This window comes from Streptomyces sp. NPDC037203 (assembly GCF_055605065.1).
In genome coordinates this window covers 1-114,073 of the sequence record NZ_JBVJUC010000001.1, presented here as the reverse complement: position 1 = coordinate 114,073, position 114,073 = coordinate 1, and the positions used below count along the sequence as shown (strand labels likewise).

At 70.4% G+C, this 114,073-nt stretch carries 93 protein-coding genes and 11 pseudogenes (1 of these 104 cut by a window edge); 58 read left to right on the top strand and 46 right to left on the bottom strand.

Annotated elements, in window-relative coordinates; all coding sequences use genetic code 11:
• From ACZ7EC_RS00520 to ACZ7EC_RS00510, 3 genes are all read right to left on the bottom strand, one after another.
• Positions 1–1,886 carry the 5' portion of a bifunctional serine/threonine-protein kinase/ABC transporter substrate-binding protein gene (locus tag ACZ7EC_RS00520; RefSeq protein ID WP_471055702.1) on the bottom strand. Its footprint begins 241 nt before the window's first position, so 1,886 of the gene's 2,127 nt are visible here — the first part of the coding sequence; the start codon lies at positions 1,884–1,886; its stop codon lies off the left edge, out of view.
• Entirely contained in the window at positions 1,883–2,524 is a 642-nt protein-coding gene (locus ACZ7EC_RS00515; protein ID WP_471055699.1) for a hypothetical protein, read from the bottom strand. The genes ACZ7EC_RS00520 and ACZ7EC_RS00515 overlap by 4 nt, the downstream gene beginning before the upstream one ends.
• Positions 2,525–3,164: 640 nt before the next feature.
• Positions 3,165–3,656 (bottom strand): SRPBCC family protein, encoded by a 492-nt coding sequence (locus tag ACZ7EC_RS00510; RefSeq protein WP_471055696.1) that lies wholly within the window; start codon positions 3,654–3,656, stop codon positions 3,165–3,167.
• A 104-nt stretch (positions 3,657–3,760) separates the two neighbouring features.
• On the opposite strand from ACZ7EC_RS00510, the gene ACZ7EC_RS00505 reads away from it, so the two are divergent.
• The gene (locus tag ACZ7EC_RS00505) at positions 3,761–4,519 is read left to right on the top strand and encodes a TetR/AcrR family transcriptional regulator (protein ID WP_471055693.1); all 759 of its coding nucleotides are present in this window, start codon (positions 3,761–3,763) and stop codon (positions 4,517–4,519) included.
• 417 nt (positions 4,520–4,936) lie between these two features.
• On the opposite strand, the gene ACZ7EC_RS00500 is transcribed toward ACZ7EC_RS00505, so the two are convergent.
• Entirely contained in the window at positions 4,937–6,058 is a 1,122-nt protein-coding gene (locus tag ACZ7EC_RS00500) for an epoxide hydrolase family protein (protein WP_471055690.1), read from the bottom strand.
• Positions 6,059–6,110: 52 nt separating this feature from the next.
• Positions 6,111–7,559 carry an MFS transporter gene (locus ACZ7EC_RS00495; RefSeq protein WP_471055687.1) on the bottom strand — a complete coding sequence of 483 codons (1,449 nt, stop codon included), beginning with the start codon at positions 7,557–7,559 and terminating at the stop codon, positions 6,111–6,113.
• Positions 7,560–7,610: 51 nt separating this feature from the next.
• Here ACZ7EC_RS00495 and ACZ7EC_RS00490 point away from each other — a divergent pair, with 51 nt between their 5' ends.
• Together ACZ7EC_RS00490 and ACZ7EC_RS00485 are read left to right on the top strand one after the other, a co-directional pair.
• Complete coding sequence (locus ACZ7EC_RS00490; protein ID WP_471055685.1) at positions 7,611–8,195, top strand: CGNR zinc finger domain-containing protein; 585 nt, start codon at positions 7,611–7,613, stop codon at positions 8,193–8,195.
• A 361-nt stretch (positions 8,196–8,556) separates the two neighbouring features.
• Positions 8,557–10,020: an amidase gene (locus ACZ7EC_RS00485; protein ID WP_471055683.1), complete on the top strand. Its 1,464-nt coding sequence runs from the start codon at positions 8,557–8,559 to the stop codon at positions 10,018–10,020.
• Positions 10,021–10,573: 553 nt separating this feature from the next.
• Here ACZ7EC_RS00485 and ACZ7EC_RS00480 read toward each other — a convergent pair.
• Entirely contained in the window at positions 10,574–11,344 is a 771-nt protein-coding gene (locus ACZ7EC_RS00480; RefSeq protein ID WP_471055680.1) for an MBL fold metallo-hydrolase, read from the bottom strand.
• 647 nt (positions 11,345–11,991) lie between these two features.
• A complete protein-coding gene (locus ACZ7EC_RS00475; RefSeq protein ID WP_471055677.1) occupies positions 11,992–12,573 on the bottom strand; it encodes a fasciclin domain-containing protein in 582 nt (193 codons plus the stop codon).
• Positions 12,574–12,902: 329 nt separating this feature from the next.
• Here ACZ7EC_RS00475 and ACZ7EC_RS00470 point away from each other — a divergent pair, with 329 nt between their 5' ends.
• The gene (locus tag ACZ7EC_RS00470) at positions 12,903–14,420 is read left to right on the top strand and encodes a DUF1254 domain-containing protein (RefSeq protein ID WP_471055675.1); all 1,518 of its coding nucleotides are present in this window, start codon (positions 12,903–12,905) and stop codon (positions 14,418–14,420) included.
• A gap of 874 nt (positions 14,421–15,294) precedes the next feature.
• Positions 15,295–16,509, top strand: coding sequence for an MFS transporter (locus ACZ7EC_RS00465; protein ID WP_471055672.1), 1,215 nt, complete (start codon positions 15,295–15,297; stop codon positions 16,507–16,509).
• 339 nt (positions 16,510–16,848) lie between these two features.
• Here the strand turns inward: ACZ7EC_RS00465 and ACZ7EC_RS00460 are convergent, their stop codons facing one another.
• On the bottom strand, positions 16,849–18,516 hold the full coding sequence (locus tag ACZ7EC_RS00460; RefSeq protein WP_471055670.1) for a glycoside hydrolase family 27 protein: 1,668 nt from the start codon (positions 18,514–18,516) through the stop codon (positions 16,849–16,851).
• A 485-nt stretch (positions 18,517–19,001) separates the two neighbouring features.
• Positions 19,002–19,139, bottom strand: coding sequence for a hypothetical protein (locus ACZ7EC_RS00455; RefSeq protein WP_471055667.1), 138 nt, complete (start codon positions 19,137–19,139; stop codon positions 19,002–19,004).
• 124 nt (positions 19,140–19,263) lie between these two features.
• Between ACZ7EC_RS00455 and ACZ7EC_RS00450 the strand changes: the two genes are divergently transcribed.
• Both ACZ7EC_RS00450 and ACZ7EC_RS00445 read left to right on the top strand, forming a co-directional pair.
• Positions 19,264–20,397 carry a DUF5937 family protein gene (locus tag ACZ7EC_RS00450; RefSeq protein WP_471055665.1) on the top strand — a complete coding sequence of 378 codons (1,134 nt, stop codon included), beginning with the start codon at positions 19,264–19,266 and terminating at the stop codon, positions 20,395–20,397.
• A gap of 523 nt (positions 20,398–20,920) precedes the next feature.
• Positions 20,921–21,097 carry a hypothetical protein gene (locus ACZ7EC_RS00445; RefSeq protein WP_471055662.1) on the top strand — a complete coding sequence of 59 codons (177 nt, stop codon included), beginning with the start codon at positions 20,921–20,923 and terminating at the stop codon, positions 21,095–21,097.
• Between the two features lie 30 nt (positions 21,098–21,127).
• On the opposite strand, the gene ACZ7EC_RS00440 is transcribed toward ACZ7EC_RS00445, so the two are convergent.
• Positions 21,128–21,487 (bottom strand): DoxX family protein, encoded by a 360-nt coding sequence (locus tag ACZ7EC_RS00440; RefSeq protein WP_471055659.1) that lies wholly within the window; start codon positions 21,485–21,487, stop codon positions 21,128–21,130.
• 129 nt (positions 21,488–21,616) lie between these two features.
• The gene (locus ACZ7EC_RS00435; RefSeq protein WP_471055656.1) at positions 21,617–22,111 is read right to left on the bottom strand and encodes a dimethylsulfonioproprionate lyase family protein; all 495 of its coding nucleotides are present in this window, start codon (positions 22,109–22,111) and stop codon (positions 21,617–21,619) included.
• Between the two features lie 1,324 nt (positions 22,112–23,435).
• Between ACZ7EC_RS00435 and ACZ7EC_RS00430 the strand changes: the two genes are divergently transcribed.
• Together ACZ7EC_RS00430 and ACZ7EC_RS00425 are read left to right on the top strand one after the other, a co-directional pair.
• Positions 23,436–23,693: a DUF5988 family protein gene (locus ACZ7EC_RS00430; protein WP_471055654.1), complete on the top strand. Its 258-nt coding sequence runs from the start codon at positions 23,436–23,438 to the stop codon at positions 23,691–23,693.
• Between the two features lie 19 nt (positions 23,694–23,712).
• Entirely contained in the window at positions 23,713–25,086 is a 1,374-nt protein-coding gene (locus tag ACZ7EC_RS00425; protein ID WP_471055651.1) for a hypothetical protein, read from the top strand.
• A gap of 396 nt (positions 25,087–25,482) precedes the next feature.
• Here ACZ7EC_RS00425 and ACZ7EC_RS00420 read toward each other — a convergent pair whose 3' ends face one another.
• From ACZ7EC_RS00420 to ACZ7EC_RS00395, 6 genes are all read right to left on the bottom strand, one after another.
• Positions 25,483–26,727 carry a cytochrome P450 gene (locus ACZ7EC_RS00420; protein WP_471055648.1) on the bottom strand — a complete coding sequence of 415 codons (1,245 nt, stop codon included), beginning with the start codon at positions 26,725–26,727 and terminating at the stop codon, positions 25,483–25,485.
• A 5-nt stretch (positions 26,728–26,732) separates the two neighbouring features.
• Complete coding sequence (locus tag ACZ7EC_RS00415; protein ID WP_471055647.1) at positions 26,733–27,704, bottom strand: spirocyclase AveC family protein; 972 nt, start codon at positions 27,702–27,704, stop codon at positions 26,733–26,735.
• Positions 27,701–28,600 (bottom strand): NAD(P)-dependent oxidoreductase, encoded by a 900-nt coding sequence (locus ACZ7EC_RS00410; protein WP_471055644.1) that lies wholly within the window; start codon positions 28,598–28,600, stop codon positions 27,701–27,703. Before ACZ7EC_RS00410 ends, ACZ7EC_RS00415 begins: the two co-directional genes overlap by 4 nt.
• Positions 28,601–28,684: 84 nt before the next feature.
• The gene (locus ACZ7EC_RS00405) at positions 28,685–29,107 is read right to left on the bottom strand and encodes a nuclear transport factor 2 family protein (RefSeq protein ID WP_471055642.1); all 423 of its coding nucleotides are present in this window, start codon (positions 29,105–29,107) and stop codon (positions 28,685–28,687) included.
• A 31-nt stretch (positions 29,108–29,138) separates the two neighbouring features.
• The gene (locus ACZ7EC_RS00400; protein WP_471055639.1) at positions 29,139–30,602 is read right to left on the bottom strand and encodes an FAD-dependent oxidoreductase; all 1,464 of its coding nucleotides are present in this window, start codon (positions 30,600–30,602) and stop codon (positions 29,139–29,141) included.
• Positions 30,603–30,616: 14 nt separating this feature from the next.
• Positions 30,617–36,934, bottom strand: a complete 6,318-nt coding sequence (locus tag ACZ7EC_RS00395; RefSeq protein ID WP_471055636.1) for a type I polyketide synthase — start codon at positions 36,932–36,934, stop codon at positions 30,617–30,619.
• 1,139 nt (positions 36,935–38,073) lie between these two features.
• Between ACZ7EC_RS00395 and ACZ7EC_RS00390 the strand changes: the two genes are divergently transcribed.
• Together ACZ7EC_RS00390 and ACZ7EC_RS00385 are read left to right on the top strand one after the other, a co-directional pair.
• A complete protein-coding gene (locus ACZ7EC_RS00390; protein WP_471057747.1) occupies positions 38,074–38,817 on the top strand; it encodes a serine hydrolase in 744 nt (247 codons plus the stop codon).
• Between the two features lie 104 nt (positions 38,818–38,921).
• Positions 38,922–39,173, top strand: a complete 252-nt coding sequence (locus ACZ7EC_RS00385; RefSeq protein ID WP_471055633.1) for an adenylyltransferase/cytidyltransferase family protein — start codon at positions 38,922–38,924, stop codon at positions 39,171–39,173.
• Between the two features lie 130 nt (positions 39,174–39,303).
• Here ACZ7EC_RS00385 and ACZ7EC_RS00380 read toward each other — a convergent pair whose 3' ends face one another.
• Positions 39,304–39,912, bottom strand: a complete 609-nt coding sequence (locus tag ACZ7EC_RS00380; protein WP_471055631.1) for a TetR/AcrR family transcriptional regulator — start codon at positions 39,910–39,912, stop codon at positions 39,304–39,306.
• 60 nt (positions 39,913–39,972) lie between these two features.
• Here ACZ7EC_RS00380 and ACZ7EC_RS00375 point away from each other — a divergent pair, with 60 nt between their 5' ends.
• The 6 genes from ACZ7EC_RS00375 to ACZ7EC_RS00350 all read left to right on the top strand — a co-directional run bounded on the left by ACZ7EC_RS00375 (position 39,973) and on the right by ACZ7EC_RS00350 (position 46,966).
• A complete protein-coding gene (locus ACZ7EC_RS00375; RefSeq protein WP_471055628.1) occupies positions 39,973–41,217 on the top strand; it encodes an FAD-dependent monooxygenase in 1,245 nt (414 codons plus the stop codon).
• 125 nt (positions 41,218–41,342) lie between these two features.
• Complete coding sequence (locus ACZ7EC_RS00370; protein WP_471055625.1) at positions 41,343–41,732, top strand: nuclear transport factor 2 family protein; 390 nt, start codon at positions 41,343–41,345, stop codon at positions 41,730–41,732.
• A gap of 396 nt (positions 41,733–42,128) precedes the next feature.
• Positions 42,129–42,371 carry a hypothetical protein gene (locus ACZ7EC_RS00365; protein ID WP_471055622.1) on the top strand — a complete coding sequence of 81 codons (243 nt, stop codon included), beginning with the start codon at positions 42,129–42,131 and terminating at the stop codon, positions 42,369–42,371.
• A gap of 613 nt (positions 42,372–42,984) precedes the next feature.
• Positions 42,985–43,944: a terpene synthase family protein gene (locus ACZ7EC_RS00360; RefSeq protein ID WP_471055619.1), complete on the top strand. Its 960-nt coding sequence runs from the start codon at positions 42,985–42,987 to the stop codon at positions 43,942–43,944.
• Positions 43,945–43,997: 53 nt separating this feature from the next.
• Positions 43,998–45,635: a prenyltransferase/squalene oxidase repeat-containing protein gene (locus ACZ7EC_RS00355; protein WP_471055616.1), complete on the top strand. Its 1,638-nt coding sequence runs from the start codon at positions 43,998–44,000 to the stop codon at positions 45,633–45,635.
• Between the two features lie 50 nt (positions 45,636–45,685).
• The gene (locus tag ACZ7EC_RS00350; protein ID WP_471055613.1) at positions 45,686–46,966 is read left to right on the top strand and encodes a wax ester/triacylglycerol synthase domain-containing protein; all 1,281 of its coding nucleotides are present in this window, start codon (positions 45,686–45,688) and stop codon (positions 46,964–46,966) included.
• Between the two features lie 568 nt (positions 46,967–47,534).
• On the opposite strand, the pseudogene ACZ7EC_RS00345 reads toward ACZ7EC_RS00350, so the two are convergent.
• Positions 47,535–47,642: pseudogene (locus ACZ7EC_RS00345) on the bottom strand (YibE/F family protein); the annotation flags it as partial.
• Between the two features lie 224 nt (positions 47,643–47,866).
• Positions 47,867–48,589 carry a glycoside hydrolase family 16 protein gene (locus ACZ7EC_RS00340; protein ID WP_471055610.1) on the bottom strand — a complete coding sequence of 241 codons (723 nt, stop codon included), beginning with the start codon at positions 48,587–48,589 and terminating at the stop codon, positions 47,867–47,869.
• Positions 48,590–48,686: 97 nt separating this feature from the next.
• Between ACZ7EC_RS00340 and ACZ7EC_RS00335 the strand changes: the two genes are divergently transcribed.
• Together ACZ7EC_RS00335 and ACZ7EC_RS00330 are read left to right on the top strand one after the other, a co-directional pair.
• The gene (locus ACZ7EC_RS00335) at positions 48,687–49,271 is read left to right on the top strand and encodes a DUF1304 family protein (protein ID WP_471055607.1); all 585 of its coding nucleotides are present in this window, start codon (positions 48,687–48,689) and stop codon (positions 49,269–49,271) included.
• 396 nt (positions 49,272–49,667) lie between these two features.
• Positions 49,668–50,741, top strand: coding sequence for a S1 family peptidase (locus tag ACZ7EC_RS00330; protein WP_471055604.1), 1,074 nt, complete (start codon positions 49,668–49,670; stop codon positions 50,739–50,741).
• A gap of 531 nt (positions 50,742–51,272) precedes the next feature.
• Here the strand turns inward: ACZ7EC_RS00330 and ACZ7EC_RS00325 are convergent.
• Positions 51,273–53,243 (bottom strand): acyl-CoA dehydrogenase family protein, encoded by a 1,971-nt coding sequence (locus tag ACZ7EC_RS00325; protein WP_471055602.1) that lies wholly within the window; start codon positions 53,241–53,243, stop codon positions 51,273–51,275.
• 863 nt (positions 53,244–54,106) lie between these two features.
• Positions 54,107–54,709, bottom strand: coding sequence for a TetR/AcrR family transcriptional regulator (locus tag ACZ7EC_RS00320; protein WP_471055600.1), 603 nt, complete (start codon positions 54,707–54,709; stop codon positions 54,107–54,109).
• Positions 54,710–54,814: 105 nt separating this feature from the next.
• Between ACZ7EC_RS00320 and ACZ7EC_RS00315 the strand changes: the two genes are divergently transcribed.
• The 4 genes from ACZ7EC_RS00315 (at position 54,815) to ACZ7EC_RS00300 (ending at position 58,426) form a co-directional block, all read left to right on the top strand.
• On the top strand, positions 54,815–55,183 hold the full coding sequence (locus ACZ7EC_RS00315) for a DUF1330 domain-containing protein (protein ID WP_471055598.1): 369 nt from the start codon (positions 54,815–54,817) through the stop codon (positions 55,181–55,183).
• Complete coding sequence (locus tag ACZ7EC_RS00310) at positions 55,183–55,935, top strand: alpha/beta fold hydrolase (RefSeq protein WP_471055596.1); 753 nt, start codon at positions 55,183–55,185, stop codon at positions 55,933–55,935. Before ACZ7EC_RS00315 ends, ACZ7EC_RS00310 begins: the two co-directional genes overlap by 1 nt.
• Before the next feature lie 18 nt (positions 55,936–55,953).
• Positions 55,954–56,160, top strand: a complete 207-nt coding sequence (locus ACZ7EC_RS00305) for a hypothetical protein (RefSeq protein WP_471055593.1) — start codon at positions 55,954–55,956, stop codon at positions 56,158–56,160.
• Positions 56,161–58,012: 1,852 nt separating this feature from the next.
• Positions 58,013–58,426, top strand: a complete 414-nt coding sequence (locus ACZ7EC_RS00300) for a hypothetical protein (RefSeq protein WP_471055590.1) — start codon at positions 58,013–58,015, stop codon at positions 58,424–58,426.
• A 688-nt stretch (positions 58,427–59,114) separates the two neighbouring features.
• Here the strand turns inward: ACZ7EC_RS00300 and ACZ7EC_RS00295 are convergent.
• Both ACZ7EC_RS00295 and ACZ7EC_RS00290 read right to left on the bottom strand, forming a co-directional pair.
• A complete protein-coding gene (locus tag ACZ7EC_RS00295; protein ID WP_471055587.1) occupies positions 59,115–59,582 on the bottom strand; it encodes an SRPBCC family protein in 468 nt (155 codons plus the stop codon).
• Positions 59,583–59,916: 334 nt separating this feature from the next.
• On the bottom strand, positions 59,917–60,792 hold the full coding sequence (locus ACZ7EC_RS00290) for a LysR family transcriptional regulator (RefSeq protein ID WP_471055584.1): 876 nt from the start codon (positions 60,790–60,792) through the stop codon (positions 59,917–59,919).
• 121 nt (positions 60,793–60,913) lie between these two features.
• On the opposite strand from ACZ7EC_RS00290, the gene ACZ7EC_RS00285 reads away from it, so the two are divergent.
• Complete coding sequence (locus ACZ7EC_RS00285; protein ID WP_471055581.1) at positions 60,914–61,912, top strand: NADP-dependent oxidoreductase; 999 nt, start codon at positions 60,914–60,916, stop codon at positions 61,910–61,912.
• Positions 61,913–62,551: 639 nt separating this feature from the next.
• On the opposite strand, the gene ACZ7EC_RS00280 is transcribed toward ACZ7EC_RS00285, so the two are convergent.
• Both ACZ7EC_RS00280 and ACZ7EC_RS00275 read right to left on the bottom strand, forming a co-directional pair.
• Positions 62,552–64,954, bottom strand: a complete 2,403-nt coding sequence (locus tag ACZ7EC_RS00280; protein WP_471055578.1) for a glycoside hydrolase family 65 protein — start codon at positions 64,952–64,954, stop codon at positions 62,552–62,554.
• A 78-nt stretch (positions 64,955–65,032) separates the two neighbouring features.
• Positions 65,033–65,908 (bottom strand): universal stress protein, encoded by an 876-nt coding sequence (locus ACZ7EC_RS00275; RefSeq protein ID WP_471055575.1) that lies wholly within the window; start codon positions 65,906–65,908, stop codon positions 65,033–65,035.
• 533 nt (positions 65,909–66,441) lie between these two features.
• Here ACZ7EC_RS00275 and ACZ7EC_RS00270 point away from each other — a divergent pair.
• From ACZ7EC_RS00270 to ACZ7EC_RS00240, 7 genes are all read left to right on the top strand, one after another.
• On the top strand, positions 66,442–67,119 hold the full coding sequence (locus tag ACZ7EC_RS00270) for a CBS domain-containing protein (RefSeq protein ID WP_471055572.1): 678 nt from the start codon (positions 66,442–66,444) through the stop codon (positions 67,117–67,119).
• 672 nt (positions 67,120–67,791) lie between these two features.
• Positions 67,792–68,976 carry a 4Fe-4S dicluster domain-containing protein gene (locus ACZ7EC_RS00265; protein WP_471055569.1) on the top strand — a complete coding sequence of 395 codons (1,185 nt, stop codon included), beginning with the start codon at positions 67,792–67,794 and terminating at the stop codon, positions 68,974–68,976.
• Positions 68,973–69,791: an FAD/NAD(P)-binding protein gene (locus tag ACZ7EC_RS00260; RefSeq protein ID WP_471055567.1), complete on the top strand. Its 819-nt coding sequence runs from the start codon at positions 68,973–68,975 to the stop codon at positions 69,789–69,791. Before ACZ7EC_RS00265 ends, ACZ7EC_RS00260 begins: the two co-directional genes overlap by 4 nt.
• A 1-nt stretch (position 69,792) precedes the next feature.
• Complete coding sequence (locus tag ACZ7EC_RS00255; RefSeq protein WP_471055565.1) at positions 69,793–70,644, top strand: NADH-quinone oxidoreductase subunit B family protein; 852 nt, start codon at positions 69,793–69,795, stop codon at positions 70,642–70,644.
• A gap of 24 nt (positions 70,645–70,668) precedes the next feature.
• Positions 70,669–72,015 (top strand): Ni/Fe hydrogenase subunit alpha, encoded by a 1,347-nt coding sequence (locus tag ACZ7EC_RS00250; protein ID WP_471055563.1) that lies wholly within the window; start codon positions 70,669–70,671, stop codon positions 72,013–72,015.
• The gene (locus ACZ7EC_RS00245; RefSeq protein WP_471055560.1) at positions 72,012–72,485 is read left to right on the top strand and encodes a hydrogenase maturation protease; all 474 of its coding nucleotides are present in this window, start codon (positions 72,012–72,014) and stop codon (positions 72,483–72,485) included. The genes ACZ7EC_RS00250 and ACZ7EC_RS00245 overlap by 4 nt, the downstream gene beginning before the upstream one ends.
• A 290-nt stretch (positions 72,486–72,775) precedes the next feature.
• Entirely contained in the window at positions 72,776–73,654 is an 879-nt protein-coding gene (locus ACZ7EC_RS00240; protein ID WP_471055557.1) for a universal stress protein, read from the top strand.
• 413 nt (positions 73,655–74,067) lie between these two features.
• Here the strand turns inward: ACZ7EC_RS00240 and ACZ7EC_RS00235 are convergent, their stop codons facing one another.
• The 3 genes from ACZ7EC_RS00235 to ACZ7EC_RS00225 are packed head-to-tail and all read right to left on the bottom strand — an operon-like array spanning position 74,068 to position 76,458.
• Positions 74,068–74,520, bottom strand: a complete 453-nt coding sequence (locus tag ACZ7EC_RS00235) for a CBS domain-containing protein (protein ID WP_471055554.1) — start codon at positions 74,518–74,520, stop codon at positions 74,068–74,070.
• Positions 74,521–74,559: 39 nt separating this feature from the next.
• Positions 74,560–75,549, bottom strand: a complete 990-nt coding sequence (locus ACZ7EC_RS00230; protein WP_471055551.1) for an Acg family FMN-binding oxidoreductase — start codon at positions 75,547–75,549, stop codon at positions 74,560–74,562.
• Positions 75,550–75,579: 30 nt separating this feature from the next.
• On the bottom strand, positions 75,580–76,458 hold the full coding sequence (locus tag ACZ7EC_RS00225) for a universal stress protein (protein ID WP_471055548.1): 879 nt from the start codon (positions 76,456–76,458) through the stop codon (positions 75,580–75,582).
• Positions 76,459–77,094: 636 nt separating this feature from the next.
• Between ACZ7EC_RS00225 and ACZ7EC_RS00220 the strand changes: the two genes are divergently transcribed.
• Positions 77,095–78,000, top strand: coding sequence for a universal stress protein (locus ACZ7EC_RS00220; protein WP_471055546.1), 906 nt, complete (start codon positions 77,095–77,097; stop codon positions 77,998–78,000).
• Positions 78,001–78,343: 343 nt separating this feature from the next.
• On the opposite strand, the gene ACZ7EC_RS00215 is transcribed toward ACZ7EC_RS00220, so the two are convergent.
• Positions 78,344–78,802, bottom strand: a complete 459-nt coding sequence (locus tag ACZ7EC_RS00215) for a pyridoxamine 5'-phosphate oxidase family protein (RefSeq protein ID WP_471055543.1) — start codon at positions 78,800–78,802, stop codon at positions 78,344–78,346.
• A 566-nt stretch (positions 78,803–79,368) separates the two neighbouring features.
• On the opposite strand from ACZ7EC_RS00215, the gene ACZ7EC_RS00210 reads away from it, so the two are divergent.
• From ACZ7EC_RS00210 to ACZ7EC_RS00200, 3 genes are all read left to right on the top strand, one after another.
• The gene (locus ACZ7EC_RS00210; RefSeq protein WP_471055540.1) at positions 79,369–81,087 is read left to right on the top strand and encodes a GAF domain-containing sensor histidine kinase; all 1,719 of its coding nucleotides are present in this window, start codon (positions 79,369–79,371) and stop codon (positions 81,085–81,087) included.
• A 416-nt stretch (positions 81,088–81,503) separates the two neighbouring features.
• A complete protein-coding gene (locus tag ACZ7EC_RS00205) occupies positions 81,504–81,704 on the top strand; it encodes a BON domain-containing protein (protein ID WP_471055537.1) in 201 nt (66 codons plus the stop codon).
• Positions 81,705–81,776: 72 nt separating this feature from the next.
• Positions 81,777–82,385 (top strand): Rv1733c family protein, encoded by a 609-nt coding sequence (locus ACZ7EC_RS00200; RefSeq protein WP_471055535.1) that lies wholly within the window; start codon positions 81,777–81,779, stop codon positions 82,383–82,385.
• Here ACZ7EC_RS00200 and ACZ7EC_RS00195 read toward each other — a convergent pair.
• Positions 82,313–82,894, bottom strand: a pseudogene (locus tag ACZ7EC_RS00195) (pirin family protein); the annotation flags it as partial. The gene ACZ7EC_RS00200 and the pseudogene ACZ7EC_RS00195 overlap by 73 nt on opposite strands.
• A gap of 17 nt (positions 82,895–82,911) precedes the next feature.
• The gene (locus tag ACZ7EC_RS00190; RefSeq protein WP_471055532.1) at positions 82,912–83,163 is read right to left on the bottom strand and encodes a MarR family transcriptional regulator; all 252 of its coding nucleotides are present in this window, start codon (positions 83,161–83,163) and stop codon (positions 82,912–82,914) included.
• A gap of 272 nt (positions 83,164–83,435) precedes the next feature.
• On the opposite strand from ACZ7EC_RS00190, the gene ACZ7EC_RS00185 reads away from it, so the two are divergent.
• Entirely contained in the window at positions 83,436–83,807 is a 372-nt protein-coding gene (locus ACZ7EC_RS00185) for an ATP-binding protein (RefSeq protein WP_471055529.1), read from the top strand.
• A gap of 98 nt (positions 83,808–83,905) precedes the next feature.
• Positions 83,906–84,250 (top strand): annotated as a pseudogene (locus tag ACZ7EC_RS00180) (hypothetical protein).
• Positions 84,251–84,633: 383 nt separating this feature from the next.
• Here ACZ7EC_RS00180 and ACZ7EC_RS00175 read toward each other — a convergent pair.
• Together ACZ7EC_RS00175 and ACZ7EC_RS00170 are read right to left on the bottom strand one after the other, a co-directional pair.
• Positions 84,634–85,248, bottom strand: a pseudogene (locus ACZ7EC_RS00175) (TetR/AcrR family transcriptional regulator); the annotation flags it as partial.
• Between the two features lies 1 nt (position 85,249).
• Positions 85,250–85,492, bottom strand: a pseudogene (locus ACZ7EC_RS00170) (short-chain dehydrogenase/reductase); the annotation flags it as partial.
• 99 nt (positions 85,493–85,591) lie between these two features.
• Here ACZ7EC_RS00170 and ACZ7EC_RS00165 point away from each other — a divergent pair.
• From ACZ7EC_RS00165 to ACZ7EC_RS00150, 4 genes and pseudogenes are all read left to right on the top strand, one after another.
• Positions 85,592–86,779 carry a sensor histidine kinase gene (locus ACZ7EC_RS00165; RefSeq protein ID WP_471055527.1) on the top strand — a complete coding sequence of 396 codons (1,188 nt, stop codon included), beginning with the start codon at positions 85,592–85,594 and terminating at the stop codon, positions 86,777–86,779.
• Complete coding sequence (locus ACZ7EC_RS00160) at positions 86,772–87,437, top strand: response regulator (protein ID WP_471055524.1); 666 nt, start codon at positions 86,772–86,774, stop codon at positions 87,435–87,437. The genes ACZ7EC_RS00165 and ACZ7EC_RS00160 overlap by 8 nt, the downstream gene beginning before the upstream one ends.
• Positions 87,438–87,661: 224 nt before the next feature.
• Complete coding sequence (locus tag ACZ7EC_RS00155) at positions 87,662–88,942, top strand: serine hydrolase domain-containing protein (RefSeq protein WP_471055521.1); 1,281 nt, start codon at positions 87,662–87,664, stop codon at positions 88,940–88,942.
• Between the two features lie 250 nt (positions 88,943–89,192).
• Positions 89,193–89,402, top strand: a pseudogene (locus ACZ7EC_RS00150) (IS630 family transposase); the annotation flags it as partial.
• Between the two features lie 52 nt (positions 89,403–89,454).
• On the opposite strand, the gene ACZ7EC_RS00145 reads toward ACZ7EC_RS00150, so the two are convergent.
• The gene (locus tag ACZ7EC_RS00145) at positions 89,455–90,111 is read right to left on the bottom strand and encodes a maleylpyruvate isomerase N-terminal domain-containing protein (protein WP_471055519.1); all 657 of its coding nucleotides are present in this window, start codon (positions 90,109–90,111) and stop codon (positions 89,455–89,457) included.
• Between the two features lie 99 nt (positions 90,112–90,210).
• Positions 90,211–90,624: a MarR family winged helix-turn-helix transcriptional regulator gene (locus ACZ7EC_RS00140; RefSeq protein WP_471055516.1), complete on the bottom strand. Its 414-nt coding sequence runs from the start codon at positions 90,622–90,624 to the stop codon at positions 90,211–90,213.
• Between the two features lie 107 nt (positions 90,625–90,731).
• Between ACZ7EC_RS00140 and ACZ7EC_RS00135 the strand changes: the two genes are divergently transcribed.
• From ACZ7EC_RS00135 to ACZ7EC_RS00120, 4 genes and pseudogenes are all read left to right on the top strand, one after another.
• On the top strand, positions 90,732–91,646 hold the full coding sequence (locus ACZ7EC_RS00135; RefSeq protein ID WP_471055513.1) for an alpha/beta hydrolase: 915 nt from the start codon (positions 90,732–90,734) through the stop codon (positions 91,644–91,646).
• Positions 91,647–91,699: 53 nt separating this feature from the next.
• Positions 91,700–91,948, top strand: a pseudogene (locus ACZ7EC_RS00130) (IS982 family transposase); the annotation flags it as partial.
• 276 nt (positions 91,949–92,224) lie between these two features.
• A complete protein-coding gene (locus ACZ7EC_RS00125) occupies positions 92,225–93,598 on the top strand; it encodes an amidohydrolase family protein (RefSeq protein WP_471055511.1) in 1,374 nt (457 codons plus the stop codon).
• Positions 93,599–93,635: 37 nt separating this feature from the next.
• Positions 93,636–94,265, top strand: a pseudogene (locus ACZ7EC_RS00120) (alcohol dehydrogenase catalytic domain-containing protein); the annotation flags it as partial.
• Between the two features lie 187 nt (positions 94,266–94,452).
• Here the strand turns inward: ACZ7EC_RS00120 and ACZ7EC_RS00115 are convergent.
• Positions 94,453–94,857, bottom strand: a complete 405-nt coding sequence (locus tag ACZ7EC_RS00115) for a winged helix-turn-helix transcriptional regulator (protein ID WP_471055508.1) — start codon at positions 94,855–94,857, stop codon at positions 94,453–94,455.
• A gap of 146 nt (positions 94,858–95,003) precedes the next feature.
• Between ACZ7EC_RS00115 and ACZ7EC_RS00110 the strand changes: the two genes are divergently transcribed.
• Positions 95,004–95,312 (top strand): hypothetical protein, encoded by a 309-nt coding sequence (locus tag ACZ7EC_RS00110; protein WP_471055505.1) that lies wholly within the window; start codon positions 95,004–95,006, stop codon positions 95,310–95,312.
• Between the two features lie 409 nt (positions 95,313–95,721).
• Here ACZ7EC_RS00110 and ACZ7EC_RS00105 read toward each other — a convergent pair.
• Positions 95,722–95,955: pseudogene (locus ACZ7EC_RS00105) on the bottom strand (hypothetical protein); the annotation flags it as partial.
• Positions 95,956–96,561: 606 nt separating this feature from the next.
• Between ACZ7EC_RS00105 and ACZ7EC_RS00100 the strand changes: the two are divergent.
• The gene (locus ACZ7EC_RS00100) at positions 96,562–97,245 is read left to right on the top strand and encodes a polysaccharide deacetylase family protein (RefSeq protein WP_471055503.1); all 684 of its coding nucleotides are present in this window, start codon (positions 96,562–96,564) and stop codon (positions 97,243–97,245) included.
• 572 nt (positions 97,246–97,817) lie between these two features.
• On the opposite strand, the gene ACZ7EC_RS00095 is transcribed toward ACZ7EC_RS00100, so the two are convergent.
• On the bottom strand, positions 97,818–98,336 hold the full coding sequence (locus ACZ7EC_RS00095; protein WP_471055500.1) for a winged helix-turn-helix transcriptional regulator: 519 nt from the start codon (positions 98,334–98,336) through the stop codon (positions 97,818–97,820).
• Between the two features lie 102 nt (positions 98,337–98,438).
• On the opposite strand from ACZ7EC_RS00095, the gene ACZ7EC_RS00090 reads away from it, so the two are divergent.
• The 4 genes and pseudogenes from ACZ7EC_RS00090 to ACZ7EC_RS00075 form a co-directional block, all read left to right on the top strand.
• Positions 98,439–98,795: a nuclear transport factor 2 family protein gene (locus ACZ7EC_RS00090; protein WP_471055498.1), complete on the top strand. Its 357-nt coding sequence runs from the start codon at positions 98,439–98,441 to the stop codon at positions 98,793–98,795.
• A 40-nt stretch (positions 98,796–98,835) separates the two neighbouring features.
• Positions 98,836–99,678, top strand: coding sequence for an SDR family NAD(P)-dependent oxidoreductase (locus ACZ7EC_RS00085; RefSeq protein ID WP_471055495.1), 843 nt, complete (start codon positions 98,836–98,838; stop codon positions 99,676–99,678).
• 367 nt (positions 99,679–100,045) lie between these two features.
• Complete coding sequence (locus ACZ7EC_RS00080; RefSeq protein WP_471055493.1) at positions 100,046–101,224, top strand: Cmx/CmrA family chloramphenicol efflux MFS transporter; 1,179 nt, start codon at positions 100,046–100,048, stop codon at positions 101,222–101,224.
• Positions 101,221–101,892 (top strand): annotated as a pseudogene (locus ACZ7EC_RS00075) (helix-turn-helix domain-containing protein); the annotation flags it as partial. The gene ACZ7EC_RS00080 and the pseudogene ACZ7EC_RS00075, both read left to right, overlap by 4 nt.
• A gap of 1 nt (position 101,893) precedes the next feature.
• On the opposite strand, the gene ACZ7EC_RS00070 reads toward ACZ7EC_RS00075, so the two are convergent.
• Complete coding sequence (locus tag ACZ7EC_RS00070) at positions 101,894–102,721, bottom strand: alpha/beta fold hydrolase (RefSeq protein ID WP_471055491.1); 828 nt, start codon at positions 102,719–102,721, stop codon at positions 101,894–101,896.
• Between the two features lie 373 nt (positions 102,722–103,094).
• Here ACZ7EC_RS00070 and ACZ7EC_RS00065 point away from each other — a divergent pair, with 373 nt between their 5' ends.
• From ACZ7EC_RS00065 to ACZ7EC_RS00055, 3 genes are read left to right on the top strand one after another with little or no spacing between them, the layout of a single operon-like run.
• Complete coding sequence (locus tag ACZ7EC_RS00065; RefSeq protein ID WP_471055488.1) at positions 103,095–103,310, top strand: hypothetical protein; 216 nt, start codon at positions 103,095–103,097, stop codon at positions 103,308–103,310.
• Between the two features lie 12 nt (positions 103,311–103,322).
• A complete protein-coding gene (locus ACZ7EC_RS00060) occupies positions 103,323–103,610 on the top strand; it encodes a fluoride efflux transporter FluC (protein ID WP_471055486.1) in 288 nt (95 codons plus the stop codon).
• Entirely contained in the window at positions 103,607–103,981 is a 375-nt protein-coding gene (locus ACZ7EC_RS00055; RefSeq protein WP_471055484.1) for a fluoride efflux transporter FluC, read from the top strand. Before ACZ7EC_RS00060 ends, ACZ7EC_RS00055 begins: the two co-directional genes overlap by 4 nt.
• Before the next feature lie 282 nt (positions 103,982–104,263).
• Here the strand turns inward: ACZ7EC_RS00055 and mdlC are convergent, their stop codons facing one another.
• Entirely contained in the window at positions 104,264–105,835 is a 1,572-nt protein-coding gene (mdlC, locus tag ACZ7EC_RS00050) for a benzoylformate decarboxylase (RefSeq protein ID WP_471055481.1), read from the bottom strand.
• Between the two features lie 436 nt (positions 105,836–106,271).
• Between mdlC and ACZ7EC_RS00045 the strand changes: the two genes are divergently transcribed.
• Positions 106,272–107,339 carry a pentapeptide repeat-containing protein gene (locus ACZ7EC_RS00045; RefSeq protein ID WP_471055479.1) on the top strand — a complete coding sequence of 356 codons (1,068 nt, stop codon included), beginning with the start codon at positions 106,272–106,274 and terminating at the stop codon, positions 107,337–107,339.
• Positions 107,340–107,396: 57 nt separating this feature from the next.
• Here the strand turns inward: ACZ7EC_RS00045 and ACZ7EC_RS00040 are convergent, their stop codons facing one another.
• From ACZ7EC_RS00040 to ACZ7EC_RS00030, 3 genes and pseudogenes are all read right to left on the bottom strand, one after another.
• Positions 107,397–107,639 carry a transposase family protein gene (locus ACZ7EC_RS00040; RefSeq protein ID WP_471057744.1) on the bottom strand — a complete coding sequence of 81 codons (243 nt, stop codon included), beginning with the start codon at positions 107,637–107,639 and terminating at the stop codon, positions 107,397–107,399.
• Positions 107,640–107,766: 127 nt separating this feature from the next.
• Positions 107,767–108,021, bottom strand: a pseudogene (locus ACZ7EC_RS00035) (IS5/IS1182 family transposase); the annotation flags it as partial.
• A gap of 271 nt (positions 108,022–108,292) precedes the next feature.
• Positions 108,293–108,607, bottom strand: a complete 315-nt coding sequence (locus ACZ7EC_RS00030; protein WP_471055476.1) for a hypothetical protein — start codon at positions 108,605–108,607, stop codon at positions 108,293–108,295.
• 12 nt (positions 108,608–108,619) lie between these two features.
• On the opposite strand from ACZ7EC_RS00030, the gene ACZ7EC_RS00025 reads away from it, so the two are divergent.
• A complete protein-coding gene (locus tag ACZ7EC_RS00025) occupies positions 108,620–108,760 on the top strand; it encodes a hypothetical protein (RefSeq protein WP_471055474.1) in 141 nt (46 codons plus the stop codon).
• On the opposite strand, the gene ACZ7EC_RS00020 is transcribed toward ACZ7EC_RS00025, so the two are convergent.
• A complete protein-coding gene (locus ACZ7EC_RS00020) occupies positions 108,752–109,756 on the bottom strand; it encodes an AraC family transcriptional regulator (RefSeq protein ID WP_471055471.1) in 1,005 nt (334 codons plus the stop codon). The genes ACZ7EC_RS00025 and ACZ7EC_RS00020 overlap by 9 nt on opposite strands.
• Before the next feature lie 511 nt (positions 109,757–110,267).
• On the opposite strand from ACZ7EC_RS00020, the gene ACZ7EC_RS00015 reads away from it, so the two are divergent.
• Entirely contained in the window at positions 110,268–110,867 is a 600-nt protein-coding gene (locus ACZ7EC_RS00015) for an NAD(P)H-dependent oxidoreductase (protein WP_093682069.1), read from the top strand.
• Positions 110,868–111,139: 272 nt separating this feature from the next.
• On the opposite strand, the gene ACZ7EC_RS00010 is transcribed toward ACZ7EC_RS00015, so the two are convergent.
• On the bottom strand, positions 111,140–112,903 hold the full coding sequence (locus tag ACZ7EC_RS00010) for a pentapeptide repeat-containing protein (protein ID WP_471055467.1): 1,764 nt from the start codon (positions 112,901–112,903) through the stop codon (positions 111,140–111,142).
• A gap of 517 nt (positions 112,904–113,420) precedes the next feature.
• Between ACZ7EC_RS00010 and ACZ7EC_RS00005 the strand changes: the two genes are divergently transcribed.
• On the top strand, positions 113,421–113,891 hold the full coding sequence (locus tag ACZ7EC_RS00005; RefSeq protein WP_471055465.1) for a hypothetical protein: 471 nt from the start codon (positions 113,421–113,423) through the stop codon (positions 113,889–113,891).
• Positions 113,892–114,073: the final 182 nt, after the last annotated feature.

Genomic DNA, 114,073 nt, shown 5'->3' with positions numbered 1-114,073 from the left:
TACCCCTCGGCCGCCCAGAAGGCGGGGGCGTGGCCGTACCGTCTCCGGAACGCCCGGGCGAAGGAGCGGACCCGAGCCGCGTCGGGACCGATCGCCGTGGCCACGACCGTCCAGCCCGCCGCGCTCTCCTCGGCGGCGAACCTGGGATCGAGCGCGGGTTCGGCCGCGTACTTCGGTCCCTCGAAGCCGGCCAGTCCCCTGGCCGCCCGGATCGCCCCCTCCAGCGGCCCGGCGTAGACGAACGCCTTGATGCCGGCGCCCCGCATGTCCTTCAGGACGGGCCCGAAGTCGGTCGTGCCGGCCGGGACGACGCGGGGGTGGGTGGCGTCGCCGTACTTCCGGACGATGAAGTTGACCATCTGGATGGTCTGCCAGGACACGTCGCCTGCCGTGCGGTCCAGCAGGACGCCGACGGGGGTGGCCGCGCTGGTCGCCTCCAGCTGGAAGGCCAGTTTCATGGCGACCGTGCCGTGCAGGGGGCGGCCGCGTACGAAGGAGCGGATGTTCTGGTACAGGTTCTGCCCGGCGGACATGCTGATCACGGGCAGCAGGGCCGCGTCGTAGACGGGCAGCGCGGCCTGGGTCGTCTGGTCGGTGCTCGAGCCGAGCACGGCCAGCACGTCCGGGTCGTCGGCGAGCCGCTTGGCCGCGTCGGCGGCACGCTCGGCCCGGCCCGCGTCGTCGGAGGTCTTCAGCTCCAGCGTGAACGGCTTGTCGCGGCGGGCGTTGAACTCCTCCACCGCGAGCCGTGCCCCCTGCTCCTGTGCCCGCCCGGCCCCCCGGCCGGCGCCGCTGAGATCGGCCTGCACACCGAGCGCCCAACCGGGCGCGGCCGCCTGCTTCTTGCCGCTTCCGCCGGTGTGGCGGGCTGCCCAGGCGGCCACGCCGCCGCCCGCGGCGAGCACGGCGGCACCGCCCGAGGCGACGGCGAGGAACCTGCGGCGCGACGGGGCGGGCGTGGGCGGCGCCTCGGCGAGCGTGGCCTGGATCTCGGGCAGGGCCAGCATCGCGGCCGACCGTTCGGCGACCGTGCGGACGACGTCGGCGGGCAGCCACTCGGCGGTGCTGGGGGACACGTCCTCCACCAGGGCGGCGTCCAGCTCGGCCGCGGAGGGCCGGTCGGCGGGGTCCTTGGCCAGACAGCGCAGCAGGACGGCGGCCGTCTCCTCCTCCACACCGTCGAGGTCGGGGCTGTCGTGGACGGCTCGGTAGAGCAGGGCATCGACGGCGCCGCTGCCGAAGGGCGGCCGGCCGGTCGCCGCGTAGGCCAGCACGCAGCCCAGCGAGAACACGTCGCTCGCGGGCCCGAGGCGCTCGCCGCCGGCCGTGGCCTGCTCGGGGGAGAGGAAGCCGGGGCTGCCGACGACGAGGTCCGCGGAGGTGATCGCGGTGTCGTCCACGGAGCGGGCGATCCCGAAGTCGATGAGGCGGGGGCCGTCGGCGGCGAGCAGGATGTTGCCCGGCTTGACGTCCCGGTGCACCAGACCGGCCTCGTGCACGGCGGCGAGCGCGCGGGCCAGCATCTTGCCGAGCAACCGTACCGTCCGCACGGGCAGCGGGCCGTGCCGGCCGACCGCGTCGGCGAGGGACGGACCGGGCTCGAAGGCCGTGGCCAGCCAGGGCTGTTCGGCGTCGGGGTCGGCGCCGGTGACCTTGACCACCCACGGGCTGTCCACACGTCGCGCGGCGTTCGCCTCCCGGCGGAAACGGGCTCGGAAGGCGTCGTCGTGCGCATACTCGGACTGGATCACCTTGACGGCGGCGAGCGCACCCGACTCCGTACGGCCGAGGTAGACGACGCCCATGCCGCCCTCGCCGAGCCGGGCGAGCAAGCGGTGACCGCCGATGAACGACGGGTCGGCGGGACGGAGGGAGCGGTCGGTCACTTCTGGGCCCCCAGTTCGCTGCGCACCTTGGTCTCCATCCCGGCCACCGCCCGTGCCTGGACGGTCAGCAGGTCGCTCTGGTCGAAGCCCTTGCCGCCCTCGACGGCGACGGCGATGGTCACCGGGCCGAGCCGGACCTGGTTCCAGACGTAGTACGTCGACCCCTTGCCGAGGGCCGGGTTGTCGTACGTGCCCATCTCGATGAGGTAGTCGTCGGCGGAGGTGTTGCCGTTCGTGCCGTAGCCGGCGCCCATAGAGTTCAGGCCGATGATCCGCTCGGTGGCACGCAGCTGCTGATCGGGGCAGCGCAGCGCCTCCTCCAGCGTCTCGGCCATCTCCCAGTCCGCCTGCCCGGCGGTGCGGTGCAGGGTGACGGTGGCGGCGGTGCGGACCTCGCCCTGCGCGCCGGCCGCGGGCAGCCGGCTGTAGCGGGTGAAGGTGGCGAGGACGTCGCCGGGCAGTGACTCCTGCCGCCAGACGCAATCGGCGCCCAGGACAGGCCAGTCGGCCGGGTCACTCTCGTAAGGGGGACGCTTGACGTAGCCCGGACCGTAGCTGTCCGGGCCCGCGGTGATGGCGCGGACCAGGCCCAGGGCGGCGGACGGCGTGGTGGGGACGCGCGCGGGGTCGACCGTCACGCGCTCGGTGGTGACATTCGTCCCGCGCTGTCCAGCCGGTGAAGACGCGGCGGCGGAAGCGCTCGGACCGGTCCGGTGCCCGCCGTCGCTCAAGCCGGAACAACCCGCGAGCAGTGCCCCGCACACGGCCAGCACCGTGTGTCCCCGCCTCGTACGTCGTTGCGTTGCAGCGCACGCCATGAAGCCCCCGATCACCATGCGTCTGTGCCAGTGTGCGACCGGAGCGAGTGTAGGGGACGCCGGTCAACTCCCTGTTCTGGCAATGCGGTTGGCGTGACCGCGTGCCCGGAATGCGCCGGCAGGTCACCCGCCGCGTCGTCAGGCCCGGAAGGTGGGCCACCGGGCAGCACCTGTCCCGGCCGACCGCCGAGACCGAGACCGTCGGTATCCACCTGCGGCTCCTGACGGCCGGTTCTCGTGACCGGGCACACCCCGTTCCGGGTTGCCCGCTCGCCCGCCCTCGGTGCGGTCGGGCGGGACGTGACCCGAGCCCACCGACGAGCGCTGGCAGCGGACCAGGCGCCGCCGGGAGCCGACAGCCTCGGCGGCCGACTTCTCGGGAAGCCCCGGCCCTGATCTTCGTCCCCAGTGAGCCACACGCTGAACGAAGGATTCGATTCGAGCGGCCGACGTGGGGCGGTCAGTCCTCGTACGGGAGACTGCGCTTGGGACCGCTGCCGGGGCGGAGCCTGCCCGCCTCATCGAGGTCGTCGAGGACCGCGGGCAGGCCGACGCGCAGCATCTTGCGCCGGACGCGGCCCAGGATCTGGGCCATGAAGAACCCGCCGGTTCCTGCAAAGCCCACGTGGTCGTAGGTGAAGCGCGTTCCTGTGGCCCGAGGCTCGATCCGGTAGGTGACCTCGGTGGTTTCGCCGCCGCCGTGGTCGGTCCACGAGTAGCGCAGCAGTCGCGGCTCGTCCACGTCCAGCACGACGCAGTCGACGATCCCGCTCCACCCCGGCTTCGGCTTCGCGATGAACCGGAACTCGGTGCCGACGGTGGTGGTGAATCCTTCCGGTCGTGCCCCGGCGCCCGTCGCCGTCCACAAGGGGATGAGCGCCGGATCGGTGACGGCGCGCCAGACCTTCGTGGGGGAGTGCGGGTAGTCGCAGACGATGTGGATGGCGCTCATGGGGGCTCCCAGGGCAGTGCGGACGTCTCGCCGCAGAGAAAGTTACAGCAACTAAAAAAGTACAGTAGCAGTAATAACCGGGTCGCTGGACTACGCTGTCCTGCGTGAGCACGGTGGACTGGACGGGATGGCGCAGACAGGCCGGGGAGCCCGCGCCCGAGGGGCTGCGGGAGCGGAAGAAGCGTCTGATGCGGCAACGTCTGTCGGATACCGCGACCGAGATGTTCCTGGAGCACGGCTTCGACGGCGTTCGCGTTGCGGAGATCGCCCAGGCGTGTGGAGTCTCGGAGAAGACGGTTTTCAACTACTTCCCCACCAAGGAATCGCTCATCCTGGACCTCGATGAGGCCACGATGACCGCCCTGCGCACCGGTCTGGCCATCCCTGGCCGCTGCCCGGTCGACGCGGTGCTGCGGGTCCTGTCCGACGAGTTGCACGGCCTGACGTCCTGGATCGCCGCACAGGACGACTCGGGTCAGGCTGCCGCCATGATCAGGCGCTTCCGCGAGTTGATCCGGTCCACGCCCTCACTACGGGCCTATCACCGCGACATGACCGACAAGCTCGTCGGAGTCGCAGCCGAGGCGCTGGCCCAGCGCGCCGGGATGAGCCCGGATGATCCCGAGCCGCAGATCGCGGCAACGGCTCTGATCGGGCTGTGGCCCATCCAGTTCCGGAGCCTGGGAAAGCACCTGAAGGTCGTTCGTACACCTGAGCAGGTTCATGAGGCGGTGACCGCCGACGTCCGCCGTGCAGCCAAGCTCATCGAGGCCGGCCTGGCCTCGTTCAAGGCTCTGGGGGAACCGCCGACACCCCTGCCCGCAACGCACTCCGAGCCAGAGAAAGGGCTGCCGACTCGCTGACATGGGAACCCCCGCCGAGTAGCTCTCCCGCCCGAACCGCCTGATGGACCAGCAGGTGCGGATCCCGTCCTCGTACAGCTCCTCGTCACCCTCCTCGTGGTGCTCCGCACCCGCGGCTTCGCCGGGGCCGCCGGCGGTGGGCTGCGGGACGGGCGGCTCCGGGGCGGCCTCGACGGCCGGCACCGCGCCCGTCGATTCCAGGCCCAGCGCGGCGAGGGCGGCGCGCTGCTCCACGGTGAGTTCGTCCCGCCGGCTCTTGGCGTTGGAGAGCCATACCCCGAGTTTCACCGGCACTACTTCGCCGTCGACCGTGAGCTCGGTGATCGTGGCGCAGGCCGAGACACGCTCGGTGGCCAGGTGCACGGAGACGCCGGCCTGGCAACTGGTGACCTTGTCCGCAGGGGGCGGCACGGACCGTCAGCGAATCAGGCGGAAGAATCCGCGCACCTGCTCGACCAGCGACTCCGGCTGCTCCAGCGCGGCGAAGTGGCCGCCGTGCGGCAGCTCCTCGAACCAGCGCAGGTCGGTGAACCGCAGCTCGGCCTCCCGTCTCGACGGGCGGGTTATGTCACGCGGGTAGACCGACAGCCCGGAGGGCGCGGTCACCTTGTCCCGGAAGTTGGCGAAGCTCTCCCAGTACAGGCGCGCCGACGATGTGGCCGACGCGGTGAACCAGTAGACCGAGATCTCGTCGAGGATCGTCTGCCGCGACAACGCGTCCTCGGGATGGCCGTCGTTGTCCGTCCACGCCCAGAACTTCTCGGCGATCCAGGCCGCCTGCCCGGCCGGGGAGTCGGTGAGGCCGTAGCCGAGCGTCTGCGGCCGGGTTGCCTGGATCGCCGAGTATCCCCGGCCGGTGCGCTGCATCTCCTTCTCGGCCTCGAGATTCGCCAGCTCCGCGGGCGTCGGGTCGTTGAACGTGCCCGCCGCCACGGATCCCAGGTTCAGGTGGACGCCGGCGACCCGCTCGGGCGCCACTTCGCCCAGCGCCCCGGACACCGCCGAACCCCAGTCGCCGCCTTGCGCGCCGTACCGTTCGTAACCCAGCGAGACCATCAAGGTGTCCCAGGCGCGCGCGGTGCGCGTGATGCCCCACCCGGTCGTCGACGGCTTGTCACTCCAGCCGTACCCGGGCAACGACGGTGCGACCACGTGGAACGCGTCCGCCGGGTCCCCGCCGTGCGCACGGGGGTCGGTCAGCGGGCCGAGGATCTCAAGGAATTCGAGCACCGAACCCGGCCACCCGTGCGTGAGCACGAGCGGGAACGCGTCCGGCTCCGGCGAGCGGACGTGCAGGAAGTGGATGCCCAGCCCGTCGATGGTGTCGCGGTACTGCGGGAACACGTTCAGCCGCTCGGCGAACCCGAAGTCGTAGTCCTCGGCCCAGCTGCGGCACAACTCCTGTGCGTACGCCAGCGGCAGCCCCTGCGACCAGTCGTCCACCGGCTCGCGCTCGGGCCACCGTGTCCGTCGCAGTCGTTCACGCAGGTCCGCGATCTCGGCTTCGGTGATGCTGACCTCGAATGGCTCGGCGGACATGGCAGGGCTCCTTACGGGTCGAGGCGTTGTCGGACCGGTTGCGGGTGGCCTGTCAGCGCGGGCTCCCACGCGTGGCACCGGGTTCGGGGTGGCGGTCGGCGGCAGGGCGCCGGGTCAGGCTGAGGACGAGTCCGGACAGGGGGAGTGCCGCGAGCACGGCGAGGGCCACCGGCGCCGGCACGATGCCGGACAGGCCCGCGACAGCGGCCGGACCGATCCCGCCACCCAGGGCGTTCATGAAGTTGAGCAGGCCCTGTGCGGTGTGGCGGTCGTCCGCGGCGACCAAGTCCGGCGCGAGGCTCACCAGTACGGCCTGAGCGCCGGCGAACCCGCACACGGTCAGGGCTGTGCCGAGGACGATCGGGATCGGCGCGGTGGAGACCGCGACTACGAGCACGCCGATGACGGTGAGTGCCGCAAGCCCGGCCGACACCTGCCAGCCGGTGAAGCGGTCGGTGAAGGTTTCGACCAGCCGCCCGGCCGGCACCGAGCAGGCGGCGGCCGGGACCAGGAGCACGCCGGCTGCCAGGGGGCCACCGCCCGTGGCCTGCTCGATCAGGGACGGGGCGCGGAACAGCACCCCGTAGTAGCCGGCGAAGACGGTCCCGCCGATGAGCCCGGCCGCCAGGAAGCCGGGGGATGCGATCACCCGTCGGGGCACGAACCCCTCGGGCGTACTGCGCACGCGCCACCACAGTCCCACGGCGGCGAGCGTCCCGGCTGCGGCCACGACGAGCGTGACCGGAGCGGGCAGGCCGACGGAGTGCGCCTGCAGCAACGTGATCAAGGAGCTGGCGAGTACCGACAGCACGGCCGCGCCGGCGATATCGAGTCGCTCGGTCGGGTCGTTTTGCTCGCCGCTGCCGTTCCGCGTCATCGCTCGCCGGCTCGGCAGTGCGGCCAGCAGGAGGGGTAGGGCGAGGGCCGGGATCGCGAGCACGGCACGCCACCCGAGCCATGCGGTCACCGCTCCGCCTATCAGTGTCCCGCACCCCGACGCCGTCGCGCTCGCGGCCGCGATGATCCCCAGGGCGCGGATCCGCTGCTGTCGTCCGGTAAGGGCGGTGGCCGCGGCAAAGACGGCGATCACCGTCGCGCCCGCCCCGGCGCCGCCGATCAGCCGGCCGACGATCACGACGGACAGCGTCGGGCCGGCCCCGGCGAGCCCGGAACCCGCGGCGAGCGTCACGACCCCGGCGACCAGGACCTGGAAGGGGCTCCAGCGGGCCAGCAGCCGACCCGCGAGCGGCATCGCGAGCGCGGAGGTCAGCGACCACGCGGCGAGAATCCATGCGGTGGCCCCGAACGGCACCGCGAGTGCGCGGCCGATGGCCGGCAGGGCCACCGACGGCGCTCCCAGTGCCACGTACACCGGCAGCACCAGCATCCCCAGAACCAGCCCCAGCCGACGCCCGTCCGGGGCATCCGCTCGCTCCGGTGCCGGAGCACCTCCAGACGCGATCGTCTGCGGCGCCGTCCCCTGCCGCGTATGCTGTGACATGCTAAAGCTCCTTTACGTGTAACATTACGAGGCAGTGCGGAGACACGTCAAATGCGGGATGCGTATTACAGTCCACTGGCGGTCCAGACGGCCGTCGACCTGGCCAACACCTTGAGGCCGGTCAAGGGAGAGGACGCGCTCGAGACCGTGGAGCAGCTCCGGGGCTTCCTCGACGACCATCCCGCGGCTGAGCCTTTGAGTTCGGCAGCGAATCAAGGGACCGGACCGCGGCATCTCACCCCCGCCGACCTGGCGGAAGTCCGCGCGTTGCGCGAGACGGTGCGTCAGGTGCTCGAACGGGCCAACACGGACGCGGTCGAAGCCGCGGCTCTGATCAACGAGGGTCTGCGTCGCAGCCGCGCCACCCCGGTACTGCGCCACGAGGACGACCACTGGTGGACCGAGGTGACCTCCGACACCGACCACTGCGCGGCGCACCTTGCCGCGACCACGCTCAGCGCACTGGCCTCCGTGATCGCCACGCTTGGTCCCGCTCGCCTCGGCGTATGCGCCGGGCCGGTCTGCCGGGCCACCTTCGTGGACCTCTCGCGCAACGGCTCGAAGCAGTACTGCACCCGAACCTGCGCACACCGGGCCAGCGTCGCGGCCTACCGGAGCCGCCGCAGCCCGAGTTGAGCACCGGCACCCGACCCTGCCAGGCCGGCTCCGGGGATGCTGATCCGGACACGCGCCATCCACGCCGCCTCTGGATACAAAGCGATTCGTCCGAGAGGCCGGGCAGTGACGGGACCGGCGTCCTGCGCAGGATGCCCCGTCAGGTCCGGCGAGGTCCGGTCAGGTTCCCAAGTCCACTCCGTGACGAGGCGGTAGCGGTCCAGGTTGTTGCGACCGGATCGTCCGCCGGCAGGCCGAACATGATCGGTGACAAGACGGACTGCTGCCCACCAGTTCAGGAACAATGGGCTCCGAACACGGTTGCGACAACGGTGCTTTGTGAGGTTTCGTGGCAAACGCAGAACCGAGGAAAGGTGAGCACATGACGGAGAGCCCCGTGTCGAGCGAGGAACTCGCATGGCTGGACGCGACGGCGCAGGCCGACCTGGTGCGACGCGGTCTGCTGACGCCGCGTGAACTCGTCGAGGCCGCCATCGAACGGATAGAGCGACTCAACGGCACACTCAACGCCGTCATCACACCCCTGTATGAGAAGGCCCTCGCCGAAGCGGACGCGTCCGGACTGCCCCATGGCCCGTTCCGCGGTGTGCCGATGCTGCTGAAGGACGCCCTGTGCCAGACCGCGGGTGATCCGTACCACGGGGGGATGCGCGCGCTGCGGGACCGCGACTGGCGGGCTCATGAGGACTCCACCCTGGCGACACGGTTCCGGTCGGCTGGCTTCGTCTTCTGCGGCCGGACGAACCTTCCCGAGCTGGCCACCAGTGTGACCACGGAGCCGTTGGCCCACGGGGCGACGCGCAACCCGTGGGCCCTCGATCGATCGCCTGGCGGCTCGAGCGGTGGGTCGGCGGCGGCGGTCGCCGCCGGCATGGTCCCGGTGGCGCACGGCAACGACATGGCCGGCTCGATACGGATGCCCGCCAGCGCCTGCGGCGTCGTCGGTCTGAAGCCCACTCGGGCACGGTCCTCGTTGGGGCCACAGTACGGCGAGTACTGGGGAGGGGTGACGCACGAGCACGTGCTGACCCGGTCGGTGCGTGACACCGCCGCCGTGCTCGACGTGACAGCCGGTGCGGCGGTCGGTGACCCGTACGCGGCGGCACCCCCGGCGCGGCCCTACCGCGAGGAGGTCGGAGTCGATCCGGGCGCACTGCGGATCGGGTTCCGCTCGATCCCGCCGGGTGCGACCGACCCGGCCCACAAGGAATGTGTGGCGGCGGTCGAGCACGCGGCCCGGCTGCTCGACGGCCTCGGCCACCACGTCGAGCCGACACCGGCGGCCGCGCTGGACGCACCCGAGCTGTTCCAGGCCCTGCCCACCCTCTTCTCCGCCATACTCGCCTGGGAGTTGGAGCAGTGGTCGCAGCGTCTCGGCGAACAGCTCGAACCCGCCGACCTGGAGCCGATGAACGGGGCGCTCGCGGAGGCGGGCCGCTCGGTCACGGCCGCGCAGTGGCTCTCTGGCATACAGGCGTGGCAGAAGTGGGCGCGAGGTGTGGCCGGCTTGTGGGAGACCGAGGTCGACGTCTTGCTCACGCCGACGCTGCCCATTCCCCCGCCGCGCCTCGGTGAGCTGGCTCCGGACGCGAAAGCCCCGATGGACCTGGTGGCCGATGTCGCAGGATGTATCGCCTTCACCCTGCCGTTCAACGTCACCGGCCAGCCCGCCGTCTCCCTGCCCCTGTACCGCACCTCCGACGGACTCCCCATCGGCGTGCAGCTCGTCGCCGCGCACGGCCGGGAGGATGTGCTGATCCGGTTGGCCTCCCAGCTCGAGCGAGCCGCTCCGTGGTCCGGCGCGCACCCACCGTTCTCCGCCTGAGGGCTTCCAGCTCACTAACTGTTCTTTATTTTCCGTCCGTTTCGGTTCGAGACCGTCTTCCGGATACTCGCCGCGCCATCGCTTCACGCGGTTGAAGCACCGTTCGACGCCATTGCCGTGCTCGTGGGCCGCGCGGTCGATGGCCGGCGGGCGGCCTCCGTGGCCGCCGCGCCGTGCCCGGTTGCGGACTTGGTCGGCCCGCTCGGAAATTGTGTGCGTGATGCCGTGGCGGCGGAGCCGACTGCGGATGGCTCTTGGGTTGTAACCCTTGTCGCCCAGGACGTGATTGGGCCGGACGCGGGGGCGCCCCCCCGGCCCCGCGCGGGGCACCCGGATCGCTCCGGCCGCATGCTGGTGAGCGCGGACGATCGTGGCATCGACCGACACCAGCCACTCGACGTCTCCCGCCGCGTCCGCCTTCGCCTGTGCGTCCCGCAGCATCCGGTCGAACGTCTCGTTAGCGGCCTGACGAACTCCCCATCGTCATCCGACAGTTCATGGCGACGTATCGCGACACTACGATCCACCAGCAGTGAAAATTTGAAGACGCTGCCTAGCCGATCGAGAAGGTGGCGCCGGGGGCGGCGTAGTCGACGGAACCGCCGAACCGCGCCGAGGCACGTGCCACCGCTTGCTGCGGCGTGAGGAAGCGGCCGACGTGCGTGACGATCAGTCGGCCCGCCCGGGCCGCGCCGGCTGTGTCGCCGGCGTCCTCGGGCGTGTGGTGCACCTGTTCGCCCTCGACCGGTGCCTGTGCACTCTCGGCTTCACACAACAGTACGTCGCATCCCTCGGCCAGCTCCGTGAGGCTCGGGCAGGGTGCCGTGTCCCCGGAGTACACCAGTGATCTGCCTGCCGCCTCGATGCGCACGGCGAAGGCCGGTATGCCGTGCGACACCGCCCGGCTGGTCAGCCGGAGCGAGCCAGTGGCCGTCTGGTGCCCGTCGTGCAACTCGGTGACGGCGAAGGCGGATTCGATCGGGCTGCGGGCTGGAGTGTTGGTGAGAAAGCCGGCCAGTCGGTCGGCGATTCCAGGCGGACCGTAGAGAGGGATGGGCGCTGCGAGGCGGATGTCCGCGTACAGGGCTCCGTAGTACGCGGTGAGCAGGTCCGCGCTGTGATCGGCGTGCAGATGCGAGATCCAGATCGCATCGAGCTCATTCAGCCGCACATGCCGCTGGAGTGGACCGAGCGTCCCGCTGCCCGCGTCCACCCAGATACGGGTGTCCCCGCTTGACACCAGATAGCCGGAGCAGGGATTGTCCACGCTCGGGTAGGGCGTTGCGCAGCCCAGGACCGTGAGGCGCAGAAGCTCGTCACTCATCCCAAGATCCTAGAACACACGATCCACAAGTCTCGACGATTACTCGTCCCGCGGGGGGCGTTGTCTGCGGCAGTACGCTCAGGCCGTACCTGCCGCCGCCCGTCGGCCCGGCACTGGTCGGTGGCGTGGCCCGTCCTGGTGGCCGTGCCCGCCGCGGCCGGAGGGGCGCTCGGGCGGGCGCCCCGTCGCGCGGTCGGCCAGGGCCGCGCCTGGCGGGCGCAAGAGGAGGCCTGGGCGCGGGAGCTGCCCACGGCCGGGGTCGACGCGTTGTCGTGGCAGGAGTTCGAGACGTACATCGCGGACCGGTGCCGACGGGAAGACACTCCGGCCGCTTCGAGGACTTCGGTGATCTTCCGAGTTCCGTGACCGGCAGAGGCCGGGCCCCGGTCACCGGGCGGGAGCGAGCCGTGCCGGTGAGCCCCGGCTCGCGCTGGCCGGCGGCGCCGTCAGCGCCGGTGGGCCGCTGCCGGCGCGTGGCTCGGTCGGCGTGATCTTCGACGTGGTCAGGGGCGGGCCCCCGGCCGGAGCTCGGGGGACACCGGGCTCCCAAGCCGCCCGGACCCGCCCGCCTCGTACTCGGCCAGGGGGCCGTGAAGCGGGCGTGAGAAGGCCACGTCCCCCGAGCCCGCACGGGCCGCCGCCATGAGTCAGGACGAGGGGGGCTGGAGAACCGAGTCGATGACGTAGATGGTGGCGTTCGCGGCCTTGATGTTGCCGCAGACGATGCTCGCCTTCCCGTTGACCTTGAAGTCGGTGCCCGAACCCGACGTGGTCAGTTTGCCGCCTTCCACCGTCGTGAAGGAGCCATGGGAGAGTTCGTTCGGCGTGATCTGCTTGTCCACGACGTGGTACGTCAGCACCTTCTTCAGCTGCCCCTCGTTCTTGAGCAGCGAGGCGAGCTGCGACGCGCTCACCTTCTGGAACGCCTGGTCGTTGGGGGCGAAGACGGTGATGTGGGGCTTTCCGTCGAGGGTGCCGTTCAGCCCCGCCCGGACCGCGCCCGAAACCAGCTGGCTGAGCTGCGGATAGGCGGCCGCCGCCTTCGTGACCTTGTCCTTGGCCGTGTCGGCCTTCTGGTGGAGCGCCGAACATCCGGTCCCGAACGTCCCCGACGGGCTCGGAGACGCGTTCTGTGCCTGGCTCTGCGACGCCATACCTCCGAGGGCGAGCGGTACGGCGACCAGAGCCGCCGCGGTGGCCTTCGCTGTGCGCATGCTGGTGAACCTCATGGGAACCTTCCTCCCGTGGAGGCGTGGACTCTGCCGAGGGCGGGCCGCGGAAAGACCTCGTTCCCGCGCGAATCCTCGTGTCCGCGCGCGGGGTGGGCGGCTGCCGCGCCACGGCCCTGGGCCATCCCCGGCTGTCCAGCGAGCGTATCCGGCAGGTGCTGGTCACCGCATCCGGAAGGCGGGGCGGGACGAACCCGCGCCCTGCCGAGCCACTGGTCCGCTCCCGTCCCGGCTGCGCCGATCGGCGACGCGGAGGAGGATGGTGGCGGGGGAGGAGGGAAAGGCGGCCGCGACCGAGCCTTCATACGGTTGAGCGAAGTGGTACCGACATGTCCGAGACATCACAGAACCCTGCCTGGCGGCGCATCCCGGAGGACGTCGCCGGCGTGGCCGTGACGGTGGCACGGGCCGCCGGGCGTGCGGCCCTCCACCCGAAGTCCACGATCGGCCGCGCCCGCCATCTGCCGGACATCGTGCCCGCGCTCGGTCAGGCGGTGAAACCGATCCTGACGGGCCGCACGGGCGGCGACTGGCGCGGCGAGTACGCCTACACGCTCGGCGAGCAGGCGTTCGTCTACGGTTTTCCGTACATCTACAACGCCCAGTTGAGGCACGACTGGGTGACGCAGCCACGGAACCCGGCCACGATCCCGTACGCGCCCGTCAACCATTTCTGGCATGCCGAGCGCCTGCTGGACGCGACGTACCGCGACGGCGGGTGCCCCAACAACGACACCCTGTATTCGGCCGCCTGGGTGCATCTCGGCGACGAGCCGGTCATCCTCTCCCATCCCGACATGGGCGATCGGTACTTCACGTTCGAACTGGTGGGGATCACATCCGACAACTTCGACTACGTCGGTCAGCGCACCACGGGCTCCGGCGCGGGCTGCTTCGCCCTCGTCGGTCCGGGATGGAAGGGCAAACTCCCCGCCGGGGTACGCCGTTTGAAGAAAGCCCCCAGTCCCTGGGCCCTCGTCCTCGGCCGCACTCTCGTCGACGGCCCGGACGACGTGCCCCAAGTCCGGGAACTCCAGGAGCAGTACCGGCTCACACCGCTCAGCCTGTACGGCAAGGCGGACGCGAAGGTCCCCGAGAGCCGTGACGTCCTGATGCCCGTCCCTGCGGAGGAGGATCCCCTGGGGCCGTGGAAAACCCTCAACCTGATGCTGGCCGAGAACCCTCCGCCAGCCCATCATGCCGTTCTCCTCCAGCAGTTCGCCCAGATTGGTGTCGGCCCCGGCCTCGACGTCGAGGACCAGCCCGACGCGGTCAGACAGAGTCTGATCCGGGCCGCCGGCGCCGGCGTGCCCCTGCTCAGACAGCAGCTCCTCAGCGGGGACTGGGCCGAACTCGTCCACGGCTGGCGCTACCCCCCGCCGCAGATGGGACGCTTCGGCGACGACTTCCTCAAACGTGCCGCCGATCAGTCGCTGCTCGGCGTCGCCGCCAACGACCCCGCCGAAGCGGTCTACTTGCTCAACTTCGACGACGCGGACGGCGACAAGCTGTCCTCCGCGGGCCGGTACGAACTGCGCTTCCCAGGCGACGCCCTGCCCCCGGTCGACGCCTTCTGGTCGCTGACCGCCTATGGCGAGGACATGAATCTGATCCCCAACCCGGCCGATCGCTACTCGGTGGGCGACCGCAGCGCAGGTCTGCGGTGGGACGCCGACGGCGGACTGACCATCCACCTCCAGAGCGAGCCGCCCGGCCAGGACAGGGAAGCCAACTGGCTGCCCACCGCGGCGGAGGGCACCTGGTTCGTGGCGCTTCGCATGTACCGGCCCCGTCCGGCGGTGATCGACGCGACCTGGGAATGCCCACCGCTGACCCGCGTCGCCTGACGATGCAGGCTGCGGGCACCTCGACGAGGAAATTGCCGGACGGCGGCCCGCCGGGTGCGGCGCTCACTCTGGCCGGTTGTCCAGCCCCTTTTGATGGCCCGTGAGGTGCTGGACGCGCCCGAGCGCGTTCCCGTGCCGGTAGTCCTCGCGGAAGCAACGCGCTCCCCGCGCCGCCGTGTTGCGTGAATCGGCCGTGGTCATGACCCAGTCCGGGATGTGCGACACCGGACCCGCCGACCACCTTGTGCGGAAGCGGAATCGCCGATGACTCTGACGCTGCGCCACGCATCCCGTCATCCACGGTCCGTACCGGCCGTGCCCCGAGACAGACAGGAACCGACCGTGTCCCGTGAGTCCGCAGCCGGGGCCGCCGAGCCGACCGCCTCCGTCATCCGCCCCGCGTCCTCGCTGCCCCCCGGCCGACGAACTGCGGCCCGTGCTGCGGGACTTGCGCCAGGGACGCGCCGCCCCTGGGGGGCCGGACGCTCGCCCACGTCTACGACGCCGACCTGCCCCGCCTGGATGACCTGGCGCCCAAGCATCACCCTGACCGTCGGCTGTGGTGCGTGATGGCGGCGCGGCGGTGGGGGTCGCCGTATCCGGACCGGGGCATCGGGACCGCCGACGGCCCCTGATGGTGATGGCACGTCTCCGCGTGCGTGCGAGCCGGGCGAGTGGGAGACGTATGTTCATGACCGACCCTGACCCGAGACGAAGGGAGACAGTGGTGACAAGGCTGACGGGCAGCGCCCTGCGGATGGGCGGACCGGTCCGGTGATCCCCGACGAGTGCGACGCCATCCGGTGCGTGGGCGGTGAGGAAGAGGCGTGAACTGGTTGCTTGTGGTCGTCCCCTTCGCACAGGCGCTGCGGGCATGAACCCGGCGTCCGAGGAGCCGGAGGCGGAGCATCCCGAGCGGATGGGGCCGTGGCGGTTCGTGGTCTGGTTCGGGACGGTCAGCCTGCTCGCCGATTTCGTCTACGAGGGTGCCCGGTCGATTACCGGTCCGCTGCTGGCCTCATTGGGCGCCTCCGCCCTCGTCGTCGGCATCGTCACCGGTGCCGGTGAGGCGGCGGCCTTCGGGCTTCGACTGGTGTCCGGCCCGCTTGCGGACCGGTCCAGGCGCTTCTGGGGGCTGGCGATCGCCGGGTACGCCCTGACCGTCGTCTCCGTGCCGCTGCTGGGCGTGGCCGGAGTTCTGTGGGCGGCCTGCGTGCTGGTGCTCGCCGAGCGGGTGGGCAAGGCGGTGCGCTCACCGGCCAAGGACACCCTGCTCTCGCACGCCACCGCCGCCACCGGACGTGGCCGCGGCTTCGCCGTCCATGAGGCGCTGGACCAGATCGGCGCCCTGGTCGGCCCGCTGCTGGTGGCGGGTGTGCTCGCGCTGACCGGGAACGACTACGGTCCCGCGCTCGGCGTGCTCGCCGTCCCCGGCATCGCCGTACTGCTGCTGCTGTTCTGGCTGCGCGCCCGGGTGCCGGACCCGGAGGCCTACGAACGTGAGGTGGAGGCCGCCACGCCCGCGCCGCCGGACGCGCGGGACGGGCGGCTGCCGCGGGCGTTCTGGACCTACGCCGGGTTCACCGCGGCCACCACGACCGGATTCGCGACCTTCGGTGTTCTCTCCTACCACCTGGTCGCGCGGCATCTGCTGAGTGCCGCGTGGGTGCCGGTGCTGTACGCCGCGGCGATGGCCGTGGACGCGGTCGCGGCGCTGGCCACCGGCTGGCTCTACGACCGGATCGGACCGCGCGTTCTGGTCGCGCTGCCGGCGCTGACCGCGGGTGTGGTCGTGCTGGCGTTCAGCGACACGGTCGCCGTCGCGGTGGCCGGGTCGCTGGTGTGGGGCGCGGCCATGGGCATCCAGGAGTCGACCCTGCGCGCCACGGTCGCCGATCTGGTGCCAAGCGGCCGACGGGCGACCGCGTACGGCCTCTTCGCCGGTGTGGTCGGCGCGGCGAGCCTGGCCGGCGGCGCGCTGACCGGCGGGCTGTACGGCTACTCGGTCCCCCTGCTGATCACGGTGGTCGTCGCCATCCAGGTGCTGTCTGTGGTGTTGCTGCTGGTCACCAGGACCAAGCGAGGGTGACACGGACTTCCGACGAGTGCCCGACGCTCGCTCGATCCGTGTGGCCTTCCGGGGCCCGGGCGCCAGGGTCGGGGCAGTCTTCGGGGCCGGAAGACCGGGGCGGCCCACGGACGCCATGCGGGGGGCCGCCGAGGACCCCGGTACCGCGGTGGCCGCCGCCTGTGGGGCACCAGCTGGCTATGCGACGACGGCGCGGACGTGGCGCGGTCATGTCACCCGAATCTCGGTCGGGAGTGGCGTGCCCCCTGCCTCGTATGGACGACGGCCCCCGCGGCAGGTGGCCGCCCGGTGCCGGACGGCCCCGCCCCAGGGGTGGGAGCGGGGCCGCGGGCCGCCGGATCAGCCCAGTCGCCACTGCTGGTTGGCGCCGCCGTTGCAGGTGTAGAGCTCCACCTGGGTGCCGTTGACGTTGCCAGAGGGCTGGTCGCCGCCGGTGACGTCGAGGCACAGGCCGGACTGGACGCCGGTGACGGTGCCGTCGGGGTTCAGCCGCCACTGCTGGTTGGCGCCGCCGTTGCAGGTGTACAGATCGACTTTGGTGCCGGAGGTGGTGGCGCCACCGTAGGCATCCAGGCACTGGGTGCCGCCGTACAGCCGCAGTTCGCCCGCGGCGGTGGGCGTGACCTGCTGGTTGGCGCCGCCGTTGCAGTCCCAGATGTCGATCTTGGTGCCGGGCGTGGTCTGCTTGTCGTAGGCGTCCAGGCAGCGGCCGGAGGACGCGCCGATCAGCGGGTGCGTCGTGCCGGTGGTGGTGGCGCTGCCGGTGGACACGCGGTACATGACGGTGCCGTGGCCGGGAACGGTGGCCGATATCGCGCCCGTGGTGGTGGTCTTCACGTGCGACCACAGGTTGTTCAGGGTGTAGCCGCTGCTGGAGGCGGGCATGCCGACCGCGGACGCGGTGGTCGAGATGGTGGCCGCGCCGGAGTTCTCGTTGAACAGCGCCACCGACACGTCGCCGTTCGCGAGCGGTTTGGCCAGCACGTCCAGGCCGCCGGCGGAGGCGATCTCCACGCCCTGTTTGCCGAGGGAATCCTGGTCGACGGCGATGACGTCGCGGTTGCCGAGGATGGAGGCGGTGGCGGCGGTGGAGCCCGGCAGGTCGTTGCCGGCGATCAGCGGCGCGGCCATCTCCGCCCACAGGCTGAATTCGCTGCGGTCTTCGGTGAAGGACATCCCGCCGTTGCCGACCTCCAGCATGTCCGGATCGTTCCACCCGCCGGGGCCCGCGTACTCGGCGAGCTGGACGTTGGTGTGGAAGTTCGACAGCATGGAGCTGTAGTTGTCGCTGATGTCGCCGGTGGTGCGCCACATGTTGCCGACACCCGCGCCCCACTTCCACACGCTGTCCACGCCCCACTCGCACAGGCTGAACAGGATGGACCGGCCGCTGCGGGCCAGCGCGTCGCGCATCGTGGTGTCTCGCTGCTGCGCGGGACTGCCGTCGCTGTTGCAGTTGTCGTACTTGAGCAGGTCCACGCCCCAGGAGGCGAAGCTGTTCGCGTCGGTCTGCTCGTGGCCGAGGCTGCCGGGGAAGCCCTGGCAGGTCTTGGTGCCGGCGCTCTCGTAGATGCCCAGCTTCAGGCCCTTGCCGTGTACGTAGGCGGCAGTGCCGGCGATGCCGTCGGGGAACTTGGACGGATCGGGCACCAGGTGGCCGCCGGAGTCCCGGCTGCCGGCCATCCAGCAGTCGTCGATGTCGACATACTTGTAGCCGGCCGCGGCCAGACCCGAGGACACCATGTAGTCCGCGACGGACTTCACCTTCTGCTCGGTGACGTTGCAGCCGAACTTGTTCCAGCTGTTCCAGCCCATCGGCGGGGTCAGCGCCAGCCCGTTGGGCAGCGCCGCCGCCTGCGGCGCGGTGCCGAGGGCCCAAGCGGCCGACGCGGTGAGCAGGGCCAGGACGGTGCCGGACGCGGCGAGGGCGGATCTGCGGGCGACGCCGTGCCTGCCGCCCTTCCCGGCCGGGTGCGCGCGGGATTCGCGAGCGGGACGAAAGTGCATGTGCCCTTCCTTCCAGTCGGAGTGTCCGCCTGAGGGGCATCCGGCCGCAGGCGAACCCACGTGGCGTTGCGTCACATCCACGCCGGCAGCAGCGGCAGGCCGGCCACGTATGTGTGGTGACGGTGGAAACTGTTGGTTTCTGTGCGGATGCTTGCATACCGTGGCAGGCCGCGCCTCCTCCGTCAAGAGGGGCGACGCGGCATCCGGGGACCAGCCTCTGCGAGCTCGACGAAAGAGGTGAGCGGCGTCAGTACGGAGTGCGCGTACGACCGCATCGTCTTCGCGTCCTCGCGCTCCATGGCTCGAGCAGGATGGTCAGCTCCGCCCGGCCCAGCCCAGCGACCTGACCGACTTTCCAGACCTTCCGCTGGTCTGATCTGGGCGACATTCAGGTCGCGGGGACACGGGGCACCGGGCAGAAGGTGTTCCCTGCTCAGGTCGTCGTCGCCGGTGCCCTCGAATCCCTCCCGGCGTACGCGGGCGTGCTATGCGGCCCGGTGGCGCAGCAGGCGTATGAGGGCGCGCAGCACCGCGAGGTCGTGCCGTCCGGGTGCGGGCGGGTGGGGCGTGCCGTGGGCGCGGGCGCGGTGCAGGTCGAGGAGGTACTGCTGGGTGATGCTCATGGCGGTCGCCTTCCGGGAACGTGGAATGGCCCCAGGTTGCGCGCGACCCGCGCGGATGTCCCGTGGATTGACCGCTGCCGTCAATCCGCGAGGCGTTGTCGGTGGTCCGGTGCACGATGGGGGCATGAGCGTGACCATCGACATCACCGGCCTGGCCGCCGACAGGAGTGCCCCCGAGGCCGACAGGTGGGCGAGGATCTCCGTCGTGCCCTCGCCGCTGGCCGAGCTCGGGATGGCGCTGCACGTGCTCGGCGAACCGGGCCACCACCCGGAGCTGGGGGGCTGGACCGCCGCCGTCTCCTCCCGGCTGAGCCCCCATCTTGCCGACCGGCTGTGCGAGGCGGACTTCTTGTGGCGTACGACGTTCTCGGACGTCTTCTGGGCCTTCGCCGGCATCCCCGGCGGCCGGGTGCTCCCCGGGGCCACGCTGGCCGAGGACCTGGAGCTGCTCGACAAACTGACAGACGATCAGTTCGTGCAGGCCGCCCTGGAGTTCACCTGCGGTGTGCGCGGCGACACCCCCCGGCCCGACACCCTGGACGACCCGGTGCTGCGAAGACGCGCCCTGGACATGGCCGCCGCGCGCGGCCCGATGCAGGAGCGGTTCACCCGCCGGCTGCTGGAGGATCCGCCGGCCGTCCGGGCCTGGCTGCGACAGCTGCTGCTCGACTGCGAGGAGGCCTTCTTCGCGGACACCTGGGCCCGGATGCAACCCCAGCTCGCCGCCGAGGCCCGGCACCGCACCGAACTGCTGCGCCGCAGGGGCCTGACCGAGGCCCTGTGCTCACTGTCCGGGGCGTTCTCGGTGGACGAGGAGGCCGCGCTGATCACCGTCGACAAGCTGCCGGTGGTGCGCACCGCCACCGGGAACGGCGGCCTGGTGCTGGTGCCGACCAGCCTCGGCCGCCCCCACATCCTGGTCCTGCACCGGCACGGCTGGCAGCCCGTGATCACCTACCCGCTCAGCGGCCCGCGCCCGCAGGCCCCGTCCGTCGCCGAACTCACCCGGCGCCTGGAGGCACTGGCCCACCCGGTGCGGATGCGACTGTGCCGTTACCTGGCGCGCGCCCCGCACACCACGAGCGAACTGGCCGAGGCGTACGGCATGTCGGCACCCGAGATATCCCGGCACCTGGCGGTGCTGAAGAAGGCGGGCCTGATCACCCAGTGCCGCCGCGGCCGGTACGTGCAACACCAACTGGACCTCTCGGCGGTGGCCCGGCTGGGCAGCGACTTCATCGAGGGGCTGCTGCGCTGAACCGCCCGGCCGCAGCACCGCCCGAACGAGGGTGACCGGCCGGGAGGCGGCTCAGCCGAGGCGCCCGGTCACGGTGCGCGGCTCAGCCGAGGTTCCGCCGCGTACCGGGCCGGTCTCGTACGCCAGCACCAGCCGCCCTGACCGAGCCTGGCGCGGCGGAGGCGCGTGAGCTGGACGCTGCCGACCCGGCCCGCGTCCGAGGTGCCCTGGCTTTCGGTTGCCACTCCGATTCGGTCTCCTGCACCGGTTACGCCGGGAGGCGCTTGTTCGGCTTGGTGGAGGCATCCGAGAGGTAGAGCGCTGCATCGTCTTGCGGAAGACGCCCAGCCGCTCGGCCAGGGGCCCCGGCACCTCCAGCCACCTCCACCCGCTTCAGCGCCCGAAGTTCAGCGAACGCTCACGTACGCGCGGCCGGGCGACACCGTGCACGTCTCCGCGGCACCGGGCACATCCTCGACGTGCTCGATGCCCTCCTCCGGACCGCCTCGCGCTGCGCATCCACGACGGCGCCATCGCCGACCTCATGCCCGACCACACCACCATCGAGGAGGACGCCCCCGCTCCAAAGCTGCCCAGCACCCTCGACATGCCGGGCAAGGTCGCCGACTTCCTCCGTACGGTCGACCCGGAGCCCGTCGACAACGCCTGGGCGATCCCGGCACAGCGTAAGGCCCACCGCGAGTACGCGAACCCCCTGTAGTCGCATCCACCGGTCGAGGACCGGACTCGGTCACCGCCGAGTGGCCAGCCAAATGGCCACGGCCGCGGTGACGGTGAGCCCGGCGTTGAGTGCGATCCGGCGGTCTTCGCCCGTCAGGTGGACGGCGATCGCGCCGGTCTGCAGCAGTACGAAGCCGATGGCCGCGGCCGTCGCCAGCGAGGGAGCGATACCGGTCAGCGGCGGCAGGACCAGGCCGGCCGCGCCGAGTATCTCGACCGCCCCCAGCGCCCTGAGGGCAGGCAGGGGTATGCGGTCGACCCAGGCCATCATCGGGCGGAGTTGACAGCGGCTGCGGATCACCTTCAGCGTGCCGGCGTAGACGTAGAAGACGGCGAGCAGTCCCGCGACGATCCAGTAGGCGATGTCCATGCTTCCCGTTCATGGGCCACCGGTTCACGGGGACCCGTCGATTGCGTCGATTACCAGAAGGGCCACTGGTCAGGCCCGGTTCCTCATCCTGCCGGTTGGAAGGAGGGTGGCTGTGCCGTGCCGTCGGCTTCAGGCGGGGTCGGCGGCGGGTTCGGTCGCGTAGCGGCTCATGGCGTCGATGTTGGCCTGGGGCGTCAGCGGGCGGCCGTCGGCGAGCAGGTCCTGGAGGTCACGGAAGTACTGCACGTACTGGCCGGGGGTGAACGTGCTGAGCATGACGGCGGGTTCGTCGGTCAGATTGGCGAAGGTGTGCGGCGTACCGGGCGGGACCATCACCAGCGTGCCCGCGGCGGCGTCGTAATCCTCGTCTCCTACGGTGAAGCGCAGGGTGCCGGACAGGACGTAGAAGCCCTCGTCGTGCCGGGCGTGGCGGTGCTGCGGGGGTCCCTGGGTGTGCGGGGCGAGGATGGACTCGGCGATGGCGAGGCGGTGCCCGGTGTGGCTGCCGTCCTCCAGGACGCGCATGCGCGTGGTGCCCAGCACGATCGTCTCGCCCTCGCCGGGACCCGTCACCGATACGGCGGGGTGAGTCTGCGGCTCGCTCGTCTTCACTTCTTCGGTCATGTTTATGAGTTCACCGCCGAGTCCCGAGTCCTGTCCAAGACCTGTCCCGCATCGCCGATACCTCATAGGTATCGTTGCAGCGTGGAGCGGCATACCCTGCGCTACTTCGTAGCGGTCGCCGAGGAGCTCCACTTCGGCCGGCCCCGTGGATCCGGCCAGGGACCACCGCCGACGCGGCTCCCGGCACCGGCCCCCCGCCCGGCCCCCACCTGTCCGGCCGTGGACCACCCCGGCGGCACCCGCGCGCCGGTCTGCGGGCCCACAGACACGACCTGAGTTTCCGTCAACTTCGGGCGCGGCCGGTCACGTCGTACGAACCGCGGGCGAACACGCCCCATGAGGCGAGACACATCGCGGGAAGCGGGCAAGTTTCAACCGGTTCACGGAATTACGGGCCGCCACCCGTCGACGGGTCCGCCGCCCCTGCCCCAGACTCGGCGGTATCCACTTCCTATGTCCCTCTGCACGGAACCGGTGGCTGCCGTGGATCGCTCAGTTCGCGTTGCCGTCGAAGGAGGGGGTGTTCCGGAGATCTGCGCGCCCCACTGGCGCTGCGGCCGGAAAGGCGTCTGTCCGGCCGGCTGCCGTAAGCCCGGCCCGCGTACCCGCCCCCCGGACGTGCCCCCTCTCCTTCAAACTCCCCGACAGGGCACGGCCCCTGCCGCTCCTTCGAAAACCGGTCTTCGCCCCCCCGGCAGCAGAAAACCGGGCGGAGCCCGTCGCGAAATGCCTGCGCACAACGCATCACGGGCACACCGGTGTCCTGGAACCGGCCGACACCTGCGTCCGGCGCCCCCGGCCGCCGCCGTCCCGCACCGTGCGGCCGCGCCACACCCGCACCCGCCGCCCGCCCCGGCCCCGCTTTTCGCATCTTGTGCCGGAGCGCTGAGCCACCCCTCGAACCTCACCTCTCGTCGGTACCGGTCCACCCGCCGCACGCCGGTTCCGCACAGGAGCCGCCCATGAGCCTGACAACGTGACCAGCCCCATATCCCACCGCAGTACACGGCGAGCAGCGCGCCTCGCTCGGCCCGACCGGAATCCGCGGGCAGAGCACCGGGCGGCCCCCAAGCCCGTTCGACCGGGCATCCCAAGGCGAGCCCCCCCGTACAGCCCCTGCCCGGCCCCGTCGGGCGACGGCCGCCCTGGGCGGCAACTCGGCCGATTCCCCGGCTGCCCGCGCCTGCGATCGGCAGGTATGCGACGCATGTCGCCACTCCGGCACCTGCGTCGGCCCGCACCGCTCCACCTCCCGGCCGTGGCCCGCAGGACCGCGCCGGTCTGCCGGCCCGCCGCTGCTCACGCACCGACAAGGAACACCGCCATGACCGTCTTCGCCGAACCCACCGAGGACATCCGCCTCGCCCACGCCCGGCAGCAGCTCGTCCTCCTCGAAGGCGCTTGCCAAGGCCCTGAAGGGCTCATGCGACTCACCCGGGGAACCACCACCCTGTCCGAGCGGGTGACCGTCGCCTACTACGGCCGCCACCAGCACTTCGTCCGCACGCGGGAGACCCGCACCGTGGCGGGGCTCGAGGTACCGCTGTACCGCTGGATCTACAGCACCGCCATCGCGGAATAACACTCATCGAGGGGAAGGAATGGCACACCGTCATCCCAACGGCCGGCTGGCCGCCCTCCTGCGGGAAGCCGGTTGGACCAGCGGCGAACTCGCCCACGCTGTCAACACCCTCGGGGCGGCGGAAGGTCTCTCACTGCGCTACGACCGCACATCCGTCGCCCACTGGCTCTCCGGCACCAGACCCAGACCGCCGGTGCCCGACCTGGTCGCGGCGGCCTTGACCCAACGCACCGGGCGGCTCGTCATCGTCGAGGACACCGGCTTCCTTCCCCGAGCGTACGAGCGCGATCCGCTGCCCGGCACCGATCCCCGGCACAGCCCCCTGAGCGAGCTGATCGTCCTGTGCCGCCAGGACTGCGATCCCGTCCACCGGGCGGCGCTCACCTCGGCGACGTTCCGCATCGTCCCGCCCCCCGCACCGGCCCCGTCCCCCGGCCCGGCCCCGGACACTCTCGCGGACCCGCTGCCGCCGGCCGCCGAAGCCGACGTGGCCATGCTCGAATGCGTGATCTTCGTCGCCGCGCGCAGCACGGCCCTGTTCGGGGGCCGCCACGCCCGCAGTGCCCTCGCGCAGTACCTCGCCGACGACATCAGCAGCCAGAGCCGGCACGCGCTCGGCACGCTCCTGGCGCCGGTGTGGCTCACCCGCACCGCACAGCTGACCCATCTGCTCGCCCTGAAGACCGACGACACCGGTCACAGCGGACTTGCCCAGCGGTACCTCCGCACGGCCCTGGCCCTGGCCGGAGCCGGCGGGGACCACGTCCAATACGCCGTCACCTTACGAGCCATGAGCTGCCAGGCGGCACGCCTGGGTCACGCCGTGATAGCCCACGCCTACGCCGAACACGCGCTGGCCGCCGCCCGGGACCTTGCCGACCCCAACACCCTCGCCTACCTGCTGGCCCAGCGGGCCCACACCCACGCCCTCCAGCACGACGACCGCCACGCGCTGGCCGACCTTGACACGGCTGTACAGCTCTACGAGTCGCACGGCGACGCTTCCGGCACCCGGCCCCGGCCCTTCGCCTCGTATCCGCGAGCCGGCCTCGAATACCAGCAGGCCCTGGTGCTCCTCCAACTCCGGGACTACCAGGGGGCCATCGCCCACCTCGCCCACTCGCTCGGCCACCGGGCACCCGACGAGAGACGCTCCATCGCGCTCACCCACGCGCTGATGACCGACGCCCTGCTCAGCATCGGCCGCCTCGACGAGGCCTGTGCCCACGGACACCGGTTCCTCGACGAGTCCGCCCTCCTGAACTCGGCTCGGGCTCACCAGGCACTGTCCAACCTGTGTGCCCGCCTCGCCCCGCATCGGCGCACACCCGCGGCAGCGGCACTCCTGGACAGGGCACGTGCCTACAGCGCGGGGAACCGAACCGCCCCGTGAAGATCAGCTCGGTCAACGCGCAGGGGAGTCCGCGCTCTTTGGACCGCACGGCGACGGCGACGCACAGCGGCAGCCGCCGATTCCATCCCCCCGTACAGCGACATCGGGCAGTTCCGGTTCCGCGACGTCTCCGCGAGGCGGGGGTGCGGCCAGTGCGTACATCTGAGGGTCGTCCATGGCTCCGAGATATACATGCGACCCGCCGTACCCACACGCCAGGTCGCGGGCGAATGCTGATGAGTCACCCATTGGGGCTTGTTCCGGCCGGGGTTTCCCGCCGTCGCGTGTCCGCCGAGCTGTGAAGGTTACCGAGGTTCCGCTTCCCAGTGCGGGCAGCGAGCCGACCTGGCACGGGCGGCCGATCCACCGTCACCGAACACTCCCCGCGCGGTCCCTCTAACGGGCGCAGGGCAGGCGGCTGATGCCGTGGATGAGGCCGGAGTAGGTATGGGTGGGCGTGTCGGTGGCGTGGATGTCCGGCGCCCTGGTGAGCAGTTCCCGGTAGAACAGGCTGGTTTCACGGCGGGCGAGGTGGGAGCCGAGGCAGTGGTGTGGGCTGGGGCCGCCGAAGCTGAGGTGCGGGTTGGGGGTGCGGCCGATGTCGAACGCGCCGGGGCGGTCGAAGACTTCCTCGTCCCGGTTGGCGGAGTTGTAGTACAGGATGATCCGGTCCCCGGCGTGGAAGGGGTAGCCGTCCACGGTGGTGTCGCGGGTGACATTGCGGCGCATCCACGTTCCCGGAGTGGCGTGACGCAGGGTTTCCTCGACGGCGCCGGGCATGCGGGCGGGCAGGTCGTCCAGGAGCAGTTTCTTCTGGGTGGGGTTGTCCGTCAGCAGGTGCAGCATGTGGGCCAGGGTGCTGCGGGTGGTGTCGTTGCCGCCGACCAGCAGGATGCGCAGGAACGCCCCGAGTTCGGCGTCGGTGAGAGGTCGGCCGTCCACGGTGGCCTGGACGAGGGCGGTTGTCACGTCGTCGGCGGGGTTGCCGCGGCGCAGGCGGGCGAGGTCGCCCATGAGGGTGCTGAAGTAGGTGACCGCTTCGGCCACGGCACCGAGGCCGGTGCGGTCGGACGCGTTCGCGATCTCGGTGATCGTGTCGGTCGCTTTCACCACGTCCGTGTAGGCCGAGGCGGGGACGCCGACGATCGCGCAGATGGCACGCAGCGGCAGTTGGGTGGCGGCCTCGGTGACGAAGTCACAGGGGACCTTCTCCAGCAGTTCATCGATGACCTGCGTGGCCGCCTGGCTGATCATTTCGTCGTGGTGGCGCAGGCCGCTGGGGTTGAACGCGCGCGCCACCACGCGCCGCATCGCGGTGTGGCGAGGGGCGTCCATGTTCAGCAGGGAACCTTCCGCGGTCTCGCCGAAGGCGGGCGAGCGGTCTTCGAGTGTGCTGCTCGACGGTGTCGAGCTGAACAGGTCGGGGCGACGGGAGACCTCGGTGATCTGCGTGTGCCGGGTCAGGGCGTAGAAGCCGTAGGAGTCGGATCCGGGGCGGGCCGGCCGGTAGGGGAAGAAGACGGGCTCCCTTCCGGCGCGCAATCGCGCGAAGAACGCGTCGATTTCGCTGGCCGGCTTCTTCCAGAACTCCGGGTGGAGCGGGTTGTCGGTCCTGCCGTCGACGTTCCGGTCGGTGTCCAACGGGTTCACCTCGCGTTCATGGGCCACAGGTAGGAGGGGGTGTCGGCGGGCATGGGGCCGCCGACCAGACCCCACAGGATGCACAGCACCAGGTAGACGAAGGCGGCGACGTTCCCTGCCCCGATGCCGGCGAGGATTCGGATGATGTTCTGTCCCCGTGCGGTGGAGGCGAGTTCGGCGCCCCGGTAGATCCATGGGACGGCGCCGTGGGTCTGTTCGAGATGCCGCATGACGACGAAGGGGGTGGTGAAGATCGTCGCGGTGAATGCGGCGGACAGGGGGACGTTGTACCAGTGCCCGGCGAAGAGGGTGACCGGTTTCCAGGCGTGAGCGTAGGAGTAGATGCCGGTATTGAGCCACACCGTCTCGATCAGGAGGTCGGTGACGACGCCGGCGATGAAGATGGCCGCCCAGAGCCGCGGCGGTCCCCAGTGGGGGAACCGGTCGGCTATTTTGCGGCCCGCGATCGCCTGGGCCCACACCCACAGGATGAGCAGGCCGAACCCGACACCGGTGACGGCGATGGGCGCCTCGATCTGGAGCTCCGGATGGGGTGGGTTCCAGCCAGGAATGTACGGTCCCCATGAGTTGACGTGCGCTATGTGCTGGTTCACCACGATGGTGGTGTCGCGGTAGTCGAGCAGAGGGCTCTGCCAGGAGGCGATCAGGAAGCCGAGGGTGATGCCGGCGTCGAGGGTGACGTGTCCGCGGCGCAGGCTGGTGCGGGTCAGGTGCACGGCGCAGGCGATCAGAGCGATGACGAGGAGGACCTGCACGGTGACGATGACGGTGGTGCGTGCGGGCGAGATGCTGTCGCCGCCGTAGTGGGGGGAGTGCACCCCGTGGGCCGCCCAGGTGAGGAGGATCCACGCCCCGGCCAGGGTGAACACGACGCCGGTGAGGGCCCACCAGAAGGCGGGGGTGTGGACGAGACGGCGAGTGGGAGTCTCCGTGGCCGTGCCGAGTGTGCTGCTCATGCGGGATTGTCCTGTGTGTCTGCGTGTCCGGGGCCGCGCAGGAGGCCGATGAAGCTGCCCGAAACACGTGGCCGGGTCCACTGGTTGGCGATGCGCAGGAGTTCGGCCAGGTGCGCGGTGAGGGGGAGCGGGGCGCCTGCGGTGCGGGCGGCCGTCAGCGCGGTGTCAAGGTCTTTGACCAGGTCGGTGAGGGTGCCGAGGGTCTCGTCGTGCGGGTTGAGCATGTGCGGCAGATAGTGGCGCAGAAGAGGGGTGTCGGCGAAGCCCCCGGCCAGTCCCGTGAGCAGCCGCTCGGGCGGGATGCCGGCGGCCTCGGCCAGGGTGGCCGCTTCGGCGACACCCCACACGTTCGCCGCGACGATGATCTGGTTGCACAGCTTGGTGGCCTGCCCCGCGCCCAGGGGGCCCATGAGGGTGATCTGCCGGGCGTAGGCGCGCATGAGCCCGTGGACACGGTCGAAGTCGGACCGGCTGCCGCCGGCCATGATGGTGAGGGTCCCGCCTTCGGCGGCGGGGGTACCGCCGGAGACGGGCGCGTCGAGCCAGGAGATCCCGTTGGCGGCGCGCAGCCGTCCGGCCACGGCGCGGGTGGTATCGGCGGGGATGCTGGAGTGGTCGATGACGATCTGCCCGCGGCCGGGAGCGGCGTGCAGGCCGTCCGCTCCCAGGGCGATGTCGGTGACGGCCTGCCGGTCGGTGACGCACAGGGCGATGACCTCGCATGTGCGGGCGACTTCGGCGGGGGAGGCGGCGACGACCGCGCCGGCCTCGTGCAGGGGCTTGGTCTTGTCCGCGGTGCGGTTCCACACCATGAGCGGGAATCCTGAAACGAGGATGCGGTGTGCGATGGGGGAGCCCATCACACCCAGCCCGATGAATCCGACGGTGAAGGTCACGGCTGCTCCTGCGGTCACGGAGCGGGGCGCGGCCGCCGCAAGAGGAGACAGACGGTGCGACGGCCGTTCCCGGACACGGGTGGGTCAGGTGATCTGCCGGGTGATGGTGGTGAGGTTCCAGTAGGAGACCTCCGTCCGGAAGCGTCCGTCGGGTGAGAAGGTGAAGACGCTCAGCCCGTGCTTGGTGAAGCGGCGGCCCATCACGGCGTTCTCGGTCACACGCGGGAAGTGCCCGACGACCGTGGCCGACAGCGTCCACTTGGTGCCGATCTCACCGTCCGGTCCGACGAGATAGCCGTCGAGGGTGAGCTGTTCGTCGTGGAAGGCGTCGAACCAGGTCGCCACGTCCTTGCGGAGTTTGGCCTTGTCCTCCACCACGCTGTCCAACGCGATGTCCTCCAGGCGCAGTTCGTCGGCGAAGCACGACAGGTAGGCCTCGATGTCGTTGGTGCACAGAGAATGCGCCCAGGTTTGGAATATTTTGTCTTGTTCGGATGGGATATTCACAGAACCTCCGTATTCATGTCGGTGAGAGCACTCATGCGGACACGCTGTCCAACAGGCGGCGTACGTCGTCCAGTTGCGCGGTGTCCGCCGCGCAAGCGGTGTATCCGTCGGGCCGGACGAGCAGACACTGCTCTCTTTGACCGTCGACGTGCTGGTGGGTGACGATGGGGCGGCCGTGCACGAGCTCGTCGGCCCGTGCGCGCAGTGCTGAGCGTGCCGCGCCCCGCGTGACCAGCCGGTAGGCGGTGGCGGGCTGCCCTGCCCGCGCCCAGCCGGGGCAAGGCAGCCCGACCACCGTGGCATCCGAGAGACGGCCCACCCGTCTGGGCCGGTCGGGTACGGGTGCGCCCAGCGGAGTATGGGGGTAGGAGGTCTTGAGCCCGGCGAGTCTCGCCGTGTACCAGCTCTGGACGGCGGGCACGCCGGCCGCTGCCCGCAACACGAGATCGCGGGCGCCGCTCCACGGCGGCCCCGCCAGGGCGATACGGGCCACCAGCCCGGTCATCCGCAGAACCTGCTTTGCGGCGGCACGCCGCTCGGTGCTGTAGGTGTCGAGGACGCCCCCGCACAGACGCCGGTCCAGGACGCCGGCGAGTTTCCAGGCCAGGTTCCGGGCGTCCTGCATACCGAGGTTCGCACCCTGCCCGCCGACCGGGTAGTGCGTGTGGGCGGCATCGCCCAGCAGGAACACACGGCCGGTACGCATCTCGTGGACGAGGGACTCTTCGGAGGTGAACTCGGTCAGAAGCGCCAGGTCGCTGACGTCCAGGGTGCGCCGACCGCGGCGAAGGAGGGCCCGGACCTCCTCGATACCGGGCTGGACTCCTTCGGCCACGTTGCCGGCGACCCGGTAGGAGCCGTCGGGGAGGGGAGCGATGAGGAGTGCTCCCCGCGCGGTGAGGGTGTATTCGATGTCGGTGACAGGGGGCGCCGGGCTGAGGGCGCCTTCGGCGAGCAGGAACCGGGACAGGGCCTTCGTGCGTGTGGAGGGTGCGCCCAGCGCGGTACGGATGGTGGAGTGGGCACCGTCGGCGCCGATGAGCCACGGCACGGTGAGGGTGCTGGTCCGGCCGCTGCCGTCAGTGGTCTCGACGTGCACCTCGTCGGGTGTCTGGGTGAGGCCGGTGGCACGCCGTCCGCGTTCGACGGTGACCCCCATGGCGGTGAGGGCCTTCTCCAGCAGCCGGTCGGTGTGGTGCTGGGGCAGGATCAAAGGGGCGGTGCCGGCGGTGAACCGGAAGCGGGCCAGGCGCCGGGTGCCGGTGCTGTAGGTGAAGGCTTCGGGCCGCCTGCCCAGGGAGAGCGCTTCGTCGAGGACACCGTAGTCGGCCAGGATGGCAAGCTGCGGCGGCCACAGCAGGATGGACCTGGTGCCGGTCGCGGGCTGCGGGTTTGCGTCGACGACGCGGACCGTCGCGCCGTGGCGCGTCAGTTCGCAAGCGGCGGTGAGCCCGCACGGGCCCGCGCCCACGACGAGAACGGAGGCGCCGTCCACCTGATTTCCTCCTGTCACTTCGGCAGCCGTTCGGTGAGGAGTTCGGCGAGGTCCGCCGGTGTGGGGTGCGTCCACAAGGCGGTGGTGGGCAGTTCGACGCCGGCCTCGTGGGCGATACGGTTGCGGAGCTGGATCGCGAGCAGGGAGTCCAGACCGAGTGCGACGAACGCGGTGCGGTCCTCGACGCTGTCGAGGGGGCAGCGGAGCACGGCAGCCGTATGCTGCTTGATCTTCTCGTGCAGGAACCGGGTACGCTGCCCCGGATCGGTCAGGGAGTTCCATCGGGTCAGGAACGCGCCCTTGTCGTCGGCGGGGCCGCCGGCGCGGGGGATCGCCGCGTAGTAGGCCAGGCGGGCCGCGTCGGGGTGCAGGGAGAGCCGCAGGTCGAGATCGTGCGGTGCGTAGACGGTGAGAGGCCGGCCGGAGCGGGTGACGATCTTCTCCAACGCTTCCATGCCCTCCGCCGGAGAGATCATGGCGTAGCCGAGGGATTCGATGTCGGTTCCCCTGCCGTGCCCGGACCAGGGCCCCCACACGATGCTGGCGGCGGGAAGCCGCTGGGCGAGCCGCCAGCGGGTGAATTCGTCCAGCCAGGAGTTCGCCGCCGCGTAACAGGTCTGACCGGGCTGGCCGATGACAGCGGCCACCGAGGTGAAGTTGATCCACCAGTCCAGGGAGCAGGTCTTCGTCGCCTCGTGCAGGTGCCACGCGCCGAGTGCCTTGGAGTCCCACACCCGTTGCAGCTGCGCGGCGCTGACGTTCTCCAGGACGGAGTCCTCGACCACGGCGGCGGCGTGCAGGACGCCGCGCAGGGGACGGCCGGTGGCCTCGGCCGCGGACACCAGGCGGTGGGCCGTCGCCGGGTCGGCCATGTCGCCGAGCGTGACGGTGACATCGACGCCGCGCTTGGTGAGATCTTCGATGACACGGCGGGCCCGCTTGCCCGGTTCGGACCGTGCGCCGAGGACGAGGGCGCGGGCCCCGTGACCGGCGAGCCACTGCGCCACGTCCAGACCGAGACCGCCCAGCCCCCCGGTGATGAGGTAGGACGCGTGCGGTTCGACCGGTCGTACGTCCTCAGGGGCGACCGGTAGCGTGGCCTTCCCCTCGGTCGGCCAGACAAGCGCGAGGTTGCCGGTGTGCCGGGCGCCCGCCATGGTGCGGAACACCTCGGACGCCTCGGAGACGGACGACGAGGCTATGGGCAGCGGCGGCAGACTGCCCGCCGCGTATGCCTGGCTGATCTCCCGTACGAGGGAGGCGATCAGGCCGGGCTCCTTGTGCAGGAGCAGGGCGATGTCGACGCTGCTGAGACTGATGTTGCGACGGAACGGCAGAAGTCCGAGGTGGGTGTCCTCGTAGATGTCGCGCTTGCCGATCTCGATGAACCTGCCCTTGCGGGCGAGCAGATCGAGACTGGCGGTCTGCGCCGGGCCGGTCAGTGAGTTGAGGACGACATCCACCCCCCGGCCGTGGGTGATCTCGCGTACCTTCCGGGCGAAGTCGAGGCTGCGGGAGTCCATCACGTGCCGGACGCCCAGAGAACGCAAGTAGTCCCGCTTCTCCTCCGTCCCGGCGGTGGCGAGGACTTCGGCCCCTTTCATCCGGGCTATGTTGACGGCGGCCAGCCCCACACCGCCCGAGGCGGAGTGGATGAGCACCCGTTCCCCCTCTGCCAGACGTGCGAGGTGGCACAGCCCGTACCAGGCGGTGAGGTAGGCGATGGGGAGCCCGGCCGCGTGCGTGAGATCTTCGGGGGAGGCGAGGGGGATGGCCCAGTCGGCGCGGACGGTGACGCGGGAGGCCATCAGCGTCTCGTGGTCGCCGGCCCAGCACACCGGCACCGCGACGAGGTCGCCGACGGACGCCGAGCGGACGCCCTCGCCGACAGCGGTGACGGTACCCGCTCCGTCGAACACGGCCTGCGGGGTGACGTCGGTCCCGGACAGCAACTGGTCGTAAGTGCCGACCGCCTTGAGGACGTTGATGAAGTTCAGGCTGGTGGAGTGCAGTTGGACCTGGATCTGCCCGGAAGCGGGCGGCTGGGGCTCCAACGCGCCCAGGTGGAGATCGTCGAGGGTCTTGCTCTGGCCGCGGAGCAGTTTGGCGCCTTGAGTACGCCAGTCCACGCCCGCACGGACGCGGTCGCCGGGACCCAGGGGGTGATGGGTGAGGCGGGCAAGGTAGCGGGCCCCTTCCCGGTAGGCGATGTCGTCCTCGGTATCGGGGCAGGTCAGCAGTTCGCGGGCGAGTTGCTCCGTCGTGGTGCGCTGGTCGGCGTCGAGGTGGGCGGGACGCAGAGCGGCCTGCTCCAGAGCGAGGACACGCAGGGCGCCGCGCATTCCCGATCCGGCGAGGCCGGGTACGTCCTGAGGGGTGACGTGCGCCGCGTTGCGGGTGAGCACCCACAGACGGGGCGCGCCCTGACCGTCGGGGGCCACGGACTGGGCGAGACGTATCAGGTGCTCGAGGTTGGTCCGGGCACGGGCCGCTGGACCGGATGCGCCGTCCAGGGCGGGCAGGTAGACCACGGCGCGCGTCGCGGCGCTCGGCGAGCCGCTGGTGCTGGCGACGGGGCGGAGGACGGCGGTGGCGCCGTGTTCTTCGAGGGCCGCCTTGAGGTCCCCCGCCTCGCCGGCGCGCTCCGTCTCGTAGTACAGCTCCCAGCGGCCCGCCTCGGTGATCTCGCTGGTCCGGGAGGTCTCGATCCAGGTGACGTCGAGGGTGCGCCGGTCGAAGAGATCGTCGCCGTCCTGGGAAGGAACGTTCACGCAGTCGATCGCGTCCGCTTCGGCGAGGACGGTCCCGGTGGCATCGGTCAGCAGGCAGCTGGCAGTGCAGGAGCGGTCGCCCACGTCGGTGAGCCGCACGTAGGCGTGAGCCGCCGTGGCGGTGTCGCCCAGGACCCTGACCCTGCCGAGACGGCGCGGCAGCATACCGCCGGGCGGCACGGGGTGGCAGGCCAGCCAGGTACTGCCCACCGCCTGCAGGCAGATGTCGAGCAGGACGGGGTGCAGCCGCAGGTTCCGGCTTCCCGCGCGCCCGGCCGAGGGCAGCACGATGTCGGCCAGCGCGGACGGGCCGCTCCCTCCGGGGATCAGCCGCAGGCGGGTGACGCCCATGAACGCCGGACCGTGGGTGATGCCCCGCTCCTCCCGCAACCGCCGGTACAGCTCGGCCGGTTCGACGTCGTCGGACGGGGACGACAGGAGCGATGCGATGTCCACCGGCTCGGGCGGGCGCACCCCCGGCGCGTGGTGGAGCTGGGCACCCGCGTGGGCGGCGAAGACGCCGTCGGGCCCGATCGCGTTCAGGGTCCAGGCGGCGATGGCGGGCCCGAGCGTGGTGGCCACCGCGGTGACCTCCCGGCTCTCGCCGAGGGCGAGGATGCGGTGCAGGTCGAGGTCGCGGATCTCCACATCGCACGGGTGTGCGGAGAACACGTCGGTGGCGCAGGCGATGGCCATCTCCGCCATCGCGGCACCGGGCAGGACGGGCACGTCGTTGACACGGTGCTCGTCCAGCCAGGGCAGGGTGGTGCGGGTGAGGGTCTTCTGCCACAGGTGGCGCCGGGTACTGGCCGGGTCGGCCAGATGGATGCCCGTCAGGACACCCTCGCTGCCGCGGCCGGCGATGGGCATGCCCGTGCGCAGCGGTGACGGGGCGATGCCGTGCCGGGTGCGTTCCCAGCTCATGGTGGGCACATCGGCGAGCGCGGCATTCCGGTAGGGGGCGTCAGGCCACTCGACCGGGTATCCGGTGCAGTGCAGGGCGGCCACCTGGGTGAGGAACGCGGTGCGCTCGTCGGTCTCGCGATGCAGGGAGCCCAGGACGTCGACGGGATCCTGCCCGAGGGACGCGGCCGTGGCCTGGACCGCGTGCGCGAGGACCGGGTGCGGGCTGATCTCCACGAACCGGCGGAAGCCGTCCTCGACGGCGGCCTGGACGGCGGAAGCCAGCAGGACCGGCTGCCGCTGGTTGGCGGCCCAGTAGTCCGCGTCCAGCCGTACGGCACGACGGGCGTCGTCGACGACGGTGCTGTAGAAGCGGACGTCCGGAGTGCGCGGGTCCAGGTCGGCGAGGGCGGTGCGCAGCTCGCCCAGGATGGGATCCATGTGGGCGGTGTGCGCGGCGATGTCGACGTTGACGAACGTGGCCGCGACGTCCTCCTTCTGCCAGGCACGCACCAGTTGGCCGACGGCGTCCTTGTCGCCGCCGATCACTGTCGCGTCCGGTGAGGTGACCACGGCCACGCTCACGCCGGGGACACCGGCGGCGGCGATCCTCGCTTCGACGTCGGCGCGGGGCAACGCGATCGAGGCCATACGGCCGGCACCCGCCTGACGCACGTTCAGCCGGGAGCGGCGGCAGATGACGCGGGCCCCCTCCTCCATGCTGAGGGCGCCGGACACGACAGCGGCAGCGGCCTCCCCCATCGAGTGCCCGATCACCGCGGCGGGCCGCACACCGTAGTCGGCCCACATGGCGCACAGGGCGACCTGGATGGCGAAGACGGTCGGCTGGATCCGGTCCATGCCCTCGACGAGGCGGGTGTCGGCGAGGGTCTGACGCAGGGAGAACCCGGACTCCTCGGCGACGAGCGGTTGGAGCCGGTCGATGACGCGGGTGAAACCGGGGTCACGGTCCAGCAGGCCCCGGCACATACCCGCCCACTGCGAGCCATGGCCGGAGAACAGGAACACGGTGTCGGCCCCCGGCCTGGCCGTGCCCTCTGCCACGCCGTCGGCGGCCGTCCCGTCGGCGGCCTCGGTGAGCCGGCCGACCAGCTCGGCGCGGGTGGTGGCGACGACCGTCAGCCGCTCACGCAGATGGGACCGACGCACCGCAAGGGTGTGGGCGACATCCGGTAACGCGACGCCGCTTCCTTCCCCCTCCAGCCAGTGGGCCAGACGCCTCGCCGCTGTGCCGAGTGCCGGACGGCTGGCCGCCGAGAGCGGGAACGCCAGCGGCTCGTTCGCGGCTTGCTGCTTGCCGCCCGCACCGGGAGATGCCGTAGGGCGGTGGCCGCGTCCGTTTCCGTCGGGGGACTGCTCCACGACCACGTGCACGTTGGCGCCCGTGACGCTGAGGGAGGACACGACGGCCAGCCGCCGCCCCTTTCGTTCGGGCCAGGCGACGGTCTCGGTGGGTACCAGGAATCGGGTCGCCCGCGCGTCGATCTGCGGATTCCAGCGACGGAAGTGCAGGTTCGGCGGGATCTCACCGTTCTGCACCGACAGGAGGGCCTTGAGTACTCCGGCGAGACCCGCCACCGGTTCGGTGTGTCCGATGTTCGTCTTCACCGAACCGAGCGCGCAGGTACCGGGACCGGCGCCGTAGACCTCGGCGAGAGCACGGAACTCCAGAGGATCACCGACTTCGGTCCCGGTGCCGTGGGCCTCCACCAAGCCGACATCTCCGGGATCGACACCCGCGGCGGCCAGGGCCCGACGGCAGACCTCCACCTGCGCGTCGGCGGAAGGCGCGGTCAGGCGGGTGGAACGGCGCCCGTTCTGATTCAGGGCACTGCCGCGGATCACGCCGAGGATCCGGTCGCCGTCGTGCAGGGCGTCGCCAAGGCGTTTGAGCGCGAGGACCACGCAGCCCTCTCCGCGCACATAGCCGTCGGCGGCGGCGTCGAAAGCGTGGCACCGGCCGGTGGGCGAGAAGAACGACCAGCGCGCCGGCGGCACGGACTCCTCGGGCCCGAGAATGAGGACACATGCCCCGGCGAACGCCAGATCGGTCTCCCCGTCCGCGAGCCCCTGGCACGCGGCATGCAAGGCGACAAGCCCGGAGGAACACCCCGCCTCCAAAGTCATCTGCGGGCCTTGCAGGTCCAGGAGGTAGGCGATGCGACCGGCGGCCATCGAATGGATGCTGGCGTTCATGGCATAGGCGTCGATCTCCTCCAACGGCCGCTGCGCCCGCAGGAGATACTCCTTGTTGTAGACGCCGAAATACGTACCGACCGGCTTGCCGGACAAGGACCTCGGCGGCACTCCGGCATGCTCGGCCGCCTCCCAGAACGTCTCGCACAAAAGCCGGTGATGGGGATCGACCCAGGCGGCCTCATGAGCGTTGATACCGAAGAAGGCGGGATCGTAGGCGTACACGTCTTCGTCGAGGAAGGCCCCCCATTTCAGGCGGGCGGCGACATCGGCGGGGAGACCGAAGACCTCTTCCTGGCTCCACCGTTCCTCGGGAACCTCGCGGACGACGTCCCGCCCCTCGGCCAGCAACTTCCAGAACGACGCGGGCGAGTCGACGCCTCCTGGCAGCCGGCAGCCGGCGCCGATCACCGCGACATGATGTTCACTGGGTTGTTTCACCCCGGTACTCCTTTGCATGCACGAGGCGCGTTGTTCGGCGCCAGCGTCCGGTCCGCTTCCGCCCTGGAACACGAAATAAGGGGGACTCCTCTGCAGGTACGGCAAATGGAAGAATGAAAGGCAAGGAAAAGGGGAGAGGGCTTGCCGGCAGGAGTGCGCTGCTCCGCCCGAACCGGTCACCAGGCAGTGTGGGCATCTCATGCAAGCCGGGGAGGCCTCCGGGATCTCGCCTCAGGCCCCATCAAACCGGGGGCATACCTGCCTGTGAACCCCCGGACATTGCGTAATGCCTGAACGCGATGAAAGACCGTCCTGACCAGGGCCGTCCTTTGGTCCGTACTCCCAAGTGGCGCGTCCTGCGGGGCCGGTGCCCGTGGTCACGAAGCCCCCGGCCGGGCAGCGGGGGGCAGTTGTGGCTGCATCACCTCCGTCCACTGCTCGAGCCGGGTCGTCTGGCAGCCGGGGCATCGTCGCCCGATCACGCGCTCGGCGGTGGGAGGTCGGACTGCGCGGCAGAGTGCACACACCGGCGGCTTACCGTCTCGGCCTGGCCGGGTGGCCCGCCCGGCGGGCGCTGCCGGTAAAGATCCGGTGCTGCCCTCCTGCCCGGCGGGACGTACCGGGGACGCGCTTTTTCTCGGGTCAGTGCCGGGTTTCCAGGGACCGGTGATCAGCATGTCGCCAGTTCGCCGGGGTGCGCCACCTCACCCGTGACGTGATGGTCGGCGACGGCCACCGCCTGCCGGGCACACCGCTGCGCGCCGCCCAGGACGAAGCCGGTGTTCTGCCCGTCGTGTGGAAGGGCCGGGGCCTTGCCGCGCTCGGCCTGGCGGCCGGGGACGGGGTGAACGAGCGGCAGGCCGGGCTGCTCCTGGGTTCAGCCGGACGCGCGCGACCTCCTGTCCGGCTCCGCTACACCCCCTTGCCCAGGTCTGCCACCAAGCTGTTTTCCTTGACATCGGCTGTTGCGGCCGCCGGTCCTGGTTCCCGGACGAACGCGCCCGCTACTGCGTCGCCATGCACGACCTCGTGTGTCCGTCACGCCGACAGCGGAGACGCGCACGGTGAACACCTCTGCCCGGCGCGGTCGCCGGGTACCACGCTGAGCGGATGATCGAAGAGACGATTGACGAGGCGAACTGGACCTCCCCGAGCGAGTGGTGGTCTCGCCGGCCGAGGCGACGCCGGGCGGCCAGGGGCTGTGCATCACCGAGGACCCGGTGCAGATTTCGCTGCGGGATGTCGCCCGGCTGATGCTGACCATCAGCGACAACACCGCGACCGACGTGCTGATCCGCCGGGTCGGCATCGAACGGATCAGGGCGCGCCTCACCGGGCTCGGCTTCACCGGCTTCCACCTGCCGGGCACGATCCAGGACGAGTTCGACACCGCCGCCCGCGACGCCGGGTTCGCCGACTGGCGCGCGATGGCCGGAATGATCCGGGACGCCGCGTCGCCGCAGGAGGGCGAGGTGATATGGCGGCGGGTGCTGGCGTCGCCGGGGATGCGGCCGGGGCGGATCAGCAGTGCGACCGCCGACGACCTGGCCGCCCTGCTCCGCGCGGTCTGGCGGGCCGAGGCCGGCCCCGCCGAGGCGTGCGCCGATCTCCGCCGCACGATGGGACAGCAGCGGCTCACTCGGAGGATCGCCGCCGGTTTCGGGCCGGAAGTACTGGTCACGTCCAAGTCGGGAACCGTGCCGGGTGGCGTCAGCAACGACGTCGGCGTGGTCGCCTTTCCCGATGGGCGGCGGTACGCGATCGCCGTCCTCACCCGGTCGCTGACGCCCGGGACACCCACCCGTGAAGACATCCTCGGCACGGCGGCCCGGATGGCCCTGGACCACTTGCGCGCGCACGGAGCACCCCGCACTGGGCTCTGAGCCCCGCCGGTGCCCACCTGGCCGGGGCAACTACCGTCTCCTCCCGGCGGTTTGGCCGCCCTCGTGCTTCATACCGGGGCGGCCGCTTGTTACTGTCTCCGATCATGCGAGCCCTCTTCGCAGGATCTTTCGACCCGGTCACTCAAGGGCACGAGGACATACTCCGGCGCGCCGCCCTCCTGTTCGACGAGGTCGTCGTGTGCGTGATGTCCAACCCGAACAAGACCGGCCGCCACCCCGTCCCGATGGCCCGCATGAACCACGAACTGGCCGGAGTCGAAACGTTCTTCATCGCCGCGGACCCCGCCCTGGCCCACGTCTCCTCCACCCTTGTCACCGCGATGGGACAACGGTAGAGCGGCGCACCCTGGGCTCCGTCGGGCCGTTGACGCCCGCGACGGCGCTGCGGCCGTGCCGCCGGACAACGGCGACGGGCCGACGCCACGAAACCTTCACTCCCCGGCCGGCTCGCCCTGGCCCGGCGCCTCACGCCTGAAGCGGATTCGTGAAGCCGCGCAGCACGGCGAGAAGGTGGGCGCGGAGTTCGGTGGAGGTAGGTGGGGGCGCACTCGCGCCCGCCAGCCGGTCGAAGACGAGGCCGTCCAGGAAGGCCACGAACACCGGTGCCTGGGACGGTGGGTCGGACGCGCCCGCGGCGGTGAGCAGTTCTCGGGCCACGGCCCGGTGGGCCTTGCCCGCGGTGGCGAGGACGGTGTGCAGTTCGGGACGCCGCGTGGACTCCAGGGAGAGTTCGTAGCGCGCCAGCATGCGTTCGCGGCCGGCGGTGACCAGGTGTTCGACGAGGTCGGCGACGGCCGCGGCGATGGAGGCGAGGTCCGCCGGTTCCGTGATGGCCGGGCGCTCGGCCACATCGGCGAGATCGATCTCCGCCAGCCGGTCGACCGCCGCCCGCAGCAGCGCCTGCCGGGTGGGGAAATAGTACGAACACGTCCCCGCGGGTACCCCCGCCGTCTCTTCCACGGCGCGATGGGTCAGACCGCGCATCCCCGCCCGGGCCAGCGTGCTGATCGCCGCGTCGGCCAGTCGCAGCCGTCTTGTCGTGGGCTCGGCCACCGTGTCCCTTCCTCCCTGCACGTCGACACTCTACAGATGTAGCATTCCTGGCGACTGCTACAGATGTAGAGGAGGGGTGCGGTGACTGGAGGAGCGGCGCGTCCGAGTGGGGTCCCGGGCCGCGCGATCGTGGCCGGGGCGGGGATCGGCGGGCTGGCCGCGGCCGTGGCGCTTGCCCGGCACGGATGGCAGGTCGAGGTGTTGGAACGGGCCGCCGGATTCGGTGAGGCCGGATCGGGGCTTTCGGTGTGGCCCAACGGGGTCCGTGCGCTGGAGGCCCTGGGGTTGGGCGAGCGGGTCCGCGCGCGTGCCCTCGCGGAGACCCGGGCCGGCATCCGGGACGTCTCCGGCCGCTGGCTGTCGCGCACGGACACCGAGGAACTGGGGCGCCGCCACGGCCCGCTGGTGATGATCCACCGCGCCGACCTGTTCGACATCCTGCGCGCGGCCCTGCCCGAAGCGGCCCTGCGCGCCGGCACACGCGTAGACGCCGTCACGGACCGCGGCTCACACGTGGAGGTCCGGCACACCGGGGGAGTCTCGCGCGCCGATCTGCTCGTTGGGGCCGACGGCATTCGCAGCACCGTACGGAGCGCGCTCTGGCCGCAGGCCCCTTCGCCCCGCTACGCCGGGTACACGGCGTGGCGCACGATCGTCGACCTCGGCCGGCCGTTGCACGCGGGCGGAGAGACCTGGGGGCGCGGCGAACGCATCGGTGTGTCCCCCCTCGCCGACGGCCGCGTCTACCTCTTCGGCGTCGCCAACGCCCCCGAGGGGCAACACGGCCCCGACGGCGAACTGGCCGAGATGAGACGGCGCTTCGGCCGCTGGCACGACCCGGTGCCGGAGCTTCTGGCCGCCGCCACCGAGGACGCGGTGATGCGCCACGACATCTACGAACTGCCCCCGCTGGACACCTTCGTCCGCGGCCGGTGCGTGCTGCTAGGCGACGCCGCCCACGCCATGACACCCAATCTCGGGCAGGGCGCCAACCAGGCTTTGGAGGACGCCGTCACCCTGGCCGCGCTGCTGGCCGCCCACCCTGACGCGGACTCCGCCCTGGCCCGCTACGACCGTGAGCGCCGCGCCCGTACCCGGATGATCGCCCGGCGCTCCCGCCGGATCGGGGCCGTGGCCCAGTGCGGCCGTACCCCGGCCTGTCTCGCACGCGACCGACTGCTCCGCCTGACCCCGTCGTCGGCCATGCTGGCCGCGCTCGTCCCGGTCCTCGGCTGGCGGCCGCCGTCACCGGAGTCACGTCAGCCTTGGAACTCCTCACAGAACGGCTCGGAATGGGATGAGCCGGGTGGCGGTCGCTCGACCTAGCCACGGTCGACGGCTGCCGCCCTCCGATCCGGCAAACGGAGGACCTGGCCGTCCAGACCCGGCTTGCCCACAGTCGGCTGCGGCCCTGAGCGCCTAGGCTGTCACCGCTACGGAAGGGCGGTGCCATGGATGCTGACTCCCGGACCAGGGCCGCGATCGAAGAGCATTGGCGGGCCTCCGAACGAGGGGACACCAAAGCCGAGCACGCCATCTACGCCACGGACGCGATCCTGGACTACCCGCAGTCAGGCGAGCGGTTCCGGGGCCGGGCGGCGATCTCGGCGCAACGCGGCGGGCACCCCGCCGACCGACACTTCACCGTCCAGCGGATCACCGGCCATGCGAATCTGTGGGTGAGCGAATGCCTCATCACCTACGACGGTGTGCCGTCGCACTCGGTGAGCATCATGGAATTCGCCGACCAGCACGTGGTGCACGAGACGCAGTACTTCGCCGACACCTTCGGCGCCCCGGCCTGGCGGGCCGCGCTCGCGGAGCCGATGCCGGGGCGGTGACGCACCGGAAGCCTACGGGGCCGTGATCACTCGCGCCAAAGCATCGTCATTCCGAAGCCGCTCCGCCGACCTCACGCCGTATCCGTCGGAGCGGCGCAGCCTCCTCCATGTCGCGGGTGGGGGACGGGGCGCGGCATGCCCCACGCCCTGGGCGAGCGCCCGGAGCGCGGCGGTCTGGTCGATGGCCAGTGCGACGACGCCGGCCGTCGGTGCGGCCCCAGGATGGTGCCGGAGCGGCGAGAACGCACGAAGGCGTGCGCCGAATGGGTGACATCTCGCTCTGGGGGTGCACGTTCGAGTGTCTGAGGTGACCCTCAAAGGTGCGCTTCCTGGTCCGGGCCCCCCGTCGAGGCGCCGGGGCCTGGTGGACGCGCCGGATCCGAAAGGAGTTGCTGCATGAAGATCCGAATCGCACGCAGCCTCGCCGCCGGGCTCACGGCGACGATGCTGGCCACGGGGGCAGGGGTCGTAGCGTCAGGTACCGCCTCCGCGGCGCCGTCGACCATGACGGTGAGCCACGCCGCACCGACCGTCGGGAAGAAGTGCCACAAGGTCAAGGGTCACTACCGGACGGTCACGGCTCACGGCAAGACCAAGCGGGTCTGGGTCAAGCCCCACAAGGTCTGCACCAAGAAGTAGCTGCACGAGTTACGCCAGAGGTCCGTCCGGCGGCCCGCAGGCCGCCGGGCGGACCACCGCGGCACTGCATCACCGTCCGCGACAGCTCCCCACGGCCACCCGCGATCCCGACACCGGACCCCGACGACGCGGAAGACGGCTACAGCCGCAGAGGGACAGAGGCGCGCGCGATCCGGCCGAACCCTCGTCGCACGAGGCTGAGTTGAGCTTGGACAGGGCGATGGAATTCCCCGATTTGCTGAGGCAGCGCCGCTGACCACGCTCGAGTCCGAAGGAACGGGCGGCCCCCAGCGCTCCGCCACCAGGAGGCGCTGGACATCGTCGCGAAGCTGAATGTGGCCGGCTCCTCGCTTTGCCTGCATCTGGCTGACACGAGCCGGACGCTGCCGCCCGCGCGGCCGGCCTCCGATTCTTCTGGCCCGTGCCGGCGGGAATCCGTGGTCGCCCACGCCACCGCCGGCGGGACGGTGATGGCTGAACGGGACGCGGCTCGGCCGGATTTCCCCGGAGCGCCCAATGCGGAGAGCACCCCGTGCCGCCTTGTGCACCCCCCGGGCGGGTACATTTCCGAGTTCGCCACCCATCCTTGATCGGCCTCTGACAAGGTCGAAGTGTGACTGACAACTCATCGGCATCGGCGGCTCTCGGGACGGAGTTGATGCTGTCGTGGGCCTGGGAGACGGGCTTGGTGGTAGACGCCAGCGGGGAGCGGCGTCTTGCCTCGATGCGGTTGGACGTGCTGGCCGACGGTGCACTGCCGCACGCTGACGTCGCCGATGTGGCGCTGACGATGCAGTGGGCGGCGTTCATCTGCTGGGTGGACGATCAGATCGATCGGCGGGGCCCGGGATCGGTCCCGGATGAGCTGGAACGGTTCACCACGCCCCTGCGCGGGGCGCTTGTTTCCGACGCGGGGCCGCCTGCTGCCGCTCCCGCGCACGCGGTGGTGCTGGCCGGTCTGTGGGAGCGGACGGCCGCAGGGATGTCCGCCTGCTGGCGGGCTCGTTTCACCGCTGACTACACGGACTTCCTCGATGCCTGCGAGCAGGAGGTGGCGCTGCGACGGTCCGGGATGAGGCTGCCTCTGGCGGGCTATCTCGAACTACGGCGTCGCACCATCACCCTGCTGCCCATGCTGGATGTGCTGGAACGCACCGGCCGCGCCCCGTTGGTGGAGGATCCTCGGGTGAATGCCCGGTTGCAGGATCTGCGCCGGGCGGTGGCGGATGTCGCGGGCTGGGCGAACGACCTGGCCTCGGCGGCTGACGACGAGGCCGCCGGTCAGGACAACCTGGTGGCGCTCCTCGCCCGCCGGAACGGATGTTCGTCCCGTGAGGCCCGGCTACGGGCGGCCGCGATGATCGAGGAACGCCGCGCGGGCACGAGGGCCACTGCGGCGGCGCTGCGCGCAGAGTCCTACCTGCCGCGGGACCGGAGGCGGGCGCTGCGCCGCTACGTGGACCTGGTGGAGACATTCATGGCCGCCACCTTGCACTGGCTGGCCGTCACCGGACGCTTCACCTGCGCCCCGGAGCTGCCCACACCGCACCGGTCGCACGTGCCGCGGCCCTGACGGACGCGCCCGGCGACAGGCCCGCGGTCGACGACGCCCCAGGACGGACCCTGATGAGACTTGCCCCGATCACCGCCAGCACGCCCCGCTGGCCCAGCGTGGCGTTCCCTGCCGACCTCGCACCCGCCACCGCCCGGCTGCGCGCCCACCTCCTGTCCCGGATCGGCCCGGACGGGGCAGTCCGCGACCCCTGCCACAGCCGTGTCCTGGAATCCGCGTTGCTGTTCGCCCTACTGAACCGCACACAATCGGAACCCGCGGGCCGCAACCGCCTGGCCGCCTACCTCGCCGGATACCGCGACTCCTCGAACCCGCTGGATCGGCTGCTGGCCCGAGCCGCCCTCGACGGCCGCCCGGCTGCGGCGGACTTACCGGACATCGAGCTGTTCCTGCGCCAGGCACCGGACTTCACCGGGCCACGCAAACGCGCTCTCCTGCACACGGTCCTCGTCCTGCTCGGCGCCGCCCCCGACGCGGCAATGCCCGCCGCCGAAGCGTTCGACCTGCGCGGCCTGCACACCTGGGCGCGCGTCCAAGTCACCGCGGTCAAGGCCGTCCTCGCCCACGCCCACCGAAAGCCGCACCTGATCGACGCACACGACCTGGAACTCCTGCGCTCCACCCAGCGCCCGGGGTCGGTCTGGGAGGGCAACCTCCTCATCCACCTCTCGGTCCTGCACGCCCTGGCCCCCCTGTCCGGCCACCAGCACCTGATCACCGAAGGAATCGGCACCGCGCTGCAGTACCAACGCCCGGACGGCGGGATACCGTTCATCTGCGACGAGGACACCTGGCTCACTGCCACCGCCGGCCTTGCCCTGCACGCTGCCGGTGCCCCCGCCCCGGTCATCGACGCCATCGCCGAGCGCCTGCTCCGCCTCCAACAGCCCCGCGGCGGCTGGTCCTACACCGAACACGCCCAGCTCGCCGACGTGGACTGCACCTCCGCCGCCGTCGAACTCCTCCACGTGACCGGAGCGGACATCCACCGTGCAGCGGTCAGCCGCGCGGTCGGCGCCCTGCACGCTCTGCGCGGACCTGACAACGGCTTCCCCACCTACCGCGCCGGCGCACCCTCGGAAGCCTGCGTGACCGCGGCCGCCGTCAACGCTCTCAGCACCCAAGGCCATAACCAACACGCCGCGGTGGAAGCCTCCTTGCGTCACCTCGCTTCCCAGCAGCACCCCGACGGCTCCTTCCCGCCCGACTGGAGCAGCAGCCGCCTGCACACCGTCTTCCGCGCCACCCTCGCCGCCCTGCGCCACCCAAGCCACGCCACACCCGACAGCCCCGCGCAGCACATCACCCGACGCGCGACCCGGTTGGTGCTGGACACCCAGAACCCCGACGGCGGCTGGGGACAACAGCACGGCCACGCCAGCGACGCCCTCAGCACCGCCTACGCCCTGATCACCCTCAGCTCCCACACCGCCGAGCCGGGTCCCGCCGCCCGCGGCGCCGCCCACCTCCTCACCTGCCAACGAACCGACGGATCCATCGACAGCATCCCGGACTCCATCGGACCACGCCCGTTCGTCTTCACCGTCCCCGCCCTCGCCGACACCTTCGCACTCCTCGCCCTCGGACACCTCTCCCACCGTCTGGCGCCCGCCGCCGCCCGCACACCGTTACAGCCGCACTCGAACCTGGCACCCCGTCATCGCAGCGAGGCCGTGACCAACCGGCCATAGCTCCGCAACTGCCGCCCAGCGCCCATCCTGCCGTCCCGGAGGAGACCGCCGTGCCCACGCCTCCCCGCCCCACGCCCATGGATCTGACCATGCACACCATGGCCCGGGCGCAACCCGAGCTGTCCCTGACGATCGGTGCCTTCCTCCACCTGGAAGGCTCTGTCCCGCCTCTGGCGGACCTGCGCGCCCACATCAGCGCCCACCTTGCCCGGCTGCCCCGCCTCACCCACTACCTGAAGGGCCCGGGGCTGCGAGCCCGCTGGGCCCGCGACCCGAACCCCGATCTGCAACTCCGAGTCCACGAGCGGCAGATCGAGCCCGGTGAGGCGAGCCTCGACCTCGTGCGACAGGACCTGCTGACGCACCCGCTCCCCACCGACGGGCCGCCCTGGGACCTGTGGCTGCTGCACGGCCACGCCCCAGGCCGCTTCACCCTGTGCTATCGCGCCCACCACACCGCCCAGGACGGCAGCGGCTTCCTCCACACGCTCTACGAGCTGTTCGGCGCCGCCCCGGCGGACACCCCGGCCCGCGCCACCAGTGCGGCCCCGGCGCCCAGGGCACGAATCGGCGACTACGCCCGCACCCTCAAAGGGATGGTCGCCTCCGCCGCCTCCAACAACCTCTGGAACGATCCGGCCCGGCCACTGACCGGTGCTCGCCTCAGCTCGTGGGCCCACGCGCCCTCCGATGTCCTGCGCACCGCAGCTGCGGCACGCGGCGGCAGCACCAACGACGCCGTGCTGGCCGCTCTGGCAGCCGCGCTGGGCACCTGGAGCATCGAGCACTGGCCCCGCGGCGTCGGCCGACCGATGCCGGCCGTCATGATGGTCAACCTGCGCCGGCCCGAAGAGACCTACCTCCCCGGGAACCTCTTCACCTTCGCTCCCGTCCTCCTGCCCTGCCACGAAGCGACGGCGGCCGCCCGCCTGGACTCGGTCGTCGCCGCCACCCGGGAGTCGAAGAACCCCGCCCGGCGCGCAGCCATGCGCACGATCACGGACCACACCCCGGCGTGGGCCTTCCACACACTCGCCACCCAACTCACCGCCCCCGCCAGGGCGATCATCGACACCTCCTACGTCCCCCTCGGACCCCTGCAGTACCAGGGCACCCCAGTCTCCGACGTCGACCTGTTCACCTGGCTCCCCCGCAACCACCCCATCTCGTTCCTCACCTACAGCTACAACGGCACCACCAGCGCCTACTTCGTCACCGACCAAGCTCTCCCCGGTATCGACCGGCTCCCCGAGCTGTGGGCACAAGCCGCCATGCAGCTCGCAACGCCAGAGTCACCGTGCACGTCACCGACTGATCAGCCGTCGGGGTGAGATGTCCCAGGAACAGCAGCGGCCCGGCGGCGTCGACCTCGTGCGCCAGGCCCTGATCGCGGCTCTGGGAAGTGGATGTCGAGACACCGGGACCCGTGGGGCCAGGACGTCAAGCTGTGCAAGGTGTGCCGTCCCGAAGTGCCGGCGGCCCCGTAGCCCAGGTCACCTTGGCGCCTACGGCCCGATGCGCCCCTCGGAAGTGCTGGGCGGCCTGCGCCGCCGGGAGGTCGGCCTGGACAATCTGCGGATCAGGACCCGCCTTGCCGAACCCGAGCGGATGAACGGACGACGCGTCCGGGGGGCGACATGGAGTCGGAGGCTGGGAGCCCGACTGTGATTCTTCCCGCGTTTCCTCGCCGGGAGCTGCGCTGGCACCTGGAGTCGTACGCCGAGCCGGGGCCGGACGGGCGGGTCACCGAAGCGCGCTTGTCTTGTTTGCTTTCGACGAGTGCTTCCCCGGCATCGCCTGGCAGACGGTGTCGGCGGGTCGAGACCCTTGCCGCCCGCTCAACTGCCGTGGGGTTCCGCCTGCGGGCCGGGCCGGTCTGCCGAGACGACCAGGGGGCGAGAGCGGCAGCGCGGCGCCGGCGTAGGTGAGGACGAGGGTGTGGCCCGCGGAGGCGATGTGGTCACGGCCGATGCGGATACCCGCCCGGTAAAGCGCGCGCCGGCCCATCCTGGTGCAGTTGGCGTGTCTTTGCCGGCGCCGTGACGCGGATCGTGGCCTGGGGCAGGTGCCCGCGTCTGTGCATCGACAAACCGCTCGGCAGTGAACTCACCGAAGCAAGCTCACTGCCGAGGCTTCGAGGAAGCTGCGCGAAACGTTTCCGTGGACGGCGCCCGGCCAGGCCGGCGGTACGGTCTCGGCAATCCTCCGGTTCGGGTCCTGAAGCGGAGCCCTTACGGTTGGTACGGGGTGTACGTGATCGAGGAGACCTTCAGGTACCTCGCGCCGTCTGCTGTGGCCCATGTCGAGTCGTTGGGGTTGCCCGGCCAGTCGCCGCCGACGGCGGTGTCGACGATGAAGTGCATCCCGACACCCGGGGCGGTGGTATACCACTTGGTGCCGGTGATGGTGCCGTCCACGGCGAAGTCGATGTGATCGGGCCACCAGGTGAACGAGTACGTGTGGTACGCGTTGGTCCAGCCCGCAGAATTCGTCTTCGAGAACTGGGTCTGGGCGTTGTTGGAGTCGTGGGAGGTCTGGTAGACGGTGTTCGGGTTCTGGCCGACGATTTCGGCGGCATCGAACTCGGGCAGCCACGGATTCAGGTAGGCCGCCCATACCGCAGGCAGGAGGCCCTGGCCGCTCGGCATGTTCGCGGTGAAGCTGTAAGTGCCGTAGCCGTAGAGAGCTTTGGACTCCACGCGGCCCGAGTAGTACGTGCTGCCCGACCTGTAGGTCTTGATGACGAGGGTGTTGCCCTCGTACCACACGCAGCCGGGGGTGTAGGTCTCCAGCTCGTTGTTGGCGGTCCACCGTCCGTTGATGGTGTTCCACGAGTTGATGGTCTGGGGGGCTCCCCAGGACGCCGCGTGGGCTTGCTGTCCAAGGAGAAGCAGTGACAGCGCCGCCAGGGCGGCAACTATCAGGCGTCCCGGCCTGGGAAGTGCAGATGACATCGCGGTTCCCTTGCTCGGATGACATGGGGCGGGGGAGCGGTCCCACGCTCCCTCTAGCGCCGGACTCTAGAAGTCCGTTTAATGTTTGACAAGATGCGTGACACCGATCGCTTCATGGCTTCCAGAGTTGAAGCCTCCAGGTGCCGCGCCCCCGCTTGAAAGTAACTGGATACAGGGCTTTGCCCCTCTCCAGCACGCGTCGCGACCGGGGCCCTCCGCTTATCAAGGGCTGTATAACGGCTTCCTCGCCGCCGACCTGGTGTGGGGTGCGGTGGCGTCCGATCCGGTGGGTTCCCAGGCGAAGGTGTTCCTGGTGTGCGTGGCCGTGGCAATCGTGTCCGGGCGCTCCGCGATCGACCGCTCCCACGGCGCTCCGAGCGTTGGGGAGGTTCTCAACCGGGCCGCCGGGAGTGGGCGGCCCGCCGGACGCCGGTCAGCCGCCGGCTCCGAGTTGTCCGGCGCCGATCTCGCCGACGGCACCCCGGTCCCACCCGCGATCACACCATCGCCGAGCAGGCGAACAACTCGTGGGCGGCGGCTACTGCGGCACCAGCCTGGTCATCCCACACCGCCGAAAGCTGTGACTGCCCAGGTCGGGGTGACGGTACCGGCCAGCGCCTTCTGCAGGTCGATGAGGCTCATGTCCGCCATGGCGGTGTCGGGCCGTTCAGACAAAAGCTGACTGCCACATCAGGTCTGCGTCCCGTCACCGTCCAGCCAAGAACGTCCCAAATCGACGGCTCGAGTTCCGGGTACCGGACACAAGCGGTGCTTGTCGGTCACTCGCGCGTGTGCGAAGCGTGTGCAGGGACCCTGTGGTGCCGACTGTGCGTTGCATCGCGCGGCACCTGGCTTGGCCTGACGGACGGTGACGTGAGCCGACGAACTCGGCTCGCAGTCGAAGCGCCGTACCGGGCGGGCGGCTTGAATCCTTCCTTGTTTGCGCAAGGAGCGCGTTGCCATACTCGTCGGCGCTTGGCATGGGCACGCCCCCTTCGGCTCGTGGCGTCTCCGTGCCGTGCCTCCCTCCGGCCCCGGCCCTCCGAGCGGACGGGGCAACCCCCACTGGAGGCTCCACATGAAGAAACGCCGTACAACCGTCGCCACCTGCACCCTCAGCGGAGCGAGTGCGCTGGCGCTCTCCGCAGGCGCACTCGTGCTCCCAGGCGCCGGGACGGCCGCCGCAGCCCCGGCCGACGCTCCTCCAGCCGCCCGCGCTCAGGCAACCGCCGCACTCCTGGCCCACCTCGGCGACCATGCGGCCGGCTCCTACTACGACGCCTCGGCCCACCACTTCGTCGTCAACGTCACCGACCCGTCCGCCGCGGCCCAGGTCCGCGCCGCCGGAGCGGTTGCCAGAACCGTGCGCTTCTCCACCACCCAGCTCCGTTCCGTCACCACAGCCTTGGCCCGACGGACCCGGATCGCGGGCACCGCCTGGGAGATCGACCCCCGCCGGGACAAGGTCGTGGTGACCGTCGATCCCACCGTCACGGGGGCGAAGCGCACCCGGCTCGACGCCGTGACCAGGGCGCTGGGGGACGAGGTCCTCGTACGCCGGGCGGCCTCTCCCTTCAAGCCGCTGATCGCGGGCGGCGACGCCATCTGGGGCAGTGACGTGCGCTGCTCCCTGGGGTTCAACGTCTCGGTCGACGGCTCGCCCTACTTCCTGACCGCCGGTCACTGCGGCAACGCCGCCTCCAGCTGGTCCGACTCCCAGGGCGGCGGCGAGATTGCCCAGACCGTCGACTCCCACTTCCCGGACACCGACTACGCCCTCGCCCAGTACGACGATCCGGGCAGCGACCACCCGAGCGCTGTCGACCTCTACGACGGCAGCTCTCAGCAGATCACCCACGCCGCTGACGCCTACGTGGGCGAACAGGTCCAGCGCAGCGGCAGCACCACCGGTGTGTACGGCGGTACAGTCACCGGCCTCGACGCGACCGTCAACTACCAGGAGGGATCGGTCTTCGGCCTGATCGACACCACTGTCTGCGCCGAGCCCGGCGACAGCGGCGGCGCGCTCTTCGACGGGGACGCGGCGATCGGGCTGACCTCCGGCGGCAGCGGCGACTGTTCCTCCGGCGGCGAGACCTTCTTCCAGCCGGTGCCGGCAGCGCTAAGCGCCGAGGGCGCCACCATTCCGTAACCGGTGTCCCACGGCTTTGCGACGTGACGTGGGGCCGCCACCGGTGTGACCATCCCGGTGAGTGCGCCTGCCGGGCACCGGTGCCCGGCAGGCGACGGCGAAGCGACCAGGCGCCATTCACCCGCGGTATGTCCGGAACCCTCCTGTACTCGACCGACCCGGAAACCCAGGCAGAGCACGACCCGCCTGCGCCGGTCCAGCAGCCCACCTGAGCCACAGCACCACCCGAAGTCACCACATGGGCGTGCCCGAGGGCAGAAGATCGGTCGTTGGCCCGGCCAGCGGTCGCGCAGGTCGCTACCTCCGCAGTCGGCGCTCGCATCCATGCTGGACACCTGCACCAACAGTCAGCCAATCTCTGAGGTCGGCAGAGGGTACAGCGGATGGCGAGTGGTCCGGATCATCCCGTTCACCCCGGTCCGCAACTCCCTTCTCCTCCTGCCGCGGGCGTGCCTGTGTCGAGGTTGTGCGGTGAGGTGGGGAGCGAGAGCGACATTGCCGGGTGCCTCCCACGGCCGGGTGGCGGGCACTTCAGCCGGCGGGGCCGACGAGTTCCGGTGAGCGCAGGACTGGGGCCGGGATGTTCCAGGCGTCGACGAGGTCGACGGCGAGGGGGCGCACCTTGCGGCAGAGGTCGTTCACCTCGCGGCTGATCGCCTTGGACCTCTGGACGGTCAGCCGGCCGTGTTCCATGAACCAGGCGCGGTCGGCTTCGATGGTCGAGAGCGCGAACAGGTCACACAGCAGCCCGAGGGCCACCTTCTCGTTGCCTTCGGGAAGTGCGCGCACCTTGTCGACGAAGGCTTCTGTGACCAGCCGTTCGACATGTGCCCGGGCGAGGGCGATGACGTGGTCCTGGACCTGGGAGAAGACCGAGCCGGGATCGACCTGCCGGTCTGTGCCGCGCTTGATGCGGCGGGCGAGGCCGGCGAGCATGTGCTCCTCGCGGAAGCGGACCATGGCGAGCTGGTACTCCGAGTCGAGGAGTCCGGCTTCCCGGTCCCACGCGTCACCGCCGGGCAGCAGGTCGCGGACGCGTTCGAGGAGCTTGTGCGCCGAGGTCCGCTCGATGACGGTCTCGACGGCGAGGCCGGTGACGTAGCGGACCATGCCGAGTTGGTCGAGGTCCTCGAACTCGCTGGCGTGGTCGGTGAGCAAGCCCTTGGCCACGAGCTGGAGGAGCACGTGGTTGTCGCCCTCGAAGGTGGTGAAGACATCGCTGTCGCGTTTGAGGGCGGCGAAGCGGTTCACCGCAAGGTAGCCGGCGCCGCCGCACGCCTCGCGGCACTCCTGGACGACGCGGGTGGCGTGCCAGGTGGCGAGCGCCTTGATGCCGGCGGCCCGCGATTCGAGGCGGCGCCGTGCCTGAGGGTCGTTTTCGACGCCGGAGAAGACTTCGTGCAGCTGGGCCCGTACGACGTCCTGGGCGAAGTGCAGCGCGTAGGTGCGGGCGAGGAGGGGAAGCAGCCGGCGCTGGTGGAGGCCGTAGTCGAGGAGTACCTGTTCCGCGGTGTCCGGAGACGCCTTGAACTGGCGCCGCCGGTCGGCGTACTTGGTGGCGACCGCGAGCGCGACCTTGGCGACGCTGACGCCGGCTCCGGCGACGCTGACCCGGCCCTGCACGAGGGTGCCGAGCATGGTGAAGAAGCGCCGGTCGGGGTTCTCGATGGTGCTCTCATAGGCACCTTCTGGAGTGACCTGGGCGAAGCGGTCGAGGAGTGCCTCGCGGGGGACGCGTACACCGTCGAAGCGAATGCGGCCGTTGTCGACGCCGTTGAGGCCCATCTTCCGGCCGTCGTCCTCGATGGACACGCCGGGCAGAACCCGTCCGTCTGCCCGGAGGGGGACGACGAAGGCGTGGACGCCCTGGCAGCGGCCGTCCACCTCCAGCTGGGCGAAGACGACGGCGAGTTCGGCGTGCCGGGCGGCGTTGCCTATGTAGTCCTTGCGGGCCTGCTCGTCGGGGGTGGTGAGGACGAACTCCCGGTTCTCTTGGTCGTAGCGGGCGATGGTGCCGAGCGCCTGGACGTTGGAGCCGTGACCCGTCTCGGTCATGGCGAAGCAGCCCATCAGCTCTCCGGTGACGAGGCGGGGCAGGTACGTCTTGTGGTGGTGGCCGGTGCCGAGATGCAGGATGGCTCCGCCGAAGAGCCCGAACTGGACGCCGACCTTCACGAGGACGGAGAGGTCGCCGAACGCCAGGGTCTCGAAGGCGGCGATCGACGCGCCGACGTCGTTCCCGCCGCCGTACGCGGCGGGGAAGCCCATGCCGGTCTGACCGGTCGCGGCCAGCTGCACGACGACATCGCGGACCCTCTCACGGAACGCGTCGATGCCCAGCGTGTCGGCCTCGTCGAGGACGGCGGCATGGGTGACCAGGTTCGTCCGGACCAGGTCCCGGATCTCGGCGTACTCGCCGTCGAGGACCGCGGCGAGGGACGGGACGTCGATCTCGGGCTGGAGCCGGCCGGTTGCGGGGGCGGAGGTGTTCTCGGTGGCCATGCCGCTTCGCTACCCCGAGCCGCGACGATCAACCGGCGCCCAGAGTGGTCGGCACAGGGCTCGGGACCAGCGCGCGGGTTCCGGACGGCCGGTTGGCACCGTCGTGCGAGGCCCGGGGCATGCCGTCTCGCGCGGCCAGGGCACGCCATGCCGGCGCTGCTGGGCGCGCCGGGCACACGTGGCAGCAGTCGGTGCGGCCCTGGGCAGTGACTACTTCCGCAGCGAGTCTGCGCTGACGGTCCGGGTCCTGCCGTCGACGAAGGCGAGGGTGATGGTGCCGGTCAGCAGGTCGCCCTAGTGGAACCGAGCCGAGCCGCTGCCCCCGGGGCGCCTTGCGCGTCGAGCGTGATGCCGTCAGCGGGTACCTTGACCGGCGGACCGATGGCCACCGCGATGCCGGAGCCGTCCGTACCGGCCAGGCAGTATGCCGCGTGGCTGTATCTCGTGATGATCACGGAGGCGATGGTCCCGCGGTAGTCCGCGTAGCTGAGCTCACCTCCCCCTCCTTTCTCCGGCACCCACTTCCACTTCCCGAGGCACCCCGAGGCCGGATTTGGAGCACGGTCCAGGTCGTGGGCGGTGCCAGTCCACGTGGCCACTTCCGACGCCGACAGTGCTTTAGGACATCCGCGCCGCGATCCGCGCCTGCGTCAGCTCATTGCGCGGGGCGGGCTCCTGCAGCGGGCGGCCCCGACCCGCCGACGCAGCGCAGAGGTGCGCGTCGGCGTCGTCCGCGGGAATCCGGGCGACCACGTAGCGAACCGGGCAGCTGATCGCGATGCCGCCCGACCGCGCCCGACGGCCTCTTGCGGCCGTCCCCGCCGGGACTGACGAAGTCGTTCCTGTCACGGTTGGCGGTCGGGTCACGCCGGGCTGAGGGCCTGACGCCAGTGGTCGGTGATGCTGCGGCGCAGCCGCTCGACGTCGACGCATCCAGGGGCCAGCAGCCGCTGCAGGGCGACCCCGCGGAGTTGCCCGACGATCGCGACGGCGACTTCCTCAGGCCCGGCGCCGGGGTCGACGGCACCATCCGCGATGCCGGCTTCGATGTCCTCGCGCAGGTCGGCGCGGAAGGCCTCGTCCCGCTCGCGGAAGATCCGGGCCAGTTCGGGTTGGGTGGCGGCCTCGGCCCACAGCAGCAGAAAGGCCTGGTTGAACACGCTGGTCCGGCCGAGTTCACCGAGGTAGCCGTCGATCAGCCGCAGCAGGCGGTCGAGCCCGGCCGGAAGATCGTCCAAGCCCGGCACGAACCCAGTCTGCGTGACGCGCGCAAGCCGCTCGATGAGTGCCTGCTTGCCGCCGAAGTGATGGGTGACGATGCCGCGGCTGTAACCGGCGCGCTCCCCGATACGGGCCAGGGTCAGCGCGCGCACGCCCTGCTCGACGACCAGCTCGGCCGCGGCCGTCAGCAGGGCTGCCTCCGCCTGGTCGCGGCGGTCTTGCTGGGTGCGACGGGTGGTGGTCATGCACGGAGTCTAGCAAAGTAACTTGCGTGTCAGCTAACAAGTATGTGTAGTGTGGCCGTTGTAGCCCGGCTCCGCAGCCGGCTCCGATTCCAGGAGGTTCCCCCGGTGATCGAAATCGACGAACGCGAACTCGACACACTCCTCGCCGACGACCCCGGCGGCCCGGTCGTGATGCTCAATCTGCTGCGCTTCCGCCCGGACGGAGGCCGCGAGAGCTACCAGCGCTACGCCGAGGCCCTCGGCCAGTCGATCAATGCGCGCTACGGCCTGAGCGTGGAGTATCTGGGCAACGGCGGACGGGCGTTGGTCGCCGAAGATGGGCAGGCCTGGGACATGGTCTTGCTCGTCCGCTACCCGGACCGGAAGGCGTTCGCTGGCATGATCCGCGACCCCGAGTACCAGGCGGTCGCTCACTTGCGCAGCGAGGCGCTGGTGGAATCGGTGTTGCAGCCGACTACGCCGGTCGTGCTCTGATGCCGGCGGTCTTCGTCCACGGCAACCCCGAGACCGCAGCGGTCTGGGAGCCGCTGCTGGCCGAGCTGGCAGCCGTCCGCTCCGATGTGGTCTGCCTGTCCCCGCCCGGCTTCGGGGCGCCTCTGCCTGCCGGGTTCGGCGCCACACAGGCGGACTACCGTGACTGGTTGGTCGAGGAACTGATGGCGTTCGGCGAGCCAGTGGACCTGGTCGGCCACGACTGGGGCGGTGCCCACGTCGTGAATGTGGTGCTGAGTCGGCCTGCCCTGGTGCGCAGTTGGGCCAGCGACGTGCTCGGGGTCTACGACCCCGGCTACGAGTGGCACGAGTTGGCTCGCCGCTGGCAGACGCCGGGAGCCGGCGAAAAGGACGTCGCAGCCCGATTCGGTGGAACGGTCGAGGAGCGTGCGGCGGCGCTTGCGGAGCGGGGGATGAGCGCACAGGTCGCGGCTCGCGTCGCGGCGGGCCAGGACGAGGCGATGGGCCGCGCGGTGCTCGCTCTGTACCGCTCGGCCGCCGAGCCGGGCGCTCTCGGTCTCGGTGTGGAGCTGGAGCGCGCAGCGGCGCGACCGGGCTTGGCCGTGCTGGCCACGGCTGACGGCGTCGTCGGTACCGACGAGCAGCGCCGCCGGTCGGCGGGCCGAGCGGGGGCACGGTCGGCGGTCCTGGAGGGCTTGGGCCACTGGTGGATGACCGAGGACCCGGCCACCGGCGCCGCGGCACTGACCGAGTTCTGGGAGACGATCCGCTAGCGGTAGTTCGTCAGCGCGGTGGTCGGCCGCCGCGCCGCCGACCGCGTCCGCGGCGTCGATCCCCGGCCCGTCACCCCCCGACTCCTGCCGCCCTCCACCGCCGTACACCACGCCTTCCCCCGCGAGACCCACGACGGCGCCGCCGTCCGCTCCGCCCCCTGGGCCTCGTCGTCCATCGCACTCCAGCCGCGCCGCCGCGGGCAGGCGCTCGCGCGCTCACTCTGACGCTGCGTTTCGCGGACGGTGCCGCCTGGGAGAAGACCTGACGCCTGCTCCTGACTCAGCCTGGGCCGGTATCACGGCGCTGCCCCCTCACGGGCGCAGCGCCGTTCGCGTTTGCGGTGCCGGGGCCGATCCCGAAGGACCCCGTCCAGGTGGACAAAGGTTCATCCGTGCATGGCCAGACAGTCGGCACCAGGCTCGGGCGACCGGCCAGCGACCTCTCGCGCTGTCGTAGTAGACGGCGAACCGGTCGCGCAGGGCCTGCAAGCGAGGTGCGCGAGCGCAGCCGCCGAGGCCGCCCCGGGCGCGTGCACCCGATCACCGTGAAGAGCTATACCGAGTTCTTCGAGAAGTTCCAGAACGCCAAGGGCGGGGACTGATCCGCGGGCAGCGAAACCGGCACGCCGAGCGTGCTCTCAAGGCACTGCGGAACATCGTTGCCCACGGCGAGTACCACCTGGCGACCCCGGTCGAGGCCGCCTGGGAACTGTCCGACCTGGCCGGGGGCATCAATCACCTGTGGGGGCACCCGACCCCCGGTGGCCGGCTGTACCCCGCTCCCGTCCAGCGCGAAGTCGTCGCGATCGGGTGGAGCGACGACGGCGAGTGCACCATCGCCGGCTACGCCGACCAGCTGGCCGACGCCGTCGACGACGAGACGTTCACGTACGTACTCGTCCGCGCGGTGTTCTGCCCCGGCAGCGTCACTGATCCCAACCTGCTGGATTTCGACGCCCGGCGCGCGTCCACCTCCTTCCCCGCGCAGTACCTGGGGGGCCCAGGCCGGGTGAGCAGTCGGTCGCCTGGCTGAGCGAGCATCATGCGAGCACCGGCGAATGCAGGCAGTGCCCCGTCGAGACGCTCGCCACCGGGGACCTCGTGGCGGTCCTGGAGGCAGTACGAAGCGCCGGCGCTGACACCACGCCGCAGATCGTCCCGGACGTGTGTCTGTGGACGGCGAAAGAAGCGCGGCCGCCCTTTGTTGCAAGACCTTCAGTAGCTCCCGCTCGGCCTCTTCGGTCCGGAACTCGATGTTCCACTGCCGGACGTCGTCGACTGCACGGCCGGGCCGCTGCGGCCGGGCCGCTGCGGCCGGGCACGTCGACGCGGGCGTTCCCCCGATCCGCTCCGCGCCCTCCGCCCGTTCCGCCGACCCACTGCCGTCACGCGGATGCGCCACAGCGGCTACTCGATGTCATTCTCCAGGGGGCAAGTGGCCGGTGAGCCGGGCGGTGGGGCGGGAACGCCGAGGCGCTCGGCCCAGAGCTCGCCCGGAAGGGCGGATGCCGGCCGAACCGCCCCAGGAGTTCGGACGGCGGTGCCCCGGCTCCCACTGCGTCCGCCCGGCGGTGGTTCCGAGCACGCCGCCCAGGGTGAGGACACCGAGACCCTCCACGAGGACTTCCGCGTGGGCATCGACCGTATTGCCGCCATTGCCACCATTGCCGGCACCACCCCCGGCCGAGTCACCGCGCTCCCGCCACAGCTCACCGCTTATCCTGTCCACCGGCCGGCCGCCTTCCGAACCGGATCCCGCGCAGCGCGCTGGGACGAGCTGCTTCCATGTCGCACCTGACCAAGTCCCCGCTGTCGTCCCCCCTCGCTCGGCCTGGCGCCAGGCTCCACGTGTGCAGCAGCTCGACGAGCGGTGTGACGGTTCGAGGTGTAGACGTGGGTGTATGAGCAAGAGCGCGGTTCCGCTGCCCTCGGCCGACCGGTGCGCCAGTGTATGAATCGTTGCCTCGCCCCGGACGGACGCGGACGCGTCAGCTGAGTCGCCTCAGGGGATGCCTTGGCAAGAAGACCCGGACCGCGACATGGCACGTCGGTGTGGACGGAAAGGGGACACCAGCGCATGCCGGACCACACTGTGGAAGCGGCCGGGGGCGGCTGGGCGGCCAGGTGGGCGGGAGCGCTGCTCTGCCTCGTGGTGGCCGGGGTCCATGTCGTGGACCAAGGTGGCATCACCGCCACGAGGGACCCCTACTACATCGGCATCGCCTACCACGTCCTGGAGATCGCGGCCGTGGTCGCCGCGGTGCTGCTCCTGGCCGGTCGTGTCCGGGCGGGATGGCTGCTGGCGGCAGGGGTCGCCCTCGGGCCCGTACTGGGTTACCTCCTCTCCCGAGGACCGGGCCTGCCCCACTACCGGGACGACGTCGGCAACTGGACCGAGCCGCTCGGACTGGCCAGTCTCGCCGTCGAAGGCGCTCTGTTCCTCCTGGCCGTTCCGCTTCTCGCCCACAACCCGCGCCGCAGGCCCCGGTGACATGACCAGGAAGCGACGTCCCTGGTCGTGAAGGGCCAGACGGCCAGGGAACGGCGTCAGACGGGCGACCTGGTCGTGGTGGACCGCGTCGACGAGCGACTGTCGAGTCGGAAAGCGGCCCAGCGGCCCTGCGTGTCCGCGAGGTTCCCGCGCCGCAGACCGGGTCACTGCGGCCGGCCTGAACCCGATGGGCTGCATCATGACCGCCGGTACTCACCACACGCCCGACGGCGTCGACGACCGTACCGCCGCCGCCCTCACGATCGCCGGCCGCACGGCATCCGCCGCCCTCGCTCCCAGCGGTATCACGCCGCCCTCGACCCGCACGGGACCGAGGCGGTGCACGTCGGAAGGAAGCCGGCGTCCCGGCCAGCCGTCACCTACTCCGGTCCGCCCCGACTCGGCGCGAGGCACGGCGTGACGGCGGTGAGTGCCAGGCCGCGATCTCGAGGGCGCGTTCGGCGATCAGCTCGGCTCCCCGCTCCCGCCGGCGCGCTGACCGGCCGTGAACGCACCCCACCTCGCCGCCCTCGTCCGCGCCGGGGCCCGCTTCGAACGCGGCCACCTTGTCGAACACCCGAAGCCCACGCAGCCCGTACAACCTCACCAGTTCCATGATCTTGGCAACTACTCCGCCGTCACCCTTCCCCGGCGGCGTGGTCGAACCCGGCGAAGCAGCCGAACCGAGTCAGTCGGCCACTTCGAGGTAGGACGCCAGGTTGGCCAGCGAGGAGGCGATCCCGGCCTCGTGGTCCGCTTGGTTGATGCCGGGTGGCACGCCCGTGGCGGTGACGGTCACCTCGGTCCCCTCACCGACGGCAGTGAAATGCCAAGTCATCGTCATCGTGCCCGCGTACGAGGGGTCGTCAGCCTCGAACACCGCCCGCTGCACCACGCGCTCGGGTGGCACCAGGGCGGCGAACCCGACCTCGACGACATCCGTCGCATCCGACGTCTTGCCAGGGCTGTCGGCGGGGTCGAGATAGGTGAGGACCATCCGGAACCCGCCACCAGGCCGGGGATCCCACCGCTCGACCCGACCGCGCATGCCGTCCGGCGGCAGCCAGACCTCGAGGGCCTCCCGGTCGAGGAGGGCTCCGTAGACGGTCGCCGGTGGTGCCGCGATCACCCGGCTGACGCGGTCTGTCCTATTCATGGCCGGATTCTAGGATCGAGGTCCGCCAGCCCAAGGCGTCTGCGGCACTGCCTTCTCCCCTCCGGCATTGCGTGGACCGAGTGGATCGACCGCCATGGCACTGCTGGGGCGGCGGTCGCCGGCCCGTCACGCGTCATCGTCCGGGAATGTGCCCGCTTCATCACGCGGCCGCATCGCTCCACCGGCCTGGTAGCGGGTGGCATCCCTACACGCCGCCCGCTGCCGATCGCTGCCCCAACCCGGCACCTGACGCAGCGGGCCGAGCCGCTCGACACCGCGGCGCGCGGGGACACCGCTCGGTGCGGTTACGCGCCGAGCGGGTCGACGCATTCCGTCAGGCTGCCGGGGCGGTCAGGGCGGTCTTGGCCGCAAGCAAGAGGTCGCTGATCATCGGATTCGGGTCACCCCTGCGGCTCGCCAGGACGACTTGGCTGGACGGAGCGCCCTCGATCGGGACAGTGACGAGCTCGGGACGCAGGGAGCTGCGTCGATCGCCGACCGGCAGCACGGCGATCGCCTCGCCGTTCGCGACGAGTTCGAGCTTGTCCTCGTAACTCTCGATCGGCGGTACGCCGGCCCCGAGGATTCGGTAGGAGGTCCATTCCTCGGTTCCGAACGCGCACGGCGCTGCCTCTTCGGCGGCCAGTTCCTCCGCGGTCACCGACGCGCGGCCGGCCAAGGGATGGCCGCGCGGTACCACGAGCATCCGAGGCTCCTCGTACAGCGGGGCGGTGGACACGTCGTCGCCGGCGAATGGCAGCGGGGCTCGTGCGATCAGGGCATCGACGCGCTTGTCGGGCAGCGCCCCGACATCACGGCAACTCAGGTACCTGGTGGTGATGTCGGCGTCCGGGTGGCGGCGGCGCAGTTCCCGTACGGCGGCGGTGATCACCAGGTCCTCGACGTAGCCGATCACGATCCGTTCGGTCCTGGCTAGTTCACGCACGGCCAGTTCGGCCTGGCGGGCAGCCCGGAGCAAGGCCTGGGCCCGTGGGAGGAACGCCTGGCCGGCCGCAGTGAGCCGGGTGCCCTGCGATGTGCGGTCGAGCAGCCGTGAGCCGAGATGTTTCTCGAGGCGTTGGATCTGGCGGCTCAAGGCCGGCTGCGCCACGTGCAGTTCGGCGGCGGCCCGGCCGAAGTGCTGGTGCGTCGCCACCACGGTGAAGTAGCGCACCAGCCGCAGTTCCAGGTCCTGTCCGAGATCGTTCACCGTTCGAGCCTACGTGTCATGCCGTTTCGGAATGACCAGGTTGCCGAACGGGTCTTGGACGGCCTTACCGTCCCGGAGCTTGACTGAAGGGGCAAGGTTTCCCTGAGAAAGCGGCAGCGTGATGAAGGCGATTCAGTTCCACGAAGCGGGCGGACCGGAGGTTCTGCGGTACGCCGAGGTGCCGGTTCCCGAGATCGGCTCGGGCGAGGTGCTCGTCCGGGTGCATGCGGCGGGCATCAACCCACCGGACTGGTACCTGCGTGAGGGGATGAAGGTCATGCCGGCCGGGATGAGGCCGGCGCTGGAGTTCCCCCTGACCCCTGGAACGGATATGTCGGGCGTGGTCCAGGCGGTCGCTCCGGACGTACGGGGCTTCACCGTCGGGGACGAGGTCTTCGGCATGCTGCGGTTTCCGGGGTTCGACGGCCGGACGTACGCCGAGTACGTGGCGGCACCGGCTTCGGACCTGGCTCACAAACCGGCCGGCATCGACCACGTGCAGGCGGCTGGGGCGCCGATGGCCGTGCTCACGGCGTGGCAGTACCTCATCGATCTCGGCCACGAGGTGCCGTCTCCTTTCACCGGGCAGGTGCACCAGCCGGTGCCGATCACACCGGGGATGACCGTGCTGGTCAATGGTGCCGCCGGTGGAGTCGGGCACTTCGCTGTGCAGCTGGCGAAGTGGAAGGGAGCACACGTCGTCGCGGTGGCCTCCAGCCGGCACGAGCGGTTCCTGCGCGAGCTCGGCGCCGATGAGTTCATCGACTACACCACGACGCAGGCCGCGGACGTGGTCCGCGGCGTCGATCTGGTGATCGACACCGTCGGCGGCCCGGACGGCCCGCGCTTCCTGACCGTGCTCAAGCGCGGCGGCACCATGCTTCCGGTGTTCTTCGCCCACTACGACGTGCAGGAGACGGCACGCCTGGGCATCAGGGTCTCGAACGTCCAAGTGCGCTCCAACGGCTCCCAGCTCGCCGAGATCGGGCGCTTGTTCGAGGAAGGTGTGCTGCGGGTCGGGGTGGACAGCGTCTACCCGCTGCCCGAGGCGGCCAGCGCCCACAAACGGGCCGCACAAGGACACATCCAAGGCAAGATCGTGCTGACGGTGGTTCCCTGATCGCCGAACTCCGGCAGGCGATGTGAACCGCTCCATGCGTCTGCCCCAGCCGCCCGCCGGCGCAGATGCTCGTCGCTGCGGGCGCTCGCTGCGGAGCTGCTGCGCGTCGCCGACCACGAGGGCGGGACGGGTGCGGCGGTCGAGTCCGGCGTCGATGTCCCGCTCGGCATCGCATGGTTCGGGGGATGCCGACCTGCGCGGATGGCTCCGCGGCAAGCGCATCGGCGTCCGCGTCGCCCACATTCCTCCGTCCAGCGGACGGCGGCTGCATCGCGCGTTTCGTCGATTCCGACATGGCGGCACCACGGCTGGGATCAGATGTGCCGTACGCGGCGTTGGCCGAGGACGCGGACGAGGTGGGATCGCGAGCACGCCGAGTTCATCCGGTCGCGCAGACAGCCTCGACGAAGTGTCCCACTGCGGGCGGTCGGACCGTTGTGCACTGGCACAGCCGGGCAGTCTCGGCATCGTGGAGACAAGCCTGTCCGCACTGCTTGTGCTGTACGGTCTCCGGCCGGCCCGGCGATCGCGGGGACGCTCCTGTACCGCGCCGTCAGCCAGGGGGCCCGCAACCCATCGGAGAGCGACCTGTGAGGGCAGGTCCGTAAGGTGGCCGCGCCGGATACTGCCGCCGCAGCTTCAGTCCGTAGGCACAAGGAGCGTGCACGTCTCTCCCGGAGCGATGGTCACGGCTCGGTCGGCCAGCACCACGCGGATCGCCGACTCCTCCGAGTCCGGTACCGCGATCTCCAGTTGTCCGCTTCGGCGGCGCACGCCGACGCCCCAGTGACCGCGGTAGCGGAGCGAGAATCCGTACTCGGACAGTGCTGGGAGAGGCACCGGGTCCAGCCAGAGGGTGTCCTCGCGTGTCTCCAGCCCCGTCAGGACGCGCTGGACCAGGTCCAGGGTTCCGGCCATGGCGCCGAGGTGGATGCCTTCGCCCGTGGTGCCCCCCTGGATGTCGGCGATGTCCGCCTCCAGGGCTTCATGGACGTACTGCCATGCGTCGGCCCGTCTGGCTCGGGCGAGGACCAGGCCGTGTACGAGTTCGCTGAGGGTCGAGCCGTGACTGGTGCGTTGGAGGTAGTAGTCGACGGTTCTGCGCCAGATCTCGTCGTCCAAGTGGTACCCGAGACGCCGGAACAGAGAGCGCAGGTCCGTGGGCGAGAACAGGTAGCCGAGCATGAGGACATCGGCCTGCTTGGACGCCTTGTAGCGGTTGACCGTGTCGCCTTCGGCCTCGAGAACGCGGTCGAGCCGCCGGATGGTGCCGTAGCGGGCGCGATAGGCCTCCCAGTCGAGTTCGATGAGGTCGTCGTAGCCTTCGAACTGGCTGATGACGCCCTGGTGGAAGGGAACCCGCAGGCGTCTGGAGATGTCCTCCCACTCCGGCAGTACGTCGGTGCTCAGCCGGGCCCGTTGGAAAAGTTCCTCGCGCCGCCATGCAGGAAGGCGCCGCACGAGCTCCAGGGTGCGGGCGAGGACCCAGGCGGCGGTGACGTTGGTGTAGGCGTTGTCGTCCAGACCGGGCTTCGCGGCGCCGGCGTAACTGTCGTGGTACTCGTCGGGGCCGACGACACCGCTGATCCGGTAGCGGCCCGTGTCCCGGTCGAAGACCGCCAGATCCGCCCAGAAGCGGGCGATCTGCAGCAGCATCTCCGCGCCTTTGGTGTGCAGGTACTCGATGTCACCGGTGGCCTCGCAGTACTGCCAGACGTTGTAGGCGATCGCCGAACACACGTGGTGCTGGAGGCGTGAGTGGTCCGGCAGCCAGCGACCCGAGGCGGGGTTGAGATGCCATTCCTGTGACTCCTCACGCCCATTGCTTCCGCTCTGCCACGGATACATCGCCCCGGCCCTGCCGGCCGCTCCCGCCGCCGCGCAGGCCCGCGGGAGGCGTCGGTGGCGGTAGTTCAGCAGGGCGCGGGACACTTCCGGGAAGTGCAGGTTGAGATAGGGGAGGACGAAGACCTCGTCCCAGAACACATGGCCCCGGTACGCCTCGCCGTGCAGCCCCCGGGCAGGCACGCCTACATCCAGCTCCGCGGTGTGCGGTGACAGCGTCTGCAGGATGTGGAAGAGATGGAAGCGCAGGATGCGGCCGGCCTCGCCCGGTACCTGCAGGTCCGTGCGTCGCCACAGCCGCTCCCAGGCCGCGGCATGCGAGTCGAGCAGGGTCGGGAAGTCCGCCGCCCCGGACACCCGGTCGATGGCCTCGCCGAGGGGATCGCTGATCGCTGTGTCCCGCGAGGTGTGCAGTGCGACTGTCTTGTCCACGGTGACGGGCCGACCCCGAGTGACGGGAACGACCAGACGGTGGACGGCGCGATGGCGGCCGGGCCGAAGCACGGAAGAGGCCGGAGCCTCGTCCGCGCGGATCGTCGTCCGGGCGGCCAGGGTGACGGCGATGTCCGACGTGCGGGTCCGGCAGCTCAACCAGATGGTGCAGGGCTCCTGTGCACCGGTGCGCACGTGGTTCAGATGGTGGTGGTCGAGTGCACGATAGCGGTGCACATTGCCGTTGATCACATCGCCGTCGAGAGAGCTTTCGATCTCGATCTGCCCGGACCAGTCCTCGGCCGTGAGAACCGTCCGCAGTGCGGCCAGGTGCGGGTCGTCCATGTGCACCAGGCGGGTCTGCTCGACGCCGAGCACACCGAGGTCGTCGTCGCGGTGGCGGGAAGACCGCGCGAGTGTGCCCCGGCGCAGGTCCAGGGTGTGCCGGTGGCCCAGGAGGGCGTGCGTGCCGGGGGAGAACCACGGGCTCCACGTCCCGCCGGTGCGGCGCGCCCGGTACCGGAGGAACAGCCAGTTGGGGAGGTTGACCAAGTCTTCGTTCACGACCTGCCGCCCGGCCACGGTCGACTCCAGGCGGTTGTAGCACCCCGCCGCGTAGGTGCCTGGATAGTGCACCAGGCCGGCACGGTGTTCCGGCAGCGCGCCCCGTGTTGCGAAGTAGCCGTTGCCCAGAGTGCAGAGGGATTCACGCAGGCGCTCGGCGGCGGGATCGTATCCCGTCCACTCCCAGGTCCACTCCGACATCCGCCACCTCTCCCTCTCCCTCGCGGGCTGTGTCCCGCCTCCGTGCCTGCGGTGCGCCTCAGACAGGCTCGGTGGGCTTCAGACAGGCTGGGGGACGACGGCGACCGGGCAATCCGAGTGGTGCAGCAGGGTGTGGCCGACCCTGCCGAGCTGCAGACCGAAGTGGCCGTGCCGCCGCCGAGCGCCGACGACGATCAGGTCCGCCTCGGCCGCTTCCCCGAGGAGGATCCGGTGGGTGGAGCCCTCGATCACCTTGCGGCGGACATCGACCTGAGGGTGCTCTCGTACCGCCTCACGCAGAGCATCCTCGATGCCGGTCGCAGCTTGTTCCTCCCGCAGCCGGGCGGCGTCGTCAGCGATCAGCATGTGGTCCACGGGTTCTTGCGACGGATTGCGCCAGGCTCGTACGGCCGTCAGGGTGCAGCCGCGCACCTCGGCTTCTCGGACGGCGAACCGCACTGCCCCAGCGCCACCGGCCGCGTCACCGATTCCCACCACGACGTGACCGAAGACGCCCCGACGGTTTGCCTCCGCCCCCCGGACGACGACGACCGGGCAGACGGCGCGGGCCGCGACGGAGAGGCTGACGGACCCCAACAGCATTCCGGCGATCTCGCCGCGTCCACGCGCTCCCGTGACCAGCGCGAATGCGTCCGGAGCCGTCCGTAGCAGCGCCGACACGGCGTCCTCCGGCAGTGCTTTGCCGGACACCCTGACTCGGGGATTGCGTCGCCGGGCCCGCTCCACGCAGGACGCGACGATGTGCTCGGCCACGACCTCCTGGACCGGTCGGTCGGCGCTCAAGGACGGCTTCGCTCCCTCGTATGCCTCCCAGAGGGAGGCGTGGACCAGCCGGAGGGGAAGACCGTGCCGTGCCGCCTCGTCCACGGCCCAGTCGATCGCTGTCAGGCTGGAGTCCGATCCGTCGACGCCCACGACCAAGGGGGGTTCCATAGCCGTCACCGCCTTCTCACCCGGCAGCCGAGTTCCTCCTGTGAATACCGTCGCACCGCGTGCCTGCCGCCGCGACACGCCATCGGGACAGGGGCGCGGTGGCTCTCCGACCGGTCGGAGAGCCGTGAGGTCATGGCGATGCTTGAGGCATCTGCCGGACTGGGCTCCCCGGCCACCCCGTGCGTGCGCGGTCGGTTGTCACTTCTCGGCTGAGCCCACGCCTTCGGCGTTCGACGGCTGCCCGCCGGCCGATGTCACCGGCATGGCCCGTCCCGGTCGGCCTGTACGCCGTGGACGCGGGCCGTCGCGGGGGGGGGGCGTTCCGTCGTCGTGGTGCGGTCCGCCGATCGCGCCGTCGAGCCTGGCGCCGCCGGTGGCCGGACTCTCGCTGACGCGTCGGGCGCCGAGGTGAGTTCGCATGATCGCCCCCCTCTCCTCAGAATGGTCCTGTATCCAACCTGCCACGCGGGCCACACCGCCGCACGGGGCGGCCTGGTGTCCGTGAGGTGGGTGCCCCGCACCCGGGAGGCACCATGCATCACCGAACAGTCGAGGAGCTCATGTCCCGGAACGTTGTCCGGGCACGGCCTGACACGCCGTTCAAGGAGCTCGTCAGGCTGCTGGAGGAGAACGAGGTCACCGCCGTACCCGTGGTGGACGAGCTCGGCCGTCCGATGGGAGTGGTGTCCGAGGCCGACCTGCTGCGCAAGAGTGCGGACCAGACCGACCCGTCCGGCCGAACCCCCATCCCGCATCTGGAGGCCTGGGAGCGGGCCAAGGCCGAGGGGTCCCGTGCCGAGGAACTGATGTCCGCTCCCGCGGTGTGCGCACGACCCGAGTGGACCGTGGTCGAGGCCGCCCGCCTCATGGAAATCCAGAACGTCAAACGCCTGCCCGTGGTGGACGAAACCGACCGGCTGCTGGGCATCGTCAGCCGCAGTGATCTGCTGCGGGTCTTCCTGCGCCGTGACGACGCCATCCGCGAGGAGATCACCGGAGACGTTCTGCGGCGCACCCTGGGGCTCGAACCGAGGGACGTGACCGCGGAGGTGCGCGACGGGCGGGTCGCCCTTGCGGGCGCCGTGGAGCACAGGAGTCTGATCCCCGTCATCGAGCAGCTGTGCCGGGGCGTCGACGGCGTCGTCTCGGTCACCGCGCAGATCGCGTTCCGGACGGACGACGTCCGGGGCACACCTACCGGATCCCGGTGAGGCGGCTGGGTTGCACAAGGGCGGGCTGACCGGCGGTCCGACCGCTGCCGGGCCGGGGGGCGACCATGTCCTGGCTGTCACGGGGCCGAAGGTCTCCGAAGTAACGGCGACCGGCCCTGGAAGCCGGTCCGAGTTGCAGACCCGGACGGTCAAGCCGCAGCGCACCCACGGTCAGGAGACCTGCGGTCGACGCGGCCTCCCACAGCGCCTGGCGCGCCGGTTGCTCGATCAAGCGCCGGCTCAACGGGTGCTCGCGGTACCTTTCCGCAGGCCGCGCAGAGCGTCCTCCGACACCGGCGCTCGTCCGCGGCCGGTCGGCACCGCTCCTGCCGCTGCCACGCCGCGCCGGCGAGCCCGCGCCCGCGGCCTGAGCCCGGCGATCAACGCGGCGGCCCGCGCTGATCGGCACAGCCCGTGGCCGCCGGTACCCAGGGGTGTCCGGTCGGCGTGGCCCGGCCGGAGAGCGGCGAGGCGTTCGCGGACCTCGGGGTAGGCGTCTCGTGTGTTCATGGTGAGCCCTGGCCTGCCGGCGTCACCTGCGGGCCCTTCGGCCGCGCTTCCGGGCCGCTCGGCACCTCCCCGGCGCGGCGGCGTACCCGGAATGCTGCGATCGTGGGTCTGAGGGGACGGTGGCGCTTCATGCACCGTGTGCTGCGTCGAAGGAGGTCGGTCATGAGCACCGACGCCGATGTGCGTGCCTCGCAGCCGCCCGAGCCCGATGGGCTCGTCATGGGCAAGGACGGCCTGGCCGAGCTCGTGGACGTGCTGATCCGGCGCGGGTTCGCCGTGGTCGGACCCACCGTGCGGGACGGCGCCATCGTGCTGGCGGAGCTGCGGTCGGCAGATGAGTTGCCGTACGGGTGGGGAGTGGAGCTGGAGGCCGGGCGGTACCGACTGCGGCAGCGGCAGGACGGCGCGGCCTTCGCGCATGCGGCGGGCCCTCAGTCGTGGAAGTCCTTCCTGCACCCGGCGCGGGTGCGGGAGTGGAGTGCCGACCGAGTGGAGGGCGAGCTGGTTTTCACGGCCGACCAAGCCGTGCCGCCTCGCTACGCCTTCCTGGGTGTGCGCCCTTGCGATCTGAGGGCCATCGCCGTCCAGGACAGGGTGCTGATCGGTGGGGCACACCGGGACTCGGGTTACGGGCGGAGGCGTTCCGGGGCCCTGCTGATCGTGGTCGAGTGCACGGAGCCCGGCGCCACCTGCTTCTGCGTCTCCATGGGCACCGGACCGGCTGCCGGCCCCGGCTACGACCTCGTGATGACCGAAGTCGTCGACGACGGCGGGCACCGCTTCTGGGTCCGCAGCGGCAGCCAGGAGGGCGCGGAGATCCTGGCCGAGCTGCCCACCCGTCCGGCCGATCCGGGAACCCGGCAGACGGCCCTTGCCGGCGTCACGGCCGCGGCGGAGCGCATGGGCCGGACCATGCCCGAGGCCGACCTGCGGGAGCTGATGGCCGGAACGCTCGACGCGCCCCGCTGGGACGACGTGGCCGGGCGGTGCCTGACCTGCGGCAACTGCACCATGGTGTGCCCCACCTGCTTCTGCACCACCACAGAGGACGTCACCGACCTCACCGGCGACCACGCGGAGCGGTGGCGGCTGTGGGACTCCTGCTTCGACCTGGACTTCTCCCAGCTGCACGGCGGTCCGGTCCGCGCCTCCTCCCGCAGCCGCTACCGGCAGTGGATGACCCACAAACTCGGCACCTGGTACGACCAGTTCGGTTCGTCCGGCTGTGTGGGCTGCGGACGCTGCATCGTGTGGTGTCCGGTCGGCATCGACATCACCGAGGAAGCGGCCGCCCTGCACGACTGGACACGGTCCGGGGAGCCGACGCCCGCGGCGGAGCCCTCATGACCACGGTGGCCCCTCCGCTGCCGTACCGGGTCGCCGACACCTGGGACGAGACCGGCGACACCCGGTCCATCGAGCTGGTACCGGCGGGGGAAACACTCGCGCCCTTCTCACCGGGGCAGTTCGCGATGATCTACGCCTTCGGAGTCGGTCACGTACCCATCTCCGTGAGCGCCCTGCACGGCCGGGACGGGAGGCTCGTGCACACTGTGCGCGCGGTGGGTGCTGTCTCGACCGCGCTGTACCGGCTGCGCCCCGGCGACACCGTCGGACTCAGCGGGCCCTACGGCACCGGCTGGGACCTCGAAGCGGCAGCGGGTCACGATGTGCTGGTGGTCGCCGGAGGCATCGGGCTGGCGCCCTTGCGGCCGGTCGTCCACGCCGTCCTGGACCGGCCGGCCGCGTACGGTCGCCTCGCGGTCCTCGTCGGCACCCGTACCCCTGCCGATCTGGTCTACCGGAACGAGATCGACAGCTGGCGCGGCCGGGCCCGGGTGGAGGTGGCCGTCGACCGGCCCGGCCCCGGCTGGCAGGGTGCGGTGGGCGTGGTCACCACGCTCCTGGACCGCCTCGCTCTGCGCCCGGAACGGTCCTGCGCGCTGGTGTGCGGGCCCGAGGCGATGATGCGCCACACCGCACGCGAGCTCGTGGTCCGCGGCCTGCCTCCCCACCGCGTCCAGATGTCCTTGGAACGGAACATGCACTGCGCCACCGGCCACTGCGGCCACTGCCAGCTCGGCCCGCTCCTGCTGTGCCGCGACGGGCCGGTCGTCGGCTACGACCGTGCGGCAGATCTGCTCCTCGTGAGGGAGTTGTGACATGGTCACCGAACTCGGTCCGGTCATTCGCACCCGGCCGACGCTCGCCGTGTGGAAGTTCGCCTCCTGCGACGGCTGTCAGCTGACCCTTCTGGACTGCGAGGACGAACTCCTCGGTCTCGCCGAACGCGTCCGGATCGAGCACTTCCTGGAGATGACCCCGGTCGAGGGCGCCGACAGCGGGCGTGCCCGCCTGGAGGGGCGGGGGCCGTACGACCTTTCCCTGGTCGAGGGGTCGATCACCTCCGCCGAGGACGCCGAGCGGATACAGCACGTCCGTCGAATCAGCCGGTACCTGGTCACCATCGGGGCCTGCGCCACCGCGGGCGGCATCCAGGCCCTGCGGAACTTCGCCGACGTCGACGACTTCCTCTCCGCCGTCTACGCCCAGCCGGAGTACATCTCCACCCTGGAGACCTCGACACCGGTCTCGGCCCACGTGCCGGTCGACCTCGAGCTGCGGGGATGCCCCATCGACCGCCGCCAGCTCCTCGAAGTCATCGACGCCTTCCTGGCCGGCCGCAAACCCCGGATCCCGAACCACAGCGTCTGCTTCGAGTGCAAGCGGCGCGGGACCACCTGCATCACCGTGGCCCACGGCACACCCTGTCTGGGCCCGGTCACGCACGCCGGGTGCGGTGCCATCTGCCCCGCGTACGGACGCGGCTGCTACGGCTGCTTCGGACCGTCGAGCAAGCCCAACCTGCGCTCGATGGTGGCCCAGTTGCGCCGCGACGGGATGAGCGAGCGGGACATCCAGCGTGTCTTCCACACCTTCAACGCCGCGTCGCCGGAATATGCCCCAGTACCCGACCTCGCGGCCGAGGAGCAGCGGCATAGCCCGCCGGCCTGACGGACCACGCCCGGAGAGGCTCGCATGAACCATCGCGGAACCCGCGTCCTGCGGCTGGACGCGCTGGCCAGGGTCGAAGGCGAGGCAGCCCTCCACTTACGGGTCGAGGGGGACACGGTCGCCGAGACGAGGCTGCGCATCTACGAATCACCGCGCTTCTTCGAGGCACTCCTGACCGGCCGGGCGTACACCGAGCCTCCCGACATCACCTCCCGCATCTGTGGCATCTGTCCGGTCGCCTACCAGATGAGCGCCTGCCGGGCGATCGAGGACGCCTGTGGTGTCACGGTGGACGGCGCCCTCGCGGAACTGCGCCACCTGCTGTACTGCGGCGAGTGGATCGAGAGCCACACCCTGCACATCTATCTGCTGCACGCCCCGGACTTCCTGGGGCACGCGGACATGGTGGGACTCGCCCGTGACCAACGCGCCGCGGTGGAACGCGGTTTGCGGCTCAAGCAGGCCGGCAACGCGATCCTCGAACAGCTCGGCGGGCGCCCGATCCACCCCGTCAACGTACGGGTCGGCGGCTTCTACCGGACACCTGCACCGGCCGAACTCCGTCCGCTGGCGGAGCGGCTGCGGCAAGCCCGAGACGACGCGCTGGAGACGGTCCGATGGGTGGCGGCGTTCGACTTCCCCGACGCCGTGTGCGACCACGACCTGCTTGCGCTACGTTCCCCCGGCCGGTATGCCATCGGCACCGGAACACCGGCGGTCATGACCGTCCAAAGCGGAAGCCCGGCGCTGCGCGAGTTCGCCCTCTCGGACTTCGAACACCACATTCAAGAAGGGCAGGTTCCGCACTCCACCGCCCTGACGGCCACGCTCGACGGCCGTCGCTTCCTCACCGGCCCGCTGGCGCGCTACGCGATCAACGGTCGGTGGTTGCATCGCGTGGCCGCCGAGGCGGCTCGGGAAGCCGGCCTCGGTGATCCGGCGACCGGCACCCTCTGCGACAACCCCTTCCGCAGCATCGTCGTACGCGCCGTGGAGGTGGTTCATGCCGTCGAGGAGGCCCTGCGCGTCATCGAAGCGTACGAACAGCCTCCCCGGCCGGCCGTCGACGTCCCGCCGCGCAAGGCCGTCGGCGCAGGGGCCACCGAGGCGCCCCGCGGCCTCCTCTACCACCGCTACGCCCTCACGGAGGACGGCGCGATCACCGAGGCCCGCATCGTTCCGCCCACGGCCCAGAACCAGACCGCCATCGAGGAGGACGTACGCAGGGCGGTTCAGGCGCGCCTGAACCGTGCCGGGCCCTGCGCCGACGACGAGGAACTCACTCACCTGTGCGAGCGAGCCATCCGTAACCACGACCCATGCATCTCCTGTGCCGCGCACTTCCTCGACCTGACGGTGGAGCGCGGATGAGCCGCCGGGTGGTGGTGATCGGGGTGGGCAACCTCCTGCGCGGAGACGACGGAATCGGCCCGGCGACGGTGGAAGCACTCCGTGGCCGCGTCCCGGACGGCACCGAGCTCGTGGTCAGCGACGGCGAACCCGCACGCATGCTGGACCTGTGGCGCGGTGCGGACCTCGTGGTCCTGGTCGAAGCCCTCCGTACGAGTCCGGCCCGTCCGGGTGAGCTGCACACGCTGACATCGGCGGAGGCCGTCGGCCACGCCCTGGGTAGGGCGAGCACGCACGCCTTCAGCCTGGGAGAGTGTCTCGCCCTGGCGGAGGCACTCGACCAGCTGCCGCCAAGGCTTGTGGTGCACGGTGTGGAGGTGGCCGACGTCGCACTCGGCGCAGGTCTGAGCCCAGCGGTGCGGTCGGCGCTCCCCGAGCTGACCGGGCGTGTCGCCGCCACGGTGAGCCGGGCCTACGAGCGCGACTGCTGATGATGCGTGTTCCCGAAGCAGCGCAGGTGGGCGCGGAGACCTCGCGGGTGAGGCCGCCGGTGACCGTCGGGAGCGGAGATCGGCGTGGCGCTGTGATCGTTCTGGTACTCGTCGCACACGATGTGAGCGTCCCCCTGTGCGCACGGAGACGCCCGAGAACCGCCGGGGCTGGGCCGAAGGTCCTCCGATGCAGGACCATCTGCCCTCGAAACGCCAGGAGCGCGGTGCCAACGTGGAGTTGCACCCCACTGTGCCGCACGAGACGGCAGATCCTGAAAGGCGGTGCGCAGATGTCACTTCCCCTGGTGGTGGGCGTAGACGGATCGGACTCGTGTCTGACGGCGGTCGACTGGGCCGTGGACGAGGCCGTGCGCCACGGTGTTCTACTCAGGCTGGTGTACGCCTCGCTGTGGCAGCGCTATGAGGCAGGCCTTCCCTCGGTGGGTCCCGTGCGCCCTTCCGAGCAGGTGCTGGCCGAGCACATCGTGGCTTCGGCGGCCGAACGCGCCGAACGGCGCAACCCGGATGTCAAGGTCACCACCGACATCATCCCGGAGGACGCGGTGGCCGCGCTCCTTCGCGAGGGCGGGCAGGCCCACACGCTGGTGACGGGGTCGCGTGGCCGGGGCGCTCTCAAGGGACTGCTGCTCGGGTCGGTCGGTCTTGCCGTGTCGGCGCGGGCGCACTGCCCGGTGGTCGTGGTCCGGGGCGATCCGGCGGGACTCGCGGGCACGCACGAGCGGATCCTGCTGGGCATCGGCGACGCCGACGACACGAGTACCGAGGCCGTCCGGTACGCCTTCCGGGAGGCCGAGGTGCGCGGCTGTGTCCTGGACGTCGTGCATGCCTGGCGCAGGCCCGCCTTCGACAGGAACGGCAACCCGACACGTGCGGGAGGGCCGGAGGACACCTGCGAGGAGCGTGCCTCCGCTGTCGTCGACGCTCGGCTCAAAGCCGCGATCGGCGAGTACCCGCATGTCCGGACGCGCCCGGCCATATCGGAAGGACCGGCCGCCAAGATCCTCGTGGACCGGACGGCTGCTGCCGATCTGGTGATCGTCGGGGCACGGCGCCGAACGAACGCCTTCGGGTTGCAGCTCGGCCGCGTGAGCCACGCACTCCTGCACCATGCCCAGTGCCCGGTCGCGGTCGTGCCCGCACGGCAGTGAAGCGTCGAGGCACCGGCACACGAGGGAGGGCTCGGCAGCTCTGGCAGGAGGGCGAGGCGCCCCTCGCGGTGTGGGAGCTGCCCACTGACCGATGCTCTCGGCGCCGTCGGCTCGGTTCGGACCCACGTGGTGCAGACCTGGATCTCGTGTTCGGTGTCGAGGTCATCGGGACCCCGATCAGCGAACGGTCCCCGTCCGCGGTCGCACCCCGGCGACGAATTGCCGCTCGTGTCGCAGGAAGCGCGGCCCCGCTCGGTCGCAGCAAGTGCTCCGTGTCGGTGCTCGACGTTGTTGGCGGCGGCTTCCTGCGCCTCGACCAGCCGGCAGTCGGCCGGCACCGCGTCTCCAGCTCCACGACCACCACATCGCCCGGCACCAGATCCCGCGCGGACCCTGCCGGGCCTGTTCAGGGCTCATCCGGTGGCTCCGGTCTCCTGGGACGGTCCTGGAGGCTCCTGCAGGACGCTCCAGGCAACCGGCCCCAGCAGGTCGGCGAATCGACGGAACAGGTCGAGGAACAGGTCGTCGATCGCCAGCACGCCCACCACCCGGCCCGCGGCCAGGACCGGAAGGCGGCGGACCCCCGTGCGGCGGAAGGCGCGATAGGCAGCCTCCAGATCCTCGACGGCCTCGACCGAGACGACGCGGGCCGACATGATCGCGTCCGCCTGGGCTTTCGGGTCCAGTCCGCCGCCCAGGCCACGAACGACGAGATCGCGATCGGTGACGACGCCGTGCACGGCCCCGTCCTCGACCACCAGCACGGACCCGACGGCGCTCTCGGCCATCAGCCGGGCCACCTCGACCAGGGTGAAGTCCGGCGGCACGCACACCGGAGGAGCCGTCATCACCTCGGAAACCTTCATGCGTTCCTCCTGGCTGTCCCATGGCCCGCCGGGTCCCACTCAGAGAACGTCGAGCAGATCGGCCACCGCCCGCCGTGGGCTCGTGGGGCCTTCGGGGCCGTGACCGAGCCGGATGATCATCTGTACATGGGCCATGGGGGAGACGGGGTCGCGGACGGCCCACCGGATCTCGGGCCACTCCAGAGGCTGGGAAGTGACCGAGGCGACGAGCCCGTCCGCCGTGGCCCGGAGCAGGACCCGCTCCAGTGCCTGCCCGGCCGACAGCCAGTCCGCGGGCCTGTCGTGGGCCGTACCCAGCAGGGCGATGTTGGGTTCCCTCTCGAAGATCGCCCAGCCGCGCTGGGGCAGCGGACGACCGATGGCGAAGTCACGCACGGGGACCGAGGTGCGGCGTTGCCGCGGACCGAAGGCCTCGGCGGCGATACCGTCAACGGCCCTGGCGTCGCCGGAAGAACCGGTGTGCGCCCAGCGCGCCGTCTCCTCACGCACGTCCGGCGCGAGCGCCTCCCTGCCCTCGGCATCCCGCACCAGCTCCAGGATCGACTGCACGTGCCATGCGCCGGGGAACAGCAGCTGTGCGCCCTCGGCGAGCGCGGCCTCCTGCAACGTCTCCTGCACGGCGATGGGGAGCGTCTCCTCGCGGAAGGGGAAGCGGCTGGAGTGACGGCGGTGGATCGCAGTGCTCAGCCGGGCGAGCGCCCCGTCAGGGGGCCCGGTGCCGCACAGTTGTGCCCCGGCGAGGAACTCGGGGCAGGCCGGGTCCGGCAGCAACCGGACGACCGGCGCGAGCCCCGCCGCCGCGGCGGCCACGCGGAGGTTGAGCAGGGCGGCGCCGCACCCCACGTGCAGGCCGCGGTTCTCGGGGTCGGTTCGCGGCAAGGCCCGCTCCAGGTCCGCGTACAGCTGCAGGACACCGGTGTCCCGCAGGTAGCGGAAGGTCCAGGGTTGCGCGTTGTGCAGCGAGGGCGCCGCCGCGGCGTCCGCCACCAGCCCGGTGACGGTGGTCACGTCGAGAGGTTGTGCAGTCACGGCGGCTTCCCTTCGTGCCGGGGTGCGGGTTCACTCGCGGGTCGGTACGGCGATGACAGGGCAGCGGGCGTGGTGCAGCACGCCTTGACTGACCGAGCCCAGCAGCATGCCGGCGAAGCCTCCGCGGCCTCGGGTCCCCACCACCAGGCCCAACGCATGCGCAGAGGCGTCGCTGAGCACCTGGACGGGATGCCCGACGAGCACTTCGTGGTGCAGATCCACCTCGGGCCAGCGGTCGTGGCGTCCCGCCACGACCTCGGACAGGAGCCGACGGCACTCTTGTTGCGGCTGGTGCTCGTCGAAGACTCTCAGCGGTCCGGGCTCCCAGACGAGCAGGGCGCGCAGCTGGGCGCCGCGCAGGGCCGCCTCCTCGAACGCCACGTCGACCGCGGCACCGGAGTGTTCGCTGCCGTCCACGCCTACGACGAAGTACGCGGGCTCCTCGGTGACGTGTTCCGGCTCCGGGACGACCACCAGCGGACAGTGCGTACGGGCCATGACCGGCAGGGCGACCGCCGTGGAGCCGAATGCCTCCTGTTTCCGGCTCGGGTGCCGCGACCCCAGCACGACGGCGGCGGCATCGCGGCTCTGCTCGCGCAGCACCCACACCGGGTCGCCCTCCGCGAGCAGCGCGTCGACCTCGAGCTGCGGGTGCCGGGCCGAGACGAAGTCCACGGCCTGCCCCAGCACCTGCTGGCCGGCTTTGTGCAGAGCCTCGTTCCACTCCTCCCAGGACGGCGGGACTTCCTGCCTCCGGTAGCCGCGAGTGGGCACGCCCTCCACGTGGACGGCGCGCAGCGGCAGCCGTCTGCGGGCGGCCTCGTCGGCCGCCCAGGCCAGTGCCATCCGGTGCACGGGATCAGGATCGACGCCCACCACGATCGGGCGGCGCTCACCGGGCCCCGACATGCCCGCCTCCGGTCACCGCGTGCCGGACGTACGCATCGGGACCCGGGAAGTCGCTCTCGTCGCCCGGGCGGGCACACATCGAGGTGCCCGGCTGCGCATTCTTCGCTGGTGTGGGAGCGGACATCGCCCTTGCCTCCTTCTTGCTGTGGCGCGGAAGGACGCCGTCGCCGATTCCATGGAAGGCGTCGGCAGCGCCTGGCTGCCAGGGGCCAATGGTCCCCACCGGAGGCCTGCCGGCCTTCCGCCGTCCCTCGACAGGTCAGGCTCCGCGGACGGAGAACGCGGCGGGATGCAGGACGGCGGCGTCCGACGCGCGCGGCGCGGTGCTCCGGGCGCTGACGGACGTCGAGGACCGCTCGCACCGAGGTCGTCGGACGGTTGAGCGCCTCGGACCGCACCAGTCGGACCGGCTCGGGATCCCCGCGATGGCGTCGGTCCGTCCGGGCCGACGGAAGACTCGCCCGTACCCGTCGAGCCCGCTGCCGGCCTCGATCCGTACGTCGGTCAGCCCGACGGCGTCGAGCAGGGAGCACGCTTGGGTCGGTCGGGCCCTCATGGGGCCGTGTGGCCCCTGATCCCTTCGGCACTGCGGCGCCACGCTGGTGTCGGAACCCTCGCCCCCAGGAGGTGGAGACCATGTCCCGCACCGTCACCGTAGGTGTCGACGACTCGCCCGAGAGCCGGGCCGCAGCCGAGTGGGCGGCACGAGAAGCGCTGCTCCGCGGCCTGCCCCTCAAGATCATGTACATCTCGGAGCCGTCGCCCAGGTTCGTTGCCAGGACACCACTGCTCGATCCCGACACCTACCGGCAGTGGGCAGAGCAGTTGACACGCCAGGCTGCGGACGGCATCCGGCTTCGCCACCCCGGCATCGAGGTGACCACCGAGCAGCTGACCGGGACCCCGGCCGACCTGCTGTGCGAGGCGGCGGGCTTCGCCGATCTGCTGGTTCTGGGCTCGCGGGGCTTCGGCGGCCTGGAAGGGTTCATGATGGGCTCGGTGAGCCTGGGCGTCGTCGCCCGCGCCGAACGACCGGTGGTGCTGGTGCGGGCGGGAGAGCAGGCCGCCGACGAGCACACGATGGATCCGGCGGGGGTGCCGTCCGCGGCGGCACCCTTCCGGCCCGTCGTGCTGGGACTCGACATCGACCAAGCGGACGACACCTTGCTGGAGTTCGCCTTCGACGCCGCCGCGCGGCGGAAAGCCACTCTGCGGGTCGTCCACGCCTGGCCCGAGCCGCCGACATCCTTTTACCGCTTTGCCGGCGACGCCGAACTCTACGACACGCTCGAACGCGGACAGGCCATCCTCCTGAGCAAGGTGCTCCACCCCTGGGCGCAGAAGTTCCCCGACGTCCAGGTGATCGAGGCGAGTCGGTGCGGAAACGCCGCGCAGGTTCTCGTGAACGACTCCCGTGACGCCTCCCTCGTGGTCGTCGGCCGGCGCATCCGCACCAGGTCGTTCGGCGCCCGTATCGGCCACGTCACCCACTCGGCCCTGCACCACATCGCCGCTCCCGTCGCCGTCGTCGCACACGGCTGACCTCCGCTCCGGAGAAGGAGACACACCATGAGCCCACCGGCCCCACAGGTCTGTGGGGAGCCGCTGGAGCTGACGTGCTGCCTGTGGAACCGGAATACGGCCTGATACGCGAGAGCCGCAGTGCCCTCGCGATGGCGCTGGGCTGCCGTCGTCGCAGCGGGATGACGGCAGCCCCCTCGGCTCGGTCAGGGTCGCCGTGTCGGGACACCCGCACTGCCCGGTGATTGGGACGCCCTGATCGCGGTGTCCCGTGCGGCCGGCCTGCTCGTCATCGGCGCCCGCCGACGCCCGGCCCGCTTCGGGCTCCGACTCGGCCGAGTCGCGTCCGCCGTTGCAGCAGTCGTCAGCCAGCTGTCGTCGCCGTCCCGTCCGACGCCGTCAAGAGGATGCCGGCGACGAGTTCGGGACGGATGCGAACGGCCTGGGCCGCGCCTTCCCCAGGCGCCCAGGACCACAACAGGTGCTGGATGCGCATCAGTTCGGACCGTTCGGTGACCAGATGGGCGTACCCCGTGACGACCACACTCCAGCCGAGATGGGTGTCGGGGTCGATCGCGTCGGCCTCGTAGGCGACGACCACGCCCGTGTCGTCCGCCTCCTCGGCATGAGAGGTCAGGGCCGCGCCCTCGTGGGTGAGAATGACGATGTCCCCACGGTCCAGAACGTGGTTGACCGGCCGGACTGTGGGCAGGGCTTGCCGGGTGAAGACGACCCTCCCCAGCGCCACGCTGCCCAGCAACCGCAGCGCCTCGGTCGGGTCGAGGTCGATGCGCCGGTGCGCGGGAGCGTGGTTGAGGGGCATGTGCTGCTTCTTCGAGAGCCTTCGAGAGGGAGTGACGCCTTCCCGCCGACGCCGGTCGGCTCGTCGGCGCCGGGGTACGAGGCGGGCGGAGCGACACCGCGGGGGATCAGTGCCGCTCCTGTCCCCACAGTCGCCCACGGCGCACCCGCTCACCAGTGCCGGTCGGGCACGCTGGGGGACCGGAGGTCCCGCAGATCCGGGGAAGCGCTTGTCGAGACAGGCGGAGAAGGACGCCGCCTCCACGTCGTCGCAGGAGAAGCCCCATGTGGTCCGGGGAGATCGTTGGTGCCGAACGACAAGAACCGCGCCTCCTCGGGATTTCTTCGCGGGCGAGCCGGAGTACCGAGCCGCAGGATCTCGGCCAGGTTCGCACCCTTGCCGCCGAGCGGGCCGGCCAGGTCACGGCCGCCCTCCGTGACGCCGTACGCGTAGCGGACCAAGACGCCACTTCTCGGCTCCGCGGTGGCCGGTGCCCTCCCAGCCTGTGGCGGCGTCGGTGGACGGCTAATGTGGGAAAGGTCCTCGAAATCCATCGTTCGCCGCGCGAGGCGACATGGAGGCGTGTGGTGGCAGAGTCCGAGGAGTCCGGTGTACGGCTGCCGCAGCTGAGACTCGACGAGCTGCTGGAGGAGCTGCAGGGCCGGATCAACGCGGTCCGGGGCACCCGCGACCGCGTGCACAGTTTGCTGGAGGCGGTGCTTTCGGTCGGCCGAGAACTGGACCTCGAACAGGCACTGCACGCCATCGTCGAGTCGGCCGCCGCGCTGGTCGACGCCGAATACGCCGCCCTGGGCGTCATCGGCCCCGACGGCAGTTCCCTGTCGGCCTTCCACACCGTCGGTGTGACGGCGGAGCACATCGCCGAGATCGGCCACTACCCCCAAGGCCACGGCATCCTCGGTGAAGTGATCCGGCACCCCCGGCCGCTCCGGCTGGAGAAGATCTCCCAGCACCCGGCCTCCTACGGCTTTCCGCCCCAGCACCCGCCGATGAACTCCTTCCTGGGTGTACCGATCCGCATACGCGACCAGGTCTTCGGCAACCTGTACCTCACCGAGAAGCGCGGCGGACTGGCCTTCGACGAGGAAGACGAAGCGGTGTTGTCGACCCTGGCCGTGGCGGCGGGCGTGGCCATCGAGAACGCCCGGCTGTACGAGGACGTCCGGCTGCGCGAGCGCAGGCTCCTGGCGAACGCCGAGATCACCCACAGCCTGATGTCCGGCAGTGAACGCACCGAGGCTCTCAAACTGATCGCCGAACGGGCACGCGAACTCATGCGGTCGGCGCTGGCGGCCGTGGCCATGCCGTCGGCGGACGGGGGGTCGCTCACCGTGGAGATAGCGGTCGGCCAGGATGCCGACGCGCACAGGGGCCTGGTGCTGCCCCTGTCGGGGACCTTGATGGGGCTGGCCTTCTCCGCGGCCGCCCCGGTCGCCAGCGCCGACGTACGACATGATGAGCGCATCTCCCCGGAGCCGGTGCGCTTCCAGGGGCTCGGCCCGGCCCTGGCCGTGCCCATCGGCACCGGGGAAGGGGACGTCCGAGGCGTGGTGCTCGTCGCCCGCGAGGCCGAGCGGCCGGTGTTCTCCGGCAAGGAGACCGAGATGTTGCAGGGCTTCGCCGCCCAAGCCGCGATCGCCATGGAACTGGACGAGCGCCGCAAGGACGCCGAGCAGATAGCCGTGCTGCAGGACCGGGACCGCATCGCCCGAGACTTGCACGATCTTGCCGTTCAGCGGATCTTCGCCACGGGGATGACCTTGCAGAGCGCGGGCCGCCTGATCGAGCACCCGGAGGCTGCCGAGCGCGTACTGAGGGCCGTGGACGACCTGGACGAAACCATCAAGATCATCAGGTCCGCCATCTTCGGGCTGCGGGCGCGCCCGGGCAGACTCGAGGACTCGCTGAGGGCCCGCATCGTGCGGCTGGTGGGCGAGGAAACCCCCGCCCTGGGTTTCACGCCCGGTGTCCGGATGGAGGGGCTGGTCGACACGGATGTGCCACGCGAGGTGGCGGATCACGTCGTGGCCGTCCTCTCCGAGGCACTGGCCAACATCGCCCGCCACGCCCGAGCCGACCGGGCTCAGATCGTGCTGACAGCCGGCGGCCACGAGGTGACCTTGACCGTCACGGACAACGGGGTGGGCGTTCCGCCCGACGGCCGGCGCAGCGGACTGCGCAACATGGCCGAACGCGCGGAGCAACTGGGCGGCCACCTCGACGTGTCCAGGCCCGACGGCGGTGGTGCCGCACTGCGGTGGCGGGTGCCTCTCCCCGTCACATAGGCGGCTGACACCGCGCGCGTGCGATGCGGGCCGGGGAGGCGGCTCAGGGGGCCGACATGCCGGGGGAGTGTCCTCGGGACGGGCCGTTCGGCCCATCGCCAGCCTGGCTAGGAGGCGCAGTCTGGAGGTGTCGCACCGGCCCCTGGAGGACGCCATGAACGGCACTCCCACCGTCGTGAGCGACGTGGTGACCCCGCAGGGTCGCCCTGCGGACGGGAAGGACGTCGTGCGGACCACGCAGAACTGGCGGGCCAGCGCTCTCCCCGTCCTCGACGGCGGCGGACGTGTCGTCGGTGTGGTCTCCGCGGCGGGCCTGCTGCCCGAGGAGGAGCCCGCCTCATGGCACGCCGCGGGGTCTCCGACCTGCTCAAGATCTTCCTGCGGCACGACGCGGAGATAGCCGAGGAGGTGCTCACGTGGTCGTCGTCAGGAACTTCGGCACCCATGCGGAAGAGGTCGACGTAGAAGTGCACGACGGTGTTGTGACGCTCACCGGCCGGGTCCGCCAGACGGCTCTGAGCCCGCTCGCCGTCCTCCTGGCACGGACCGTGCCCGGTGTGGTGGATGTGCGGGGTGAGCTGATCGGCCTGCCTCGCCACCCGGATCCAGACCCCTGAACTGCCGGATGCGCAGAGGTCGGCCCATGACTGACGACGACGGTTCTGCAGGAGGAACACACGCGACGGGCGGTGTGGACCGATGACACGGGCGCCTTCCGCGAACGTGCCCCCCTGTGGCTGTGGCGCTGGCGGCGCAACCCGCTCAGGCGGCACAGCGACGTCGTCGAGGCCTGGATCGTGTCGGCCGTCTGGGCGGTCGCCCTCCTCGGCGGAGTTCTCGCAGGTGTAGTGGCCGCACAGGGGGCGGACTCGGCACTCGCCGCCCGGCGCGCTCACGTGCACCCGGTATCCGCCGTACTCGACGATGACGCTGCGAGGACCCCGCCCGCCGGTGCGGGCGACGACAACGGCAGGGTGTGGGCAGCCGTGCGGTGGACGGACGGGGACGGCGCGGTGCACAAGGGACTGGTGAAGATCTTCCCGGTTGCCGCGGCGACGGTCTGGTCAGGTGGCCGTCTCATCCGTAGCCGGCTTCTGCGGCAGCGCTTGGCCGAATGGGACGAGGAGTGGAAGCGGATCGGTCCCGAGTGGCGGAACCTGAGCGAGCGGGGGCAGAGGCTGAGCACCTCCGGACGCCCTGGCCCGCGAATCCCTGTTGCCCCAGGTCAGCGCACCCTTCCGCGGGGCTTCAACGGTACCGGCGGCAGCTGCGGTGCGTGCAGCGGAGCCCCGTCGTAGCCCTTCACCTCGCCGAAACGAACCCCCTTCGCCCAGTCCTCGCGGGCCTGTTCGATCTCGGACTGGGTGCGGGCGACGAAGTTCCACCACATGATGAGCTCCTCGGCGAAGGGCTCGCCGCCCAGCAGCATGAGGCCGGCGTCGGACTCGGCGCGCAGGGGGAGTTCGGAGCGGCCGCAGCCGAGGTAGAGCATCGAGCCGGGCAGTACCGGTACGCCGTCCACGTGGACCTCCCCGGACATCGCGAGGACGCCGTACTCGAAGTCGGGGTCCACGGGCAGGCGGACGTCCGTGCCCCGGTGGAGTGCGAGGTCGGCGCCGACGATCGGGGTGTAGGCGGTGCCGGGGGAGACGGCGCCGTCGAGGTCCCCGAGGAGCACCGTGGCGGTCAGGCCGGGCGCGGTGACCGTGGGCAGCTCGGCGTGGAACTCGAACCGCGGGTCCGTGTGCCGGTGCGCGTCGGGCAGCGCCACCCACAGCTGGGCGCCGTGCAGGAGGCGGGCGTGCGACAGCGAAACCGCTGAGGTCAGCGCCCGCCGGCGTGCGAGGTGAAGACGTCCAGCAGTTCCCGCACGGGCACGTGTGCCTCCGCTGGATGGCGGAGGGTGCCGTCCGCGTAGAGGATGCAGCGAGTGCGCCGTCCCTCGCGTTCGCGGCGTATGCAGCCGGCCTGGTGGAGGTCGGTGACGATGCTCTGCACGGTGCGTTCGGTGATGTGGCAGACCGCGGCGATGTCGCGGAGCCGGGCGGCAGGGCCGCGCGCGATGGCGAACAGCACCCTGGGCGTGGTTGGTGAGGAAGTGTCACTGCCCGGCCTTCCTGAGTGGGAACACCCGCAGCACATTTCTGGAAACAGACCTCGCATGTTTGCGCGTGCTGCGGTGTTCCAGGGGTAGGCGGGGTGGGCACTGCTCGGCGCTTCGGAAGTGAGGCGGGTCCTTGGATGCTGCTGCCCGAAATGAGGACCAGGACCCACTGGTCGACCGTCCCATCAGGGCCGGAATCGCGTTCGAGGGCAAGGGCGGCGCGGAGATCGCTGAGGCTCGGGACATGGCCCGCGACTTCCTCACCTCCGTGCAGGCCGTGCACGGGCTGCCGGTGTCGGAACGAGCGATGGGCATGGTGCAGCTGGCCGTGAGCGAGCTGGTCACCAACGCCCGCAAGTACGCGCCAGGCCCGTCTCTGCTGAACCTGGAAATCGTCGAGGGCGCCGTCGAGATCAGCGTGTGGGACAGCAGCACCACCCTGCCGGCCATCGAGGCTGCCGACCCGGAACGGATCGGCCGACACGGCCTTGAGATCACCATGGCGGTGTCCCAGACGTTCTGTGTCCACCGGGAACCGGTGGGCAAGCGGATCACCGCCGTCATCGAGCTGGCCGACGACCCCGGCGGAGACGCTGCCGGCCGACGACCCTCCTGACCCGCCCTCTAAGCCGGAGGTCGGCACCAGAACAACCCAAGCCGTCCCTGTTCGAACCCTGAGCTGGGCAACGCGCAGCTCAGGGTAGAAAACAGACACTGAACACCCCGGACGAACGCCCCAACCCCGACGACGCACTCGCCCGCGCCCGAGCCGACCGCGAGCAGATGGCCGCCGCGCTCACCGAGGCTCAGGAAACCGATCCCGACGAGCCCGTGGGGTAGCAGCCGATCTGGAAACGGCCCCGGAAACCGAAGTCGAAGGCCGCGAAGAAGGCGGGCCCGCGCAAGCAGCGGAAGCGACTCCAGGAAGCTGCCAAGCGCCGCCCCGCCACCGGGAACTCACGCCGGCCCCGCTTCCGGCAAAGCCGGATCGGGAACGCGGCCGCCCGCCGAGCCCGTGCCCTGTCCCGAGTGAGGCACTCCAACGCCTGGCCGTGGTGACGATGCCGGGCACCGTCCACTCCGGGCGGTGCGGTGGAGCGCACCACAGTGGTGTGGTGGTGCACCTGGGGTGCGCGCCCCACCAGCGTGACGTCGAGCGTCTCCCGGCTGCCCCACCCGGCGGTGAACGTCCAGCCCGTCCACGGATGTCCACCCCGCCCTGCCGCGAGCAGACCGCCGACCGCAGCGCTGGCCGTCTGGGCGAGGGTGGTCGTGCGGCCGACGCACTGAAGACGGTCTTCGTCGTCGTACCTGCCGAGTAGCACGGTCCGCGGGGAGCTCAGGGCGCCGGTGATCGCGACGACGATCGCCTCGCTCGTCTCACGGACGCCCGACCGGAACTTCATGGTGGCGCGCCCCACTGCGTCCATGGCAGATACCTCAGTGGTCGGCCCGGTGCTGGTCAGCCAGATGTGTTCGCATGTCGCCGACGCATCGTGGAGCTCTTCGCGGGATTCCTGTGAGGCGTGGTAGAAGGCCCGCTCGATCATCCAGTACAGGGCGCGTGCCATCGCCGGGGCCTCGTCCGGTGCGGTGCCGACCTGGATGCCGGCGCGTTCCAGGACGGCGGTGATAGCCGCGATGAACAGGTCAGCCGTGTGGTTCCACAGCTCGCCGGTCTCCGGCACGGTCAACGACAGGCCGATCACCGTGCGCATGACCAGGCCGTGCTCATTCCACAGCCCGACCGTGCGCTGCATGGCCGCCGCGATGGCCCGGCGCGGCGCGTCGGCCTCCGTGGTGGCCTTCGACCGCTCCCGCAGGTACTCGACGGTCCGGGCCACCAGTGCCGTGACCAGTTCTTGCCTGGATCCGTAGTAGAAGTACAGCGCGCCGCGGGTGATGCCGGTGCCCTGGGCGATGGCGCCGACGGTCACGGCGTCGTAGCCCTTGTGGGCCAGCAGGGCCCCGCAGGTGTCGGGGATGGCCCGTTCCCGGACGTCGCCTTTGCGTTCGGCGGCGCGACGGCTCGGCGCGGGGTGGTGGCGGCCGGGCATCAAGCTGCGCGCCGTCGGCGAAGTCGGTCGTACGGGAGAGCGCCTCCCCTGCGCGGATGTCCTCGTCCGCGGCCGTGCGGGCGGCGGTGGCCAGTCGCAGTGCGTCCGAGCCCAGGACGAGGGGGGCCGGCGGGCGCTCGACCGAAGCGATGGGCACGAGGGCGTCGCCGGCCTTGGCCGGATTGCCCAGCTGGTTGCCGTTGGCCTTCTGCCGCGCTTCGCGGATGGGCGCGAACAACTCGGCGACGGATCTGGTCCGGTCCTCCGCACGGGAGGTTGCGCGAAGTGGCTCTTTGGAGGGACGAAGACCTGTGTGCGAGGTCGTAGTGTCGGACGGATGAGAATGAGGGACGGCAGGTGGCCCGGGTGGGGTGCCGATGCCGGGTTGGTCGTACTGACGTTTGTGCCGGCGCTGCTGTCGCAGCCGTACGTGGACACCTCCGGGCCGGCCTGGGTATCGCTCATGGCGTACGAGGCGGTGGGCGTGGTGGTTGTCCTGCTGCGGCGGCGGCTGCCGGCCACCGTCTTCGTCGTGGGTTTCGGGGCTCTTCTGGCGGCGCTGGTGGGGAGTGCGGGCGAGGGGGCCAAGCTGTCGCCGCTGGTCTTCCTGCCGCCGGCGGTGCTGCTCTACAACCTGGGCCACCACGGCGTGAGCTGGCGGCGGACCGTGTCGGCGGTCCTCGGCGTCGCCATGCTGAGCGTGGCCGGCCTGTGGCTGAACCGGATGACGACCGACTCCGGCGACTTCCAGGGCGGCCTGGACGTCCTCGCCGCGCTGGCCCCGATGCCGCTGGCCTGGGTGATGGGGTTCGCCGCGCGCACCCGGCAGGAACTGCTGGCCGCGGCCGAGCGGCGGGCGGCCGACGCGCGCCGGGCACAGGCCCTGGAGGCGGCACAGGCCACGCAACGCGAGCGGACAAGGATTGCGGGTGAGATGCACGACGTGGTCGCGCACTCGCTGACCCTGCTCGTCGTGCACGCAGAGACGCTGCGGGCCCGCGGCGGCGAGCTGCCCGACTGGGCCCGTGCCCAGGTCGACGGCCTTGCGGCGGCGGGCCGGCAGAGCAGCGGCGAGCTGCGTGACTTGCTGCGGATGCTGCGCGACCCCGCGGACGCCGTCCCGCTCCAGCCTGTGCCGGGCCTCGGTGATCTGGACGCGTTGCTGGACAGTCACCGTGCCGCGGGCGGAACGGTCGAGCTGACGACGGAGGTCGTGCCGGAGTCCGTGCCGGGGCCGGTCCAGCTGGCGGTATACCGCGTCGTGCAGGAGGCACTGGTCAACGCCCGCCGGCACGCGCCCGGAGCGCCTGTCCAGGTGACCGTCCGCGGCAAAGATGGTGGAGAGCTGCGGTGTGAGGTCGTGAACGGCCGCGGCGTGCGGCAGGCCGCGGCCGGCGCGGGCATCGGGCTCGGCCTGGTCAGCATGGAGGAGCGGGTGGGCGCGCTGGACGGCGAACTCATCGCGGGCCCCACCGGTGACGGCGGCTTCCGTGTTGCGGCGACGATGCCCTGGGAGCGTGCGGATGCCTGAGCAGATCAGTGTGCTCGTCGTGGACGACGAGCCGGTCATCCGCGCCGGACTGAGCGCGATCCTGGACAGCCAGACGGACATCACCGTGGCAGGCACCGCGGACGACGGTGAGCAAGCCGTCGAGGCGTGCGTGCGGCTGCGGCCGGACGTGCTGCTGATGGACATTCGCATGCCGCGCCGCAACGGCCTGTGGGCCCTGGCCGAGCTGGGCCGCCGGGGTCTGCTCGGGTCGGGGCGCAGCCGGGTGCTCATGCTGACGACGTTCGACCTGGACGAGTACGTCGATGACGCGTTGGCGGCCGGGGCGTCCGGATTCCTGCTGAAGAACAGCTCCTACGAGGAGCTGACCGGGGCCGTCCGTGCCGCGGCGGCCGGGCACAGCGCGCTGAGCCCGGCGGTGACCCGGCGGATCATCCAGGGCCATCTCAGCAGCCGGCGCCAGCCCAGCGACCATGACCTGGCCCGACTGAGGGACCTGACCGAGCGGGAGGTCGACGTGCTGCGTCTGATCCGGGACGGGCTGAGCAACGCCGAGATCGCCGACCGGCTCGTGGTGAGCCTGCACACGGTCAAGACGCACGTCAGCCGCGTGCTCACGAAAACCGGCTGCCAGAGCCGGGCACAGGCAGCGGTGCTGGCCAGGAACACCCTGTCCTGACCCGCCTGCGGCCGGAGGGCGGGCCGGCGGGCCGCCGTACCCCGCGGGGTCACTCCAAGGAGTGACCCCGCGCCGGTGGGAAGCCCGCCATCGAGCGATGTACCAGCGGCGCGCCACTGACTGAATGGATGGCGTGCGCGGGACCCGCCGAACGGCCGCTCATCAGGAGATCGTCCGGCCCCTCGACGCACGCAGCACATCGCCACGCGCCGAAGGGAACTGCCATGTCCGCACCCACACTGTCCCGCCGCCACCGAATCCGCCGCGGAGCGCTGGCCATCGCCTTGACGACCTGCCTGGGCGCGGCGCTCGCGAACTGCTCGGACGAGGCCGAACCGGCGGCCGGGCAAAGCGCGGCGAGCCCGGCGGCCGACGCGCGGCTGGCCCGCCTCGCGCAGCAGGCGGCAGACACCGGCTCCCTGGGCGTCATCGTCCGGGTCGACTCCGGCGACGGGAAGCCCGTCGAGATCGCCAAGCAAGCCGCCTGGACCAAGGACGACCACCGCCTCGCCGCCGGCGACCAGTTCCGAGTCGGGTCCAACACCAAGACGCTCACCGCGACCCTCGTCCTGCAGCAGGTCGCCCAGCAGAGGATCAGCCTCGACGACACGGTCGAGAAGTGGCTGCCCGGCCTGGTCAAGGGCGGTGAGCACATCACGGTACGGATGCTGCTCAACCACACCAGCGGCCTGGGAGACTTCCTGCTGACGCCCCAGTTCCTGCCCTCGCTCACCGGTCAGGAGCAGCGCACATGGAACCCGGAGGAACTTCTCGCCACCACTCCCGAGCAGGACCCGCCGACCGAGCCGGGCGAGAAATACTCTTACAGCAACGCCAACTACGAGGCCCTCGGGCTGATCTTGGAAAAGGCCACCGGAAGCAGCCTGGCAGAGTTGATCGAGCAGAAGATCACCAAGCCGCTCGGCATGAAGGACTCGTTCCTGGCCACGGACGCGGCCTGGCCCGCCGGGAAACGCCACGCGACCGGCTACGAGCCGGACGCCAAGCGCCTGAAGGCCCTTCTTTCCGGGACCGTGGACCTGCCCGAGGGCGTCGGATTCGCCGGGCCCGAACGCCCCGGAAACAACATCGACACCGCCGCCATCGACCCGAGCTGGTCGTGGGCGGCAGGCGGTATGGTCTCCACCGCTCAGGACTGGCAGCGCTTCCTCACCGCGCTCATGTCCGGCCGGTTGCTGCCCGAGGCCCAGATGAAGCAGATGCGCACCACCGTGGACGCCCCCGAGGAAGGCGGCGGCTACGGTCTGGGCCTGCTGAAGGTGGACACGCCCTGCGGCACGGTCTGGGGTCACACCGGAGGCCTGCCCGGCTACTCCAGTGAGATCTACACCGACGCCACCGGCACCCGTAGTGTCGCGGTCTTCACCATCACGAACTTCGGCATCAAGGAAAAGAAGGCCGCCACCGCGAACAAGGCCCTCGTCGACGCCGCGACCTGCCAAATGCTCGGCAAGCCCAAGCCCTCGGACACCCCGACCGGTTGAGGGCCGCGGACGTTGGCCACCTCCGCCGACCGCCTCGCTGCCAACCTGCCCATGACGGCTGCCTTCCACGCGCGTTCTGCACGAGAGGCCGACGACCCGCATGCCGCGCCGCTTCCTGAGGCATCGGCACCAAAGACCGGCACTAGCGGAACAACGGGAGCGAATCCTGGTGGAAGAAGCCGCCAAGGACGCTCAGTCGGACGCCCTTACTCGGCGGCCACCGTCGCCTGCCACGCGCCGGGGCGCATCCGCCTCGTGGGCCAACCCGATCGAGGCCCACTTCGGACCGCTGAGGCAGTTCACCATCACCAACTCCAACCACCCCAACCGCACCGTGCAGACCAAGGCCCTGCACGCCTACCTGTGCTGGCGCAACGCCAACGCCCGCCACCGCGACGTCCTGGCCGCCGAACGCCAGGAACGCGCCCGCATCCGAAGCGAAAAAGGGAGCCGTTGGGGTGACCTCAGCAGCAGCTCCGACCTGACCTCTCCTTGCGGCGGAGCAGCTGAGCCTATGCCCGGGGTGTGCCGTCCCAGCGCCATGTGGTGCGACGAGGATGTCCGGGTAGTTCGGCGCGTCCGGTGGCCCACAAGAGGGTGAGCCAGGGGTCCGTGGGCGACGGTGCATCCGGAAACAGCCGGGCGAGCACCCGAGAACACAGATCGGCAGGCGGGCTCCATGCGAGACCGAGCCCTTGTGCAAGGTCGTGCGTGTGCACCAGGGTCTCCACGATCCCCATTGCGGCGAAGCCTTCGGGGTCCGAGACGCCGAAGACGTGGTGGGCGCGGGTCTGCGGAGGCGTCGTGCGCACCATGGCGACCAGCAGCGCGCCGCTTGCTTCCAGGACCTGCAGCAGGCCGGCGGGCCCCGCCGCGCGGTTCGCGTGAATGGCGTTTGCTGGGCCGCCGGGCCGACGGCTCTCCCATACGAAGGGCACCTCGCCATCCAAGGGCGGTGTTTTGGGGCCCAGTTGCGCAGCGTAGGCGAAGAGGTCGTCGCTGAGGTGCTCGACGGTTTCCCAGCAGTCCCATTCCAGCGAGCCGGCCTTTCCTTCCCACGCGGCTGGGGGCGCCTCGCGAAGGACTGCCACAGCGAGTTGCACGGCAAGGTCGAGGTCGTCCGCGGTGACGGAGGGCTGGGAGAGGGCAGTATCGGCTGATCGGGACATGGCAGGACCGTACCTCGCCCGGGGAAGCGACCCCTCCTTTTTGATCACCGGCCCTCAACCCGGCAAAGGTTCGCGGTCACAGCACTAGTGACCATGGACTCATGCGGGCGAGAGCATCTCCTGAAGGATGCGCTGCAGCTCGGTGCGGTCCTGGGGGGTGACCCTCGCCAACCTGTGGTCGTACTCCGCCGCGAGGGCTGCAAGTGCTCGATCGCGTGCTTTCGTGCCCTCGTCGGTCAGTACGAGCCGGTGACGCCGCAGGTCCGCCTCGTCGATCTCGCGGCGGATGAAGCCCTTGGCGACGAGGTTGCGGACGTAGACCGTCACGCTCGCCTTGGGCAGCAGCAGCGCGGTCGCGATCTCGGCCGGATACGGCGATGCCTCCACCTCGGCCAGGACGAAGAACTCCTTCGTCTCCAACCCGAGTTCGGCCAGCTCCTCCGTGCAGGCATCCATCACGACTGCCAGCAGCCGCTGGTTCAGCGTCCACAGCTGCGCCCCGTCGACCGACATGCGACCCCTCCATCCATACGGTACAGTTTCGTATTAGTTTCAGATCGTACAAACTGTATTTTGTACTGGACTTCTATGGAACAACAATCTCACGAAGGAAGCCAGGCATGATTCAGCACCTCACGCTCCCGCGCGGTCCCATCGACCTCGCCGCTGACCTCCACCTGCCCGACAACGCCGACGGCAGCGCACCGCTGCGCGCCGTCGTGCTCTCCACCCCGGGCAGCAGCGTGAAGGAGCAGATCGGCGCCAACTACGCCTCCCGTCTCGCCGCCCGCGGCATCGCGGCGCTCGTCTTCGATCCCGCTCATCAAGGGCAGAGCGGCGGCGAGCCACGCGACCTCGAAGACCCCTATCGCCGCGGTGAGGACATCTCCTACGCCATCGACGCGCTCACCACGACCCCCGGCATCGACCCGCAGCGCATCGGCGTCCTCGGTATCTGCGCCGGCGGCGGCTACGCCGTGCACACCGCCCGCACGGACCACCGCATCAAGGCGGTCGGAACCGTAGTCCCCGGCAACATGGGCACCTCGTTCCGCAGCTTCCAGCCCGACGGCCCGGCCGCCGCACTCGACGCCCTCGCCGACGCGCGCATCGAAGAGGCCGGCTCCGGTGAGCTCACCCGTGCGAACTGGCTGCCCGACACCCTGGAGGACGCCGCGGCAGCCGGTCTGACCGATATCGACACCACGCAGGCGATTACCTACTACCGCACCGAGCGGGGCGGCAACGAGCACTCCACCAACCGCCGCCTCTCGCGCAGCGACTCCCTCCTGCTGGGCTACGACGCGTTCCACCTGGTCGACCAGCTCATGACCCAGCCACTGCAGGTCATCCTCGCCGGACGCACCGGCAACACCGGCTCCTACGAGGCGGGCATGCAGCTGTGGAAGATGGCCCCCAACCCGGTCGACCTCATGGTGATCGAGGGCGCCGGCCACTACGAGATGTACGACGAGCCCGAATACGTCGACGCCGCCGTCGAACGTCTCACCAACTTCTACGTCAACAACCTGTAAGGCATCCAACCCGGCGAACCTTCCCGGTCAGAGCACTGGGCGAGTAGTTCCGAATGCGGGGTTCACGGATGCGGGAGGGTGTCCAGCATCGGGTTGTGACGACCGAGTCAGATGCCGAACTGGTCACCCTGGCCGTAGCCCAGGCCATGCTGGGCTTCCACTGCGAGGCCCGCTGGCTGCGCTTCGCCCATGCCCACCTGCACGGACTGTTGCCCTACCTGCCCCAGCGCCCCGCCTGCAACAAGCGTCCGCGGGCCGCGCTGGGCCTGGTCAAACGGGCCATCCGGTCCCTGGCTACGGACAGGGGATTGTCCGGCGGGGCCCGCGCAGCCATAGCCGGACCGCGGCCAGGATGGCCGCGGCATGGAAGACGTACGCCCTCTGGTCGTAGCGGGTGCCCCCAACACGGTTGGATCGCCCGTGGGAAGCACTGCGGGGCCCCATGGTGGTTCTCCGGGTGATACCAGGGCAGTTCGAAGTGCCTTCTTGCCGCTCTGGTCCGGGCGCCGCACGCTGGTGGTGGTATTCATCAGGAACCACCCTGCCGGGCTCTATGGTCCGGCGGCGAAGGGAAGCGCGTGTCCAGCAGCAGCGACATCCTCATCACCGGCGGCCACGTCGTCACCCTCGACCCCGCGCTGGGCGACCTGCCCGGCGGTGACGTCCTCGTACGCGACGGCAGGATCGCCGCCGTCGGGAGCGTCGCCGAGGAGCAGGCGGCCGGCGCGCGGCGGATCGACGCGCGCGGCCGCGCCGTCATCCCCGGCATGGTCGACACCCACCGGCACGTCTGGCAGGGCGCGCTCGCCGGCAGCACCGGGAACGCCTCGCTCCTGGGCTACGTGGGACGAGTCGTGCAGGGCCTCGCTCCGGGCTACACTCCCGAGGACGTCTACGCCGGCACCCTGTGGGGCGCTCTCCAGGCCCTGTACAGCGGCGTGACCACGATCGCCGACTGGGCGCACAACGTCCGCAGCCCCGAGCACACCGACGCCAACGTCCGTGCCCTGCGCGACTCCGGCGTCCGAGCCATCTTCTTGCATGGCGGCCCCGGCACCGACACCGCCGGCTTCTTCGGCACCGGCACCCACCCCGATGACGCCCGCCGCGCCCGCGACGAGCTGTTCGGAGCCGGCACCGACGACCGGGTGCGGATGGGCCTGGCCCTGCGCGGCCCCGCGTTCACCTCCGCCGAGGCGACGGCGGAAGACTTCGCGTACGCCCGCGACCTGGGCCTGCCGATCTCCGTGCACGTCGGCATGGCCGGCTTCCCTGGCTCGGTCGAGGCGCTGCACCGGCACGGCCTGCTCGGACCCGACGTCAACCACGCGCACGCCAACCAGCTGACCGAACGGGAGCTGGGCCTGATCGCCGACAGCGGCGGCTCGGTCGCCGTCACCGCGAGCACCGAGATGCTCATGGCCCTCGGCACCTACCCGGCGACCGGCGCGGTCCTGCGCCACGGCATCGCCGCCGGCCTCGGCGCCGACACCACCACGAGCGCCGGCGCCGACCTGTTCAGCGAGATGCGCCTGGCGCTGGCCGCAGAGCGCTCCCGCGCCACCCGCGAGGCCGTCGAACGCGACGAGGCGGTCGCCGAGGTGCCCCTCGACCAGCGCGACATGCTGCGCCTGGCCACCGTGGGCGGCGCCCGCGCCTGGCACCTCGACGACGAGATCGGCACCCTCACCCCCGGCAAGCGGGCCGACATCGCCGTCGTCGACATGCGCGCCCCCCACCTTGACGGCTACGGCGATCCCGTCGCCACCCTCGTCCTCGGCGCCGGCCCCTCCGACGTCGAGACGGTCCTCGTCGGCGGCGACGTCGTCAAGGACGGCGGCGTGCTCGTCGGACCGTACGCGCAGTCCGCCCGCGCGCTTGTCGACGCCTCCCGGCGCCGTATCGCGGAACGCGCAGACCGGTCACCCGTACGAAGCCGGAAAGGAGCTTGAACGCGCATGATGCGCAGCTACCGGCGTATGGCGCCGGGTGTCCTCGAGGGAGTCGAGCTTCCCGTTCCCGAGCCCGGCCGCCGGGGAGGTGCTCCTGGCGGTCGCCGCGGTGGGGCTGTGCCACACCGACCTGGCGATCCTCGACGCGCCAGCCGGAGCGTTCCCTGTACCGCTCACTCTCGGCCACGAGATCAGCGGTCGCGTCGCCGCGACCGGGCCCGAGGTGACCGGCTGGGAGTCCGGACGTGCGGCGGTCGTATTCGCGCTGGAGTCCTGCGGCGCCTGCCGGGCCTGTCTGGGCGGTGGGGGCAGCGGCCTCACCTTGGGGCCGGAGGCTGACCTGGTACGTTCCGCGCCCCTGCCGGACGCGGGACTCTCGCCCGATCACGGGATTCGTGGCCATCTGGCGGTGCAGATCCTGCGGGCCACCACAACCGCTGAAGTGATCGCCGCCGATACCCACGACGGCGCCCTGGAACTGGCTCGCCGCGTCGGGGCGCACCACACGGTCCGCTCTGGAACCGACGCGGCCGCCGCTGTCCGGCGGATCGCCGGCCCGGCACCCTGCGGTGCTGACACCGTCATCGACTGCGTGGGGGCGACGGCAACCCTGGAGCTGTCCCGCGCCGCCGTCGCGAAGGGCGGCCACGTCCTCTTGGTCGGGCTGGGCGCCGGTCGGCCGCTCATGAGCCCCGCGCCGGGTAGCCCGTCCTCCCGGCCGAGGCGAGCCTGCGCCAGTCCTTCTGGGGATTGCGCGGAGAGCTCGCCGACGTCGTGGCCCTCGCTTCGACCGGCCGCCTCGCCCCCGCCGTCGAGCGGTTCGCGTTCGAGGACGTACCGGGCGCCTGTGACGGCTACGCCGCGGCGGCATCACGGGACGCGCCGTCGTCGTCTTGTGAACCCGCCGCGCTGCTGTCGTGCGCGGCACGAGCCCGCACGATGCCCTCCAAGTGGTCCTCGGTCCACTGGACCAGGTCGTAGAGCACCGTGTGCAGGGAGTCGCCTGACTCGGTCAGCGCGTACTCCACCCGCGGCGGCACACTCGGGTAGACGGTCCGGATCACGAGCCCGTCGCGCTCCAGATTCTTCAGGGTGCGGCTTAGCATCCGCTGCGTGATCCCCTCGGTGCGGCGCCGCAACTCGTTGAACCGCACCGGACCGTCCGACAGCCGGCAGATCACCGTCACCGACCACTTGTCGCCGACCGTGGCCAGCACCTCCCGCAACATCCCCGAGGCGCTGTCTGGCCTTGTCACCATCTCCGCCATGCCCACTCACACATCGTCTACAGCCACCTGTCCAGGGTTGTCCCATCCAGTACCTCCTGTATACCACCCTGCGGTACGTCCGGAGAGGACGACCGCCCACGCGGGACACTCTCCTGGACCTGGAGGACCACCAGTTGGTGAGGATCGAGTCGGTGCAGGAGGACCAGCGGCAGGTGTGGGTGCTCACCGCCAGAGGGCACCGCGAGGCGAAGCAACTGCGGGAGCCGAAGGGCATACAGGTCTCGGTGCTACGCAAGCAGGAGTACGACCCCGTCACGGGGGAGCTGCTCGGCACCGGCTACGACGATCACGCCGCGGCGGTCACCTCGACGGCCGCCGAACTCCACCGCGCCGGGATCGGTCACCGGCTCGGCAACGCCTTCGTGCAGCGGGCCGACTTGGTGGTGCGGGCGCCGGAGGCCGGGGTGCTGGTGCTGCTGCTGTAGATCGACCGCTGTACGGAGGAGGCGCACGCCCTGGTCGCCAAGCTGCGCCGGTACTGGGAGTGGGGCCGGCTGCTGCCGAAGGACGCGGACAAGCACACCGTGGACCTGGTCCGCTTTCGGCCGGACGCGCTCGACCAGCTGGTCGGCCACGAGAAGCGGCTGTGGCGCCGGGTCTACCCGCCGACCGGCCGGGAGGGCCTGGTGCCACTCGCGTTCGTGTTCGCGGACACCACCGAGGCGAAGGTCGCCAACGTGGTCGCCGTGTTGGAGGAGGCCGGCCGCCGCTACTGGGCGCCGCGCCGGTACGACACCCCCTACGAGAAGGCGGTCACCGCGCGGGACTACAGCCAGTCGGTGCCCGTCGTGGTCACCACTCTGGGGCAGCTCCAGGAGCACGGCGCCGACGCGGCGGTGTGGCGGCGGCGTCGGCGGCGACCAGGTCCGCCAGGTCCTCGCGCCGGCATACCTCGGCGGCCTGACCGGGGTGGTGCAGCGTCCCGTCCGGGTTCGCGCTCAGGTCTACCAAGAGGCCGCGGTCGACGAACCGCCGCACCACGAACGCCGTCACGTTCGCCTTCTCGCCGATCACATTCGGGGTGCCGAGCGCTTCCGCGATGCGGTCCGCCGCCGCGCCGCCACCGATTGATTGTTCGTTTCGCGGGTGGCCCGCTCGTCGGGATCGAGTCGGAGACCACCGACGCCCCGTGGGCCGGAGGGTGGCCCACGGCTGGTGACGCCGACTGGGGCCGGTACGTCTCGGTGCACCGCGACCCGGCGACGGGCATCGTCCTGGCGGAGGTCCGGGTTACCGTCCCGCGCCGCCCGTAGCAGCCCGCCGCCGCGCGGCTGACGTACGAGACCCCGGAAGTCGTCCTGGAGGTGCCTCTCGTTCCATGCGCGACGGTGCCGTCGGCGCCGGCGGAAGCACCGACCATCGCTGTTGCCACCTTCCCCTGCGGGAATACGCCGCTCCGGATGTCATCCGCTGCACATGACGACTGAACGCGCCACCGCACCTTCCGGGCTGGTGGAGCGGCTGTGTGATCACCACTGCGAAGTCTGGGCGAGGCCGCACCGCGGGTATAGCCTTGAGAGGATGCGGGCCCGTAGTGTCCCTCGCCGACCGCGTCGCGCGGCGAGCAGAGGGGTTCTAGCCATCTTCGTGGCGGTCCAGTTCGCGGCTGTGGGTATGCCGTCCGCAGCGTCCGCGGCGGCTGCTCCTGGTGGCGAGTGCGCGGTTGTCAGGTGTGTGGCGTTGACCTTCGACGACGGCCCCACCCAGTACACGCCGCCCATCCTTCGAGCGTTGGAAGCCCACCACGCCGTGGCGACGTTCTTCGTGATCGGCCCCCACGCTCTGCTGCGGTCGGCGGTGGTCCGGCGCGAGCAGCGTGACGGCGACGCGATCGGCGATCACACCGTCACTCACCCCCACCTCACAGCTGTCTCTTCGGCCAGGATTCTCTCCGAGCTTGACGGCGCGGCGCGGGACATCGCTTCGGTCACCGGCCACCGCCCGCGGCTGCTGCGGCCACCTTTCGGCGCCTACAACGCGCGTGTGAGCGCCGTAGCCGGGCGCGTGGGACTGGCCGTGGTGATGTGGAGTGTGGACCCCCAGGACTGGAAGAGGATTACACCTCAGGCCATCGAGCAGCGGGTCATCAACCGCGTACGCCCAGGCGACATCGTCGTTCTGCACGACCGGTACGCACGCACCCCGAAGGCGCTTCCGCTCATCCTCACCGACTTGGCTGGCCGCGGCTACACCTTCGTCACTGTCCCCCAGCTGCTCGCCGGGAGTGGGGGAACCTGGCCCGGCGTGGTCTACCACCACGGCCCGAGAATTCTGATCCCGCCACATCCTCAGCATCGGCCACGTCATACCGGCTCTCTTGGGTACGACTACGGCACCCATGTCGGGTCCGCAGCCTGATGGGGGTGCCTGGGATGCCGGCTCGCGTTGACGGCATGCGGTGAGCGGTCCGCCGACGGGGGACGGCGGACCGCTCGGTGCTGGGATTAGGCGCGGCTGACGGGGCCTGGTGCCGGACCTGTCAGCGGCGATGCCGTGGGAGCGCCGGCGGACGTGGTGTCCGGTTGATGGGCCGTCATCGCCTCGCGCGTGCTCTCAGCACGGATCTCGCGGCGCCCGCCACTACCAAGCCCTGGTCACCATCGCCTGCCTACAACTCTGGCTGCCCTGACTTTGCGGACACGACCTAGTGCTGTGACCGCATAGGTTCACCGGGTTGCTCGTTGTGCAGGTTGGAAGCGATATCGGGTTCCAACCTGCAGGGAGGCGGGATGGCACCACCGGTCAGCTTCACTCTGATTGGGGGATTGATCGGTCTCCTTGCGATCGCCCCCGACGACGGGGGCGCTGACCTCACTGCGGGGTGCGGTCCTCAACCGTTCTTCGCTCTGCAGAGACCACGTCGAGCCAGCTCGGCACCCGGAGGCAGCTCGACTGAACTGGGCCCCGCCGAACACTCGCGCGGGACATGCCTACTGCGTGTCGGTCGCGCTCGGCGGTTGTCCGCGCAGTTCGTTGTACCGCGAGCGCATGGCGGTGCTCGCGGCCGGGCCGGCGGTGAAGACGAACGCCTCGCTGTCGTCGAGGCGTCTTCCCGTGCGAGCGTCGACCAGGACCGGCTCGACCTCCTCCCCGCTGGCGGCGTCCACGAGGATCATCGATCGCTCCTGCGGCGCCAGGTGCCTGTTCCCCCAGGCGGCGAGAGCCACGATCACCGGCCGCAGTGACCTGCCGCGCTCGGTGAGCACGTACTCGTAACGAGCCGGCCTGTCCTGGTAGAGGCGTCGTTCCAGCAGCCCGTCCGCGACCAGCGTCTTCAGTCGTGCGGTGAGCATGCTCGTGGAGATGTTCAGGTTCTGCTGGAACTGATCGAAGCGCGTGTAGCCGTCGAAGGCGTCATGCAGGATCAGCAGCGTCCACCACTCGCCGACGTGCTGCGCCGTCGTCGACAGCGGACACTCCCGGTCCTCCAGTCGTATGCGGCTCGGCATGCCACCTCCAGAAGTTACTGCTAACGTAGAAGTTACTAGCTTCTATTTTAGCAGTAGCCGGATCCCGCATCCATGCGCGGACACCGCACGGAGGAAGAGCTCATGACCCAGCACCCGACATCGATCGATCCCGCCGACCTGCCCGAGGCGATCACCGGCTACCTGGCGGGCCGCGCCGCCAAGGACGCCTCGGCCGCCGCGACGACCTTCGCGCCGCAGGCCACCGTCACAGACGACGGGCAGACCTACGAAGGGGCCGACGCCATCACCGGCTGGCTCGGACGGACCGACACCGAGTACACGTACACCACCACGCTGCTCGGTGCCGAACGGGACGCAGCCGACCAGTACACCGTCCACCAGCGCCTCGAAGGGGACTTCCCCGGCGGGAGGGTCGACCTGCGCTACCGCTTCACCCTGGCCGACGGACTGATCGGCGAACTGAGCATCGCCCCCTGACCGGCCGCCCCCACCCCACCCTCACAGGAGCACCACCCACATGAAGACCTGGTTCATCACCGGCGGCACCCCCGGCGGATTCGGAATGGCTTACGCCGACGCCGCCCTGGAACGAGGAGACAACATCGTCCTTACCGCGCGCCGCCCCTACCTGCTCGACGACTGGGCCGCCCCTCACGGCGACCGGGTGCTGGTTCACCCCCTGGACGTCACCGACGCACAGCAGGTCCAGGAGGCCGTCAAGGCCGCCGAAGACCGTTTCGGCGGTATCGACGTCCTGGTCAACAACGCCGGCCGCGGATGGTACGGCTCCGTCGAAGGCACGCCCGACGGCGACGTCAGGGCCTCCTTCGAGCTGAACTTCTTCTCCGTCACACAGATGCTCCGCGCCGTCCTGCCGGGCATGCGTGAGCGCGGCACCGGATGGGTCGTCAACATGTCCTCCGTCGCCGGCCTGCGCAGCGTGCCCGGGTTCGGCTACTACAGCGCCGCCAAGTACGCCGTCGAAGGCCTCACCGACGCGCTGCGCCACGAAGTCGCCCCGTTCGGGATCAAGGTCCTGGCCGTCGAGCCGGGTGCCTTCCGGACGCACGCCTACGCCTCGTTTGCCGACGAAGCGGTGAACGAGACCGTCGACGCCTATCTGCCCCTGATCCAATCCGTCCGCTCCACCATGATCGAACAGGACGGCCGACAGCCCGGAGATCCCCACCGCGGAGTACGCGCCGTCCTGGACGCGATGGACAGCCCCGCCCCGCCCCACCGCATCGTCCTGGGAGCCGACGGATACGACGCCATCCAGGGGCAGCTGACGGACATGGCGGCAGAGCTGCGGGCCTTTGAAGCCGCCTCGCGCAGCGCCGACTTCCCCCAGGCCATCTGAAGAGGTTGTAGGCGCGGGGACATCAACCGCTGACATCCGCGGGGACGTGCGTCCGCGTCCTCGGCGACCCGTTCGCTTCGGCGGCACGCCCTCCGTCAACCAGGTGTTGCGGGACAGGACGTTGGTGACGCAGGCCGATGTCTGGGAAAGCAGGATGCTTCACGGGCGTCGGTCGGGTAGCGTGCGGGCCATGTCGAGTCCTGAGTCAGACAAGGTGGGGGCTTTCGGTCACGCCGTCAGCCCCCTGAACCACTGAGCTCGTAGCCCTGTCTCGCCCCGCTTTCTGTGGTGGGACGATTTTGCGTTCGGGGCTGGCCGCGGTGACGAGATGACCTTCTCGTGCCTCTCCTCACCTCGGAGCCACTCGATGCCTCTCCCGCTGTACCTGCTTGCCATGGCGGTCTTCGCCATGGGCACCTCGGAGTTCATGCTCGCCGGCCTCTTGCCGGACATCGCCTCGGATTTCGACGTCACCGTCGGGACAGCAGGCGTGCTCACCTCGGCCTTCGCGATCGGCATGATCGTCGGCGCGCCTCTGGTGGCCGTGCTTGCCCGCAACTGGCCCAGGCGCCCGGCCCTTCTCGGGTTCGTCCTCGTTTTCGCGGCAACTCACGCCTTGGGCGCCGTCACCACGAGCTTCCCCATCCTGTTCGCTACCCGAGTCGTCGCCGCAGTCGCGAACGCGGGGTTCCTCGCCGTCGCTCTGACGGCTGCGGCCACTGTGGTCTCACCCGACAGGAAGGGACGCGCACTGGCCGTCCTGCTCTCGGGCACGACGGTGGCCACGGTCGCCGGTGTCCCCGGTGGGTCAGTGCTCGGCACGGCACTCGGCTGGCGGGCCACCTTCTGGGCAGTCGCCGCTCTCTGCCTGCCTGCCGCCCTCGGTATTCTGAAAGGCATCCCCGCAGGACGTGACGAGGACGATGCGACCGGCAGGCCGGCGTTGCGAGCGGAGCTCGCCCAGCTCGCCAGGCCTCGGTTGATCCTGGTGATGCTGCTCGGCGCGCTGGTGAACGCGGCAACTTTCGGCAGCCTCACCTTCCTTGCCCCCGTGGTGACCGACAGCGCCGGGCTGGGCGAGTTGTGGGTCTCTGTCGCTCTGGTGCTCTTCGGTGCCGGTTCCTTCGTGGGCGTCACCGTCGCCGGACGGCTGTCCGACCGAAGCCCCGGCCCGGTCATCGCGATCGCCGGTCCGTTGCTGCTCATCGGCTGGCCCACTCTGGCGGTGCTGGCCAACGAGCCGGCCGCCCTGTTCACCCTCGTGTTCGTGCAGGGCGCGCTGTCGTTCGCGCTGGGCAGCACGCTGATCACACGGGTCCTCTACGAGGCTGCGGGAGCCCCCACGATGGCCGGCTCGTATGCGACGGCGGCGCTGAACGCGGGCGCAGCCGTCGGCCCCGTCGCCGCTGCAGCCACGCTCGGCACCGAAGCCGGAGCCCTCGGACCGCTCTGGACAAGCGGGCTTCTCGTCGCGGTCGCGCTGCTCATCGCATTTCCCCTCCTCTCCGTCATCACGGCCGGCCGGAACACGGAGGTGCTGCGGTGACACATGCGAACGCGCCCTTGAACATCGAGGGACGCCGACGGCTTGTGGAGCGCTGCCGCACCCGTCCGGTCGCGCACGTCGCCGCCGAGGCCGGTGTCTCCCGCGCCTGTCTGTCCAAGTGGAAGAACCGGTACGACACGTACGGCGACGTCGGGTGCAGGACCGTCCGAGCGTCCCGCGGTCTTCACCGACCCAGATCCCGCCCGATGTCGTCGAACGGATCGAGCAGCTGCCGCGGGACAACAAGTGGTCCGCCCGCCGGATCACCCTTGAACTCGCGAGCCAAGGCGTGCGGATCAGCGAACGCACCGTAGGCCGGTGGCTGGCGCGCCTGGGCATCAACCAGTGCCGCTTCCTCGACCCCGACGGCTCGACCAACAGGCGTCCGAAACGGATCGTCGCCCGCTACCCGGACCACATGGTCCACCTGGACGTCAAGAAGGTCGGGCGTGTCCCCGACGGCGGCGGGTGGCGGGCCGGCCCACGGACGCGGCTCCGAACAGGCCAGGGCCGCACAGCGCGCAAAGACCGGTGGGGCCAAGAGCGGGTACGTCTACCTGCACTCTGCCGTCGACGGATTCTCCCGCCTGGCCTATACCGAGCCCCTTGCCGACGAAAAGGCCGCCACCACCGTGGCGTTTCCCAGCCGCGCCCGCGCGTTTGAGGCTCTCAGCTCCGCACGAAGTCCAGCAGGTCGGCGTTGAACTTCTCGGCGAACTTGGGCACCATCGCGAGGCCGTGCGGGGCTCCTTCGTATACCTTGTACACCGCTCCCTTGACGAGCTTGGAACTCTTGTCGCCCGAGGCCACGATGGGCACGATCTGGTCGTCGCTGCCGTGCACGATCAACGTGGGGACGTCGATCTTCTTGAGGTCCTCGGTGGTGTCGGTCTCGGAGAACGCCTTGACGCAGTCGTAGGCGCCCTTGATGCCCACCGTCATGCTCCACAGCCAGAACTGGTCGCGGGTTCCTTGCGTGACCGTGGAGTCATCACGGTTCGCGCCGTAGAAGGGGGCACTGAGATCCTTGTAGAACTGCGACCTGTCCTTGGCGACACCCTCACGGATCTCGTCGAAGACCTCGATAGGAAGGCCCTCGGGGTTCGCCTCCGTCTTCAGCATCAACGGAGGAATGGCCCCCACCAGCACTGCTTTGGCGACCCGGCCCGTCCCGTGGCGGCCGATGTACCGCGTGACCTCACCGCCTCCGGTCGAGTGTCCGACCAGGACGGCGTCGTGAAGGTCGAGTTTTTCGATGACGGCGGCCAGGTCGTCGGCGTAGGTGTCGAGGTTGTTGCCTTCCCAGGGCTGACCCGAACGTCCCCCGCCGCGACGGTCGTGGGCCACGACCCGGAACCCGTGGTCGGCCATCCACTTCATCTGTGGGTCCCAGGCGTCCGCGGTCAGCGGCCACCCGTGGGAGAACACAACGGGCTGGCCACTGCCCCAGTCCTTGAAGAAGATCTGCGTGCCATCTTTCGCCTGTGCGTACGGCATGTCGTTTGTCCTTCTCGATCCGCTGGGAAAGCACGATTCCGACGCGCTCACACTTCACGAGGGGCTCAGCCGCAGCGCCACAGAACCGAAGCCAGCACCTCTGACAACCTTCCTGACCAGCAGGTTCTCGGCACAAAGCCCTGGGCCAACCCTAATCGAGCAGTGCCGATCCGGCGCGTCGAGACTGGAATCCGCGGATCAGTCCCTGCGTGCGGACAAAAGGCGAGCGAACTGGGGCTTGCGCGTGGCCTCAGCAGAGGTCCAGGGACTCGGGCACGGAATGTCACGCAGAGAACAGCTTCTCGCCGGGTAAGGCCGACCTCGTCGTTCGGAGGACCTGTCACCACCTTGACTGGGGAGGCGCTGACGCGACATGGCCGATGCCACCGGAGTTGCGGACGCGGCTGAGTCGCTCGTGCCCGCGGCAGGCCGCCGGATGCTGTTCCCTCGGGTGTTCCGCCACCCGCGCACCGCCGGACTGCACGCCCTGTGGATGACCGCGCTCGTCGCCGTAGGCGGTGCGGCCGGTGCGATCGCACGTGCCGGAGTCGGAGAACTGGGCAGCGACCTCGCCGTCGGCTTTCCCTGAATCACTTTCGGGGTGAACATCGCGGGGTGCGGCGCCACGGGCGTTCTGATGGCTGCTCTGCACCGGCTGCGGCGCTCACCGGTGTGGGGCGGCCCGGTTCTGGGCAGTGGCTTCCTGGGCGGCTTCACCACCTTCTCCACCTTCGCGACCGACACCCAAAGGCTGCTGGGCAACGGCCACGCCGGCACCGGCGTTCTCTACGCGGCCGTAACGGTCGCCGACGCGCTCGTCGCCTGCGCGGGCGGAAGGGCACTGACGGTGCGGCTGATACCTGTTCGCAGCAGCGAAAGACCGTCGTGACCGGCCCTGACTGGGGCCGGCTTGCTCTGGGCGCTGCGGTGGCCTCGCCAGCTCGCTACTGGGCCGGCCTGCTCGCAAAGTCCACCGGAAGGCGCCCGCTCCCGGTCGGCACGTTCGCCGTCAACATGGCCGCGAGTCTGTTGCTGGGCTTCGCGCTGGAGATGCGGCTGCCGCAGGCGTGGATCCAGTCCGTCCTGGCGACCGGTTTCCGCGGGGCACTGTCGACATGGTCAACACTGGCCTGGGAAACGACCGGATTCGTCCGCACCCGCCTCTCGCTCCTGGCCGCCGCCTACATCGGCGCCTCGGTCGCAGCCGGGGTACTGCTGGCCTGGGCCGGCACAGCGATCGGGCACCAGGTGTGGGGATGATGAGCCGTTCCGATCGTGTCGCCGCGTAGCGGTCCCAAGGCCGGCGTTGGCCGACGGATGCCCGGTTGACGTCGCAGCCACCCGCGGTGGGGCCGGGCCCGCAGCCCATCAATGACCTGGGGCTGTGCCTCGGCAATCCGGCGGACGAGCTCAGCACAGCCTCGAAAGAGCCTGTGCTGAGCCGGTGATCGTGGGTTAAGACGCCGAGGTTCGCCTGCTGCGCCATTCGTGCGACGGCGCATGCCGGTCCTGGCGGCAGTAGGCGACTTCCTCACGCCACGCTCAACGCTGGAGGATCTCCACCATGCGAGGGCCCTTCGCGGTCGCCCCCTGCCGGATGTAGTCGGTGAGGTCGTCCAAGGACTCCGCTCGGTGCGTCTCCAGGCCGTAGCCACGGGCGATGTCCAGCACGTTGAGGCCGGAGATGTCGAGGTACTCGCCTTTGGGGACGTGCAGCAGCTCGGAGAACTCCTCGAGCGCCCGGTACTTGGTGTTGGTGCAGACGACGTACGTGACGTCGACCTGGTGGCGCGCTGCGGTCCACAGCGCCGCTGGCGTGTACTGCATGGCGCCGTCGCCGATCAGTGCAACGACGGGACGCTCCGGGCATCCCAGTTTCAGTCCGATGGCCGCTGGCAGGCCCCAGCCCAGGCCTCCGGCGGCGCAGTAGAACAGCGATTTGGCGCGGGTGATGGTGAGGCGGTCCCGGAGTTCGTCGGAGGAGGTCCACTCCAGGGCGATGACGGTGTCGTCGCTCTTGCCCCGTTCGATCGCGTCGAGAATCGCCTCCGCGGTGAAGTGCGGGCCGCTGGTGTCGGCTTCGGGCAGCGTGCGGGTCGGCGGCCAGGCGCGGTCGCTTTCGGCCACCGCCGCGGCCACCCGCACGAGTGCGTCAGACGGGTCACCGATCGCGATGCGCCCGAACGGGGCACGGGCTGCCTCGTCGGGGTCGTCGGTGACGGCGTGCACGCTCACGCCGGGCCGCAGGAAATCGTCGTCGCTCGGAGCGTGGTAGCGAAAGACCGGCGCTCCGAAGCAGACCACCGTGTCGTACTGATCCAGGATGTCCGCGACCGCGCCTGCTGCTGAGGGGAGTTGTCCCTGATAGCAGCGGTGCTTGGTCGGGAACGGCGAGCGGGGCGGGCTGGGCGCGATCCAGACGGGCAGCCGGGCGCGCTCGGCCAGTGCGACCGCTGCGTCGAACCCTTCCTCGGTGTCGGCGCCCGGCCCCAGCACGAGAGCCGGCGCCGAGGCATCGTTCAGCGCCTCGACCACAGTGTCCAGGGCCTTTTGTGACAACACCGGGTTCCCTAGGACCTCCCGCTGGGCGAGCAGTTCGAGGGCGCCGTCCTCGGCCGGCTGCGTCCAGTCGTCCAGGGGGACGGACAGGTACACCACGCCACGAGGGGCCGAGTTCGCGAGCATCAGCCCCTTTGACACCAGTGCCGGGCCGTCCTGCGGCCGCAGTGGCTCGCCCGACCACTTCACCAGCGGGTCGCCGAGCTTGACGGGGTCGACGTTGGTGAGCATCGCCCCGACCGGTACGTACCGGCGTGCCTGCTGCCCCGCCATGATGACCATCGGTGTGTGGCAGTCCGCGGTGTTGGTCATGCATCCCATCGAGTTGCCGGTGCCCGAGGCGGCGTGCAGGTTCAGAAAGCCGATCGTGCCGGAGGCCTGCGCATAGCCGTCGGCGATCGCGATCGCAGCGCCCTCCTGGAGGACAAGGTAGTAGGGAATGTCGTCCGGAAGGCCGGTCAGAAACGACAGCTCGTTAGAGCCGGGATTCCCGAAGACGGCCGTCACACCATGATGGCGCAGCACCCGATAGAAGGCGTCGCTGACAGAAACCACGGCAATCGTCCCTCACACAGAGTAGTCGTGACGCTAGGACCCCGCCCACACAATCTGCATTATTGAGTAACAATCTGGACATTGTTGTCCAGGGGGAGGCGTGTCCCGCCATCCCAAGGGGCGGCCGACCCCACGCCACCGGTCCAGGCCGCGTTCGACCGCGTCCAAGCGGGGAGACCCTTCACGGTCGGTCGGCCGCCGAGTCCGGTAGGGGCCAGTCCGTGCGGTGCATCGGACGCACCGGTGCGCCGCCGACGATGCCGTGCACTGAGCCTCCGCCAACTTGAAGACGCAGGTCACGAGGCTGGTGTGACCGGCTCCGGGGACGCTATTGCTACTCGTGGGCAGTTGCCTGAGGAGTAGATCATCCGTCAGGTTCGCGTGGATGCGGGGGAACCGATCTCGTCGGAGACACGACGCCGACATGATGTCCGTCATGAAGTTGGTGAAGCGGCTCGGGGGCGTTTTACTCGTCAGCACTGTGGTTCTTGGCTATTCGCTGCTGTTATGGCGTGGCCCCTGGTGGTTGGACGGAAGCCACCTGCGCACGCGGGGCCTTGAGCCGGCAGACGGCGTGGTGATCACTGGCTTCCGCACCACGCTGGCTGCCCTGGGGGCCGGCGTCCTAGCAGCGATCGGCCTGTACTACACGCATCGAACGCTGCAGCACACGCGGGACAAAGACCGAGTGCAAGCCGAGATCGAACGCGAAGGGCAGGTCACCGATCGCTACGTGGAGGCGATCAAACTGCTGGGTTCCGCCAACCGCACCGAACGGCTCGGGGGGATCTATGCCCTGCAGCGCATCATGCACGACTCCGCGAAGGACCACGCGACGATCGTGAGCGTCCTTGCCGCGTACATACGGACCTACCAGGCGGCGGCAGATGACCAGCCGACGGACTCTGCGAACGCAAGCACGGATCCCCCGCCGGTACTCCTGTCCGAGGACGTGAGGGCAGCATTGTCTGTGATCGCCAGAAGGCCAAAACGAAACCTGTCCGATGAATGGGTCGATTTGCGCAACATGGACTTCCGGGGAGGCGATCTGCGTGAGGCAGATCTGCGAGCTGCGGACTTGAGGGAGGCTAGGTTCGAAGGGACTGGCCTTCGCGGCGCAGTGTTGAGCATGGCGGACCTTCGCGGGGCAAATCTCCGTTTCGCCGACTTGAAAGGCGCGGATCTGCGTGGCGCGGATCTGCGTGGCGCCGACCTCCAGGTCGCAGACTTGGAGGCGGCTGATCTTCGAGAAGCCAAGCTCAGCGGTGCCGTGCTCCGCGGGGCAAGCTTCCTGTACACGGATCTCAGGGATGCGGACCTTATGCGCGCGGACTTGAGGGAGGCAGATCTTGCCGTGACCAACAGACAGTCCCGGCATGGGTACCTGGAACCCCTTCAAGTCGCCAAAGCGCGAATCTACCGGTCGACAAGACTGCCAGCAGCAGTGGCCGCGAAGGCCGAGGTCCAGAACCGTATCGCGATGTGCGAGGCGGTCAATCGGTGATCGAGTGCGATTCTTCCTCGGAGACGCTTCGGTCGGTCGGCAGCGATCGAGGTCACCTCAGCGGTTGACTTCGAGGTTCGTCAGGACGAGCAGGGCGCGCAGGAGGTGGTTGGCGCGGGCGGGGTCGGTGCGGAGCTTGGTGCGGATCCGCCAGTTCTTGAGGTGGGCGAAGCCGTGTTCGACCGGTGCACGTCCGATGGCGAGGACGCGGTTGGCGGTCTTCTGGCCAGGGGTGAGCTTGTGGGTGCGGCTGGCGTGGAAGCCGGTGACGATGACAGGGTCGAGTACGTCGTTGTCCAGGCCGCGGAAGCCGAGGTCCGCCAGCGCCCCGAGGCCGGCGGCGCGCAGGTGAGCCAGGACGTGGTCCTGGTGCGGCGGTGTTGTCGTGGGTGCGGCCGGGCCGGGCGGCGGATATCCAGATCAGCCGGCCCCTCTCGTCGGTCAGGGCGAGGAAGTGCAGGCCGTGATGGTGGTGTTTGCCGGAGTAGTTGCGCCGGTCGGCCTTCCCGGTACGGCGCTGGGTGGCGATGAGGGTGCCGTCGATCAGGACCACCTCTCCGCCCTGCCTGGCGACCTTCTTCAGGGCGCGGTCCAGGCGCGGCGCCTGCGCGGCGAGCAGGGCGACCAGCTCGTCGCGCCAGCGGCGGACGGTGGACTCGGACAAGTTGTTGCCGCCGGCCATGTCGGCCAGGCGCTGGTCGTGGCGCAGCACGGCCAGGACGATCACCACGATCTTCTCGGGCGGCAGGATCCGCCACCTGGACCGGATCACTTTCAGGTGACGCCGTAACAGATCGGCGAGGTGGTTGATGGTGCGCGTGGACAGCGGCAGGCGGCACTGGTAGACAAGCGGGCAGGCGTCCTCGGCGTGCTTTTTGGTTTTCGTCACACAATTCCAACGGCCGCCGGTGGCACCCCAGTTACGCCCGCGCCGCTCCGGGCGGCGGGGCAGGTCACAGGCGGGTGGTGAACCGGCCGTCGGGCAGTTTGCGCAGCCAGCCGCGGTCGACGAGTCTGACCAGCTTTCCGCGCAGTGGTTCCAGCTTGGACCGCACGCTGACGTCGATTCCCAGCGCGTCGCCGACTTGCCGGGCCATCACCGGTCCGGCGGCCTGCCGCACGGCGGTGAGAATGCGCTGGTAGTCCGGCGGGAGCATGGTCTCCTCGATGTCCGGCGCGCGGTGCGGGATCAGCATCACCGCTCGTCCGCCCACCTGTCCAGACGTCGGCGCGGCCGAGGCGCGTTCGTCGGCGAGCTGTTCGCTCATCCGCTCAAGGACATGTTCGGCGACGGCGAGTTCATCCCGCTCGGCCCGCACATCCGCCAGCTGCTTGGCCAGCTGTTCTTCGAGTTCGTCCAGCTCCGTCCGCCGCGCGGTGATCCGTTCCAGCAGCTCGGGAAGCGTCCAGCGTCACGGTGACCAGCACGGCCCCGAGCTGCTGAATGCGATGCCGGGCCGGGGTGTGCCGGCCGGCTGCGGGGGTGGGCTCGTCGCAGTGCGCCGATACGCGCTGGGGCTGATGCCGCGGGTTCGTTTGAACGCCGCGCTGAACGCGAACGCGTCGGAGTAGCCCACGGTGCGGGCGATCTCCGCGACAGTCGCCGTCTCGCGCTCGGTGAGCAGGTCCGCCGCGAGCGTCATGCGCCAGTGGGTGAGGTAGGTCAGCGGCGGTTCGCCGACCAGTTGGGTGAACCGCTTCGCCAGCGTGGCCCGCGAGACCCCGGTCCGGCTGGCCAGCGAGGCAACCGTCCACGGCGCTGCCGGTTCCTCGTGCAGCAGGCGCAGCGCGCCACCCACCACCGGGTCGCGCCCTGCGGAGTACCAGCCCGGCGGAGTACCGTCGGGCCGGTCGAAGTACTCGCGCAGCGCGCACACCAGCATCCAGTCCAGCAGCCGGTCGAGGACGACCTGCTGGCCCGGTGTGTCGGCGGCGACCTCGGCGGCGAGGTGGTCCCACACGGGGTCGGGCCCGCCGCCGGAGCCCACGCGCAGGACGACGGGCAGCACGTCCAGCAGCCTGCGGCTGATCTCGCCGCGCACCGGATAGGCACCGACGACCAGGGTCGTCGTGTCGTCCCCACCGTTACCGGCGTCGTGCCAGCCGAGCCGGTGCCGGGTCCCGCCCTGCTCGGGCGTCGAGCAGAACGCACCGCACTCGACGGGTTCGGCCCGAGTGCCCACCTCGTCGACGAAGAGAAATGGCGCGGGTCCCCGCACGATCACTGTCTCGCCGACGCGCAGATGCTCGGGCGGGCGGCGCTCCGGAACGATCCAGCCGCCCCCGGAGAGGACGGTACACAAGGTCAGCGGCGCACCGTCCACGAAGTGCAGCGACCAGGGCGGGGTCAGGGACGAGCTGCCGAACAACGAGCCCTGGGCCCGCACTCCGCGCAGCAGGTCGCCGAAAGCATCCACCCGCAAAGACTAAACGATTCAGACGATCACCCAGGTGATCTGGCTTATCACCTATGGAACCGTCCGGATCCGTACCGTTGGATCGCTGTCATGAGCAACGACATCACTCTTGTCCTCGGCGCGACGGGCAACACCGGTTGGCGGGTGACCGCCCGATTGCGGCTGCGCGACACGTCCATACGCGCCGCATCCCGTTCCAGCACGACCCGTTCGACTGGTTCCACCCCGCCGGCTGGGACCAGGCCCTGCAGGGCGTCACCACCGCCTACCTGATGCCCCCGCCCGTGCCCGGTCCGGTGCACGACTTCGTGCCGCGGGCCGAGGCCGCCGGTGTGCGGCGCCTGGTCCTGCTCTGCCTTCGTCCTGCGGGCGACGGCAACGGAAGCCCGGCGGTGCTGAGTCCCACGCGCCCGGCCTGGCGTACTGGGCTCCGGGAGACGGAGCACCGCACGCCATCCTGCACAACCACACCACCTGTAGACGTCCGTTCTTCACGTAACTGGAGCCTTCGATGCATACCCTGCTGGTCGCCGCCAACCCGGACCCCCGGTCCCTGACGCATTACGTGCTGGGAAGACTTGAAGCAGCGCTTCAACCCGGTTCGGTCGAGATTGCCGACCTGGCCGAGGAGCGGTTCGACCCCCGGTTCACTCCGGCGGATCGTCGGGCTTACCACGACGGCGGCAACTACCCGGCTGACGTCATGGCTGAGCATCGTCGTCTTAAGCGCGCTACCGATCTCGTGCTGGTCTTCCCCGTGTACTGGTGGTCGATGCCCGCACTGTTGAAGGGGTGGATCGACCGTGTCTTCGTCAACGGCTGGGCCTTCGAACATTCCCCGGTTTCCGGCCTGCGGCCGAAACTGCAGGGTCTCACCACACATCTTCTACCCATCGCCGGCGACGACTCCGGTGCCTACGAGCGCCACGGATACGAGAACGCACTGCGCACGCAGATCGAGCACGGAATCGTCGACTACTGCGGCAGCCGGCGCGGCTCCACCGCGTTCATCTACGAATCCGAACAGCTCGCCCCCGAGACAACGGTGCGAGATGTTGACCGTGCGGTGCGGACCATCAGCGATGCCATCCATGCGCGCCTGACGGAATGAGGCAGGTCAGACACCAACCGGCGAGATGTTGCGGCAGAACAGTCAGGGGCGCCGACTGCTGACCTGGAGGGCCGCACGGCCGACCCGGCGACGTGGCTGCGCACACCAGAGAACCTGGACCGGCTCGCCTCCTTCACCCGCGCCGACGACACCCGCCGCCGTACCGCAGCGCCCGGCACCCGTCCTTCTCCAGACTTGGCTGTGTCTCATGAGGCATCCTGTTGTCCGTCTGCAGAGGGACACGGAGGCCAGACGGTCGCCCAGTGGGGTATTTACCGTTTGATCCGGCCGCGAACGGCCAGTACGGCGAGGCCCAGCAGCGTTGGTTCGCCGATGCGGGAAAGCATTTCTATGTAGGTGCCAGCCGTGGTCAGGTCTTGGCCGGAGGAGCGGAAGATCACCGAATTGATCACCACGCGCAACGATTTGTCGAAACGCTGTGCGGTCAGACGGGCCGTAACTGGCCCCTCTGGGTTGACGGGATCGGGGGTGTCAGTGCTGAAGGTGAGGTGTCGGCCGGTTAGTGTCCCGGTGCTCTGCGGCTTGGGGGCGTCCTTGGGTAGGCCCCACAGCATCATCAACAGCACGGTGGCGATCATGGCGGTCAGTAGCCAGCCCAGCGCACGGAAGGCCCGCAACCCGTAGCCGGAGATCGCCCAGTACAAAGCCAGCAGGCGTCGTTCCCTGCGGGGACGAGCCGGGTCCAGTCGGCGCATCTCCATCTCGCCGTAGTAAAAATCCGCAGCGTCCGGCTCGTTTCTGGCGTCCTCAAACGATTTGCGCAATTGGCGATACATTCGCGTCAGTTCCGCCGGCCCCACCGTCTCTGGCCTTATGCCAGAGTCAGGGGCGGCGGTCCAGCCGGGTTGCCCGCGTTTGAACCGCCAGCGGTGCTCCTCGGCCAGTGTCTGGCGCGATGTCCACCTGGTCAGTCGCGCTCCGCGGCGCCACACACCGCTTGGCGCCGGGGCGAAGGAACAATCGCCGTCCATTTGAAGCTGGTCGAGATTGAAGGTGTCTGCGAACTGGCATGCGGAGAGATCCAGATCGCTCAACACGAGATGGGCCGCATCGGTCCCGCTGATCGAGGCCACCTTCGCCCGAGAGGCCAGGCCCATCAGTCGCGCCTCGTACGCGGTGTTGTCCGAGGATCCCCTGAAGGCGGTACGAGCCGACGTGATCTTGAGTGGGTGCTCAAAAACTGCGTCGGTGAGGTCCACTGTGGCATAGCGCAGTCGCAGAGTGGCGGTCGCTGACCACCGCGTACGGAAGCACAGCACCCGGTGCGCGGCCAGCTCGGCAGTCATCGGGGCACGGAATTCCGTGACCGACAGATTGACGCTTCCAGCGCAGACCAACGGCCCGAGCTGTGTCGCCTTCTCAAAGACGGACCCCCGAAAGTCGACGCCGCGGTGGAACGTTGCCTCACCGAACCAGGCGGCGTCGCTGAAGGTAGCGCCGAACAGGGCGCTGCCGGTGAACGTCGCCCGAGCGAACGAGACAACGCCGACGAACGTCACCCTGTCGAAGGCTGCACTGCTGGTGAAGGACACTCCGTGGAAGGCGGCCCGATCCATGAACGTCGCCATACTGAACTGAGCCTGGCCGGTGAACATGGCGTTGACGAACCAGGCGTCGCCGGAGAACGTTGACTGGGCGAACCATGCGTGGCCGAACTTGGGTCGCCCGGTGACGGGATCCCGCACCGCGGTGAGTAGCTCGTTGAGCAGGGCCGGGCTGAAAGTCGTGCCGCGGTGGTCGACGTTGCTGCCAGGGGACAGGCTCGTGAGGTAGGCGCTTCGATCAGCAGCATCGAGATGCTGCAGACATCGGCCGTACGGTGCAACCGTGCTGCCGTGGCATTCGGCTGGCGTTCCAGCCTCGTTTGCGTGGTCGCAGTGCCGCCAACGGGGCGGAGTGGGGTCTGGCGTGTCGGAGGGAGCCATGTCTACGGAGACGGCCCGCTCCGAGAAGCGGTTGCTGGAGAGACCGACATCGCTCGGTGCGCCTGACACCTCCCCTGTTGCGACCGACACCTTGTCAACCAGCTACCGTGCGGCGAGAAGTTGCGGTTGCTTCGACCGACCGGGTTCGTTCGATGAGACACATTGCAGTGTCTGGAGAACCGTCCCACTTCGGTTCCGCCGCCCACCCCGGTCGCAGATCCGGGCTGGGCACGGAAGCGCTGAGCATCGGCTCGGGCAGCGTCCACGTCACCGCCCATGCCTTCCACGCCGGACCAGGGCCAAGCGGGTGACCTGGCTTGTCAGCCATACGCCGGCGACGCTCGGGCCGCGGTGGCCCAGCAGGGGCTATGCGGTTCGGGGTGTCTGAGTGCCGAGGGTCTGGCGCAGGTCGACGTAGCAGCGCAGCCGCATGGCGGGGCTCGGGTGGTGCGATCCGCGACCGCGGTCGCCTACCGGGCTGCCACGGCCTCCCGCTAGAGCCCCAGTCTGAGTCCAGAGTTTAGCGCACGAGCATTTTGATGCATCCTTATCGGTTGTTGTGGTGTGCCGCTGCACGCACCGGCGCAGGTCTCGTAGGATGCCCGCCATGGACTGGGGACCGCTGGTGAGCACGTCACTGGGCGCTGTCATCGGCATCGCGTCCACGCTGGCAACAGATCAGATACGGACCAGGCGAGGCAGGGAAGACAAGGACCGGAGTGCACGGCAGCAGTTGTACGGGGACTACCTGGCCGCTCTTGCCAGGACGAGGAATCACCTGCGGATGGCTGCCAGGCCGGCTGGGCTGTCAGCGGAAGAACGGGCCCGCAGGGCAGCCGAGGCGTTCCACGAAGGGAATGCCTACGAACTGCGCTACCAGATCGCGGTGGTGGCGCCCAGGGCAGTCGTCGAGGCGTCGACTGCCGTGTTCCGGTCCCTGCGAGATCTAAGGGACCGTGTGGAGGAGGGAGCACTCCACACCAGTCAGGAGTACATACAAGCCCGTGACAAGTGGGAATTGCTGCTGGCGGAGTTGCGGATCGCGATGAGACGGGACCTCGGCAGGCACGTTTTTTAACCACCCCGGCCGGCTGCCAGGCCGACCACCCCGCGCTCTCCTGACAAGGCGTCACGCACCCCTCCCCTTGCTGCCGCTCGGGCCGCAAGGCCCGCAGGCGTGCCGCGCTTAGCGCGGCACGGGAGTTGACAGGCACCCTGAAGGTGGCTGGAGCGCAGCGGAAACCACAGGCCGGTCGAAGG

Bases quoted from the DNA above. Each gene is read 5' to 3' on its own strand.
- ACZ7EC_RS00070 (WP_471055491.1), bottom strand. From the start codon at position 102,721: ATGCCGTACGCACAGGCGAAAGATGGCACGCAGATCTTCTTCAAGGAC.
- ACZ7EC_RS00330 (WP_471055604.1), top strand. From the start codon at position 49,668: ATGAAGAAACGCCGTACAACCGTCGCCACCTGCACCCTCAGCGGAGCG.
- ACZ7EC_RS00470 (WP_471055675.1), top strand. From the start codon at position 12,903: ATGTCCGAGACATCACAGAACCCTGCCTGGCGGCGCATCCCGGAGGAC.
- ACZ7EC_RS00165 (WP_471055527.1), top strand. From the start codon at position 85,592: ATGAGGGACGGCAGGTGGCCCGGGTGGGGTGCCGATGCCGGGTTGGTC.
- ACZ7EC_RS00500 (WP_471055690.1), bottom strand. From the start codon at position 6,058: ATGTCCGCCGAGCCATTCGAGGTCAGCATCACCGAAGCCGAGATCGCG.
- ACZ7EC_RS00235 (WP_471055554.1), bottom strand. From the start codon at position 74,520: ATGAAGGTTTCCGAGGTGATGACGGCTCCTCCGGTGTGCGTGCCGCCG.
- ACZ7EC_RS00450 (WP_471055665.1), top strand. From the start codon at position 19,264: ATGAGCGTGACCATCGACATCACCGGCCTGGCCGCCGACAGGAGTGCC.
- ACZ7EC_RS00490 (WP_471055685.1), top strand. From the start codon at position 7,611: ATGCGGGATGCGTATTACAGTCCACTGGCGGTCCAGACGGCCGTCGAC.
- ACZ7EC_RS00430 (WP_471055654.1), top strand. From the start codon at position 23,436: ATGACCGTCTTCGCCGAACCCACCGAGGACATCCGCCTCGCCCACGCC.
- ACZ7EC_RS00255 (WP_471055565.1), top strand. From the start codon at position 69,793: ATGGTCACCGAACTCGGTCCGGTCATTCGCACCCGGCCGACGCTCGCC.
- ACZ7EC_RS00510 (WP_471055696.1), bottom strand. From the start codon at position 3,656: ATGAGCGCCATCCACATCGTCTGCGACTACCCGCACTCCCCCACGAAG.
- ACZ7EC_RS00445 (WP_471055662.1), top strand. From the start codon at position 20,921: ATGCCCGACCACACCACCATCGAGGAGGACGCCCCCGCTCCAAAGCTG.
- ACZ7EC_RS00285 (WP_471055581.1), top strand. From the start codon at position 60,914: ATGAAGGCGATTCAGTTCCACGAAGCGGGCGGACCGGAGGTTCTGCGG.
- ACZ7EC_RS00340 (WP_471055610.1), bottom strand. From the start codon at position 48,589: ATGTCATCTGCACTTCCCAGGCCGGGACGCCTGATAGTTGCCGCCCTG.
- ACZ7EC_RS00215 (WP_471055543.1), bottom strand. From the start codon at position 78,802: ATGCCCCTCAACCACGCTCCCGCGCACCGGCGCATCGACCTCGACCCG.
- ACZ7EC_RS00460 (WP_471055670.1), bottom strand. From the start codon at position 18,516: ATGCACTTTCGTCCCGCTCGCGAATCCCGCGCGCACCCGGCCGGGAAG.
- ACZ7EC_RS00025 (WP_471055474.1), top strand. From the start codon at position 108,620: ATGTTCGGCGACGGCGAGTTCATCCCGCTCGGCCCGCACATCCGCCAG.
- ACZ7EC_RS00250 (WP_471055563.1), top strand. From the start codon at position 70,669: ATGAACCATCGCGGAACCCGCGTCCTGCGGCTGGACGCGCTGGCCAGG.
- ACZ7EC_RS00365 (WP_471055622.1), top strand. From the start codon at position 42,129: ATGAAGATCCGAATCGCACGCAGCCTCGCCGCCGGGCTCACGGCGACG.
- ACZ7EC_RS00275 (WP_471055575.1), bottom strand. From the start codon at position 65,908: ATGGAACCCCCCTTGGTCGTGGGCGTCGACGGATCGGACTCCAGCCTG.
- ACZ7EC_RS00455 (WP_471055667.1), bottom strand. From the start codon at position 19,139: ATGAGCATCACCCAGCAGTACCTCCTCGACCTGCACCGCGCCCGCGCC.
- ACZ7EC_RS00480 (WP_471055680.1), bottom strand. From the start codon at position 11,344: ATGAGTGACGAGCTTCTGCGCCTCACGGTCCTGGGCTGCGCAACGCCC.
- ACZ7EC_RS00415 (WP_471055647.1), bottom strand. From the start codon at position 27,704: ATGAGCAGCACACTCGGCACGGCCACGGAGACTCCCACTCGCCGTCTC.
- ACZ7EC_RS00220 (WP_471055546.1), top strand. From the start codon at position 77,095: ATGTCCCGCACCGTCACCGTAGGTGTCGACGACTCGCCCGAGAGCCGG.
- ACZ7EC_RS00495 (WP_471055687.1), bottom strand. From the start codon at position 7,559: ATGTCACAGCATACGCGGCAGGGGACGGCGCCGCAGACGATCGCGTCT.
- ACZ7EC_RS00440 (WP_471055659.1), bottom strand. From the start codon at position 21,487: ATGGACATCGCCTACTGGATCGTCGCGGGACTGCTCGCCGTCTTCTAC.
- ACZ7EC_RS00325 (WP_471055602.1), bottom strand. From the start codon at position 53,243: ATGGCCACCGAGAACACCTCCGCCCCCGCAACCGGCCGGCTCCAGCCC.
- ACZ7EC_RS00225 (WP_471055548.1), bottom strand. From the start codon at position 76,458: ATGTCGGGGCCCGGTGAGCGCCGCCCGATCGTGGTGGGCGTCGATCCT.
- ACZ7EC_RS00015 (WP_093682069.1), top strand. From the start codon at position 110,268: ATGCATACCCTGCTGGTCGCCGCCAACCCGGACCCCCGGTCCCTGACG.
- ACZ7EC_RS00260 (WP_471055567.1), top strand. From the start codon at position 68,973: ATGACCACGGTGGCCCCTCCGCTGCCGTACCGGGTCGCCGACACCTGG.
- ACZ7EC_RS00240 (WP_471055557.1), top strand. From the start codon at position 72,776: ATGTCACTTCCCCTGGTGGTGGGCGTAGACGGATCGGACTCGTGTCTG.
- ACZ7EC_RS00310 (WP_471055596.1), top strand. From the start codon at position 55,183: ATGCCGGCGGTCTTCGTCCACGGCAACCCCGAGACCGCAGCGGTCTGG.
- ACZ7EC_RS00045 (WP_471055479.1), top strand. From the start codon at position 106,272: ATGAAGTTGGTGAAGCGGCTCGGGGGCGTTTTACTCGTCAGCACTGTG.
- ACZ7EC_RS00135 (WP_471055513.1), top strand. From the start codon at position 90,732: ATGATTCAGCACCTCACGCTCCCGCGCGGTCCCATCGACCTCGCCGCT.
- ACZ7EC_RS00030 (WP_471055476.1), bottom strand. From the start codon at position 108,607: ATGAGCGAACAGCTCGCCGACGAACGCGCCTCGGCCGCGCCGACGTCT.
- ACZ7EC_RS00080 (WP_471055493.1), top strand. From the start codon at position 100,046: ATGCCTCTCCCGCTGTACCTGCTTGCCATGGCGGTCTTCGCCATGGGC.
- ACZ7EC_RS00385 (WP_471055633.1), top strand. From the start codon at position 38,922: ATGCGAGCCCTCTTCGCAGGATCTTTCGACCCGGTCACTCAAGGGCAC.
- ACZ7EC_RS00160 (WP_471055524.1), top strand. From the start codon at position 86,772: ATGCCTGAGCAGATCAGTGTGCTCGTCGTGGACGACGAGCCGGTCATC.
- ACZ7EC_RS00370 (WP_471055625.1), top strand. From the start codon at position 41,343: ATGGATGCTGACTCCCGGACCAGGGCCGCGATCGAAGAGCATTGGCGG.
- ACZ7EC_RS00465 (WP_471055672.1), top strand. From the start codon at position 15,295: ATGAACCCGGCGTCCGAGGAGCCGGAGGCGGAGCATCCCGAGCGGATG.
- ACZ7EC_RS00140 (WP_471055516.1), bottom strand. From the start codon at position 90,624: ATGTCGGTCGACGGGGCGCAGCTGTGGACGCTGAACCAGCGGCTGCTG.
- ACZ7EC_RS00185 (WP_471055529.1), top strand. From the start codon at position 83,436: ATGGCCCGCGACTTCCTCACCTCCGTGCAGGCCGTGCACGGGCTGCCG.
- ACZ7EC_RS00265 (WP_471055569.1), top strand. From the start codon at position 67,792: ATGAGCACCGACGCCGATGTGCGTGCCTCGCAGCCGCCCGAGCCCGAT.
- ACZ7EC_RS00295 (WP_471055587.1), bottom strand. From the start codon at position 59,582: ATGAATAGGACAGACCGCGTCAGCCGGGTGATCGCGGCACCACCGGCG.
- ACZ7EC_RS00115 (WP_471055508.1), bottom strand. From the start codon at position 94,857: ATGGTGACAAGGCCAGACAGCGCCTCGGGGATGTTGCGGGAGGTGCTG.
- ACZ7EC_RS00145 (WP_471055519.1), bottom strand. From the start codon at position 90,111: ATGTCCCGATCAGCCGATACTGCCCTCTCCCAGCCCTCCGTCACCGCG.
- ACZ7EC_RS00320 (WP_471055600.1), bottom strand. From the start codon at position 54,709: ATGACCACCACCCGTCGCACCCAGCAAGACCGCCGCGACCAGGCGGAG.
- ACZ7EC_RS00300 (WP_471055590.1), top strand. From the start codon at position 58,013: ATGCCGGACCACACTGTGGAAGCGGCCGGGGGCGGCTGGGCGGCCAGG.
- ACZ7EC_RS00090 (WP_471055498.1), top strand. From the start codon at position 98,439: ATGACCCAGCACCCGACATCGATCGATCCCGCCGACCTGCCCGAGGCG.
- ACZ7EC_RS00085 (WP_471055495.1), top strand. From the start codon at position 98,836: ATGAAGACCTGGTTCATCACCGGCGGCACCCCCGGCGGATTCGGAATG.
- ACZ7EC_RS00270 (WP_471055572.1), top strand. From the start codon at position 66,442: ATGCATCACCGAACAGTCGAGGAGCTCATGTCCCGGAACGTTGTCCGG.
- ACZ7EC_RS00425 (WP_471055651.1), top strand. From the start codon at position 23,713: ATGGCACACCGTCATCCCAACGGCCGGCTGGCCGCCCTCCTGCGGGAA.
- ACZ7EC_RS00245 (WP_471055560.1), top strand. From the start codon at position 72,012: ATGAGCCGCCGGGTGGTGGTGATCGGGGTGGGCAACCTCCTGCGCGGA.
- ACZ7EC_RS00355 (WP_471055616.1), top strand. From the start codon at position 43,998: ATGAGACTTGCCCCGATCACCGCCAGCACGCCCCGCTGGCCCAGCGTG.
- ACZ7EC_RS00005 (WP_471055465.1), top strand. From the start codon at position 113,421: ATGGACTGGGGACCGCTGGTGAGCACGTCACTGGGCGCTGTCATCGGC.
- ACZ7EC_RS00155 (WP_471055521.1), top strand. From the start codon at position 87,662: ATGTCCGCACCCACACTGTCCCGCCGCCACCGAATCCGCCGCGGAGCG.
- ACZ7EC_RS00485 (WP_471055683.1), top strand. From the start codon at position 8,557: ATGACGGAGAGCCCCGTGTCGAGCGAGGAACTCGCATGGCTGGACGCG.
- ACZ7EC_RS00435 (WP_471055656.1), bottom strand. From the start codon at position 22,111: ATGACCGAAGAAGTGAAGACGAGCGAGCCGCAGACTCACCCCGCCGTA.
- ACZ7EC_RS00475 (WP_471055677.1), bottom strand. From the start codon at position 12,573: ATGAGGTTCACCAGCATGCGCACAGCGAAGGCCACCGCGGCGGCTCTG.
- ACZ7EC_RS00065 (WP_471055488.1), top strand. From the start codon at position 103,095: ATGGCCGATGCCACCGGAGTTGCGGACGCGGCTGAGTCGCTCGTGCCC.
- ACZ7EC_RS00095 (WP_471055500.1), bottom strand. From the start codon at position 98,336: ATGCCGAGCCGCATACGACTGGAGGACCGGGAGTGTCCGCTGTCGACG.
- ACZ7EC_RS00280 (WP_471055578.1), bottom strand. From the start codon at position 64,954: ATGTCGGAGTGGACCTGGGAGTGGACGGGATACGATCCCGCCGCCGAG.